96 protein-coding genes, 6 tRNA genes, 4 pseudogenes and 1 riboswitch (2 of these 107 running past the window's edge) are annotated in these 115343 nt (G+C 39.8%); of the genes and pseudogenes, 64 read left to right on the top strand and 42 right to left on the bottom strand.

The window, feature by feature from the left end; translation table 11 throughout:
- Both AAC851_RS12100 and AAC851_RS12105 read right to left on the bottom strand, forming a co-directional pair.
- Positions 1-529, bottom strand: partial view of a cob(I)yrinic acid a,c-diamide adenosyltransferase gene (locus AAC851_RS12100; RefSeq protein WP_075314856.1) — the 5' portion only. 59 nt of this gene lie to the left of the window's left edge; 529 of the gene's 588 nt are visible here — the first part of the coding sequence; its start codon is at positions 527-529; its stop codon lies beyond the left edge, outside the window.
- Positions 530-631: 102 nt separating this feature from the next.
- The gene (locus AAC851_RS12105) at positions 632-2455 is read right to left on the bottom strand and encodes a TonB-dependent receptor plug domain-containing protein (RefSeq protein ID WP_340600904.1); all 1824 of its coding nucleotides are present in this window, start codon (positions 2453-2455) and stop codon (positions 632-634) included.
- A gap of 35 nt (positions 2456-2490) precedes the next feature.
- A riboswitch (cobalamin riboswitch) is annotated at positions 2491-2703 on the bottom strand.
- 119 nt (positions 2704-2822) lie between these two features.
- Between AAC851_RS12105 and AAC851_RS12110 the strand changes: the two genes are divergently transcribed.
- Positions 2823-3482, top strand: a complete 660-nt coding sequence (locus tag AAC851_RS12110) for a phosphoribosylanthranilate isomerase (RefSeq protein WP_075314860.1) — start codon at positions 2823-2825, stop codon at positions 3480-3482.
- Positions 3463-4707, top strand: a complete 1245-nt coding sequence (gene trpB / locus AAC851_RS12115) for a tryptophan synthase subunit beta (protein WP_004640735.1) — start codon at positions 3463-3465, stop codon at positions 4705-4707. Before AAC851_RS12110 ends, trpB begins: the two co-directional genes overlap by 20 nt.
- Before the next feature lie 49 nt (positions 4708-4756).
- Here trpB and AAC851_RS12120 read toward each other — a convergent pair whose 3' ends face one another.
- The gene (locus tag AAC851_RS12120; RefSeq protein ID WP_075314862.1) at positions 4757-6532 is read right to left on the bottom strand and encodes a bifunctional metallophosphatase/5'-nucleotidase; all 1776 of its coding nucleotides are present in this window, start codon (positions 6530-6532) and stop codon (positions 4757-4759) included.
- 230 nt (positions 6533-6762) lie between these two features.
- Here AAC851_RS12120 and AAC851_RS12125 point away from each other — a divergent pair, with 230 nt between their 5' ends.
- The 6 genes from AAC851_RS12125 (at position 6763) to AAC851_RS12150 (ending at position 13809) form a co-directional block, all read left to right on the top strand.
- Positions 6763-7758 (top strand): DUF2804 domain-containing protein, encoded by a 996-nt coding sequence (locus AAC851_RS12125; RefSeq protein WP_004640730.1) that lies wholly within the window; start codon positions 6763-6765, stop codon positions 7756-7758.
- A 129-nt stretch (positions 7759-7887) separates the two neighbouring features.
- Positions 7888-10638 carry a type VI secretion system Vgr family protein gene (locus tag AAC851_RS12130; protein ID WP_125501419.1) on the top strand — a complete coding sequence of 917 codons (2751 nt, stop codon included), beginning with the start codon at positions 7888-7890 and terminating at the stop codon, positions 10636-10638.
- Between the two features lies 1 nt (position 10639).
- Positions 10640-11392 (top strand): hypothetical protein, encoded by a 753-nt coding sequence (locus AAC851_RS12135; protein ID WP_125501421.1) that lies wholly within the window; start codon positions 10640-10642, stop codon positions 11390-11392.
- Between the two features lie 3 nt (positions 11393-11395).
- A complete protein-coding gene (locus AAC851_RS12140; RefSeq protein WP_100833998.1) occupies positions 11396-11962 on the top strand; it encodes a hypothetical protein in 567 nt (188 codons plus the stop codon).
- Positions 11963-11969: 7 nt separating this feature from the next.
- Positions 11970-12986, top strand: a complete 1017-nt coding sequence (locus AAC851_RS12145; protein ID WP_125501425.1) for an HET-C-related protein — start codon at positions 11970-11972, stop codon at positions 12984-12986.
- A 10-nt stretch (positions 12987-12996) separates the two neighbouring features.
- A complete protein-coding gene (locus AAC851_RS12150) occupies positions 12997-13809 on the top strand; it encodes a DUF7738 domain-containing protein (protein WP_125501427.1) in 813 nt (270 codons plus the stop codon).
- 105 nt (positions 13810-13914) lie between these two features.
- On the opposite strand, the gene AAC851_RS12155 is transcribed toward AAC851_RS12150, so the two are convergent.
- Positions 13915-14790, bottom strand: a complete 876-nt coding sequence (locus AAC851_RS12155) for a metal-dependent hydrolase (RefSeq protein WP_004640729.1) — start codon at positions 14788-14790, stop codon at positions 13915-13917.
- Positions 14791-14905: 115 nt separating this feature from the next.
- On the opposite strand from AAC851_RS12155, the gene AAC851_RS12160 reads away from it, so the two are divergent.
- Complete coding sequence (locus AAC851_RS12160; RefSeq protein ID WP_005083292.1) at positions 14906-15928, top strand: AraC family transcriptional regulator; 1023 nt, start codon at positions 14906-14908, stop codon at positions 15926-15928.
- A gap of 30 nt (positions 15929-15958) precedes the next feature.
- Here AAC851_RS12160 and AAC851_RS12165 read toward each other — a convergent pair whose 3' ends face one another.
- Positions 15959-17290, bottom strand: a complete 1332-nt coding sequence (locus AAC851_RS12165; RefSeq protein ID WP_008942348.1) for a Na+/H+ antiporter NhaC family protein — start codon at positions 17288-17290, stop codon at positions 15959-15961.
- 318 nt (positions 17291-17608) lie between these two features.
- Between AAC851_RS12165 and trpA the strand changes: the two genes are divergently transcribed.
- The 4 genes from trpA to AAC851_RS12185 are packed head-to-tail and all read left to right on the top strand — an operon-like array spanning position 17609 to position 21658.
- On the top strand, positions 17609-18412 hold the full coding sequence (gene trpA / locus AAC851_RS12170; protein WP_004640725.1) for a tryptophan synthase subunit alpha: 804 nt from the start codon (positions 17609-17611) through the stop codon (positions 18410-18412).
- Entirely contained in the window at positions 18409-19305 is an 897-nt protein-coding gene (gene accD / locus AAC851_RS12175; RefSeq protein WP_004640724.1) for an acetyl-CoA carboxylase, carboxyltransferase subunit beta, read from the top strand. Before trpA ends, accD begins: the two co-directional genes overlap by 4 nt.
- Positions 19302-20588, top strand: a complete 1287-nt coding sequence (folC, locus tag AAC851_RS12180; protein ID WP_075314864.1) for a bifunctional tetrahydrofolate synthase/dihydrofolate synthase — start codon at positions 19302-19304, stop codon at positions 20586-20588. Before accD ends, folC begins: the two co-directional genes overlap by 4 nt.
- Entirely contained in the window at positions 20579-21658 is a 1080-nt protein-coding gene (locus AAC851_RS12185; RefSeq protein WP_075314866.1) for an SPOR domain-containing protein, read from the top strand. The genes folC and AAC851_RS12185 overlap by 10 nt, the downstream gene beginning before the upstream one ends.
- A 37-nt stretch (positions 21659-21695) precedes the next feature.
- Here the strand turns inward: AAC851_RS12185 and AAC851_RS12190 are convergent, their stop codons facing one another.
- The 3 genes from AAC851_RS12190 to AAC851_RS12200 form a co-directional block, all read right to left on the bottom strand.
- Positions 21696-22853 (bottom strand): IS4 family transposase, encoded by a 1158-nt coding sequence (locus AAC851_RS12190; protein WP_008942576.1) that lies wholly within the window; start codon positions 22851-22853, stop codon positions 21696-21698.
- 123 nt (positions 22854-22976) lie between these two features.
- On the bottom strand, positions 22977-23558 hold the full coding sequence (locus AAC851_RS12195) for a dual specificity protein phosphatase family protein (protein ID WP_161984494.1): 582 nt from the start codon (positions 23556-23558) through the stop codon (positions 22977-22979).
- A 224-nt stretch (positions 23559-23782) separates the two neighbouring features.
- A complete protein-coding gene (locus tag AAC851_RS12200; RefSeq protein ID WP_004640715.1) occupies positions 23783-24418 on the bottom strand; it encodes a peroxiredoxin in 636 nt (211 codons plus the stop codon).
- A gap of 364 nt (positions 24419-24782) precedes the next feature.
- Between AAC851_RS12200 and secA the strand changes: the two genes are divergently transcribed.
- Together secA and AAC851_RS12210 are read left to right on the top strand one after the other, a co-directional pair.
- Positions 24783-27515 carry a preprotein translocase subunit SecA gene (gene secA, locus AAC851_RS12205; RefSeq protein WP_075314868.1) on the top strand — a complete coding sequence of 911 codons (2733 nt, stop codon included), beginning with the start codon at positions 24783-24785 and terminating at the stop codon, positions 27513-27515.
- A gap of 138 nt (positions 27516-27653) precedes the next feature.
- Positions 27654-28082, top strand: a complete 429-nt coding sequence (locus AAC851_RS12210; protein WP_340600905.1) for a hypothetical protein — start codon at positions 27654-27656, stop codon at positions 28080-28082.
- 58 nt (positions 28083-28140) lie between these two features.
- Here the strand turns inward: AAC851_RS12210 and lpxO are convergent, their stop codons facing one another.
- From lpxO to trhA, 3 genes are all read right to left on the bottom strand, one after another.
- Positions 28141-29046, bottom strand: a complete 906-nt coding sequence (lpxO, locus tag AAC851_RS12215; RefSeq protein WP_004640707.1) for a lipid A hydroxylase LpxO — start codon at positions 29044-29046, stop codon at positions 28141-28143.
- A 156-nt stretch (positions 29047-29202) separates the two neighbouring features.
- Positions 29203-30513, bottom strand: a complete 1311-nt coding sequence (locus tag AAC851_RS12220) for an MFS transporter (protein WP_125501441.1) — start codon at positions 30511-30513, stop codon at positions 29203-29205.
- Positions 30514-30631: 118 nt separating this feature from the next.
- Complete coding sequence (trhA, locus tag AAC851_RS12225; RefSeq protein ID WP_026056297.1) at positions 30632-31273, bottom strand: PAQR family membrane homeostasis protein TrhA; 642 nt, start codon at positions 31271-31273, stop codon at positions 30632-30634.
- A gap of 100 nt (positions 31274-31373) precedes the next feature.
- On the opposite strand from trhA, the gene AAC851_RS12230 reads away from it, so the two are divergent.
- Together AAC851_RS12230 and AAC851_RS12235 are read left to right on the top strand one after the other, a co-directional pair.
- Positions 31374-32591: a class I SAM-dependent methyltransferase gene (locus AAC851_RS12230; RefSeq protein WP_340600906.1), complete on the top strand. Its 1218-nt coding sequence runs from the start codon at positions 31374-31376 to the stop codon at positions 32589-32591.
- A gap of 11 nt (positions 32592-32602) precedes the next feature.
- Positions 32603-33043, top strand: a complete 441-nt coding sequence (locus tag AAC851_RS12235; RefSeq protein WP_340600907.1) for a GNAT family N-acetyltransferase — start codon at positions 32603-32605, stop codon at positions 33041-33043.
- Positions 33044-33071: 28 nt separating this feature from the next.
- Here the strand turns inward: AAC851_RS12235 and AAC851_RS12240 are convergent, their stop codons facing one another.
- The 5 genes from AAC851_RS12240 to AAC851_RS12260 all read right to left on the bottom strand — a co-directional run bounded on the left by AAC851_RS12240 (position 33072) and on the right by AAC851_RS12260 (position 38191).
- Positions 33072-33302: a hypothetical protein gene (locus tag AAC851_RS12240; RefSeq protein WP_004640700.1), complete on the bottom strand. Its 231-nt coding sequence runs from the start codon at positions 33300-33302 to the stop codon at positions 33072-33074.
- Between the two features lie 188 nt (positions 33303-33490).
- The gene (locus tag AAC851_RS12245; RefSeq protein ID WP_340600908.1) at positions 33491-34345 is read right to left on the bottom strand and encodes a patatin-like phospholipase family protein; all 855 of its coding nucleotides are present in this window, start codon (positions 34343-34345) and stop codon (positions 33491-33493) included.
- Between the two features lie 66 nt (positions 34346-34411).
- Positions 34412-34675 carry a hypothetical protein gene (locus tag AAC851_RS12250; protein ID WP_004640698.1) on the bottom strand — a complete coding sequence of 88 codons (264 nt, stop codon included), beginning with the start codon at positions 34673-34675 and terminating at the stop codon, positions 34412-34414.
- Positions 34676-34839: 164 nt separating this feature from the next.
- The gene (locus AAC851_RS12255) at positions 34840-36975 is read right to left on the bottom strand and encodes a 3-hydroxyacyl-CoA dehydrogenase NAD-binding domain-containing protein (protein ID WP_340600909.1); all 2136 of its coding nucleotides are present in this window, start codon (positions 36973-36975) and stop codon (positions 34840-34842) included.
- Between the two features lie 10 nt (positions 36976-36985).
- Positions 36986-38191: an acetyl-CoA C-acetyltransferase gene (locus AAC851_RS12260; protein ID WP_004908831.1), complete on the bottom strand. Its 1206-nt coding sequence runs from the start codon at positions 38189-38191 to the stop codon at positions 36986-36988.
- A 178-nt stretch (positions 38192-38369) separates the two neighbouring features.
- Between AAC851_RS12260 and AAC851_RS12265 the strand changes: the two genes are divergently transcribed.
- A complete protein-coding gene (locus AAC851_RS12265; RefSeq protein WP_125501455.1) occupies positions 38370-38924 on the top strand; it encodes an AAA family ATPase in 555 nt (184 codons plus the stop codon).
- A gap of 19 nt (positions 38925-38943) precedes the next feature.
- On the opposite strand, the gene AAC851_RS12270 is transcribed toward AAC851_RS12265, so the two are convergent.
- Entirely contained in the window at positions 38944-39957 is a 1014-nt protein-coding gene (locus AAC851_RS12270; RefSeq protein ID WP_005083262.1) for an AraC family transcriptional regulator, read from the bottom strand.
- Positions 39958-40450: 493 nt separating this feature from the next.
- On the opposite strand from AAC851_RS12270, the gene AAC851_RS12275 reads away from it, so the two are divergent.
- From AAC851_RS12275 to AAC851_RS12315, 9 genes are all read left to right on the top strand, one after another.
- Entirely contained in the window at positions 40451-41569 is a 1119-nt protein-coding gene (locus AAC851_RS12275) for a CaiB/BaiF CoA transferase family protein (protein ID WP_160126903.1), read from the top strand.
- 144 nt (positions 41570-41713) lie between these two features.
- Positions 41714-42937: a carbohydrate porin gene (locus AAC851_RS12280; protein WP_171057902.1), complete on the top strand. Its 1224-nt coding sequence runs from the start codon at positions 41714-41716 to the stop codon at positions 42935-42937.
- 142 nt (positions 42938-43079) lie between these two features.
- Positions 43080-45479 (top strand): glucose/quinate/shikimate family membrane-bound PQQ-dependent dehydrogenase, encoded by a 2400-nt coding sequence (locus AAC851_RS12285; protein ID WP_160126904.1) that lies wholly within the window; start codon positions 43080-43082, stop codon positions 45477-45479.
- A gap of 152 nt (positions 45480-45631) precedes the next feature.
- Positions 45632-49036: a type VI secretion system Vgr family protein gene (locus AAC851_RS12290; RefSeq protein ID WP_340600910.1), complete on the top strand. Its 3405-nt coding sequence runs from the start codon at positions 45632-45634 to the stop codon at positions 49034-49036.
- Positions 49037-49039: 3 nt separating this feature from the next.
- The gene (locus tag AAC851_RS12295) at positions 49040-49576 is read left to right on the top strand and encodes a hypothetical protein (protein WP_340600911.1); all 537 of its coding nucleotides are present in this window, start codon (positions 49040-49042) and stop codon (positions 49574-49576) included.
- The gene (locus AAC851_RS12300) at positions 49576-51990 is read left to right on the top strand and encodes a cell envelope integrity protein TolA (RefSeq protein ID WP_340600912.1); all 2415 of its coding nucleotides are present in this window, start codon (positions 49576-49578) and stop codon (positions 51988-51990) included. The genes AAC851_RS12295 and AAC851_RS12300 overlap by 1 nt, the downstream gene beginning before the upstream one ends.
- 1 nt (position 51991) lies before the next feature.
- Positions 51992-52699 carry a hypothetical protein gene (locus tag AAC851_RS12305; RefSeq protein WP_125501472.1) on the top strand — a complete coding sequence of 236 codons (708 nt, stop codon included), beginning with the start codon at positions 51992-51994 and terminating at the stop codon, positions 52697-52699.
- 305 nt (positions 52700-53004) lie between these two features.
- Positions 53005-54648, top strand: a complete 1644-nt coding sequence (locus AAC851_RS12310; protein ID WP_005089243.1) for a nitrite/sulfite reductase — start codon at positions 53005-53007, stop codon at positions 54646-54648.
- Positions 54641-55126, top strand: a complete 486-nt coding sequence (locus tag AAC851_RS12315; protein ID WP_005089244.1) for a DUF934 domain-containing protein — start codon at positions 54641-54643, stop codon at positions 55124-55126. Before AAC851_RS12310 ends, AAC851_RS12315 begins: the two co-directional genes overlap by 8 nt.
- Positions 55127-55179: 53 nt before the next feature.
- Here the strand turns inward: AAC851_RS12315 and AAC851_RS12320 are convergent, their stop codons facing one another.
- The 3 genes from AAC851_RS12320 to AAC851_RS12330 form a co-directional block, all read right to left on the bottom strand.
- Complete coding sequence (locus AAC851_RS12320; RefSeq protein WP_125501474.1) at positions 55180-55623, bottom strand: VOC family protein; 444 nt, start codon at positions 55621-55623, stop codon at positions 55180-55182.
- A gap of 129 nt (positions 55624-55752) precedes the next feature.
- Positions 55753-56928: a thiolase family protein gene (locus tag AAC851_RS12325; protein ID WP_005083239.1), complete on the bottom strand. Its 1176-nt coding sequence runs from the start codon at positions 56926-56928 to the stop codon at positions 55753-55755.
- 112 nt (positions 56929-57040) lie between these two features.
- Positions 57041-57553, bottom strand: a complete 513-nt coding sequence (locus AAC851_RS12330; RefSeq protein WP_005083237.1) for a GspH/FimT family pseudopilin — start codon at positions 57551-57553, stop codon at positions 57041-57043.
- A gap of 390 nt (positions 57554-57943) precedes the next feature.
- Here AAC851_RS12330 and omp38 (AAC851_RS12335) point away from each other — a divergent pair, with 390 nt between their 5' ends.
- A complete protein-coding gene (gene omp38, locus AAC851_RS12335; protein ID WP_100833971.1) occupies positions 57944-59002 on the top strand; it encodes an outer membrane protein Omp38 in 1059 nt (352 codons plus the stop codon).
- Between the two features lie 425 nt (positions 59003-59427).
- Complete coding sequence (gene omp38 / locus AAC851_RS12340) at positions 59428-60456, top strand: outer membrane protein Omp38 (protein ID WP_113996734.1); 1029 nt, start codon at positions 59428-59430, stop codon at positions 60454-60456.
- Positions 60457-60580: 124 nt separating this feature from the next.
- On the opposite strand, the gene AAC851_RS12345 is transcribed toward omp38 (AAC851_RS12340), so the two are convergent.
- The 5 genes from AAC851_RS12345 to AAC851_RS12365 form a co-directional block, all read right to left on the bottom strand.
- Positions 60581-60739: a hypothetical protein gene (locus AAC851_RS12345; protein WP_005083233.1), complete on the bottom strand. Its 159-nt coding sequence runs from the start codon at positions 60737-60739 to the stop codon at positions 60581-60583.
- 4 nt (positions 60740-60743) lie between these two features.
- On the bottom strand, positions 60744-61949 hold the full coding sequence (locus AAC851_RS12350) for an RtcB family protein (RefSeq protein ID WP_340600913.1): 1206 nt from the start codon (positions 61947-61949) through the stop codon (positions 60744-60746).
- 248 nt (positions 61950-62197) lie between these two features.
- Positions 62198-63655 (bottom strand): amino acid permease, encoded by a 1458-nt coding sequence (locus AAC851_RS12355; protein ID WP_004640663.1) that lies wholly within the window; start codon positions 63653-63655, stop codon positions 62198-62200.
- Positions 63656-63723: 68 nt separating this feature from the next.
- Positions 63724-64749 carry a methyltransferase gene (locus AAC851_RS12360; RefSeq protein ID WP_340600914.1) on the bottom strand — a complete coding sequence of 342 codons (1026 nt, stop codon included), beginning with the start codon at positions 64747-64749 and terminating at the stop codon, positions 63724-63726.
- Between the two features lie 60 nt (positions 64750-64809).
- Positions 64810-66168 carry a uracil-xanthine permease family protein gene (locus AAC851_RS12365; RefSeq protein WP_004640659.1) on the bottom strand — a complete coding sequence of 453 codons (1359 nt, stop codon included), beginning with the start codon at positions 66166-66168 and terminating at the stop codon, positions 64810-64812.
- A gap of 175 nt (positions 66169-66343) precedes the next feature.
- Here AAC851_RS12365 and typA point away from each other — a divergent pair, with 175 nt between their 5' ends.
- The 3 genes from typA (at position 66344) to AAC851_RS12380 (ending at position 69349) form a co-directional block, all read left to right on the top strand.
- Positions 66344-68179 carry a translational GTPase TypA gene (gene typA / locus AAC851_RS12370; RefSeq protein WP_008941678.1) on the top strand — a complete coding sequence of 612 codons (1836 nt, stop codon included), beginning with the start codon at positions 66344-66346 and terminating at the stop codon, positions 68177-68179.
- A 245-nt stretch (positions 68180-68424) separates the two neighbouring features.
- Positions 68425-68856 (top strand): large conductance mechanosensitive channel protein MscL, encoded by a 432-nt coding sequence (gene mscL / locus AAC851_RS12375; protein WP_008941675.1) that lies wholly within the window; start codon positions 68425-68427, stop codon positions 68854-68856.
- A 157-nt stretch (positions 68857-69013) separates the two neighbouring features.
- Complete coding sequence (locus AAC851_RS12380) at positions 69014-69349, top strand: gamma-glutamylcyclotransferase family protein (RefSeq protein WP_340600915.1); 336 nt, start codon at positions 69014-69016, stop codon at positions 69347-69349.
- 59 nt (positions 69350-69408) lie between these two features.
- Here AAC851_RS12380 and AAC851_RS12385 read toward each other — a convergent pair.
- Positions 69409-69711: pseudogene (locus AAC851_RS12385) on the bottom strand (peptidylprolyl isomerase); the annotation flags it as partial.
- 10 nt (positions 69712-69721) lie between these two features.
- On the bottom strand, positions 69722-70543 hold the full coding sequence (mutM, locus tag AAC851_RS12390) for a bifunctional DNA-formamidopyrimidine glycosylase/DNA-(apurinic or apyrimidinic site) lyase (RefSeq protein ID WP_340600916.1): 822 nt from the start codon (positions 70541-70543) through the stop codon (positions 69722-69724).
- Between the two features lie 252 nt (positions 70544-70795).
- Here mutM and AAC851_RS12395 point away from each other — a divergent pair, with 252 nt between their 5' ends.
- Entirely contained in the window at positions 70796-72880 is a 2085-nt protein-coding gene (locus AAC851_RS12395) for a TonB-dependent receptor family protein (RefSeq protein WP_407705567.1), read from the top strand.
- A 62-nt stretch (positions 72881-72942) separates the two neighbouring features.
- Here the strand turns inward: AAC851_RS12395 and AAC851_RS12400 are convergent, their stop codons facing one another.
- Positions 72943-73749 carry a tetratricopeptide repeat protein gene (locus AAC851_RS12400; RefSeq protein ID WP_004760852.1) on the bottom strand — a complete coding sequence of 269 codons (807 nt, stop codon included), beginning with the start codon at positions 73747-73749 and terminating at the stop codon, positions 72943-72945.
- Positions 73750-74005: 256 nt separating this feature from the next.
- A complete protein-coding gene (ygfZ, locus tag AAC851_RS12405) occupies positions 74006-74728 on the bottom strand; it encodes a CAF17-like 4Fe-4S cluster assembly/insertion protein YgfZ (RefSeq protein WP_005089269.1) in 723 nt (240 codons plus the stop codon).
- Positions 74729-74909: 181 nt separating this feature from the next.
- Between ygfZ and AAC851_RS12410 the strand changes: the two genes are divergently transcribed.
- The 3 genes from AAC851_RS12410 (at position 74910) to AAC851_RS12420 (ending at position 76388) form a co-directional block, all read left to right on the top strand.
- Positions 74910-75362: an SRPBCC family protein gene (locus AAC851_RS12410; RefSeq protein WP_171055811.1), complete on the top strand. Its 453-nt coding sequence runs from the start codon at positions 74910-74912 to the stop codon at positions 75360-75362.
- A 186-nt stretch (positions 75363-75548) separates the two neighbouring features.
- The gene (locus AAC851_RS12415; protein WP_005089274.1) at positions 75549-75893 is read left to right on the top strand and encodes a zinc ribbon domain-containing protein YjdM; all 345 of its coding nucleotides are present in this window, start codon (positions 75549-75551) and stop codon (positions 75891-75893) included.
- A 159-nt stretch (positions 75894-76052) separates the two neighbouring features.
- Positions 76053-76388, top strand: coding sequence for a YegP family protein (locus AAC851_RS12420; RefSeq protein ID WP_004640635.1), 336 nt, complete (start codon positions 76053-76055; stop codon positions 76386-76388).
- Positions 76389-76433: 45 nt separating this feature from the next.
- Here AAC851_RS12420 and AAC851_RS12425 read toward each other — a convergent pair.
- The 3 genes from AAC851_RS12425 to AAC851_RS12435 all read right to left on the bottom strand — a co-directional run bounded on the left by AAC851_RS12425 (position 76434) and on the right by AAC851_RS12435 (position 80341).
- A protein-coding gene (locus tag AAC851_RS12425; protein WP_160126557.1) for an IS3 family transposase occupies positions 76434-77659 on the bottom strand; the annotation gives its coding sequence in 2 pieces (ribosomal slippage) (positions 76434-77320 and positions 77320-77659; 1227 coding nt in all).
- Between the two features lie 107 nt (positions 77660-77766).
- Positions 77767-79482 (bottom strand): proline--tRNA ligase, encoded by a 1716-nt coding sequence (locus AAC851_RS12430; RefSeq protein ID WP_005089277.1) that lies wholly within the window; start codon positions 79480-79482, stop codon positions 77767-77769.
- 202 nt (positions 79483-79684) lie between these two features.
- Positions 79685-80341: a hypothetical protein gene (locus tag AAC851_RS12435; protein ID WP_004640632.1), complete on the bottom strand. Its 657-nt coding sequence runs from the start codon at positions 80339-80341 to the stop codon at positions 79685-79687.
- 277 nt (positions 80342-80618) lie between these two features.
- On the opposite strand from AAC851_RS12435, the gene pilG reads away from it, so the two are divergent.
- The 8 genes and pseudogenes from pilG to AAC851_RS12465 all read left to right on the top strand — a co-directional run bounded on the left by pilG (position 80619) and on the right by AAC851_RS12465 (position 89810).
- A complete protein-coding gene (pilG, locus tag AAC851_RS12440) occupies positions 80619-81002 on the top strand; it encodes a twitching motility response regulator PilG (protein ID WP_004640629.1) in 384 nt (127 codons plus the stop codon).
- Positions 81003-81023: 21 nt separating this feature from the next.
- Entirely contained in the window at positions 81024-81386 is a 363-nt protein-coding gene (locus AAC851_RS12445) for a response regulator (protein ID WP_004640626.1), read from the top strand.
- 48 nt (positions 81387-81434) lie between these two features.
- Positions 81435-81971: a chemotaxis protein CheW gene (locus AAC851_RS12450; RefSeq protein ID WP_004640625.1), complete on the top strand. Its 537-nt coding sequence runs from the start codon at positions 81435-81437 to the stop codon at positions 81969-81971.
- Between the two features lie 47 nt (positions 81972-82018).
- Positions 82019-84100 (top strand): methyl-accepting chemotaxis protein, encoded by a 2082-nt coding sequence (locus tag AAC851_RS12455; RefSeq protein ID WP_004640623.1) that lies wholly within the window; start codon positions 82019-82021, stop codon positions 84098-84100.
- A 156-nt stretch (positions 84101-84256) separates the two neighbouring features.
- Positions 84257-84782 (top strand): annotated as a pseudogene (locus AAC851_RS15925) (Hpt domain-containing protein); the annotation flags it as partial.
- 77 nt (positions 84783-84859) lie between these two features.
- Positions 84860-86765, top strand: a pseudogene (locus AAC851_RS15930) (Hpt domain-containing protein); the annotation flags it as partial.
- A 236-nt stretch (positions 86766-87001) separates the two neighbouring features.
- Positions 87002-89338: pseudogene (locus tag AAC851_RS15935) on the top strand (hybrid sensor histidine kinase/response regulator); the annotation flags it as partial.
- Between the two features lie 16 nt (positions 89339-89354).
- Positions 89355-89810, top strand: coding sequence for a hypothetical protein (locus AAC851_RS12465; RefSeq protein ID WP_005089284.1), 456 nt, complete (start codon positions 89355-89357; stop codon positions 89808-89810).
- A 48-nt stretch (positions 89811-89858) separates the two neighbouring features.
- On the opposite strand, the gene dapE is transcribed toward AAC851_RS12465, so the two are convergent.
- The 3 genes from dapE to AAC851_RS12480 form a co-directional block, all read right to left on the bottom strand.
- Entirely contained in the window at positions 89859-90992 is a 1134-nt protein-coding gene (gene dapE, locus AAC851_RS12470; RefSeq protein ID WP_005089285.1) for a succinyl-diaminopimelate desuccinylase, read from the bottom strand.
- Between the two features lie 125 nt (positions 90993-91117).
- Entirely contained in the window at positions 91118-91261 is a 144-nt protein-coding gene (locus AAC851_RS12475) for an entericidin A/B family lipoprotein (RefSeq protein WP_004640614.1), read from the bottom strand.
- Positions 91262-91370: 109 nt separating this feature from the next.
- On the bottom strand, positions 91371-92234 hold the full coding sequence (locus AAC851_RS12480; RefSeq protein WP_005089287.1) for a DUF1853 family protein: 864 nt from the start codon (positions 92232-92234) through the stop codon (positions 91371-91373).
- Between the two features lie 100 nt (positions 92235-92334).
- Here AAC851_RS12480 and AAC851_RS12485 point away from each other — a divergent pair, with 100 nt between their 5' ends.
- From AAC851_RS12485 to AAC851_RS12525, 9 genes are all read left to right on the top strand, one after another.
- Positions 92335-92700, top strand: a complete 366-nt coding sequence (locus AAC851_RS12485; RefSeq protein ID WP_004640610.1) for a YbaN family protein — start codon at positions 92335-92337, stop codon at positions 92698-92700.
- A gap of 214 nt (positions 92701-92914) precedes the next feature.
- On the top strand, positions 92915-93445 hold the full coding sequence (elsL, locus tag AAC851_RS12490) for a cell wall-recycling L,D-carboxypeptidase ElsL (RefSeq protein WP_004640609.1): 531 nt from the start codon (positions 92915-92917) through the stop codon (positions 93443-93445).
- 143 nt (positions 93446-93588) lie between these two features.
- A tRNA-Val gene (locus AAC851_RS12495) sits at positions 93589-93664 on the top strand.
- A gap of 23 nt (positions 93665-93687) precedes the next feature.
- Positions 93688-93764, top strand: a tRNA-Asp gene (locus tag AAC851_RS12500).
- Positions 93765-93807: 43 nt separating this feature from the next.
- Positions 93808-93884 (top strand) — tRNA-Asp (locus AAC851_RS12505).
- 100 nt (positions 93885-93984) lie between these two features.
- Positions 93985-94060: transfer RNA gene (locus AAC851_RS12510), tRNA-Val, on the top strand.
- Between the two features lie 39 nt (positions 94061-94099).
- Positions 94100-94176: transfer RNA gene (locus AAC851_RS12515), tRNA-Asp, on the top strand.
- A 140-nt stretch (positions 94177-94316) separates the two neighbouring features.
- Positions 94317-94392: transfer RNA gene (locus tag AAC851_RS12520), tRNA-Val, on the top strand.
- A 93-nt stretch (positions 94393-94485) separates the two neighbouring features.
- Positions 94486-94956, top strand: a complete 471-nt coding sequence (locus tag AAC851_RS12525; protein WP_004640608.1) for a DUF2750 domain-containing protein — start codon at positions 94486-94488, stop codon at positions 94954-94956.
- Between the two features lie 52 nt (positions 94957-95008).
- Here the strand turns inward: AAC851_RS12525 and AAC851_RS12530 are convergent, their stop codons facing one another.
- The 4 genes from AAC851_RS12530 to yccS form a co-directional block, all read right to left on the bottom strand.
- Positions 95009-95794, bottom strand: coding sequence for a YdcF family protein (locus tag AAC851_RS12530; protein WP_005089289.1), 786 nt, complete (start codon positions 95792-95794; stop codon positions 95009-95011).
- 123 nt (positions 95795-95917) lie between these two features.
- Positions 95918-98455, bottom strand: a complete 2538-nt coding sequence (locus AAC851_RS12535) for a sulfite reductase flavoprotein subunit alpha (protein WP_340600917.1) — start codon at positions 98453-98455, stop codon at positions 95918-95920.
- 171 nt (positions 98456-98626) lie between these two features.
- Positions 98627-99211: a YcxB family protein gene (locus AAC851_RS12540; RefSeq protein WP_125502768.1), complete on the bottom strand. Its 585-nt coding sequence runs from the start codon at positions 99209-99211 to the stop codon at positions 98627-98629.
- A gap of 132 nt (positions 99212-99343) precedes the next feature.
- The gene (gene yccS, locus AAC851_RS12545; protein ID WP_005089299.1) at positions 99344-101524 is read right to left on the bottom strand and encodes a YccS family putative transporter; all 2181 of its coding nucleotides are present in this window, start codon (positions 101522-101524) and stop codon (positions 99344-99346) included.
- Between the two features lie 142 nt (positions 101525-101666).
- On the opposite strand from yccS, the gene AAC851_RS12550 reads away from it, so the two are divergent.
- Complete coding sequence (locus AAC851_RS12550; RefSeq protein ID WP_005083178.1) at positions 101667-102878, top strand: multidrug effflux MFS transporter; 1212 nt, start codon at positions 101667-101669, stop codon at positions 102876-102878.
- A 49-nt stretch (positions 102879-102927) separates the two neighbouring features.
- On the opposite strand, the gene AAC851_RS12555 is transcribed toward AAC851_RS12550, so the two are convergent.
- Entirely contained in the window at positions 102928-103635 is a 708-nt protein-coding gene (locus tag AAC851_RS12555; RefSeq protein WP_005089300.1) for a nitroreductase, read from the bottom strand.
- 423 nt (positions 103636-104058) lie between these two features.
- On the opposite strand from AAC851_RS12555, the gene AAC851_RS12560 reads away from it, so the two are divergent.
- The 5 genes from AAC851_RS12560 (at position 104059) to sbmA (ending at position 110875) form a co-directional block, all read left to right on the top strand.
- Positions 104059-105399 carry a DcaP family trimeric outer membrane transporter gene (locus AAC851_RS12560; protein WP_005089303.1) on the top strand — a complete coding sequence of 447 codons (1341 nt, stop codon included), beginning with the start codon at positions 104059-104061 and terminating at the stop codon, positions 105397-105399.
- A 180-nt stretch (positions 105400-105579) separates the two neighbouring features.
- Positions 105580-106815, top strand: coding sequence for a sodium/glutamate symporter (gene gltS, locus AAC851_RS12565; protein WP_325771772.1), 1236 nt, complete (start codon positions 105580-105582; stop codon positions 106813-106815).
- A gap of 95 nt (positions 106816-106910) precedes the next feature.
- Complete coding sequence (locus AAC851_RS12570) at positions 106911-108386, top strand: alanine/glycine:cation symporter family protein (protein WP_004640583.1); 1476 nt, start codon at positions 106911-106913, stop codon at positions 108384-108386.
- Positions 108387-108525: 139 nt separating this feature from the next.
- A complete protein-coding gene (locus AAC851_RS12575) occupies positions 108526-109476 on the top strand; it encodes a patatin-like phospholipase family protein (protein ID WP_340600918.1) in 951 nt (316 codons plus the stop codon).
- Positions 109477-109678: 202 nt separating this feature from the next.
- Positions 109679-110875, top strand: a complete 1197-nt coding sequence (gene sbmA, locus AAC851_RS12580; RefSeq protein ID WP_118901828.1) for a peptide antibiotic transporter SbmA — start codon at positions 109679-109681, stop codon at positions 110873-110875.
- A 57-nt stretch (positions 110876-110932) separates the two neighbouring features.
- On the opposite strand, the gene AAC851_RS12585 is transcribed toward sbmA, so the two are convergent.
- Together AAC851_RS12585 and AAC851_RS12590 are read right to left on the bottom strand one after the other, a co-directional pair.
- Positions 110933-111448 carry a chromate transporter gene (locus AAC851_RS12585; protein ID WP_340600919.1) on the bottom strand — a complete coding sequence of 172 codons (516 nt, stop codon included), beginning with the start codon at positions 111446-111448 and terminating at the stop codon, positions 110933-110935.
- Positions 111445-112017, bottom strand: coding sequence for a chromate transporter (locus AAC851_RS12590; RefSeq protein WP_125502778.1), 573 nt, complete (start codon positions 112015-112017; stop codon positions 111445-111447). The genes AAC851_RS12585 and AAC851_RS12590 overlap by 4 nt, the downstream gene beginning before the upstream one ends.
- Before the next feature lie 99 nt (positions 112018-112116).
- On the opposite strand from AAC851_RS12590, the gene AAC851_RS12595 reads away from it, so the two are divergent.
- From AAC851_RS12595 to AAC851_RS12615, 5 genes are all read left to right on the top strand, one after another.
- Positions 112117-113007: a LysR family transcriptional regulator gene (locus AAC851_RS12595; RefSeq protein ID WP_005083153.1), complete on the top strand. Its 891-nt coding sequence runs from the start codon at positions 112117-112119 to the stop codon at positions 113005-113007.
- Positions 113008-113100: 93 nt separating this feature from the next.
- The gene (locus AAC851_RS12600; RefSeq protein WP_118901822.1) at positions 113101-114171 is read left to right on the top strand and encodes a DUF1176 domain-containing protein; all 1071 of its coding nucleotides are present in this window, start codon (positions 113101-113103) and stop codon (positions 114169-114171) included.
- Positions 114172-114253: 82 nt separating this feature from the next.
- Positions 114254-114775 (top strand): hypothetical protein, encoded by a 522-nt coding sequence (locus AAC851_RS12605; protein ID WP_340600920.1) that lies wholly within the window; start codon positions 114254-114256, stop codon positions 114773-114775.
- 90 nt (positions 114776-114865) lie between these two features.
- Positions 114866-115117, top strand: coding sequence for a DUF6364 family protein (locus AAC851_RS12610; protein ID WP_075314943.1), 252 nt, complete (start codon positions 114866-114868; stop codon positions 115115-115117).
- Positions 115114-115343: the 5' portion of a PIN domain-containing protein gene (locus AAC851_RS12615; RefSeq protein ID WP_075314945.1), read on the top strand. The gene runs 178 nt beyond the window's last position; 230 of the gene's 408 nt are visible here — the first part of the coding sequence; its start codon is at positions 115114-115116; its stop codon lies off the right edge, out of view. The genes AAC851_RS12610 and AAC851_RS12615 overlap by 4 nt, the downstream gene beginning before the upstream one ends.

A 115343-nucleotide genomic window follows, 5' to 3' on the forward strand; every position in this document is an offset into this window, starting at 1 on the left:
CGGCACGTTGCAAGGCACGTGAGGCAACAAACAACCAGTCGGATAAGCGATTCAGTAATTGTAAGGCTGTGGCTTGGATATTTTGGTCACGATTGTGTACCGATAATAAAGCACGTTCAGCACGACGACAAACAGCACGTGCTTGATGTGCATAGCTACATGCTAAGCTGCCTGATGGCAAAATGAAATCTTTTAGCATGGGCAAAGACTCATTCATTCGATCAATTTCTTTTTCAAGAAATTCAATGCAGACAGGTTGTAATAGATGATAGTTTGGAATGCAGACCTCACCGCCCAAATCAAACAACCAGTGTTGAATGAGGCTTAAGCTTTTATCCCAATGGGCTTTATTTTCAACTTGGCTTGCACTGATTTGTGCACGCAGTACACCAATCGTTGCATTGAGTTCATCGACATCACCTAATGCCGTAATACGTAAATCATCTTTGGCAACGCGTGAACCATCCCCTAGGCCAGTTGTGCCTGAATCACCTGTACGTGTATAGATTTTACTTAAACGATGTCCCATAGCCTTGTTTCTCTCATCCTAAAATAAAAAGGGGATAATGTCGGTCAAAACATTACCCCGAAAGTGAAGTTAAGAAAATATTTTTATTACTTTATCATGCGATTAATAACGGAAAGTTACACCAGCAGAAGCTTGACGGCCGCCATTGATGTAATAACTACCTCCACCATATACGGTACGGTATTTTGAATCACCTACATTTTGAATGTTCGCAAAAACATCAATATTTTTATTCACTTTGTATCGTCCATGCATGTCTACACGGAAGTGTCCAGGGATTTGAATATTGTCAAAGGCACTGTTGTCGTAATCGCCATTCGCTAACATTGTAGTTGAGAAGGTATATTGTTCATCGGTCCAACCTGTAGTCAATGCAATATTTTGACGAGGGCGACGACTTAAATCTTCATCATTTTTCTTGTCTTTAGCGCGAACATAGTTATAACTTAAATTGGTAAATAGGTTTTCACCTTGCCATTTCAAATAGAGCTCACTACCTTCCATTTTAGCTTTTTCAACGTTACTCATTTGATTCAGAACGCCATCAAAAGCAATCAGATTATCTACTTCTGTTGTATAGAGAGATAAACCTGTTGAAATATTGTAAGCCAGTTTTTGGTCTAGACCGATTTCATAAGACAAGCTTTCTTCTGGTTTAAGGTCTGGGTTACCACCATAAGCATACATATCATTGAGTGTTGGAGCTTTAAAAGCTGAACCAATATTTGCATAAATACTGGTTAACGGTAGCACTTGATAACGGACAGAGCCTTGAGCAACGGTATGTGTACCGAATTTTTCATTGTCTTCTACACGGATACCAACTTGAGTGTTCAATCCAGCTTGATCATATTTGTGCTGGATATAATATCCTGTTGAATCGATATCTTCTTGATATGGCGTGCCATAGGAAATCACATCACCATCAATATTTCGATGTGTTACACCAACTAGAAGCTTTTGATTTGGTGCAAAGCCCCATTGACCATAGATTTCAGATTCTTGCGTTTTGCTATGGACAAAATCTGTGGAATCATTTTGATCTATTTCATCTTTGAATTGAGAGAAACGGGCATGTAGAGCTAAATTCTCAAGAAGATTTAAACGTCCTTTAACGTTAATGATTTCATTTTTAAAGTCTTGAGAAACAAGTTTGCCAGAGCTATCGTAATCGCTATAACCTTGGTTCTCATTATAATCAACTAAAGCGGCATACTGTTCTTTTTCCACACCGATTTTTGCACTATAGCCTTTTTGATCAAATGAGGCATCGGGTGCATTTTTTATGTCTTTGACAGGTGTTCCATCAGTTTCAAGGCGTTGACCACGAATCTGTGCATAGAATCCATTTTCAGCCAGATCTGCACCAACTACAGATTTATAAGTCTTATTTTCACCAATTTCACTTGTTACAAAAGCAGAGGTTTTTTCTGGTGTTTTAGAAATCAGTTGAACGACACCTGAGATTGCATCAGTACCATATAAAACTGATGCTGGACCTTTTAATACTTCGATCTGCTTAATATCAGTTGTATCAATAAATGGTAAAGAGGCTGTGCCGGAAGTGGTCGAATTCAGACGTACGCTATCTCTTAAAACAAGCGTTTGGTTTGAATTACCTCCACGTAGGAAGATAGACGCAGTTTGCCCATAGCCACCGCTTTGTACCATATTGATCGAAGCATCTGTTTGTAATAATTGCGGTAAAGAAGCAATAGGAGATTGCTCAAGAATCTTCGGTTCAATAATATTGATGCGCGCTGGAACTTCGCTAATTTTTTGTTCACTACGAGAAGCAGTTACAACAATTGTATCTAACGTTGCAGTTTTATTGGTTGATTGCTCTTGAGCAAAAGCAGGTGAAGAAAACCCCATCGCAATAGCGATAGCACCAACGAGGCGAGTTGGTTGAAAGACAGTAGACATGCGTACTCCAGACATTCACCCGTCGTGAATGATAATGTGGAAATAAACAACAAGCAGGTCTCCGGACTTCACTATATCATCACAAGAATGATGCTATTAATCATCTTCCCACATCATTCTGATGCAGTGATTCGGCGTGGAGCTAAGATTAATAATACGGTGTTACCGTTGCGAGGGCAGTGTTGGAATTCCACCAACTTCCCTATAAGCAAAAGAATTTGCTTTAGACTTGTTGCAAGATTACGCAAAGTATAAAGTGTTAACGTTTTTTAAACAATTGCATTTCGAAATCAACTTTTCCCCAACTGGGTCAAATTGCTTTACAATGCGAAAGTTTTAAAATATTCAAATTAAAATTGGACAGAGCATGCGCCAACATCAACTGCGAACTCGCGCCAAAATTTGTGGTATTACTCGACTACAAGATGTTCAAGCTGTAGTACAAGCAGGGGCGGATGCAATCGGTTTTGTATTTTTCCCGCCAAGCCCGCGTCATCTCAGTATTGAACAAGCAAAAGTATTGGCAAATGCAGTACCCGCTTATGTTCAGTTAGTAGGTTTATTTGTAAATGCAAGCGTAGAAGAAATACAAACAGTGCTTGATTCAGTTCCTTTGGATGTATTACAACTGCATGGAGATGAAACTCCAGAACAGTGCCAGCAGATTGCTCAGCAATGTAAACGTCGTTGGTACAAAGCGATTCAGGTTAAACCTGATTTAGATATTTTGACCGAAATTCAACGTTATCAAGCTGTCGGAGCTAGTGCTGTTCTACTGGATGCATGGCATCCTGAATTAAAAGGTGGCACTGGTCATTGCTTTGATTGGAATAAATTCCCTCAAATTGAAATTCCACTAATCTTGGCAGGGGGCTTAACCCCTGAAAATGTGAGTGAAGCTATTGATGCTACAGCGGCTTTTGCTGTAGATGTCAGCGGAGGCGTCGAGTCCGCAAAAGGTATAAAAGACCAACAACTCATTGAAAAATTTATGCAAGGAGTCCAACGTGGATCAGCAAAACCTTAGTCAACAAAATCAGGCGATTGACTACACCCAGTTTCCAGATGCCCAAGGGCATTTTGGTATTCATGGTGGGCGTTTTGTGTCAGAAACGCTTATGGCTGCACTTGAAGACTTAGAAAGTCTTTATGGTCGTATGAAAAATGATGCTCAGTTTCTAGCAGAGTTTGATCGTGATCTTGCGTTTTATGTTGGTCGTCCTAGTCCTCTTTATTATGCTGAGCGATGGTCTCAGCACCTCGGCGGTGCGCAAATTTACCTGAAACGTGAAGACCTGAATCATACAGGTTCGCACAAAGTGAACAATACCATTGGTCAAGCGTTATTGGCAAAGTTGTCAGGTAAGAAGCGTATCATCGCAGAAACAGGTGCAGGTCAACACGGTGTGGCGACAGCTACAATTGCTGCACGGTTGGGCATGGAATGTGTGGTATATATGGGCGCTGAAGACGTAAAACGTCAAGCCATGAATGTATACCGTATGCGTTTGTTGGGTGCGACCGTAGTTCCAGTGCAAAGTGGTTCAAAAACATTGAAAGATGCCATGAATGAAGCGATGCGTGACTGGGTAACCAATGTTGATAGCACCTATTATGTGATTGGAACGGTTGCAGGGCCACATCCATATCCGCAACTTGTACGTGATTTCCAGTCGATTATTGGTCGTGAAGCGCGCCGTCAAATCCAAGAGCAAGCAGGGCGTCTACCTGATGCTTTGGTCGCTTGTGTGGGTGGTGGTTCAAATGCGATGGGCTTGTTCTATCCATTCTTGAATGATCAAGATGTGAAAATGTATGGTGTTGAAGCGGCTGGTTATGGTATTGAAACAGGTAAACACTCTGCGCCATTGAATGCTGGTCATGTGGGTGTTTTACATGGTAACCGTACTTATTTGATGTCAGATGCGCAAGGTCAGATCATTGAAACACACAGTATTTCTGCGGGTCTGGATTATCCAGGAGTAGGTCCTGAGCATAGTTTCCTCAAAGATATGAACCGTGTGGAATATGTGCCAATCAATGATGATGAGGCCTTACAAGGTTTCCGTGATTTGACTAAGATTGAAGGGATTATTCCTGCGCTAGAAAGCTCACATGCGATGGCTTATGTCACCAAACTTGCGCCAACCATGTCAAAGGATCAGATCATTATTGCAACGGTTTCAGGCCGTGGTGATAAAGACTTGATGACGGTTGCACGTATTGATGGTGTTGAAATGGTTGAGATGTAAATCTCACTGAAAAAATAGGGAGGCATTTGCCTCCCTATTTTTTGTAGAGCTATGGGATTAGTTTGATTCGATCTGTCTTTGGTGCGGTCAGTGGAGAGTTCTGGCTGATATAACGCTCTAACACGTCAATATCTTGACCTCCCCCAATAGGATTTTTACCCTGTTTTAAAACCGTGAAGTTATCACCACCATCGGCAATAAAGCTGTTCACAGTAACGCGATAAGTCTGGGTATCGACCAATGCTTGTCCAGCAATCATAATATTGCTAGCACGAGGTGATACTGAAGCATCTTGTTTATAGGAATAACTCAATTCTTTCGATGGTTGTAGTATTCGAGGAGTGCCTGCATTTGCCCCAGACCATTGTTGTTCTAATAGTTCAAGGATTTGTTTGCCTGTTAAGCTGAGTGTGACCAACGAATTTCCAAAGGGTTGGACACTGAACACATCCCCAAATGTGATTTGATTATTGCCATTTATCAATAGATCTGCGCGGACGCCGCCCGGATTCATCAAGGTAAAATCTGATCCTTGGTTGCTGGCTGCAAGCGCTGCTGCTTGTTGCGCATCTGCAATCAAATTACCCAACGCAGTTTCGCCGCTCTCAGTACGATTGCGATCAATTACACTGGTTGCTGAGCCGACCACACGTGCAGAAATGGTCGCTACCGCAGGGCGATATTTATCTAAAATTGCTTCAATGCTCGGTGTTTTGCTAAATTTTTGATAAAGATCTGTGAGGTTGACTGTCGTTGTACCAGAGGTATAGCTTTCACTTTGTACAGGAACTTGAGAAGCATCTTTTTTGATGACATCACCAGTTTTTCCATCGAGTTCAAGTTGGATATTGGTAATGATCGTGCCGTATTGACCTGCTGAAGTGAGTAGAAAAGGCTTGGCTGGATTTTTGGTTGCATAATCACATATATAGGATTGATGGGTGTGACCAGAAACAACGACATCTACGGCTGGATCGAGACGTTCAAGCACGTCGATCAGTGGCCCACTCAGACCTTCACATGTTTTTTGATTAAACTTGGTACTTGGAGCCACTCCTTCGTGTACCACCATCACAATTGCTTCAATACCTTGTTTTTTTAATTCTGGAATCAACGCATTGACGGTATCTGCTTCGTCATGGAAATTTACATCGGTAATACCTGCCGCAGAAACAATACTTGGCGTCGCTTCGAGTGTTAAACCAATGAAGGCGACTGGAATACCACCATACGTTTTGACTTTATAGGCAGGGAACAACGTCTTTTTGGGATCAGCTTTCATCGAAACATTCGCTGCCAAAAATTCAAACTTTGCCCCAGAGAAGTTTGGATTAATTTGACAAGGTTTTGTGGTGGTGTATTGCTGGCAACCACCATTTTGTAAGCGGCGAAGTTCATCTGTCCCACGATCAAACTCATGGTTTCCAACCGCATTGAAATCAATTTGAATATCATTCATTGCTTCAATGGTAGGTTCATCTAAAAATAGTGATGAAATTAATGGTGAGGCACTAATCAAATCGCCAGCAGAAACGACCGCATTATTTGGATATTGGGCACGAAGTTTCTTAATTGCATCGGCAAAATAACTGACACCACCAACTGGAATGCGTACTGTTTGACTATGATCATGTGGATCTTCAGCTTCAATAAACCGCTTCGGTGGCTCTAAATTTCCATGAAAGTCGTTGAAAGCAAGCACGTTAATCGTTTGATTTTTACGTTCAACTTTGGGTGACTGTTTATCATCATTGTCATTACAAGCAGTGAGTGCCAATAACATGATGCACAATGCATTTACCTTAAAAATAGTACGTGTTTTCATGATTTTTTGATCAAGTGGTATAAGATTGTTTTTAAAGATAAAAGATCAGTATGAACCTTTGATGAAATAGTGTGCGATGATGGCTGTGCGTAGGCAGTACATTGATTTGGGGGGTTACATCCAAAGAATTAATATTGATGCAAAAATGATAGTCAATTGTACAATTTCCCGTCTATTATTGGCGTGGATGTGATTAAGCAACACGAAGCTGCAAAATCAAGGAACGAAAAATGGATTTGATACAAGCTAATGGTCAGCCGCGTTATGGGCGTTTCGATCAAGTACCATCACGAATTAATATCGACGACTATATTTATAAAACGCCTTATGGTCAGGTGCTGAAAGGGTGGCGTAAGCACCTTAAGTATAAAAAATTCAAATTCTGTGGTTTGCAACATGCGCATTTTAGTATTGGAATTGCGATCGTTGATTTATCGTGGGCTGGCCATGGTTTTTTCTATGTTTACGATCATCTATCTGGCAAAGTCATCGAATGGAATGCAATTCAACCTTTGGCGATCAATACACAACTTGATGAACAACCACTCTTTAGCCAAAGTCATTTTAAAAAATCGTCTTATCAGTTTGACATGCAACATGCCAATGGCGTGCGCTATATTCAAGTCACGAAATATGGCGAGATACAACTGAAAGCACGTATTTTTTGTGCTGGAACAGATGCACTGAGCTTGTGTAGTCCGACAGGCATTAATGGTTGGACGTACACCCAAAAGCAAACAACGCTGGCGGTCGAGGGATTTTTTATTAGTCCTGATCAGCAACGGATAGAGTTCGATGCCCAAAGTCTGGCTGCTTTAGATGATACTTGTGGTTTTTTACGACCAGAAACGGCTTGGTTTTGGCTGTCCTGTCAATTTCGTGATGCGCAAGGGCGTCGGATTGGGCTTAATCTTGCATCCGGTGTCAATGAAAGTTTTGGCAATGAAAATGCGTTATGGGTAGATGGGCGTTTATATCCACTCACAGATGTTTTATTTGAACAGCAGAATGAAAAAACGTGGTCGATTCGTTCTTTGGGTGGCTGTTTAAACTTAGTCATCGAAACAGGTTGGTGTCGTTTTGAAAATATTAATCTACGTTTAATTGGCAGTCAGTTTAATCAATGGCAAGCCAAAGTCAGTGGTACGATAGAACGTGAACAAATTGAATTGGTGCAGTTGGATCAGCAATATGGCTTGTTAGAACAGCATTATGCGAAGTGGTGAATACAACAGTTTTTTTAATGGTAATGATTTGACTTACTACCTCTTTTCCCACAACAGTATGTTTTGTATACAGAATGTTCTGGATCGTATAGAATATAGTGCTGATTAGGGATAATTTTATATAATATTATGATTTTTAATATTTTAAATTTTTTAGATAAAATAGGGTTAACCGCACAAAAACGTGCGATACACATACAATTTGCCAATCCGAGCTTAAATCAACAAGTCTTCCTCCAAAAAATTCAAGGTCAGCATGCCATTAATCAGGGCATGACTGCAGAACTGATCTGCCTATCAACTAACGCCCACATCCCATTAAAACAGTTCATCGGCTGTCAGGCAGCGATAGACCAAGTCACCGATACTGGCACACTATTTAGAACCACAGGGATTATCACAGAAGCCGTACAAGGACAATCTGACGGTAGCCTCACGCTGTATAAACTCAAACTCCAAGATGCAACTGCACTGTGGCATAAACGCCGAAACAGCCGCGTATTTATGAATAAAAATGTACTCGACATCGTACAAACCCTATTCAAAGAATGGCAGCAACGCAGTCCACTATTTGCATCAAGTCTTACACTCGACCTTGGTGGGATCAAACAAGACTACGACATCCGTCCATTTGTGATGCAAGCCAATGAAAGTGATTATGACTTTATTACTCGCTTGCTCAGAAGCGAAGGTATTAACTGGCTGATCGATGAAGCCCAACTCACTATACCCAATAGCAACAGTCCAATCCAAGCACAGAAACTACGTTTGATTGACGATAATAACCAATACCAAGCTTTAGATCGAAGAATCATCCGTTACCACCGTAGCAGTGCGACTGAACAATACGACAGTATGACTAGCCTGATTGCAGAACGCAGCCTACAACCCACCGCAGTACATATCCAACGCTGGCAAGCCGATGCCCTAGAACAGGAAGATGGTGCAGGCAGTGTTCAAACGAAACATCGACATAGTGAACAACATGATGCAGCTTCTCTTGGACTGGAAGATGCCTGGCATTTTAGTCCAGCATGGGTGCAAGACCTGAATGGAGAAGATGGTGCAACTGCTTCAGGCAATCGCCAAATAGAAAAACTCAATCAAAACCTCAGTCATTACCACGATGCCCAAGCCAAACACTTTACTGCCAATACCACAGTACGAGATAGCCAAGTGGGTTACTGGTTTAAACTGACTGAACACCCTGAAATAGACCAACACAAAGGTGCAGATCAAGAATTTCTGATCATCAAAAAAGATTGGTTTAATCAGAACAATTTACCCAAAGACTTAAACCAACAAATCCAAAAACTGATTAACCAAAGTCAGTGGCAACAGGACAATACCCTTACAGCAACTAGCATAAGTGCGGAAGAACGCCAAGCCAATCAGCTAACCTTACAACGCCGTAACATCAAAACCGTACCTGAATATCACCCATTACAACACCGTCCAGCAGCCCATCCACAACGAGCCAAAGTTGTTGGTCCAGCAGGTGAAGAAATTCATGTCGATGAATGGGGTAGGATTAAAGTCCGCTTCCTGTTTACCCGAAATGATGATCATAGCCATGATGGCGGTGCAGGCAGTAATGACAACGACACCGATTCAGCATGGGTAGATGTACTGACCCCGTGGGCAGGTGAAGGCTATGGGGCTAGATTCTTACCACGTATAGGTGAGATTGTGGTGATTGACTTCTTTGATGGCAACATTGATCGTCCCTTTGTCACAGGACGACTACACGAAGCACAACGCAGTCCAACAAAATTCGATGACCAAGGACAACTACCTGATACCAAGAAACTGGCAGGGATCAAATCCAAAGAATACCAAGGCACAGGCTATAACCAACTCCGCTTTGATGACACCACAGGACAGATCAGTGCCCAATTACAAAGCAGTCATGCCGCGAGTCAACTCAATCTAGGAAAACTCAGTCATCCCAAAGCTCAAGCGGAAAGTGAAGACCGAGGAGAAGGCTTTGAACTGAGGACGGATCAATGGGGCGCAGTCCGTGCAGGTGAAGGCTTACTGATCACTACACATTCCCAAGAGCAAGCACAAGGTGATCACCTCGAAGCCCAAAGCGCTAAACAACAACTGGAAGGCAACCAAAATAATGCCAAAGCCTTGAGTGAAGTGGCCAAGAACCAACAAACGGATGAGTTAGAGTCGGTTGAACAACTCAAAGAATTCTTTGAGCTGATTCAGGAGGATATAGCACGTTTTAATGAAGCCGTACTTTTGCTGAGCTCGCCGAATGGAATTGGCCTTAGCACTTCAGAAGATATTCATCTTTCTGCAGATGGGCAATTAAACCAATTTGCAGGGGATAGTATTAACCTGACCACACAAAAGAACCTCATCGCCCAAGCCAGTCAAAAGATTAGTTTATTTGCAGCACAGAATGGGATTAAACAAGTCGCAGCCAAGGGTAAGTTTGAAATACAGGCTCAAGGGGATGGCTTAGATATATTGGCGAAAGTGGGGATTCAAATCATCTCGACTGAAGATGCAATTTATTTTAATAGTCCAAAGGAAATTGTATTTAAAGCAGATAGCTCTGAACTTAAGCTGAATGGTTCGGGAATCTTTCCAACCACAGGTGGGAAGTTTGAAGTGAAAGCTGGACAGCATTTGTTTAAAGGTGGAGCTAAGATAAAAACAAAAATTCCATTCCTTCCAGAGGGGACGACATATAATTTAAGATATTTATTTACGGATGATGAGGGAGTGCCTTATAAAAATACACCTTATATTGCTATCTATCCTAATGGAGCTGAAATCAAAGGTATGACAGATGATCAAGGATACTCATCTACATTTTTTTCGAGTGAAGAAAAAGATGTGAAAATTCATTTGGAGCTAAAATAAAATGGGGATTCCACCAAGACAGATATCAAATGCTAGAACTTCCTCTGAAGAAAACAATACACACCATATTCGGATTACAAGAAAAAAACAGTTATTTCTTTTGTTTTGGATAGCAGAAGAAGATAAAGGTAGAAAACTGTTTTCAGAGTCAGCTCAAACACGAATGCAAAATATCAAAAAAATGCAAGAGTATGATGAAGAAATACATAAGGTTCATTGCCCACCACTCCATACTTTTTCTGAGATACAAACTATTATCGATAATTGGATAGAACATTATGGTGGAACGAATAAAGTTGTAATTAAAGAAATTGCTATTTTTTCTCATTCAGGATGGGATGGACCGATTATCTATTCTGATCCAATTAATATGCAAATGCCTTTAGAAGGATGGAGCAGTCTTAATATTAACTGGCATTCTGGTAATGTGCGGTGTACTTTCTTTGGATGTAACTCAGCAGCTGATCCCAGTTTTGCTCAGAGAATTTCAATTTTAGCGAACTTTTTAGAAGTTGAGGTTGGTGGACAAAGTGCTTCTAGTTTTCCCTCTTTTTCTCCATCTAAAAGAATAACCTCCATTGGGCGAAGTAATAACTTCGCGTGGTCTGTAGCTGGTACTTATATGGTTGGGAGTAAAGCTGGTAAAGGTAGGCAAGCTCATCTTTGGGGAGTACAAGTAGAACCGATGAGATTTTATAAAAATGGGGTTTTACTTTATGAAAAAGATCAATCCTTCTTTAACCCAGGAGAGTAGAAAATGAAAAGTATTAAGTTATTGATTTTCCTTGCTTCTGTAATTTTTTTATTAACAATATTATTTTTCAACAAGGTACCAACCATGTCTACTGAACCAACATTAAAAATAGAAATAATGCCAAACAAAGAAATTGATAACGATCTACAGATAAATATCAGAACTATTAATAATAGGAATGATAAATATTCCATAAAAAATGGGCTATACACTCTTCTTAATAAAGGAAATATTTCTCCATTACCAAATAAAAATGATTTTTTAATGTATGAAATATTTATTATCAAAGAGGATAAATTTGCATATATTGCTGGTGAAAATATTTATTTCTCAGCAGATGAAACATCAATAAGAGGAGGCAGTAATAGAAAAGGTAAAATCCTTATCAGCCCATATATTGAAGATGATTTTATCACCTTAGAATATCAACAATACTATAAGGACAATGAAACTAAAACTTTCAAGAAATTTAAACTTTCTGAATCATATAGTCATAATAACTATGTTTTTGATGGAAAAACTGAACTAGAAGACTTTACTCGAATTAATAATCCTAGTTTTCCTAGATAAATATTAAATGGTAAAGAAAAGTTATTCAGGTGATCCTAGTCAAAAAAGTCATCAAACCAATGAGTCGTTGGCATCACCGCATTACAACCTAAAAAACTATATTGCGGATAGCACCCCTGAAAAATCTGGTGACAGTGCTTTTCCTACTGCCTTGGAATATGTACTAGAGCAGCTTGAGATCAGTATGTCGGGTAATATGCATTCTCGTCATGCATTACGGGCTTTGGGCAATGCTTTTCATGTGTTAGAGGATTTTTTTGCGCATACCAACTTTACCGAAGTGGCATTGATTAAACAAGGCTATCAAGTGGATGATCATATTCAACAGCCTTATGCAGACTATCGACAGATCCCGATTGTCTCTGGAACTTTTGGGTTCTGGGATACTTTGGCGAGTGTTGGGCCTAAACTCGGTGACTTGGTTGATCCATTGAAAAATATGGAAGAATATCAGGGCTTTATGTATGGTGAGCGTCGTTTAGAAGACTTTATTATTACTGCCATCGTGGAATGGGTCAATATTACGGAAATTAGCCGGATTTGGAACACTTATTTGAGTTTGCGAGATCAGTTGGCAGGTTTAAATGAGGCATTATATGTAGATAAGGCTAGAGAAATTGCTCAGTTTCTCCGTACTGCGAAAACGCTAGCATCGATTATAAGACCAATTGTATCTTTAGTTCTTGAGTTTATTGGTTCAGGGCTGTTGAAACATAGTCATGGGACGATTCGATTAGTACAAGGTTGGGGGCGCTATGGTGAAAATCCAACCCATACTCAATTAGGGAAGGATGATCATCATAATAGCTTACATATGTTGGCTGCAAAATTGGCGATCAAAGCGGTAGAAGATATCGGACGCCGTTGGATTGCTTGTCGTGAATCACCTACAGCAGCCAATAAACAGGCAGTTAAAGACACAGCGAAACGTTATTTTGTTCATCCAGCTCGAACCAACTGGATGGATGGTGATATACGGCAGTGGGCAAGAGCAAATCCACAGGCAATTCGGGCAGCAAGGTAAAGGAAAATAGATGAAAAAAGTCATATTGGGTCTGTTGATCTTAAGTTTAAGTGCCTGTTCCGATGCAAAACAGCAAGTTGTGATTCCTAAAGTAGACAAAAAGCTGAATACACAACATCAGATCAAAGTGGATGGTTGCCAGATTTCTTATAATAATAAGCCAATCGATTTTAATGCACCCTTAGCTGATTGGTTAAAGGTCTTTGGTTCTGATTACCGAAAAGTAGAACGAATTAAATATGGATGGGAGCATCATATAGATGTAGCGATGGAATATTACATCTATGACGATGTGGGACTACGTTTAATCTATGATACCAAAGCTGAACGAATGGAGCAGGTCATTTTTTGGTTAGAGCAGTCTAAGTGGAATAAAGATTTTGCATGGGAAACAAAAGAGCAGTATCAGGCAAGGATGAAGGACCCTGATTCAGCTCAAGCAAAACAACATTTTAAAGATGGTATCCAAGTTGAAGATGTGATTGTAGGTGCATATCCGATGGATCAAGAACTACGTTCTGTCTCTAAACATCGTCGTGGAACTAGCTACTATATCTTGGCAAAATGTAAGAATGGTCAGGATGGCAAGTCATTTGATATTGATCTGAGTACCAGTTATGACAATGATCCAGAGGTGATTGATGGAATGAGTTTTGAGAATATGATGGTTCATGATCTTCCTGAGGATGTCTCACTAAAGCAGCAATATGAAAATTGTAAGGGATTTACAGATAATGACATCATGTTTGGGATTGCTTGGGACTGTCCTGATATACGTAAACGTTACTATGAGAAATTTGGCAAAGAACAAGTAGAGCAATGATATAGATGCGGTTAGTGTTAAAATTGCTAATTACATTGAGCTAAAATAGATTTGCTCAATGTAATGTTAGCGATTCGATATATGAATTGGGTGCTTAAATCTAGATTATAAACCCGCTTGCCAAAAAGCTTCACCCGCAGCAATTGGATCATTGGTCTTAGCCAAAGTATCAATCCAGACATCGTATTGACGAATAACAGGGTGTTGATTTGGATGGAAGTCTTTTTTAAACCAATCGCTATATTGTGCTCTTTTTGCCGTTAAAATACCGTTACGACCAAAGAACCATGGCAAACCTTTACGCGCTAAATCAATACGTTGCCTTAGATTAAAACCATCTTTTTTCAACATTACATCAGTACGGTATAGTGTAAAACCAAACATGAGTACAGTGGTAAATACTAAAGCAAACCGACGAGTTGCTTCAGGCACTTCACCAACTTCACGCATGACATCAAAAGCAACATCTCGATGTTCCATTTCTTCAATCGCATGCCAAGCAAAAAGTGCTCTTACGAAAGGATCCGCCTCTGCCAAAGTTTCTTTTTTGCTATAGAACGTTTCTGCCATCAGTGCAGTTAAATGCTCTGCAGCGGCAGTCATGGCGATGTTGTATTGAGGGGAGCGATACTTTAATTCAAACTTAAAAATTTTCTTTAAACGATCAGTGAACTGATCAACAGGCATACCTTGTTGTTTCATGATCTGATTCATTTTGTCATGAGCGATACCGTGTTGAGCTTCTTGACGGATAAAATCAGCAACACGTTCTTGTAAGTTTGGATCTGTAATCTTGTCACGGAATAGACGAACACATTCAATAAAATAGCGCTCACCATCTGGAAAAGTGAGGCTCAATGCATCAAACATACGGGTACGAAATGGATCGCCACCAAACCAAAAGCGAGGAGCTTGGTCTAGATGGAAATCTAATTTTGTTCTAACGACTGGATCAACCTGATAGGAAACATGTGCATTCATTTGTACGATTCCTTGCCTTTTTCATAGATTCAGTATGGGAAAAGTCCGACGAAAAGTTTTGACAGTTTCAGCCAAGTTTTATACAAATAACGACAGATCAGGATGAGATCGACATATGTCAGTTAAAATTATCATTGGATATTTACGATTGTTGAATCGTGTTTTACAACAGGAACATATTGATTTGTCCAAAGTTGCTGTGCCTGAACTTTGGCAAGACTTCTATTCGTGCCTTGAAAATCCTGACCAACAAGATTTTGATGTCGAACGTTATGCTCAATTATTACAGGCGGCTCAACCCTATTTCTCACGCCCAATTACCTTAGTTCTAGCAGAGCGTGCCAATTTGCAAGATCTGGGCTTAATGGGATATCTAGCATCAACCAGTTTGGACTTACAGCAAGCATTACAACTTTTACAGCGCTATTATTCTCTGATTTTTAAGCAGACCAATTTAGAGCAGCTTAATGTTCAGCAGTTTTCGGACTACATTCAAATTGTTTGGAGTGCTTCTTATCCAGATTATCGTGAAATGTATGAGCTGAATTTGGCATTGCTTTTTAAGATAGCGCAATCCATTGTTCAAGATACTTTACATCCGCCACAGATGATTCAATTTGGCTATACACCACATACTGCTTTGTTTCATTTTGAGAAATTTTACGGCTGTCCAATCCAAGTTCAATCAGGGCAATATGCAATACGCTTTTCAAATCAGATTTTGAAGGCGAAAAGTATCGCTGCTGATCAGCAATTGAATCAGGTGCTATCAACGCAGGCACAGCAATCGTTAAATCATGTCACTTCTTTCGAGATTCAACAGCAGCAGTTGAGACAAAAAATACAAAGCTTTATTGAGCAAGGATTATTACAACAAGAAGAAGTTTTATCGAGTTATGTGGCAAAACATTTGCATTGTTCTGAACGGACCTTACAACGCCAGCTCAAAGCTTATCATTTGAATTTTCAAGATATTTTAGATCAATATCGGTTGGAGCAAAGTAAGCTTTATTTGCAGCAAGGCAAGTCATTTTCTGAGATTGCAGAGCGTTTAAATTACGCAGACCAAAGTGCATTTGGACGAGCATTTAAGCGTTGGACTGGTGTTACTCCGAAACAGTTTTTAAAGACTCTTTAGCGTTAAGCCTTAAAGAGTCTCATATGAATTTTACGATGTTTTTAAGCGTGGATAATGAAAGACAATTGCGAGAATTGCAAAAATCGCTAATACCCAACAGTAGTAAATATGCCCAATCAGCTCAATTGGCGAGATCTTGGCTATTGAACAAGCCAATAATAATTGTGCACCGTAAGGAATGATCCCTTGAGTTACACAGGAAAAAATATCGAGCAGGGCAGCACTACGTTTAGGATCAATCCCATATTCTTTGGCAACTACACGCGCCATATCACCTGATAAAATAATCGCCACGGTATTATTGGCAACAAATAAATTTGAAAATACCACCAAAAAGCTGATTCCAAACTCACCTGCACGTTGGGTCCCAAATTTAAATAAACGTGTGATGGCATAAATGCGCTGGATCAACCAATGTAATCCCCCAGCTTTTTGCATTAATGCAGATAAGCCTCCCAATAACATGGATAACAATGCAACTTCAAACATACCGACGAAGCCGTTATAGATCGAGTTATTGAGTTGCAGCAAATGGAAGTCAGGTTTATTGAGTAAGCCCATCATGCCTGACAACACCACGCCAATCATCAGCACAGCCAGTACATGCAATCGGGTAAAGGCCAGAAAGAAAACTGCGAGGTAAGGTAATATCAACCAAATATCATAAGGTTTGGTCTGTATCGCCTCAGACTGGTGACTGAGAGAAAAATAAACAATTAAGGTTATAATTGCGGCAGGTAATGCAATCCAAACATTGACCTTAAACTTATCTCTTAATTCAACGTTTTGACTGCGTGTAGCGGCAATGGTCGTGTCGGAGATCATCGATAAGTTGTCTCCAAACATGGCACCACCAATCACTGCACCAATGGCATAGAGGGGCGTAATGTCCGTTGCTTGGGAAAAGCCAAAGGCAATAGGTGCACACGCAGCAATGGTCCCCATTGAGGTTCCCATGGCGGTTGCGATAAAGGCAGCGATGATGAACAGCATAGGCAACACAAATTGTGCTGAAATCAATGAAAGTCCAAGTTGAACCGTTGCATCGACACTCCCGATTGCCCCCGAGACACTGGCAAATGCGCCTGCCAACATAAATACCATAAACATCAGAATCAGATTGGGATGACTCGCGCCTTGTAAAAATTCCTCAATAGCTGTATTGAGTTTTTGTTTATACAGTAGTAAAGCTAAGATGATTGCAGGTATGGCTGCAATCGGGGCTTTAATTTGATAGAAGGCAAATTCGGTCCCGATGATTGAATGATAGATACCACTCCCGAGAAAGATGATCAAAAATACCAATAGCGGTAGCAAAGCAAGTGCATTGCTTTGTACTTTTTCCTGAGTGTGGGCAGACATAAAATCAAAAGAAAATTTAAAAAGTGGACATAGTATAAAGGAGCTTGGCTCATTTCTAAAATGTAGAAAGATTGGCTTGAAATTAGGAAGCTTTGATCATTGAGAAAATAACGAAAATATAGATAAATGTGTAGGGGCTGTTGTTAGTGATGACAATCAGCACTGCAATCACGTCAAACTCTGTTCAATGAGCAAAAAATAGCGTTACAATGCAGTGTTTTTGTCTAACTACAAACAACTCCTCAACTTAGGGGGCTGCAAAGTGCATCTGTAAAATGTCAAGCAGGTCCCAATATAAATCAAGGAAAGCATAATCCTATGTCACGTCTTGCCACTCGTTTTGAACAGCTTAAATCTCAGCAACGTAAAGCGCTTGTTTCTTATGTTATGGCAGGTGATCCGCATCCACAGGTAACTGTTCCATTGCTTCATCAAATGGTTGAAGCCGGTGTTGATGTGATTGAGCTTGGTCTACCATTCTCCGATCCTATGGCCGATGGTCCTGTGATTGCTTTGGCTGCTGAGCGCGCTTTGGCTGGTGGAACCAATACACTTGATGCATTGGATATGGTGAAAGCCTTTCGTGAGCAAGATCAAACAACACCAGTCGTTTTGATGGGATATTTAAATCCTGTTGAAGTGATTGGTTATGAAAAGTTTGTTGCCTATGCGAAAGCCTGCGGTGTAGATGGTGTTCTTTTGGTGGATTTACCCCCAGAAGAATCAAAGCAATTTGGTGAAGTCTTAAAACAAAATGAGATGGATCAAATTTTCTTGCTTGCACCAACTTCAACAGATCACCGTATTCAACATGTGGTCGATCAAGCAAGTGGCTTTGTGTATTACGTCTCCCTCAAAGGTGTGACTGGTGCAGCGACATTAGATACTTCTGAAGCTGCAGCACGTATTGCGAAAATTAAAACCAAAACCAATGTTCCTGTGGGAGTTGGTTTTGGTATTAGTGATGCAGCGTCTGCAAAAGCAATGGGTCAAGTCGCTGATGCGGTGATTGTAGGAAGTGCTTTCGTTAAATCTTTTGCGACATTGCCAGCTGATGAGGCTGTGCAACAGACGGTGAATAAAGTGAAGGAGCTTCGGGCTGCGCTCGATGAGTTAGTATGAGTCAAGAATTAACAGCAGGGACGGTTCTAAACCCGTCAACGCCTTGGACTGAGCGTCAAGTTCCAGGTATTCAGGTTGCAAATGAGCAGCAGATCTTCAAGGCGACTTTTACTGAGCCTACGATTGAATGTCCAGAATGTCATGCTTTGGTGACACGTACAGCTATGTCATTTAATGCCTATGTCTGTCCGCAATGCGATGAGCATTTACGTATGCGTGCACGTGATCGCTTGAATTGGTTTTTTGACCAAGTGGACGCAGAACTCGGTCAAGAATTCAGTGCTAAAGACCCGTTAAAATTTGTGGATAGTAAAGCTTATCCTGATCGTATGCGTGAAGCGCAAGATAAAACAGGTGAGACGGAAGCGCTTGTAGTGATGCAAGGTTCACTCAAAGGTTTGGATTTAATTGCATGCGCCTTTGATTTCGATTTTATGGGCGGTTCGATGGGTACCGTTGTAGGTGATCGTTTTGTACAAGCTGCTGAACGAGCAATTGAACTACATCAACCGATGATTTGTTTTGCTGCATCTGGTGGTGCACGTATGCAAGAAGGCATGTTGTCTTTAATGCAAATGGCTCGTACCGCAGCTGCAATTCAAAAAATGAAAGAAGCACGGGTTCCTTATTTGGTGGTATTGACTCACCCTGTTTATGGTGGTGTAACTGCATCATTGGCAATGCTAGGCGATGTTCATATTGCTGAACCAAAAGCCATGATTGGTTTTGCTGGTAAGCGTGTGATCGAACAGACCGTGCGTGAAAAGTTAGAAGAGCCGTTCCAACGCGCTGAGTATTTGCTTGATCATGGTGTAGTCGATCAAATTGTTCATCGTCACGCATTACGTGATACTGTATATCGACTTGTTGCTAAGCTGATGAACTTACCTTGAAAGCACAAACTCCACATTCAACAGATACATTAACAACATGGCTCGATTATTGGAGCCATGTTCATGTTACAGGCATTGATTTAGGTTTAGAGCGCGTTATTCCTGTTGCTGAAAAATTAGGAGTAATGCGACCTAACGCAAAGGTATTTACAGTTGCTGGTACCAATGGCAAAGGTTCAACGACGACCACTTTGGCTGCAATTTTAAATGCGCACGGTTATAAAGTTGGTTTGTATCAATCACCCCATATTTATCGTTTTAATGAGCGAGTAAAATTAGCGGGTATTGAGGTTGATGATCAAAGCTTGGTTGATGCTTTTGTTGCTGTGGATCAAGCACGTCGTGATTGTGGTTTAAGTCTATCTTTCTTTGAAGCAACGACTTTAGCTGCTTTTGTGATCTTTAAGCATCAACAGTGCAATGTCTGGGTACTTGAGGTTGGTCTTGGTGGCCGTCTAGATGTGGTGAATGTCATTGATCCAGATATTGCAGTGATTACCAATATTGGGCTGGATCACACCGATTGGTTAGGCGATACCATTGAAAAAATTGCTTTCGAGAAAGCGGGCATTATTCGTCCTAATATTCCCGTTATTTTTGCGGGGCATCAACAGCTTCCACAAGCGATTCAAGATAAAGCTTCTGAAACACAAGCTCAGTTGTATGTATTAAATCGAGATTATTTTTATCAGCCAAATGACGATGGTGAGACATGGTCATTTGCCTCTTCAGGAACAACGTTAAAACTTCCAAACGGTCAGTTGGCACTTGAAAATATCTCTACCGCCGTGGCAGCAATATTGGTGAGCGGGATTACAATTGCTCAAGATTCAATTGCTACGGGTATTCAGCGAGCAGCGTTGCAAGGACGATTTGAGATCCGTCAGATTCAAGGTCAAACGGTTGTTTTTGATGCTGGGCATAATGCACATGGCGTTGAATTTTTATTGAAGCAGTTGCGAAATTTTCTAAAATACAATAAACAGTACACAGAAGTTGTTGCTGTATTTTCAATGTTGGCAGATAAAGACATCTTATCGGTCACGAATTTACTAAAAACAACAGTAAAAAATTGGTTTATTGCTACTTTAGATGTGCCTAGAGCCGCGCCAATGCAACAGTTACAAGATGCATTGCAAGGTCAACAGGTATGTGAGTTTGGCAGTATCCAGCAAGCATTTGAAACTACGCTGAAGAAATGTAATAACAATCAGCTGATTTTAGTCTGTGGTTCGTTTCATACCTTGGAAGCGGTCTGGGAGTATTTAGAACAATGTCAATGAATAACAAACAACGCTGGATGGGTGGCGTTGTTCTACTTGGAGGTGGTGTTTTATTGGCAGCATTACTTCTTAAAGGTAATGATGAAATAGAGCAAGATAAAGCTCAAGCAAGAACTGCACAACAAACTGCTCAAACAGAATCTAAGCCTAAGTTGGCACAACCAGCACAAGATAGCGAAATGGTATCGTTGCAACCTTTGGCAATCGATGTTGAAACAGAAAAACGTCTACTCGAAGAACAGCGACATGCTCGTGAAAAAGCGGTTGCGGAACAGGAAGCTCGCGCTGCCGAATTTTTGAAAATGCAACAAGAAGCCGAGGCAGCAGCTGCGCGTAAAGCCGCAGAAGAGTACGCGGCAATTAATGCAAGACGTATGGCAGCACAACAAAGCTCAGACAATATACCGCCTGAATTAATTGAAGATGATGCTGCGAAAGCTCAGCGATTGGCTGAAGAAAAACGTAAATTAGAAGAGAAGCGCAAGGCTGAGGCAGAGAAAAAAGCTGCTGAAGATAAGCGTAAAGCAGAGACAGACCAAAAAGCTGCCGAAGAGAAACGTAAGGCTGAAGCTGAGAAGAAGGCAGCGGAAGATAAGCGTAAAGCCGAAGCAGAGAAAAAGGCTGCTGAAGATAAACGTAAGGCTGAAGCAGAGAAGAAAGCAGCAGAAGATAAACGTAAGGCTGAGGCAGAAAAGAAAGCTGCTGAAGAGAAACGTAAAGCTGATGCTGAGAAGAAGGCTGCGGAAGACAAGCGAAAGGCTGAAGAAGAAGCAAAGAAAAAAGCTGAAGCAGAAAAAGCACGTGAACTCATGGAAAATGGCGATAAAAATTGGATGGTTCAAGTGGCCTTGGCTGCAAATCAGGCCAATGCAGATGCCGTGGTATCCAAACTGAGAGCTAAAGGTTATAAAGTCACGACCAGTCCAACCTCGAAAGGAATACGCATCATGGTTGGTCCATCTAAAGATAGAGAAACTGCTGATGCAGTCCGTAAAAAGATCGCAGCGGATGAAAGTTTAAATATGAAATCAGCGTGGGTGATTGATTGGGTTCCACTTGATCAGCGCTAAAATAAAACTGGGGCTTTTCGCCACTGCTGTCCCACAATTATTCCAAGAAGAACCTCAATTGAGGTTCTTCTTGTTTTCGCCACTTCTTATCGGGTAAAAATAATGCCTTTAGAAGTTTTCTTTCAAATAAATTGACCTGAATAATTCTTAATAATCTCTGGACAGTCCATCCCTCATGAGCCATATGTTTTGCAAAACTCACTAATAAATAGGCAATTAATGCAATCCATATTTGAGTTTGTATGGCATTTCGGCTTCGACCTAGAAATGATTTCAATTTTAAATTCTGTTTAATCGCTTTGAAAAATAATTCTACTTTCCAACGATCTTTGTAAATTGCTGCAATAGTCGATGCAGCTAGATGAAAGTTGTTACTTAGAAATTCAAATGTCCTTTTCTTTTCAACATCATAAAATTCTATTCGTCTTAATCGCTTCGGTGCACCACGCTTTTTAGCATAATCACTGCTCAACTCAATATATTCATCCGCAAGAATTCCTTTGCAAGCGTATACTTCACGTTTTGACTTTACTTCATAAACCGTCTTCGGTCTTAGCCGTGTCACAAAGCTGACTTTTCGGTCAGTCATCTCTGCAAACCACTGATAATCAACATACCCCTTGTCAAAAACTACGATACTTCCAGGTGGAAATTTGAGTAATCTGCCTTGCACCATATCATTTTCAATACCATCTCCGAGTGCAACAAATTCAGGAATCGTATTGCTGTGATTTAATCCAACTGTCAGTTTAATGCTCGCTTTGGATTCATGTACTTTTGCCCATTCGCATAAGGACAGTGAAAGATCAATGTGGCTTGCATCAAGTGAATACAGCGGATTCTTAAATCGAAATTTATGTGCAATCTTTGTGTTTTCACAATGCCGAAGTAACTGAGTAAATAATTGCTGATATAGGCTGGCAGGTTGTTCTTGATTGATTCTTGCCAAGGTGCTTCGTGCAATAGTCTTAGCACCGAGGTGATAGAGCTTTTCCTGCTGTGATTCGAGATTGGATTGAATATCTCTTAAGCTTTGCCGACAGGACAGCTGGGACATCAATATGGCAATAAACTGATCCCAGCGTGTGGCTGATCTTAATTTTTGTCCACAATGATGCTGCTTGGCAAGACGTTCAAAATCACATCGTGAAATAGGTTTAAGTAATTGATGAAATACGGTATTCTGATGTGACAAAACCTGAGTCCTTGTAGTTAAAGTGTTTGTTCGCACTTATATTTTAACTATTTTGGACTCAGGTTTTTTATTTAAACAAAACTATGGGACAGCAGTGGCTTTTCGCCCCTGTTTTTTTCTAAATTATGATGGATTCGACAATTGTTGTTGAATCCATTTTACATTGTCTGTAGTGAATAAATGTTCAATATTTTTCCAGATGACATGGTAGCCATAGCCGCCTTGTTTCATTTCTTTGACGGCATCTTCGATTGACCAATTTTCAAAAATAATTCGATACATCGCAATGGTTGCTCCCGTGCGATCAGAGCCATGATAACAATGGACTAAAACCTTCTGATTTTGTTGTTTTGCAGTTTGGATTGCTCGCATTGCGGTTAAGAGATCATCACGATTGATTGCCCACGTATAGATGGGGATATGTACCAGATTAAAATCTTGATCTTTAAATACATTCGCATCTTTATTACGTGCTCTGAGATTGATCACAGTGTGGATTTGATGTTGTTTTAAACTGGCAATCAGCTCAGTGTCAGGTTGCTCACTTCGATAGACATCTTGACTAATTTGATAGAAATTATGTGTGTTAGAAATCAATGTACCCCAATTGTTTGGGCGTTGTTCATCACTTAGGCCGGGATATTTCATACAACCATTCATGCTGAGCGTACTAATGAGAATGGTGCTGATCAATAATTTTTTCATTGTAAAGGTCATGATTGGATATGGAAAAGTTGTGCGCACAAAGTAACTGAATAATAAATAGAAGTTGAGCGAGAAATTGTAACGATAAAAAGCGGTGGAGAAGAATATCTAGAAAAATAGGTTGTTGTAGTTCATGCTTATTATCAATCAGGGATAGACAAAAAAAGCCCTTTTAACTAGTGAGTTAAAGGGCTGGTTGAATCATAAATCTTTGCTGTTTTTTATTATTCTGGTTGAGCAGTCAATCTTAAATAAGGTTTCACCGCCTTATAACCTTTAGGGAACCGTTGTTTGATTTCTTCTTCATCTTTAAGCGAAGGGATAATCACCACATCTTCACCTTGTTGCCAATTGGCTGGCGTTGCGACCTTGTGATGATCTGTCAATTGTAGCGAGTCTATGACACGTAATACTTCATGAAAGTTTCGTCCTGTAGAGGCTGGGTAGGTAATGATTAGGCGAACTTTTTTATTTGGATCAATAATCACCAACGAACGAACGGTTAAGGTTTCGCTGGCATTGGGATGGATAAAGCCATAGAGCTCGGATACTTTACGGTCTTTATCTGCAATGATTGGAAAATTCACTGTCGTATTTTGTGTCTCATTAATATCTTCAATCCAACGCTGGTGTGAGTCTACGTCATCGACTGAAAGAGCAATTGCTTTAACACCACGCTTATTAAATTCATCTTTGAGTTTTGCTGTAAAACCCAGTTCGGTGGTGCAGACAGGAGTAAAATCAGCTGGATGTGAAAATAAAACTGCCCAGCCATCCTCTAAAAATTCGTAAAAATCAATCGTGCCTTCACTTGATGCTTGTTGAAAATTTGGCGCGATATCACCTAAACGTAATGTCATGACTACTCCTTAACTCTATGTTATTTAATAATGCGATAACCCAATATGCAGTATTTTGCTTATAAACAAAATTATTGTTTTTTCATTTTATTATCATTTTTTAATATATGAATGTAGGCGCTATGGTATAAAAATCATCAGAAATTCACATTTAAATCGATGTAACGGAAAGGTAAATTTGCTACATTAACGATCTTTGGTTGCATGATGTCAGAATCATTTTGCAGTTTTTTTTGCTGTTTGAACGTAAAGCACTTGTAGTTCTTATTTCTGACTCCATAATAACAGCTAAGAAAAAATTAACCGACCTAAGGTTTGTTGATATTTCCAAACCTTATAACAAACAGGATTAGAGAGTTTATTCATGTTGGCAAGTCTGATCGGAGGTATCTTCGGTACTAAAAATGAGCGTGAGCTCAAACGCATGCGTAAAATTGTTGAACAAATCAATGCGCTTGAACCGACGATATCTACTCTTAACGATGCAGACCTCTCTGCAAAAACTCCAGAATTCAAACAACGTTTCCAAAACGGTGAAAGTCTAGATAAATTACTGCCTGAAGCTTTTGCGGTCTGTCGAGAGGCTGCTAAACGTGTCATGGGTATGCGTCATTATGATGTGCAGTTAATCGGTGGTATTACCTTGCATGAAGGTAAAATTGCTGAAATGCGTACAGGTGAAGGTAAAACCTTGATGGGTACCTTGGCCTGTTATCTCAATGCGTTGAGTGGTCAAGGCGTTCACGTCATTACCGTGAATGACTACTTGGCACAACGTGATGCGGAGTTAAACCGTCCATTATTCGAATTTTTAGGTTTGAGTATTGGTGTAATTTACTCTATGCAAATGCCTGATGAGAAAGCGCAAGCTTATATTGCAGACATTACTTACGGTACCAATAACGAATTTGGTTTTGACTATCTCCGTGACAACATGGTTTTTTCTTTACAAGAGAAAAAGCAGCGTGGTCTGAGCTATGCGATCATTGATGAAGTTGACTCAATCTTGATCGATGAAGCACGTACACCATTGATTATTTCAGGGCAGAGTGAAGATTCCTCTCATTTATATCAGCTAATCAACAGTATTCCTCCAAAATTAAAACCTCAGAAAGAAGAAAAAGTTGCGGATGGTGGGCATTTCTGGGTAGACGAAAAGCAACGTTCAGTTGAAATGACTGAAATCGGCTATGAAACTGTTGAACAAGAATTGATTCAGATGGGTTTGTTAGCGGAAGGTGAAAGTCTCTACTCTGCAACAAATCTAAATTTGGTTCATCATGTAACGGCAGCGATTCGTGCACATTATCTTTATCAAAAGAACGTGCACTACATCATTGGCATTAATCCACAAACGCAAAAAGAAGAAGTGATTATTGTGGATGAAAGTACTGGTCGTACCATGCCAGGTCGCCGTTGGTCAGAAGGTTTGCACCAAGCGGTTGAAGCCAAAGAAAACATGGAAATTCAACCAGAAAACCAAACGCTTGCAACGACGACATTCCAGAACTATTTCCGTCTGTATAAAAAGCTTTCAGGTATGACAGGTACTGCTGATACAGAAGCAGCGGAAATGAAAGAAATTTATGGCTTGGATGTGGTGATCATTCCAACGCATAGACCAATGGTGCGTATCGACCATAATGATTTAATCTATTTAAATCGCAATGGTAAATACAATGCCATTATTGAAGAAATTACCAATATTCGTCAGAAGGGTGTAGCACCTATTCTGATTGGTACTGCAACGATTGAAGCAAGCGAGATCCTGTCTTCAAAATTATTACAGGCAGGTATTCATCACGAAGTCCTAAATGCGAAACAGCATGAGCGTGAGGCAGATATTATCGCGCAAGCAGGTAGCCCGAATGCGGTAACCATTGCAACTAATATGGCAGGTCGTGGTACAGATATTTTGCTTGGTGGTAACTGGAAAGCTAAGCTGGCTAAAATTGAAAATCCGACACCTGAAGATGAAGCACGTTTGCAAGCACAATGGGAAAAAGACCATGAAGATGTATTAGCATCAGGTGGTTTACATATCATTGGTTCTGAACGTCATGAATCACGCCGTATTGATAACCAGCTACGTGGTCGTGCAGGTCGTCAAGGTGATCCTGGTGTTTCTCGCTTCTATTTGTCGCTTGAAGATGATTTGATGCGTATTTTCGCAGGTGATCGTGTTGTTGCCATGATGCGCGCAATGGGCTTGCAAGAAAATGAAGCCATTGAACATAAAATGGTGAGTCGCTCGATTGAAAATGCACAACGTAAAGTTGAAGCGCGTAACTTTGATATTCGTAAAAACTTATTGAAGTACGACGATGTTAACAACGAACAGCGTAAGATTATTTATTCACAACGTGATGAAGTTCTCGCTGAAAGTACTTTGCAAGATTACATCGAAGAAATGCATCGTGAAGTTATTAAAGGGGTGATTGCTAACTTTATTCCACCAGAGTCAGTTCATGATCAGTGGGATATCGAAGGTTTAGAGAATGCTTTAAAAGTGGATCTCGGCATTGAATTACCTGTACAGCAATGGTTAAACCAAGATCGCCGTTTAGACGAAGAAGGTTTGATTTCTCGTATTTCAGATGAGGTTGTAAACCGCTATCGTCAACGCCGTGAACAAATGGGCGCTGAATCTGCAGTGATGTTAGAACGCCACTTTATGCTAAATTCACTGGATCGCCATTGGAAAGATCATTTGGCAGCGATGGATTATTTGCGTCAAGGGATTCATTTACGTGGTTATGCACAGAAAAATCCTGAACAAGAATATAAGAAAGAAGCCTTTAATTTGTTTGTGAATATGTTGGGTGTGATTAAGTCGGATGTGGTAACTGATTTATCTCGTGTACATGTTCCAACAGCTGAAGAGCTAGCAGAAATGGAAGCACAGCAGCAACGCCAAGCTGAATCGATGCGTCTTTCTTTTGAGCATGATGAGGTCGATGGTTTAACGGGTGAAGTGACTGCTTCTGAAGAAACAGAACTGGCAAACAATACAGCATTCCCAGTACCTGAAAGTCGTAATGCACCTTGTCCATGTGGCTCTGGTTTAAAATACAAACAATGTCACGGTAAACTCTAATTTGGAGTTGCCTTCATTAAAAAGCAGAGCATAGGCTCTGCTTTTTTTACGATAAACTACTTGAGTCGAGTCAAGCTTTGTAGTTTGATTATCGAACTTACAGTTCTTGATTGAATTGATATTAAAAGCGGGAAGACAATGAAAAAACCATTACAACTTTTAATTTTGGCAAGTGCAGCAGTATCAAGTTTTGCATTTGCAAAAGATGCGCCTCAAACCACAACAGTGGAAAAAGTACAGGCTGCAAAAGGTGAGACTTCTGCTCAGGCACAAGTAAAGCACGATGTGACGACAGTGATTAGTCCTCGTACTGGGATTCGCTATACCTTAGGTGATACGGGCAACCGTCCAATCGTCTTGCAAACTGCTGCGATTGCACCAGCAAACTCAGCAAATATTAATCGTATTGTGGCATCAAATCCTGCTTTGTCTGAAAAAAGCCAAGAAAAAGCCAAGATTGCTTTAATTGGTGAAGCAGCTGTACAAGCTGCAAATGCAGCCGCTGGACAAACAGCCAATGCCCAAGCACCGCAAACAGCTAGTGCTCAAGCAGCAACAAGCAATTAATTGATTGTTATGTAAAAAAAGAGATGCATTCGCATCTCTTTTTTATTGCGTGCTTATCTTATAAAAAACTTGGCAGTAAGACCAAACCAATAATGATCGCAAACATTAACCATTTCAAAGCATAGTAGAGTGGGCGATTACGCGCTTTCAAGCCACGACCATAGTGGTGAATAGCATAACCATATTTGAAGATACGGTTAATAAATCCTGTTTTATCCTGATCATCGTTGGGTGAACTGGCTGCTGACATCACATTACGACCAAACCAATGATTGAATTTTTGCGCCCAGCCCCATTTCATTGGGCGCTCAATATCACAGAATAAGATGATACGAGTTTGATCCGTTTGATTATGTGCCCAATGTACATAGGTTTCATCAAAAACGGTTGCTTCACCATCTCTCCAGCTATAACGCTCTTGATCAACTTCGATAAAACAGTCATCACTATTGGGGGTGACTAAACCCAAGTGATAACGTACTGAACCTGCATATGGATCACGGTGTTTACCCAAGTAACTTCCAGATGGCAACTCAGTAAACATTGCTGCTTTAACCGATGGAATACTTTCAAGTAGTGCTACAGTCTTTGGGCAAAGCTGTTGCGCTGATGGATGGCTATCTTGATACCATTTTAAATAAAAACGTTTCCAGCCACGCTTAAAAAAAGTATTAAAGCCCGCATCATTATTTTTTTCGGATGCTTTGATTTGATTTTGTAGTTGAATGGCTTCTTCCCGAATCACCTCCCAATTATCTTGTAATGGTTTGAGTTCAGGGAATTGCGCCACATCAAAAAATGGCTGGTTTGGGAGTTTAGAAAAACCAGTCATAAACATGTTTACAGGCGCTAAAAATGTAGAATGGTCAAATAGTTGCCGAGATATTTTTAATCGTTCTTTACCACGAAAATAAGTATATAAGAAACTAACCAAAAATACGGCAATGATAATCACTGCGTACATAAGCACAATAGTCTAAAAATGGGAGGCGGTTAGTTTAGCACAAAATATATTTGGACGAGTATGGTTATAGATACAAGTTGGAAAGGTCTTTAATTGTACGATAAAAGGTCACTCAGGCGAGCATCGCTTGATGCTCACCTGATGTTTTATGCGTGATTAGATTTGGTTATTTACATCGATATTTTTAGTTTCTCGGATCAATAAAAAAGCAATCAGAGATAATAATGCCGCGGCACTGAGATAATAACCGACTGCTTGTAAACCAAAATTTTCAGCAAGTTTAGTGGCAATGTAGGGTGCAAAAGAGGCACCAAAGATGCCTGCTAGATTAAAGGTCAGTGCCGAACCCGTGTAACGTACAGACGTTGGGAACAGTTCAGACAAGATTGTGCCAATTGGACCATAAGTCAGTCCCATGATCGATAACCCGATACACAAGAATAAAAACACCAATACAGGACTACCAGAATCAAGCAAGCTTGCGAAGACTAAACCAAACAATGCAGCTAAAATACAGACAGCAATCGACGTGGTTCGACGACCGATTTTCTCCGCTAAAATCGCTGATAAAGGAATAAAGCCAGCAAAACATAAAGTCGCTATAAGCTGTAATTGCAAAAATTCAGTACGGGTATAGCCAAGCTGTGTAGTTCCCCAAGTCAGTGCAAAAACAGTGGTGAGATAGAACACCACAAATGTACAAATTGCAGCAATCGTCCCAAGAATCAATTTAGACAAGTGCTTGGTCATGACATCTTTAAATGGAACATTTACTTCTTTTTGTTTATCCAGAACTTTTTGAAAAGCTGGTGTTTCATGTAATTTCAAGCGAATGTATAGACCGACTAAAACTAAAACAGCACTCGCGATAAAAGGAATACGCCATCCCCAAGTCATAAATGCTTGTTCCGTCATGAATGCACCAAGCAAGAGGAATGAACCTGTTGCAAGGATAAATCCAATAGGTGCCCCTAATTGAGGGAACATGCCATACCATGCGCGTTTACCTTCTGGCGCATTCTCAGTCGCGAGTAACACCGCACCACTCCATTCACCGCCTAAGCCCAGTCCTTGTCCCAAACGGCATAAGGCTAATAATAGGGGGGCAGCAATGCCGATTTGAGCATAAGTAGGCAACAAGCCAATACAGACAGTTGAAACACCCATGGTCAATAGTGCTGCAACCAAGGTGGCTTTACGTCCGATCCGATCGCCTAAATGACCAAAAAGTGCAGCGCCGACGGGGCGGGCAATAAATGCGATTGCAAAGGTGGCTAATGACTGGAGTAAGGCTGCGCTTCCACTACTTGCTGGAAAGAACAGATGTGGAAAAATAATGACTGCGGCAGTGGCATAAATATAAAAGTCAAAAAACTCAATTGTGGTACCAACGAGACTTGCAAACAGTACACGTGTTTTTGAATTGCTTGCCACCTCACCAGTGGCAGCCATAGAGTTTGACGACATAGATGACCTTAATTCTAATGATCTAAGACAAAATACGAAGTGTTCGCCTTAGATGTTCCTTATAAAATGCGGGGCTTACTTCGGAATTGAATGTAATGAATGCCAGCAAAATGCTTGCTTACAGCACATACCAATAGATCGCTAGAAAATGTAAACCTGCTCCTAGTAGCACAAAGATATGCCATATTGCGTGGGTATATCTTACCTTTTTTAAGGCATAAAACAATGTACCGATGGTATAAGCCAATCCACCTGCAATCAGCAGTTGTAGAGCATCTTTGGATAAATAACGTTGCATGTCATCCATCAATAATACAGCTAACCAACCCATCACCAGATAAGCTACTAATGACAGTTTTTGAAAGCGATGAATAAACACCAATTTAAATAGGGTGCCAATAAATGCAATCACCCAAAGCGCAATTAGAAGATAGTGCGCCTTGGCTGTTGGAATGGCAATACTGAGAAAGGGGGTATAGGTGCCCGCGATCAGATAGTAAATCGCGGTATGATCTAGTTTCTTATACCAATATCGTCTGGTTTCATCTTGTGCGAAGTGATAAAGCATTGAACTGCTGAGTAGCAATACTAAACTAAAGCCATAGACCCATAGACTGATCCATTGGCCCAAGGGAAGATAGCTCCCTTTAATAATTAAAAATACCGAGGCAATTAAAGCTAATATTGCACCGATACCATGACTATATGCATTGAGTCGTTCTTCTTTTGGATCATAATTCAACATTGAGTTCATGTTCATCGCAATAAGCTTTGCATAAAAATACAACTGTATCGTAATGCAATTTCCCTTTTAAAGTAAGACGCTTTAGAATTTAGTTTCTATTTGTCAGGTTTTCATTATGTTTGCGCCGAAATTTTCTTTTGAACAAGAACAACAATTTTTCTTGGATATCCAGCAATCAATTGAAAATAAAAGCTTTGATCGTCTGATTTTGAGTCAGTACAAAGGCGAAATGACAGATTTAGAAAAAATGACATTTCGGATTATTGAGTTGCAGGGGCAAGCCACTTTATCTTGTTTATATCATCATAAAACCCAAGACATTACTAAAAACTATTCGATGAATGAAGGGATTGAGAAAATTGCTGAACTATTGGCACAATCTAAACAGGCTAATTTATTCGCGCTTGATCAAGAAGCCCAACTCAAGAAAAATAAAAAGAAAGCAATGCTCAATGTGCAAAAAAGACAACCCTTGTCGATGGAAATAGAGCAACGTCAGCATAATCGAGAAAAGCATCGTTATGTAGAGCAGCAAAGCCCATTCCTAAAACATCTAGGTATCACAGATGAAAAAGGGCAAGTCATTCCAAGCATGGCGCGAAAATGGAAACAGATCAATAAATTCATTGAGATATTTTCCAATGCTTATGCTCAAATTGATGCTTCTCAACAAGAACTGAATATCGTTGACTTTGGTTCTGGCAAAGGCTATTTAACCTTTGCTTTATATGACTATTTACAAGCCCAACAAAAAACGCCCCTGATTACAGGTGTGGAATTACGCTCGAATTTAGTTGAGTTTTGCCAGAAAGTTGCAGATGACGTTGGGTTTAATCATCTTGATTTTTTCGAAGGGGATGTGCGGAGTTACCAACCTGAAAAGTTAGACGTCATGATCGCATTACATGCTTGTGATATTGCAACTGATTTTGCGATTCATACTGGGATTCGTCTCAATGCATCAATGATCATGTGCGCACCATGTTGCCATAAAGAATTAAGACCTCAACTTAAGAGTCCAGAAGTGTTACAACCGATGCTGCAATTCGGTATTCATGCTGGGCAGCAGGCTGAAATGCTCACAGATACTTTGCGGGCTTTATTGCTCAAAGCTTACGGTTATGAAACTAAAGTCTTCGAGTTTGTCTCATTAGAACATACTAGTAAGAACAAAATGATTTTGGCGACCAAGCGCAAAGATATTCAGCAGCCTGATGCTAAAATTTTGCAGCAAATACAAGCATTAAAAACGATGTATGGCATTCAAAAGCAAAGTTTAGAGTTGTTATTGCAGGATCAAATGCTTATCGAAAATGTAGGTTGTAAGTGTTAATGGGACAAGAGATGAATCGTTTTGTTGTGAAACATGGTCAATGGGATCAATTGCAACTACAGCAGGATGCCCAGCGCATTCGTGAGTTTGTGTTTATCAATGAGCAAAACATTCCTGAGCAAGATGAATGGGACGATCAAGACCAAGTGTCGGAACATTTTGTCGTCTATGCACAAGATCAAGCGATTGCCACCGCTCGATTGTTACCTGATCATCATTTAGGGCGTGTTGCCGTATTGCAGGAATATCGAGGTCAGGGCATCGGACAATTGATCATGTTGGAAATGATTGCTTATGCTAAATCCCAAAACCGTCCATTTTTACAGCTTTCTGCACAAACGCACGCTACTTCATTTTATGAAAAATTAGGTTTCGTGGCACAAGGCGATGAATATGATGAGTGCGGCATTCCACATATTGAAATGATCATGCCGATCACAGGAAAGGTATAACCTATAAGATTGGCATTTATCGATCTGACTATTGTTTAGGTTGTGCAGCCACTTCGGAGCTTGCAGGAGCGACTTCCTGAGAAAGCTCTTGCTGTTGCTGTGCTTTACGTTGCGCGCCAGGCATATAATCAGGTTCTTGGGTCATCGCTAAATAGAAAAAACTTAAAAAAATGGTGCTGAGTACCCCAACAATAATGACAAACTTCCATCCCAATACTGTTTCATTTGAGTCTTTTTGTGGAGATGGTTGATTGCTCATGAAAAAATCCAAAAAATAAAGAAAACGTAATTTTGCGCCTTTTTTAGCTTGCTTGCCAAGTATCTATATGAAGTTCTTCTATGTGCTTCAATAGGGAGAGATATGTTATTGAGTTGTTCAATTTGGCGAGCGGCTGAAAGCAGCGTCATCTCGCCATTACATTAAAAGGTATTACATTGATTTCGAAGTTATAGCTTGTGCCAATCTTCTATCGCCTTTAGGCCAGTTTCGATACCAACATCATAGCTATAGCGGATTTTAGATTTGTTCTTGGTGAGTCGACCTGCCATATTTTTTAAATCTGGGGGGCATACTTCCAAGATTTTTTGTCCTGATGGTGTTCGAACAAACTGAACTGAATCATTATAGCGTTGGGTTCGCGTTAAAAGACTACGTGCAAAACCGTGTTGTTGTTTAAACAAATATTTCGCGAGGAACTGATCGCCTCTATTACTCGCTTTATAGTATTTTTTAGGGCGAGTACGTAATACCATGAGTTTAGAAACATGATTTTGTTGTGCTGCCCAATGGACTGGAAGGGCATCAGCAACGCCACCATCGAAATAAGGTTCACCAAACACTTCAACCGCTTGACGTGTCAATACAGGAATCGAACTCGATGCCCTTAAGCCATCCAAAATATTATCTCTAGATGCTTTGATATAAGTCGCCTCACCAGAAATAGCGTGAGTAAGCACCATATAAAATTCAGGATGATTGGCAAATAGTTGGGTTTGATTGAGTGGATTTTCTTTCTCAACCATATCCCACATCCATTTTAGATCAAGTAAATCACCGCCTTTAAAAAAGCGTCCATAATGAATGAATTCTGAACGAAGAGAATGATCTAAATAAATTTGTAGTGTTCGACCCTGTTGAGCAGCTAAGTAATTTGCAACATTAGTTGAGCCTGAGGAGACACCAACACAGAGATCAAAAGGATTAAATTGTTGCTGTAAAAATGCATCTAAGACACCGCTGGTAAATGCGCCGCGCATTCCACCACCTTCAACGACCAGTGCCTGACGATTTTGTTGAAGCATTGAAAATCTCGAATACCATGATAAACCCCTGTTTAACACGGATTTATCATGTTCGACAATAGCTCTTTAGTGTTGATGAGATTCTGCTTGGGCAGCTGTAGTTGCTGTTGCTGTATTGCTTTTAGCTGCCTCTAATGCTTCTGGCGACATTGCAGGTGCTGTTTTAAAAGCATGTTGTTGGCTGCTAGTTTGCTTTTGGCTTGGCATATAATCAGGTTCATTGGTGATGGCTAAGTAAAAAATCACCATAAAAATAAAGCTTAGAATGATCGTGATAATCAGCGCTTTCCACCCCCAAGGTGAAGTTTCTGGGCATAATTTCTCAGACATAAGACAAATTTCCAAAGGACAAAAAAGAAAGCAGAATTAGGGAGATTTATAGCACAATTTGTGATGAATTAGGCAGAAGTTTTGCAGTGATTTTGTCGAATAGTAAAAAGCTCATATCGGTAATCAATACTGACATGAGCTTTAAGCTTATAAAAAGAAATGAATTATTGAATAATTTCCTTCTTTTGCGCTTTGTCTTTCAGCAGTTGCGGTGGAGTGAAACGTTCACCATATTGAGTAGCCAATTCTTCTGAACGTTGCAATGATTTTTCAATCCCGTTTTGATTTAAGAATTGAATCGCACCGCCAGTCCAAGGTGCAAAACCGATTCCGAAAATTGAACCGACATTGGCATCAATCACTGACTCTAGAACACCTTCCTCATAGCAGCGTAAGGTATCCAGTGCTTGAACAAACAAGAAACGATCAATCATATCTTGTTCAGAAATATCATTTTCTTTTGTCCAGCGGCTGAGTCCATCCCACAAATGTTTTTTGCCATTTTCTGGATATTCATAGAAGCCTGCACCAGCAGCTTTACCTTTACGATTCAGCTCGTGAATCATGGTGTGGACCACTTCATCTACTGGAGTTTTCGGTAAGTCTTTCCCTTCAGCTTGCAGTGCTTTGCGCGTTTCGCTTGCAACATGCTCAGTCAGAGTTAAAGATACTTCATCCTGAATCGCAAGAGGACCTACAGGCATGCCTGCTTTGAGAGCTGCCATTTCGATTTTGGCTGGATGAACACCTTCAGCAAGTAGACGCATACCTTCTTGAATGAACGTACCAAACACACGACTGGTAAAGAAACCACGACTGTCATTGACCACGATTGGTGTTTTCGCAATTTGTTGAACAAAGTCATAGGCTTTCGCTAATGTTTCAGCTGAAGTTTCTTTGCCTTTGATGATTTCGACCAATTGCATTTTGTCTACAGGGCTAAAGAAATGTAAGCCAATAAAGTTTTTGGCATCTTTGCTTGCGGTTGCTAGACCTGTGATCGGTAAGGTAGACGTGTTCGATGCAAAGATTCCACCTTCAGCTAGATACTGTTCAGCTTCTTGAGTCACCTTGGCTTTGAGTTCTTGATTCTCAAATACTGCTTCAATGATTAAGTCACAGCCTTGTAGATCAGCTGCATCAGCGGTAGCAGTAATAAGCGCTAACACTTGATCACGTTTTTCTGCTGTCATACGACCTTGTGAAACACGTTTATCAAGTAATTTTTGCGAGTAAGCTTTGCCTTTCTCTGCATTTTCTACAGACACATCTTTGAGTACGACAGGAATGCCTTTGATTGCGGTTGAGTAGGCTATCCCAGCACCCATCATACCTGCACCTAAAACACCGACTTTCTTCGCTTGCCATTTAGCAACTTCAGCAGGACGACTCGCACCTGATTTAATTGCATTTAGACCATGCCAGAATGTACCAATCATGTTCTTCGATACTTGACCGACAGTCAGTTGTGTAAAGTAACGTGATTCAATACGAAGTGCAGTATCGACATCAACTTGAGCACCTTCAACTGCCGCCGCCATGATCGCTTCAGGAGCTGGATAACAGCCTTTGGTTTTGTCTCGTAACATAGCAGGGGCAATTGCAAGCACTTGCGCAACCGCAGGCGTTCTAGGATCGCCACCAGGGATTTTGTAGCCTTTCACATCAAATGGTTGCTGTGACTTTGGATTGGCTTTCACCCAAGCAATCGCTTTTTCTAACAGCTCTTGTTCATTCTCAGCCGTGTCATGTACCAAACCAAGAGATTTTGCTTTATCGACACCAAATTGCTTACCTTCCATGAGGAACGGGAATGCATTTTGTAAGCCCAGCAAACGTACCATACGGACGATACCACCACCACCTGGAAGTAAACCTAAAGTCACTTCAGGTAAACCAAATTTAGTTTTTGGATCATTGATGGCAATACGATAATGACAACCTAAAGCGATTTCCCAGCCACCGCCAAGCGCAGTACCGTTTAAAGCTGCAACAACAGGCACACCTAAAGTTTCGATTGTGCGTAAGTCACCTTTGAGTTTTTCAATCATCTTGAAAAATTCAGTGGCGTGTTCAGGTTGTACCTGAATCAGTTCATCTAAGTCACCACCAGCAAAGAAGGTTTTCTTAGCTGAACGGAAAATAATACCTTTCAGATCAGTTTCAGCTTTAAGCTTTTGACTGACCTCATCTAAAGCATCACGGAACTCTGCATTCATGGTGTTTGCAGATTGACCGGATGAATCAAGTGTAAGAATTACAATATTGTCAGCGTTTTTTTCGTATTTAATAGCGCTCATGTTGCTCTCCTTACACCAACTCGATAATGGTAGCGATACCCATACCACCACCGACACATAATGTTGCTAGACCACGTTTTTTACCTTGACGCTCTAATTCATCTAGTAAAGTTCCTAGAATCATGGCACCTGTTGCACCCAATGGATGTCCCATCGCAATTGCACCACCATTGACGTTGACTTTCTCAGCAGGAACTTTCAGTTCTGTAATAAAACGCATCACCACAGCTGCAAAAGCTTCATTCACTTCAAATAAATCAATATCGTCGATGCTCAAGCCTGCTTTTTCTAATGCTTTACGTGCAGCAGGGGCAGGACCAGTCAACATAATGGTTGGATCTGTACCGACTAATGCAGTTGCAAGCACCTTGGCACGAGGTTTTAAACCTTGCTCTTTGACTGCTTTTTCAGAAGCCAATAACACCACCGCAGCACCATCTACGATACCTGATGAGTTACCTGCATGATGAACGTGATTAATTTTTTGCGCTTCAGGATACTTCTGTAAAGCAACAGCATCGAAGCCCATTTGACCCATCATTTCAAAGCTAGCATTCAGTTTTGCTAAACCTTCAACTGTGGTATTTCCTTTGATAAATTCATCTTTTTCTAAAATTGTTACACCTGCATGATCTTTCACAGGTACAACTGATTTATCGAAATAACCATTTGCTTGAGCGGCAGCAGCCTTTTGTTGCGAACCGACCGCAAATGCATCTACATCTGCGCGGCTATAACCATCTAAAGTTGCGATTAAGTCTGCACCTACACCTTGTGGAACAAAAGACGATTTCAAATTGGTTTCTGGATCAAGCGCCCATGGACCACCATCAGAACCCATTGGAATGCGTGACATTGACTCCACACCGCCAGCAACCACAACATCTTCCCAACCTGAACGAACTTTTTGTGCTGCCAAGTTCACCGCTTCTAAACCAGAAGCACAGAAACGGTTGATTTGTACGCCTGCGACATCATCATTCCAACCTGCAGCAATTGCAGCAGTTTTGGCAATATCCCCACCTTGATCACCAATCGGTGTCACACAACCGAGAACGATATCATCGACTTTAGATGTGTCGAGTTGATGGCGTTGTTGTAATTCATTCAATAATGTTGTGAGTAAAGTAATTGGTTTTACTTCATGTAAGGAGCCGTCTTTTTTTCCTTTTCCGCGTGGTGTGCGAATGGCATCAATAATATAGGCCTCGCTCATAGCTGTTCCTTGTATTGCCTTAAATTAAAATCATTGTGCTTCGAGTGTACTCAATTTAGGTGTCAGTTCAATGATGATAAACATTGGCAGGTTTGATGTTTTTCGCCAATTCAGTTGACTGTTGAAAAGATGAAATATTAAGTAAAATATACGGTCATAATTCAACAAAATTATCCTGATGAAATTTATTAATGTTGTCGGAACATCAGCTTCTGGAAAAACGACCTTTGCTCGCCAACTTGCTAAAAAGTTAGGGTTGATTCATATCGAAATGGATGACTTGTTTTGGTTGGATAATTGGCAAGAAACGCCAGATGATGAATTTTTTTCTAAATTACAAAATCGAATGGATCAAGCCTCTAGTGGGTGGATACTTGATGGTAATTATTCTCGAACGCAAGATTTGAAGCTTAGATATATTGATACGATTATTTGGTTAGATTACTCATTTTCATTCAACCTTTATCGATCAATCAAACGAGCAATTACTAGAGCTGTGACACAGAAAAAATTATGGCCAAACTCGAATAATCGAGAAAGTTTTAAGTCCAGTTTCCTTTCTAAGGATTCCATTATTTTATGGATGATCAGTCATCATGCTAAAAATAGAAAAAAGTATCTCGCAATGATGGAAAATCCCGAATATCAACATATTCGCTTTATTCAATTAACTTCTCCGAGAGAAGCAGCAGAATTTCTTAATTCAATGAATGGATCGCCTAAATATTCTTAAACGATCCATGTAGTGATTTTTATGAATGATGCCCATGCAACTGACGATATAAACCAGGGGTAACACCTGTCCATTTTTTAAAGGCGCGGTGGAAGGTACTGGTTTCACTGAAGCCCACTTGTTGAGCAACATCTTCTAAAGTGAGATTCGGTGTTAACAATAAGTGAATCGCAGCATCACGACGCAGCGCATCTTTGACACCTTGATAGCTCTTACCTTCGGCAGCTAAACGACGACGCAAGGTTTGAGGAGATAAATACAACATCGACGCTACATCATTGAGTGTCGGCATTTCTTCACCAATTTGACTCTTCAATACATCGCGGATACGAGAAGTGAGCGAGTTGGTATTTTTGAATTTCACTAGAAGCTGCGCTGGCGCTGCTTTTAAGAACTCTTCTAAAGTGTTTTCATCTTGACGAATTGGCAAGTCAAGGTAATCTGCGGCAAATGTGATCTCGGTACGAGGTGCATCGAACTGCATCACTGGTGCGAAGAATAATGCATCATACTCATCGGCATGGCTTGGACGCTCATAACCAAAATGTACGCGTTCCAAGGGCAAACGACGTTCAATCAACCAAGATGCAAGACCATGCCAAATCATCAGCATACTTTCAGTAATAAAATGATCAGGATCGAGTGATTTTGGGATGTGAGGAACTAAGCGCGCTTCATGTTTGTCACGCTCTAAACTAACGGACCATTCGTCACCAAACAGTTTGTAAAATTGTGATGAAAGCTCTAGTGCCTGACCGAGTGTTTTAGAATGAATAATCAATTGGCACATAATTGCAAATGTACCTAAACGACGGGGTTGGATATCAAAACCGACATGTTCGTCTTGGGTCACCATCCATAACATTTTAACAAAGCGAGTATATTGCTCAGGGGAGATTCGAGCTTTAGGTTGCCGCAATAATTCTGCTTCTATACCGACATGTGAAAGTAATGTTTCAACGTCCATGCCTAGGCGTTTCACACCTGTTAAAGCCGCATTCACGAAGTGGATGCTGATCGTATCACGGCTCATATTGAATCCTTCAGTTTCTTTACTATTCACGATAATTGACCTAAATAACCGTCTAAAATAAAAGGGCTTGTTAGTTGATCAGATATAGTTGCGACAATAGACATTTTTTAGATGATACAAGGCATGGCTTGTGAGATTTAGTGCCTCTAAATGAACAAGACATAACGCAGTATGAGGAACAATGTTCCGCAAGTAAAATGTCTTTGTCCCGTAGGGTTGTGACCAAAATTGTCTCAGACTTCGTTATGAAACTCGGAAATGAATTGTCATTCCTTTCGTTTCATGCCTCGTCTGATAAAATTTTTGCCAACAACGCAATGTATATCTGATCAATTAACAAGCCCTATGGCAATTGACAAGAAAAAATAATTGCTCAATGCGTACATGTTAAATTGCCGAAACTATCAAGGTAAATGGCTGAACATGACATTGTTTTTATGTTTATCCCTACCTAGTATAAAAGAAAATTTAAACAAAATGAGTAAAAATTATCATGCCATCTGCATTAAAAGGATTGAAAGTTCTAGATTTTTCTACTTTGTTACCTGGTCCATTCGCAAGTATGTATCTTGCAGACATGGGTGCAGAAGTTATCCATATTGAATCACCGACTCGTCCAGACTTAGTAAGGATTATGCCACCTTATGCGAACGGTCAGGCCACTGCACATAGTTATCTGAATCGAAATAAGCAGTCGATTGCATTGGATCTTAAAAATCCAGCGAGTATTGAGCTCATTAAAAATAAAATCTCAGATTTTGATATTGTGCTGGAGCAATTTCGACCTGATGTGATGCGCCGTTTAGGTTTGGATTATGAAACGCTGGCAGAGATCAATCCACGCTTAATTTACTGCTCCATTACAGGTTATGGTCAAACAGGGAGCTATAAAGACCGTGCGGGACATGATATTAATTATTTAGCGCTTGCTGGTGTTTCGGGTCATTGTGGGCGTCAAGATGGTGGACCTCCACCACTTGGAATTCAGATCGCAGATGTTGCTGGTGGTTCATTACATGCAGTGATTGGTATTCTTGCGGCAGTGATTGAACGTCAACGTAGTGGTATCGGGCAATACATTGATATTTCGATGACCGATTGTGTGGCGAGTTTAAATAGTATGGCTGCTTCAGCGAGCTTGGCAGGACAAACGCCACAAGGTCCTGAACAAGGCATGCTCAATGGTGCAAGTTTTTATGACTATTATGAAACAAAAGATGGTCGCTATTTTTCAGTGGGGAGCTTAGAGCCACAATTTATGGCTGGATTAGCTACTGCTCTAGATTTACCGATACTTTTGGCAAAAGGTGCATCTTTTGATTCAGAAGATCGTCAAGCAGTGAAACAAGCTTTGAAGGATAAATTTAAAACTCAAGATTTCGCCGCGTGGCAGCAGGTATTTCAAAGCTTAGATATTTGTGTAGAACCAGTGCTTAGTTTAGATGAAGCATTAGTTTCACCAATGGCACAGCAACGGGGCTGGGTCGTTGATGTACCATTATCGGAAAATGCATCTCAAACAGAACCTCAGTTAGCTTGTCCGATTAAGTTTTCTCGCTCTCAAATGAAGTATCAATTTATAGGGCAAGCTTTGGGAAAAGGGAAATGGTAGAAAATATGCGCATATGATCACTGAATGTTAAAATATTGTACAGATCGTTAACATTTTGAATAAATTGTAATTTAAAAATAAGAGTAACCTTTTATACACAATAACATAAAAGGTTACGTAAACATGACAATCTCCAAATCTATGATTGTTTCTTGTTTATCCGTTCTATCATTGAGTCTTTTCACACACCATACTCAAGCAGCATCTCCCGCATTTGATCCAAATGGTCAATGGTTGTTTGGTGATTGGAACGGTCAACGCACAGCGTTACAAGAACAGGGTTATAACTTTTCTGCGAATTACACAGGCGAATTTGCAGGGGTTTTAGATTCTAAACAGTATTCTAATCGTGGAAATGAATACACAGGTCAACTGGCATTAGGTACTCACTTTGATCTAAATAAAATTTTAGGTTGGCAAGATACAGAGGCCCAAATCACTTTAACTTATCGTGATGGCCAATCTCTTTCTCAAACGGCAGATGGTCTACAAGGACATTTAAGTTCGGTACAAGAAGTTTGGGGGCGTGGTCAAACATGGCGTTTAACAGAGCTTTGGGTCAAAAAGAAATTTTTGGATCAAGCACTAGATATTAAAGTTGGTCGATTTGGCGAAGGTGCTGACTTTAATAGTTTTGACTGTGATTTCCAAAATTTAGCATTATGCGGTTCACAAGTGGGCAACTGGGTCGGTGATCAATGGTACAACTGGCCAGTGAGTCAGTGGGCATTGCGCGTCAAATACAATTTCCAACCTGACTTGTATGCGCAGATTGGAGCGTATGAATATAACCCTGAAAATTTGCAACGTGGCAAAGGCTTCAATCTAAGTACTGATGGATCACATGGTGCCATTATTCCAGCAGAATTGGTTTGGACACCGAAACTCGGTGCGCAGTCACTTTCTGGCGAATATCGTTTTGGCTATTACTACAGTACCGCCGATGCTGTGGAAATTGCCAACCCAGCGAAAACCTCACATAAACAAGGTGGTTGGTTTACTGCAAAGCAACAATTGACTAGTCACGACGGTCAGTCTGATCGTGGTTTGACGGGCTTTGTGAATGTGACGGTTCATGATTCAAAAACCAATGCAGTCAAAGATATGCAAAATATTGGTTTGATTTATAAAGGTCTATTGGATCAGCGCCCACAAGATGAGTTGGCGCTTGGTGTAGCGCGTATTCATGCCAATGATAAAAATAATAGTTTATTGGATGAAGAATATAACACTGAGTTGTATTACGGCATTCACGCTACGAATTGGTTGACGATTCGTCCAAATATCCAATACGTACATCACGTCGGTGCACTTAAAAATGGTGACAAAACTTGGGTTGGTGGAATTAAGTTCCAAACAGTCTTCTAATTTTTTGATTTGAATAATTTTGCAGATTTAGTTCATTTCAATGGATTACATCTGCAAGTTTTCATTGTGATTTGAATTTGACGATGAGGTGAAGTGATTTGCTTCATCGTATCTAAAATACTAAAGATGCAAGGGTGATCGTATGAATCAATCTGCTTCAAAATCTGGGCTTAGAACATTGACGGTAATTATCATTGCCCTCATTGCATTGTTCTTGCTCGTTGGCGGTATCTGGCTCGCAGCAATAGGCGGGTCTTTTTATTATATAATTGCAGGTGTGCTGTTACTTATTGTCGCAGTTCAACTTCATAAATGTGCTTCTGGTCCATTATGGGTCTATGCGGCTCTAATGCTAGGGAGTGTAATTTGGGGTGTTTGGGAAGTGGGTACAGACTTCTGGGCACTTGCACCACGCCTTGATGTGTTAGGTGTTTTAGGCTTGTGGTTGTTAGTACCAGCAGTTACACGTGGTATAGACAACTTAACCTCAAGTAAAGTGGCTTTATCATCTACTTTAGCCATTGCAATTGTGGTGATGGTGTATTCAATATTTAATGATCCACAAGAAATTAATGGCGTTATTGAAACGCCACAGCCTGAACAAGCGAAAGCATTAGAGGGGATCGCACCTGAAGATTGGCCTGCATATGGTCGCAGTCAGGGCGGTGAGCGTTATTCACCACTCACACAGATCAATGATAAAAACGTCAAAGATCTGAAAGTGGCTTGGACTTTCCGTACCGGCGACTTTAGAACTGAGCACGATTCAGGTGAAACAACGAATCAGGTGACTCCAATTAAAATTGGCAATAATCTGTTTATGTGTACTCCACATCAGCATTTAATAGCAATTGATCCTGGAACAGGTGAAGAAAAGTGGCGTTTTGATCCAAAGCTGAAATCGGATAAAACTTTCCAACACTTAACCTGCCGTGGTGTGATGTACTACGATGCGGATAATACGACTAAGTTTGCAACCAGTTTACAGGCTAAAAAGTCGAGTTCAACCGAGTGTCCAAGAAAAGTCTTTGTTCCTGTCAATGATGGTCGTTTAGTTGCTGTAAATGCTGATACGGGCAAAGCATGTTCAGATTTTGGTGAAAATGGCGAGGTGAATTTACAAGAATTCATGCCATATGCTTATCCGGGCGGCTATAATCCGACTTCTCCTGGTATTGTGACTGGGACGACTGTTGTGATTGCAGGTTCAGTAACAGATAACCATTCGAGCCAAGAGCCATCAGGTGTGATTCGTGGCTATGATGTGAATACTGGTAAATTGCTATGGGCATTTGATACGGGTGCTGAAGATCCAAATGCTTTACCGGGTGAAGGTGGAACATTTGTTCATAACTCTCCAAATGCATGGGCACCACTTGCTTATGATGCGAAACTTGATATTGTTTATGTCCCAACTGGTGTGGGTACACCTGATATCTGGGGCGGTGATCGTACCGAGTTGAAAGAGCGTTACGCAAACGCAATGCTTGCCATCAATGCAACCACAGGTAAGCTTGTTTGGCATTTCCAAACCACACACCATGATTTGTGGGATATGGATGTACCATCACAACCATCTTTAGCTGATATTCAAGATAAATCTGGTCAGACGGTTCCTGCGATTTATGTACTAACAAAAACAGGTAACGTATTTGTGTTGGATCGGAGAACAGGTGAGACTGTTGTACCGATTACAGAAAAGCCAGTGCCGCAAACAGTAAAATGGGGACCACAGACCAAGGGTGAGTTTTATTCACCAACACAACCATTTTCTGATTTCAATTTAGCACCAAAAGATAAATTAACCGATAAAGACATGTGGGGTGCCACCATGTTGGATCAGTTAATGTGCCGTGTGAAATTCAAACGTCTCAATTACGATGGCATTTATACACCACCTTCTGAGAATGGAACTTTAGTTTTCCCTGGTAACTTAGGTGTGTTTGAATGGGGCGGGATGTCAGTGAATGCTGACCGTCAAGTCGCTGTGATGAATCCAATTGGATTACCTTTTGTAAGTCGTTTGATTCCAGCAGATCCAAATCGTCAAGCTGTTGCGCGTGGTGCGGGTACTGAGCATGGCATGCAACCAATGTATGGTACGCCTTATGGGGTTGATATCAGTCCGTTCTTGTCACCATTTGGCTTGCCATGTAAACAACCTGCGTGGGGCTTTGTTGCTGGTGTGGATTTGAAAACTCACGATGTTGTATGGAAAAAACGTATTGGTACGATTCGTGACAGTTTACCAAATCTGTTCCAATTACCACCTGTGAAAATTGGTGTGCCAGGCTTAGGTGGACCGATATCAACGGCTGGTAATGTAATGTTTGTTGCTGCAACACAAGATAATTATATTCGTGCATTCAATGTATCGAATGGTGATAAATTGTGGGAAGCACGTCTACCAGCAGGGGGACAAGCAACACCAATGACCTACGAAATAAATGGCAAACAATATGTGGTTATTATGGCTGGAGGACATGGTTCGTTTGGTACCAAAATGGGTGATTATTTAGTTGCCTATGCTTTACCTGATTAATTCCTTTTAGAACCAACAATGCTCACTTCGGTGGGCATTTTTTTGGTTGATTTAGTGGTGATGCTTAAATACGACACTTTTCCATCAAAATAGACAGATCTATCTGGCTTGTATAAAATTTCGACCTAATAAAAAAGGAATACCATAACAAAATGCTTTTAAATATATTCCATGTACTTGAAAAGTTGGGGTTAAATGCACAAAAACGTGCAATACAAGTTCAATTTTCGCATCCGATGCTTAATGCGCAAGTGTTTTTGCAGTCGATTGATGGAAATCATCAATTGAATCAGGGGGTAATGGCTGAGCTGATTTGTCTGTCAACGAATGCCGCTATTCCATTAAAAGCGTTTATAGGGTGCCAAGTTGCTGTAGATCAGGTCACAGATACAGGGCTCTTGACCCGCACAACAGGAATCATCACTGCCGCAGCACAGGGACAAAGTGATGGTGCTTTAAGTCTTTATCGACTGACGCTACAAGATGCCACAGCGCTTTGGACAAAGCGTCGTAATAGCCGCGTATTTATGAATCAATCCGTGGTTGAAATTATTCAAACCTTATTCAAGGAATGGCAAACACGTAGCCCATTATTTGCTGCAAGTTTGACATTAGATCTGAGTGGGCTAAGTAAAGACTATGATATACGTCCTTTTACGATGCAACACAATGAGCTAGACGCTGATTTTATCCAGAGATTACTGGCTTCAGAATCTATAAATAGTTTGATCGATGAAGCACAGCATATTGTTCCTCACAATACTGCGCCAATCCAAGCACAAAAATTACGTCTGATTGATGATAATCAACCATATCAGGCACTCGAACGTCGAACCATTCGGTATCATCGGAGCAGTGCAGCAGAACAATATGACAGTATGACCAGTTTGGTTGCTCAACGGAGATTACAACCCACAACGGTACATATTCAAAGATGGCAAGCTGATGCATTGGATCAAGAAGATGGTGCGGGCAGCGTTCAAAGTACACATTCCCATAGTGAACATCATGACAATCTCAGTCTAGGATTGGAGGATGCTTGGCATTTTACACCTGCATGGATTCAGGATTTAAAAGGTGATGATGGTGTCACAGCATCAGGTAGTCAACAAATTGAACGTCTAAATGAGCACCGTAATCAATACTATAATGCTGCTGCTAAACACTTTATTGCGCATACAACGGTTCGTGATGCCTATGTCGGTTATTGGTTTGAACTGAGAGAACATCCTGAGATTAATTTACATACCGCCCAAGACCGAAATTTTTTAATTACAGCAAAACATTTTTATCATCATAACAATCTACCCAAAGAGCTAAATTTACAAGTTAGACAACTCTTACAAAATAGCCAATGGCAAGTCAGAGATTTTAATAACAACAGTGAACGCCACGCCAACCAGCTTACCTTACAGCGTTACCATGTTCCAATTGTCCCTGAATATGACCCCATTAAGCATCGTCCGATTGCATATCCTCAACGAGCAAGAGTGGTCGGACCTGAAGGTGAGAGCATTTATGTCGATGAATGGGGACGGATTAAAGTCAGATTTTTGTTCACGAGGAGTGAAGATCATCAGCATGATGGGGGTGCCGGCTCTAATAATAATGATAGCGACTCTGCATGGATTGATGTCCTGACACCTTGGGCGGGCGAGGGCTATGGTGCACGGTTCCTACCACGAATCGGTGAAATCGTGGTGATTGACTTCTTTGACGGTAATATTGATCGTCCGTTTGTGATGGGGCGTATCCATGAAGCACAGCGTTCACCGACCCGCTTTGATATTAAAGGACAATTACCTGATACCAGACGACTGAGTGGTATTCGTAGTCAGGAGATTGGTGGGCAAGGATTTAACCAACTACGATTTGATGATACATCTGGACAAATCAGCACGCAATTACAAAGTAGTCATGCAGCAACACAATTAAATTTAGGTCATTTAAGTCATCCTAAAGTCCAAGAACATAGTGCTGGACGTGGAGAAGGTTTTGAGCTGAGAACGGATGCTTGGGGTGCTGTCCGCGCTGGCAAAGGCATGCTGATCAGTACCTATGCACAAGAGCAAGCGATTGCAGATCACTTAGAAGCAGCACAAGCGCAGTCTTTACTCAATCAAGGCTATGAAAGCATGAAAATGCTCAGTCATATTGCTGAAAAACAGCAAGCGGATGCATTAAATGTCATCCAGCGACTGCCTAAATTTATTCAGTCGTTAGAGCTTAATAGCAAAACTCAAGCACTAAATAAGACCGTAAATCTGTTTAAGAATGGATTGAAAGACGATCCATTACATGCCTTGAAAGACTGTGGAGGTTTTATTAAGGATATCAGTGGTTTTGGTGGAGACACAAAAACAATTATTGACGAATTTAATCAACTCTTTGCCGATAGCAAAGATGCAATCAATAACTTAAAAGATTTCATTGAAAACGTTGAAGCACACGGGGCAGATATTGTTAAAGGACAACTGGCCAGTTTAAAAGATAAAATTAAACAGAATCCATTTGAGAGCCTTCAAGAAGTTGGGCAAGTGCTGGCAAACGTAGATATCAAAGATTTTGATTTGATGAGTACTTGCGGCACCTTCAAGAAAGGGAGTCAACTCAATGTCAGTCCTTTACAAGCGCTGAACTCCTTACAAGGTTTCATGGAAGGATATACACAAAACTTAGAAAATAGCGCTGATGCAAAACAACAAGAACAAGGAAAAATATTTAGACAAGCTTTAATGCTCCTTGCATCACCGAATGGGATTGCATTGACCACACCTGAAAATATTATTCTTCAAGCCTCACAAGATATAGCGGAAAGTGCTAGTGGTTCGATTAATTTGAGTGCTCAGAAAAATATTATTGGTCATGCGCAAGATAAAGTGAGTTTATTCGCTGCCACGAAAGGACTTAAAGCCTTTGCTGCAAAAGGAAAAGTTGAATTACAAGCACAAGATGACATGATCGAAGCAATTGCCCGTCGTGTCGTAAAGATTATATCGACCGAAGAAAAAATAGAGATCACTAGTCCTGTTGAAATTGACCTAAAAGCTGGTGGTTCACAACTCAAGATAAATAAAGAAGGGGTTTTTATAAACACAGGCGGATACTTCAAAGTGAAAGCAGGACAGCATGTATTTGAAAGTGGTGCAACCGTCAATGCAGAGTTACCGAGCTTGCCGAAGAGTGGTGTTTACAGTCGACGTTTTGATTTTAGTGGTTTGGTTTCACCTGAATTATTACAAGAGGGTTTTCTGTACAAAGTAATTAATCGAGCCAAAAAAACTGAATATGTTGGTGTTTTGGATGAAGACGCAAGAACTGAGCGAGTTTTTAGTGATAACCCGGATCAAATTGAAGTTGTTCTGTTAGGAAAAAATAAAGAAAGTGCCGATAAGCTTTTGTTAGTAGAGGAGACAATAGCTGATGGTGGGTCTTCGGAAGAAGCATGTTGTGGTGGTGATGAGCACCACCATGACGATTGTGGACACTCTCAAGCAGAGACAACGGATGAGTCAGATTTAGAACATGATTTTAAGCATTTTGGATGTGGGGAATAAGAAATGAGACTAGCGCAAGTATTGATAGGTTCACTGGTTTTATTCCAAAGTGTGAGCTTATATGCTGAGAGTTCTAAACAATGTTTAAAATATTGGAATGAGCCTGCTGTAAAGTTTGAATTACTACAGGATGTTCAATGTCCCCATGTGTGGGAGGAGAACTTTAATCTCTATGGTAAAAAAGTAGTGAGGACAATAGGATTTAATCTTAAGAATAATAATTGGATGTCTACAGGGATTTGTCATCATATTCAACATAATCATAAAAATTACTATGTTTATAGAGCCTATGTAAAACATAATAAAACGGATATTATTATGGTTTTTAATGATAATGCTTCATTTTTATATTCCAGGGAAATAGATAGAGCTAAAATTGGTGATAGTGGATATACAGATAAAGATATTCTTGATGTTAATTTGTCATGTGCTCAGGCTGGAAGTGATTCTGACCTAATATCTGTTTTAAATAGTTATATTATTAAAGAAACAAATATTAAAAATATTTCTAAATATCAAATTGCTGATTGGTTTAAATAATGAAAAAGAAAATAAAATTTTCAGATAATGATGTAATTGATTTTGATTGTAATCGAATTGGCTTTATTCAAGCTGTTAGTTATAAAGAATCGTCTTCAGATTTAAGTCAGCCTTTGAGTACAAGAAGAAATATATCTTCTGCACTACAAAAAAATGATAAAGGTTATATTGGACTATTTCAGTTCGGTGAAGCAGCATTGATAGATTTGGGTTATTATCAACATTGGGATAATAATATTACAGATAAAACAAAAGCAAATGATTGGACTGGGGCTTGGACTGGTAAAGCTGGAGTTAATAATTTATCTGAGTTTTTAAACTCACCGGAGAAACAACTCCAAGTGATTCATGAATGGATTGATTTTCTGTGTAATCGATTACGAAATCGTAATTTCAATGAATTTTATGGAAAGACCATCAATGGTATAGAAATTACTGAGTCTGGTGCGATAGCAGGTGCTCATTTAGTTGGAGATGGGGGATTAGGTTCATTCTTTGGGGTAAAGGGATTTAAAGGTGAATATAAAGAAACCGATGGAAATGGTGTGCATATCAGTAAGTACATTGATATGTTTAACCATTTTGACTTGGAGATTTGTTGTAAGAGAAAGCTTTATATTGGTTTAACGGACGCTGAGAAAAATGCTTTAGCGAATAAAGAGGTTATTGTCGTTTCTCGCTATGATGGAAAATATGTATCTGGTGAAACAAGAGTTAAGTTAAAGAGTGATGAGCAGGGAAATCTCCCAGTGATTGTGCGCCATCCAAATACTGAAATAAAAATTTTAGCAGATGGAAAAGAGTCGAATAGTATTGTACAGAAAGCCAATGAAAAGCAGAGAGCAACTTTAAGCGACTTTCCAATTTCTAGTTACGCTGCAACTTTAGAAACAGAAAGTACACCTCAGCCAAAACCACAAACGAACAAAACTCCTCAAGAATTGAGAAGTGAACAATCTCAAACAATGCCATCCACACCAGTTGAGCATTCTAGAATATTAAGAGATATCCCATTTAATATTCAGATTGTGGAAGGAGATTCTGGACGTCCTATTCCTAATATGACCTTTTTTCTGACGTATAAGGGGAATATAAAAAAACATACTGCGGATGGTACGGGGACTAGAAAAGGAGTAATTGCTGAAGAAGGGCAAGATATTGAACTATCAGTGGAAGGAGATGGTCATAAACAAGTGATTCATGATTTCAAAGTGGATGCAGCACTCAATAATCAAACCTTAAAAGTACGGTTACCTGTACATAGCTTTAGTATAAGAGTCACCCAAAACGGTCAACATGTAGCAAATACATTGTTTAGTATTTTTTATAGAGGACGGGAGATTCCGAAAAGAACAAATGTATCAGGAATTATTACTGTAAAAATGCTCACAGGCTTTGTTTTTGGCTTTGGAGTCAAAGGTAAAAGTTTGGTATTAAGTCGTGTTGAAAAATCTGCTGCAATCAAAGGTTTTATTGTGAATGCAAGTGCAGTAAAAGCATCAAAACTACATGAAACAGCGGACGAGCAACGGAAACGACAACAACAAGCAGAAACAGCGAGATTACAGCAACAGCAAAAAGAAATAGCAGAGAAGAAGGAAAAACAAGCTCAGGAGGAAAGTAACAAGGCGAAAACAGAAGCTGATAAAAACAATCAAGCACGACAAAATAATAGTTATACTCAGAATGGTGGTCGACCGATCACCACTGTGAGCCGTCAAGCGCCTGTAACCAGTGATACAACTCGTTATCATATTTATCATAATGGAAAAATTAAAAGAGAGAATAAAGCTGCTACAGGATATGCAGAGTTTATTTATTATGATCAGCAAGGCAATGCTCATAATTTGGGTAAGTCCAGATTTATTCTCGGTAAGAAATATGAGTTGGTTTATAAAAATGGTAAATTGACAGGTAATAGGGTAATAGCAGGTAAGACATATCTGATTGATCAGAGATTACATAGTTCATATCGTAAAAATAATATTGGTTACTCTTGGGTTGTAGTTAGTAATGAGGGTAGATATTATTTAAGTGGGTTATCTCTAGCAAGTATACTAGGTGCAATGTGTAGTATAGGATATGGTGAATATCATGGTTCAGGATTTAGTACAAAAGATGGTAGCTCAGGTGTAGAGAGTAAAACTCATATTAATGGTATTAACGGTGATTTTAGATATTTGGGGATAAATAATAGCCATATGGTTGCAACAGTGCATACCACGTATAATAATTTTGATTGGGATACTAATGTTAGATTCATTGAAACGCTACATAGGTTTGGATATAAACAATTTTTATCAAGACCTGTTTCTATTAAAAATGGTCAAATGCTTCCATATTCGAGTTCTGTTATAAATCATCATCATCATGTTCATTTACAGGGCTTTTCTCCAAAAATAGAGGATATATGAAATGTTAAAATTTATTTTGGTGATGGTTAGCTTTGTTTTTATACATGGTTGTAGTGGAAGTGAAGTGTTTAATCAAACGAAAGATGTATGTAAAATAAATTTTTCTGAAGATAAAAAAGATCTCGAAAATATACCTTGTTTAAAATTACCAATTTCAAGTCAGGACTTCTCAAGCTTATCTAAGCTTAAGAACGGTTGGTATGATTTAGATAATTTAAAATTTTTTATTGATAATAACGAACATTTAGCTCCAAAGTCACATTCTTTTGCAAGGGTTATAGGTTATTTTCCTGTTAGCCAAAATTATGTATATATGTTGTTGTTACAAAATATGGATATGGAAGGGGATGGCTTGGCACAAACGATAACCTTACTTAAGGTGTATATAGAAGATGGAATGTATAAGAGTATCGATAGGGGGTACTATGTAGGTACTCATCGATTTAATTTTTCAGAATCAATTGGCTATGATTCCGAAATGGAGGAGATTGACTTTAGAAATATTTTAGATGTTCCATATCATGGAGAGTGTAAACAAGATTTTGTAATCCAAGATGATTTTTCATTAAGTACTCGGAAGATTTGTACAAATAAAATTGATCTTGATGGAAATTATTTTGAAGAAAAACAATATGAACTGGATTCGGAGACAATGAATTTTGTTGAAGTAAGTAGCAAAAAGCAGATGAATGAAAAACTTCTTAAGTGAAAGTTTCCACCTAAATCTTTTTTGGAGAGAAGAAGAACTAACAGATCGTCTTTTAAACTATTATCTAGTGACTTCGTATAAAGTTGTTAGATAAGCGTATTATCAATACCTATTGATATTTTGGGTTAGGTAGAGAGGAGAACGATACAATTTTAAAGTTCTCTTTTTTATTGATGTTATCTGTTACTGAGTCCCGCCAAGCTTATCAATAAAACCGTTATTAAATATGCAAAAAAAGCATTTTATTGATGATAAAAAGCTCGCTATGCTAACTGCCTTTATCATGAATTTACTAGCCGTACGCCATGTATTTATATACTGATTTCGATCAACAACTGATTAATCAACGTGTTGCTCAGTTCCGTGATCAAACAGAACGCTATTTAGCGGGAAAATTGACTGAAGACGAGTACCGTCCTTTACGTTTGCAAAATGGTTTATATGTGCAACGTTACGCACCTATGTTGCGTATTGCCGTGCCGTATGGCTTGATGAATACAAAACAACTTCGAAAAATTGCTGAGATTGCGACTGAGTATGATCGTGGATATGCACACGTATCGACTCGTCAAAACATCCAGTTAAATTGGCCTGCGTTGGAAGATGTGCCAGATATTCTTGAGGAATTGGCAACAGTACAAATGCACGCGGTTCAAACATCTGGTAACTGTATTCGTAATACGACAACAGATCAGTTTGCTGGCGTTGTTGCGGGTGAGATTGCTGATCCACGTCCAACATGCGAATTGATTCGTCAATGGAGTACATTCCATCCGGAATTTGCATTCTTACCTCGTAAATTCAAAATTGCAGTTTCTGCACTCGCTGAAACCGACCGTGCTGCTACAGCATTCCATGATATTGGCGTGTATATCGTGCGTAACGAGGCGGGTGAAATAGGCTATAAAATCATGGCTGGTGGGGGCTTGGGCCGTACTCCAATCATTGGTAGTGTCATTCGTGAGTTCTTACCGCGTGAAGATCTAATTGCTTATCTTGAAGCGACATTGCGTGTTTATAATTTGCATGGTCGTCGTGATAACAAATATAAAGCACGTATTAAAATTCTGGTAAAAGCATTAACGCCTGAAGTGTTTGCTCAGAAAGTTGAAGCTGAATTTGAACACACACGTGAAGCTTTGAAGATTCAGCCTGAAATCTTGAAAAAGTTAGATGAAGAATTTACCCCATTTGATTATCAAGATTTAGAAGATCAAGATTTTACGGCATTATTTGCTGAATATCCTAAATTTAAGCAATGGTTCAATGTCAATACCAATGCGCATAAAGTCAAGGGCTATCGTATCGTGACGATTTCCTTGAAGCGTGCGGGTATTGCACCGGGCGATATGACGTCAGAGGAAATGAACTTAATTGCAGACTTAGCTGATAAATATACTTTTGGCGAATTCCGCACCACACACGAACAGAATATTTCGTTAGTGGATGTGCCTCAAAAAGATTTGTTTGAGTTGTGGCAAACACTTGAACAAAACGATATGGCTCGTGCACATATCGGTTTTATCACGGATATTATTTGCTGTCCTGGCGGAGATTTCTGTTCATTGGCAAATGCCAAATCTATTCCAATTTCAGAGGCGATCACACGTCGTTTTGAAGACTTGGATACCATCTATAATTTAGGTGAGCTAGATTTAAATATCTCGGGTTGTATGAATGCATGTGGTCATCACCATGTCGGAAATATTGGTATTCTCGGTGTAGATAAAAAAGGTGCTGAGTTCTATCAAATCACATTGGGCGGTAATGCAGATCATGACGCTTCAATCGGTGACATCTTAGGACCATCTTTTGCGGCGGACGCAGTGCCCGATGTTATTGAAGAAATTTTGAATACTTACCTCGATCTACGTACAGAGGGTGAGCGTTTCATTGACACATATCGCCGTGTTGGTATTCAACCATTTAAGGAGCGAGCTTATGCTTAATACTTCGCTACAAGTGCTTTTTAAAGACGGTACAATTGCTGATAATACCTATCAAGTCATTGCTGAAGATGGCGTGATTCCACAAGGCGATGTTGTTGTTACAACTGCTCAATTAGATCAATTAGCAAATATACAAGGTAAAAAAGCGCTGTATATCACTGTGAATGATTCACCTGAAACTCATGAGTTTCCATTGAATGACTTGGATGCGATTTTCATTGAGTTTGCTGGATTTAATGATGGTCGTGGGTATTCATTTGCTGCGCTGTTACGTCGCCAAGGTTATCAAGGTGAGTTACGTGCCGTCGGTGATATCTTCAAAGATGTTTTAAATTATTTAAAACGTTCTGGCTTTGATACTTTTGTGGTGAAAGAAGGTAAAGATATCCATGAAGCTGCGGCAGGGCTTCAAGATTTTACCAATCCTTATCAGGCCTCTACCGCTGTACCACAAGCAAGTTATCAGACAGGGGCTTAAGTCCTGTCTGAAAAAAAAGCTGAACATTTAATAAATGTTCAGCTTTTTTATGCTTAAGGTGCAAGTTGGCAGTTGATCATCCATTTAATACCAAACTGATCGGTAAATGCCCCGTACAGCGCACCCCAAAATGTTTGTTCTAATGGCATCTCTATTTGCCCATTGTGTGAAAGCGCATCAAATAAACGTTTGGCTTCATCTATTTCACTTGCATCTAAATTAATCGAAATATAATGATTGTTGCCTTGGGTAAACACACTATTTGGAGCGCAAAATTGATCATTCACATCTGAAGCCATGAGTATTGTAGATTCATTAATTGGCAAAGAAACGTGAAGTACATAATTTTTCTCCGCTTCTGTGAATGTTACGCCTTCTTCTGGAGGTAAGTCTCCATAACGACTTAACATTGAAAACTCACCACCAAATACAGATTTGTAAAAGTTGAATGCTTGTTCAGCTTGTCCTTGAAAATTTAAATAATGATTTAATTGCATGAGAAGGTCCATGTTCTTTTTTTACACAACATAAATTATCGATATTTTTAACGAATGGTGCATTATTTTTTGTAATTCTAAAAAAGAATCCTGCAAAATGAGCAGGATTCTTAGCTGTAGATTTGGAGCTTAAATCAATTCAACAGCAACAGCGGTTGCCTCACCACCACCAATACACAGCGCCGCAACGCCTTTTTTACCACCCGTACGTTTAAGCGCATGGATTAATGTAAGAATGATACGTGAACCTGTAGAGCCTACTGGGTGACCGAGGGCGCATGCTCCACCATTAATATTTACTTTTTCAGCATCAAGTTTGAAGTCGTCAATTGGACACATGGTTACCATTGCAAAAGCTTCGTTGATTTCCCATAAATCTACGTCTTGTGCATCCCAGCCCGATTTTTTCAACACTTTTTCAATTGCGCCAACTGGTGCAATGGTAAATTCTGAAGGGTGTTGAGAGTTAGATGCTGTTGCAACGATTTTTGCTAAAGGTTGTAAGCCTCGTTGAGCTGCAACGTCACTTGAAGTGAGTACAAGTGCAGAAGCGCCATCTGAAATCGAACTGGCATTGGCAGCGGTAATTGTCCCATCTTTTGCAAATGCTGGTTTTAGGCTTGGAATTTTATCAATTTTAGCATTCAAAGGTTGTTCATCTTGATCGACAACAACATCACCTTTGCGAGTTGAAACAGTTACAGGAACAATTTCATCTTTAAAATAACCTTCAGTAATGGCTTTTTGGGCGCGTTGTAATGAGCGGATCGCAAAATCATCCATTTGTTCACGGGTATAGCCACGCGTATTTGCCATATCTTGTGCAAATGAACCCATTAAACGACCAGTTTCTGCATCTTCTAAACCGTCAAAGAACATGTGATCTTTGATTTCACCGTGGCCCATCCGATAACCAGCACGTGCTTTTGGTAATATATAAGGAGCGTTAGTCATCGACTCCATGCCACCTGCAACCACAATTTCTGCGCTGCCTGCTTTGATCATGTCAGTCGCTTGCATGACGGCTTTCATACCTGAACCGCATAGTTTATTGATGGTGACCGCACCTGTTGAGTCTGGTAAACCTGCTTTGCGCATTGCTTGACGCGCAGGGCCCTGTTTTAAGCCAGCAGGTAATACGCAACCCATGATAACTTCTTCTACGTCAGTTGGTTGTAAACCTGAGCGAGCAATTGCTTCTTTAATCGTGATTGCACCTAATTCAGGTGCTGTAGCGCTAGATAATGCGCCTTGGAAGCCGCCCATTGCTGTGCGAGCGCCGTTGACAATTACGATGTCAGTCATTATGTGTCTCCAGACTTATAATTTGCAGAGAAATGTTCAAAACCTATGCAGTATAGTAAAAAAAAACAGTGAAGAAAGTGTTTTACATCGCTTAAGCTAGACTGAACAGTTCTTAGCAACTGGTTAAGCGTTCGGGGGTAAGATGTCCCATTTGGCTTAATTTTATCCGTGTATGGTACTGCGGAGAGTTTGAGCAATAGAAAAAGCTGCCATTAGAACCCCGAGGTAAACCAGTATTACCCTGAAATGTAACTGAATTGATTCGTAGAGTACCCCTCCACTCTAATGTGCCATGTTTATAATTTAATGGCAGGGCATACAATAACGTTTCCGAAGGATCGCGTTGTCGATTGTTATTTGTATCGATGAAACTGATGATGCCTTGATTCCAGTTATTCCCACAAGTTTGTAAATCATGACTTGCGCACAGGGTCACGTTTTTTTGATAGATTTGTGCGTCAGATTTGGATTTTTGTATGTGAATTGTGAGTGTTCTTTTGAGTTGTTTTGCTTCATTTGAGATTATAAGCTCCCTTAAATGAGGGATACCAAAAGTAACTAAAATTGCCAAAATCGCGACACAAGTGATCAATTCACTGATTGTGAATCCTAAATTCTTAAACATTTTTTTACCTATATAATGTTTCTGTAATTTTTTTATTAACAAAGTGTTAAGTAAAGATCATATTTATTAAATTAAGTTTAATATCTAAACAAACTAATGATTACTTCCTTCATCAAATGCTGCTAAAATCGAAGAAAGTGTACAATAAGCTATTCATTCTTTTACGCCGAATTAAAATTTACTGAACTACAACGGAAATTGTAAGAAAATTTGTCAATAATTTGCGAGGTTAAAGTTATCAAGCACTTGGAAATTTCATCAAGTGTTTGTATGATTCAAAGTGAAGTGAATAGCTTAAAAAAAATACTGTAGGGCAGACCCTGTTCGCAGTGGCCAAAAATCATAGGCTAAGCTTGAACAACAAACAATTGTTATCTCTGGAGGATATCCATGAAATTGAGTCGTATTGCACTTGCTATGCTTGTTGCTGCTCCTTTAGCTGCTGCTAACGCGGGCGTAACAATCACTCCATTATTGCTTGGTTACACATTCCAAGACACTAAACACAACAATGGTGATAAGCACTTAACTAACGGTGGCGAACTACAAGACGATTTATTCGTTGGTGCTGCTATTGGTGTTGAATTAACACCTTGGTTAGGTTTCGAAGTTGAATATAACCAAGTTAAAGGTGATGTTGACAGCGCTGCTGCTAACTCTGAATACAAGCAACAACAAATCAACGGTAACTTCTATGTTACTTCTGATTTGATCACTAAAAACTATGACAGCAAAATCAAGCCTTATGTATTGTTAGGTGCTGGTCATTACAAATACTCGTTCACTGACGCTACTGATGTTCAGTTAGGTCGTACTGGTCGTGGTTTGAAAGAAGAAGGTACTCTAGGTAATGCTGGTATTGGTGCTTTCTGGCGCTTAAACGATGCTTTATCTCTTCGTACTGAAGCTCGTGGTACTTATAATATCGACGAAGACTTCTGGAACTACACAGCACTTGCTGGTTTAAACGTTGTTCTTGGTGGTCACTTGAAGCCTGCTGCTCCAGTAGTAGAAGTTGCTCCAGTTGAACCAACACCAGTTGCGCCACAGCCACAAGAGTTAACTGAAGACCTTAACATGGAACTTCGTGTATTCTTTGATACAAACAAATCAGACATCAAGCCACAGTACAAGTCTGAAATTGCAAAAGTAGCAGAGAAATTAGCTGAGTACCCGAATGCGACTGCTCGTATCGAAGGTCACACAGATAACACTGGTCCACGTGCATTGAACGAACGTTTATCTTTAGCTCGTGCAAACTCTGTTAAATCAGCGCTTGTAAACGAATACAATGTTGATGCATCTCGTTTGTCTACTCAAGGTTTCGCTTGGGATCAACCGATTGCTGACAACAAAACTAAAGAAGGTCGTGCTATGAACCGTCGCGTATTCGCTGCGATTTCTGGTAGCCGTACTGTTTTAGTACAACCAGATCAACAAGCTCAATAATTGAGTTTTTGAACTGAAAAAAGCGACTCAATATGAGTCGCTTTTTTTATCTCAATTACATTCGTCTCAAATTGATCTGATTACAATAAAAGTGAATCATTAGAATAATTATGTGTTTATATTGAATAAATCGTGTGAATTATTTAGTTCTATTGATGGTATTTCGGGATTTTGTTAAGTTTTTGATTAAAAAGTGATAAACTCTCGCAGCTTTAATAACGATTGTCGAATTAGAGTTTGGTAGCTTTTGCAACGAGAAATAGACCTTTCAGAAAATTGTTGATTCAATACTTGTAAAATGAATCAGGTATTTTGTAAGATTCAACATAAATTGAGTGGCTGAAAAAGATTTAATAAAGCTATTTCTTGTATTCAAGGCTATTAAAGTTTACAGGGCAAACTATTTTGTTTTTAGGAAGATATTCATGAAATTGAGTCGTATTGCACTTGCTATGCTTGTTGCTGCTCCTTTCGCTGCTGCTAATGCAGGCGTAACAATCACTCCATTAATGCTTGGTTATACAATGTTTGATACTGAACATAATAACCGTGGTGATAAAGGTCAATTGACCCCAAGTCCAGAGCTTAAAGATGATTTATTCGTTGGTGCAGCTATTGGTGTTGAAGTAACACCTTGGTTAGGTGCTGAAGTTGAATATAGCCAAATTAAAGGTGATACAAGTACAAGTAACGACTATAAGGGTCGTAATATTGCTGGTAACTTCTACGCTACTTCTGATTTGATCACTAAAAATTATGACAGCAAAATCAAGCCATATGTATTGGCGGGTGCTGGTCATTACAAATATGAAGGTGATGATATATACGGCGGTAAGCAGGAAGGTACATTAGCAAATGCAGGTGGTGGTGTATTCTGGCGCTTAAATGATGCTTTATCTCTTCGTACTGAAGCTCGTGGTACATATCATTTTGATGAAAAGTTCTGGAACTACACAGCACTTGCTGGTTTAAACGTTGTTCTTGGTGGTCACTTGAAGCCAGCTACTCCAGTAGTAGAAGTTACTCCAGTTGAACCAACACCAGTTGCGCCACAACCACAAGAGTTAATTGAAGATCTTAATATGGAACTTCGTGTATTCTTTGATACAAACAAATCAGACATCAAGCCACAATTTAAGTCTGAAATTGCAAAAGTAGCAGAGAAATTAGCTGAGTACCCGAATGCGACTGCTCGTATTGAAGGTCACACTGATAACACTGGTCCGCGTGCATTGAACGAACGTCTATCTTTAGCTCGTGCAAACTCTGTTAAATCAGCGCTTGTAAACGAATACAATGTTGACGCATCTCGTTTGTCTACTCAAGGTTTCGCTTGGGATCAACCGATTGCTGATAACAACACTAAAGAAGGTCGTGCTATGAATCGTCGCGTATTCGCTGCGATTTCTGGTAGCCGTACTGTTTTAGTACAACCAGATCAACAAGCTCAATAATTGAGTTTTTGAACTGAAAAAAGCGACTCAATATGAGTCGCTTTTTTGATGGTTATTATGCTGTAAATATTCATTTTATCTCTCCTTATTCTAAAATTTAAATCGAAGTCTGGCTTAAGTTATCCTACCAAACACCTTTGTTGAGCTGCTGTTTGGCATGTTGGCGATCGCGGCGATGCTGTGCACGCGGCTTTTCAGTTTCATGAATTCCACCTTTTTTGAGCAAGGGTGACATAGCAACTGGATTGCGAACTTTGATTTGTGGCATTTTTTTAAGTTTCATATGATTATCCTTTAATACATAGAATTTGCTTCAGTGTGTGTACGACTTCAACTAAATCAGATTGATTGGCTATGACCGCATCTATATCCTTGTAGGCACTAGGAATCTCATCGATGACACCTACATCTTTTCGACACTCAACACCTTGAGTTTGTTGAATAAGATCATCTTGGCTAAACATTAACTTTGCTTTATTACGACTCATTTTTCTTCCCGCGCCATGTGAGCACGAACAGAAAGATTCTGGATTGGCTTTGCCTCTAACGATAAAGGAACGTGCACCCATTGAACCTGGGATAATGCCGAGTTCATCTAGGCCAGCACGAATGGCTCCTTTACGAGTAATCAGCAAGTCTTCACCAAAATGATTTTCCTGACTGATATAATTGTGATGACAATTGATCGCTTCTTTCGTCATCTGAAAGGCTGGTAGAAGAGGGCGGATCGCTTCTAATATCAGACGCATCATTTCACGACGATTTTCGAAAGCATAACTTTGTGCCCATTCCACAGCTTCAACATAATCATCAAAGCTATTTGAGCCTTGAGCAAAATAGCTCAAGTCCTTGTCAGGAACATGCCCAAAACGATGTTGCGCTTCTTTCTTGGCAAGCTCAATAAAATAGGTACCAATCACATTGCCCAAACCACGACTGCCAGAATGAAGCATGACCCAGACATCTTGATTTTCATCAAGGCAAAGTTCAATAAAGTGATTACCACCACCTAAAGTTCCCAATTGTTTTTGCCAAGTTGCGTCAAATTTTCTGAGCATTTGGACAAGACCAGGGTGTTTTTTAATGATAGGCTGCAAGCGTTTTTCCAATGGAATAATACTTGAGGCTTTCGCTTTAACCTGTTTGTGTAGCTCAAAACCTACAGGAACTTTGCGTTCTATCGCATGGCGTATCGGTGCAAGATTGTCAGGTAATTGATCAGCTTTTAGATTTAGGCGTATCGCATTCATGCCACAACCAATATCTACGCCAACTGCGGCAGGGATAATGGCATGTTTTGTCGGGATAACGCTGCCCACGGTCGCACCTTTACCGACATGTACATCAGGCATCACTGCAATATGTGAATAAACAAATTGAAGTTGTGCCATTTTCTTAAGTTGTTCAATGCTTTCCTGATCAATATCGCGAGTGAATATTTTCACTGGGACGCCATATTGAGCATCTGCATTAAGTATTTTTTGTATGCCCATAAGATTCTCTCTTATTTTATTTGGTGTCCGAATAGGCATAAAAAAACCTAGCGAATGCTAGGTTTAAGTAGACATTCGGACAAGTGAAGTTGATTTGCCACTTGTCCGTGAGTCGACAGCGTGCCAAATCTTAGTAAGTTGTTCCTTGTAATGTTGGCATGCGTGTCGTCCTCCTAAAATAAATGTTGCCGTTAAAATATGAGCAAAGATTCTACTCATATTTAAATTTTGGTCAAGTCTTATGTGGTTTATTCACCTGGTTTTACGTTCATATCTTGATAAGCGATGAGCTTAGATTTGTGTTTCCATTTATAACCTAACCAGATGACCAAGAATAAAGGAATGCTAATATAGGTCGAGATAAGCCCAATCCAATCGATTTTTCCGCCCATTAAAGCTTGATAGTTTTGACCAAGAATAATAATTGAACATAGAATGAATGCAAACCACGGTGCAAATGGGAAGAATTTGGCACGATACGCGAGATCTTCAAGACGGTAACCTTGTGCTAAATAGCCCTTACGGAAACGATAATGTGAGATCGCAATGCCTAACCAAACGATAAAGCCACACATCCCGGACATATTGAGTAACCAGTTGAAAACCTCTTGTTCACCAATAAACGTGGTTAAAAAGCACAATGCAGCGACTGCCGTAGTTGCATAAAGGGCATTCATAGGTACGCCACGCGGGTCGAGTTTGGCAAACCATTTCGGTGCACGTCCTTGTTTGGCCATATCGAACAGCATGCGTGTCGATGAGTACATGCCTGAGTTACCCGCAGATAATATCGCAGTTAAAATAACCGCATTCATGACACTCGCTGCAAAAGCAAAACCTGCTTTTTCATACAATAAAGTGAATGGTGACAGCGCAATGTCTTTACTTTCCGCTGCGTGTAATAGCAGTGGGTTGTCATAACTAATCAATGTACCAATAATGAAAATACATAAGATATAGAACAACAGGATACGCCAGAAAATTTGTTTAATTGCAATCGGAATGGTTTTCTTCGGGTCTTTAGATTCGCCTGCTGCAACCCCAACCATCTCTGTGCCTTGGAATGAAAATCCTGCAATCATTGCCACACCAATCATGGCTTGTAGACCGCCAACAAAAGGTGCATCTCCTTTAGTCCAGTTGCTAAAAGCGGAAACATCTGGTGTGAGCATGATCTTAACAATCATGAAAATACCAATAATGATAAAGATCACAATCGCAACAACTTTAGTCATTGAGAACCAAAATTCACTTTCACCAAAGCCTTTTACCGTGAGTGCATTAATTCCAAATATCACCGCGAGGAAAATGGCACTCCAGTAGAATCCAGGAAGATCGGGAAACCAAAATTTCATGATGAACTGTACTGCAACCAGTTCAAATGCAACTGTAATTGCCCAGTTGTACCAATAGTTCCAACCTAAAGCAAAGCCAAATCCACTTTCCACATAACGGCTACCGTAAGTGAAAAATGCTCCAGAAGTTGGTGTGTGTGTGGCGAGTTCACCCAAACTGGTCATTAAAAAATAAATCATTAGACCAATTAAGGCATATGCCAATAATGCACCGCCTGGACCGGCACTAGCAATGGTTGAACCTGAAGCGAGAAATAAGCCTGTACCAATAGAGCCACCAATAGCGATCATATTGAGATGGCGGGCACCAAGCTTACGCAGAAGCTGTTGGGGAGCAGATGTATCGCTCATAAAAAATCCTTAAACACTATAAGGGTCGGTTGACACTTTATAAATGAATTACGTTGTAGGCTGAAATATCAGCCGACCCTACTTGCACAGGCGAATAATACCTTGAAGCCTTGTTGATCTGCTTTCACCATACATTCTCCAAAGCTTTGTTCAATCAATGGAGGGTAATTTAAGAAACGATTCGCCACGATCCATAATTCACCTGAACGTTTCAAGTGCAATTTTGCTCGTCGACATAATGTTTCACTGGCATCGTAATCCGTATGAATCCCTTGATGAAAAGGTGGATTACTTACGATTGCATCTAAGTCTTTTGGCGCATCGGCAAAGCCTGTTACTGGCTGAAGATGTAAATGAGCCAAGTTCAGCCCATTACGTTGAAATGTCATCTCAGTCGACCGTAATGCAAATGCATCAACATCAAGCGCAAAAATATGTTGGTTTGGATGAAGCTTAGCTAAATACGCACTAATAATGCCTGCACCACAACCAAAGTCGGCAATCTTACCCGATTTTACCTGTGGAAGGTAAGGGACTAATACAGCCGTTCCAGTATCTAAATGATCTTGACTGAAAACCCCAGGTAGGGCACAGACCTCTAAACGATCTTCTCCCATATCCACAGTGTAAGTTTTTAACCAATGGTCAAGTGGTTTTAATTGTTCAGTTTTTTCAATTTGCATTTGCCATAATTGGCAATGTCTAGCACTATCGAGTTTGAGTGTTTTTCCATAACTTTGTAATTGTTTGGCTGCACTTTCGATGCCCCCTTTTTTTTCACCCACTAGAAAAATACGTTGCCCTTGATTTAAGTGGCTCACAACAACATGCAAAAGATAGTTGAGGAGTTCCTTGGATTTCGGAACGAAAATGATGACTTGATCAACCGTAATCTGAGGAAATTCAGTTGAGAAATACGAGTCAATTTGATGACCAACAAAACTTTGATGATCTGCATAATTCCAAGTCCATATCGAGGTTTGGACTTGACTCGGCATATTTTTACTCAGTTGATCATTCGGGGCATTAATCAATAAGACATGCCCATTTAAATAATCTTGTTGACGTAAGACAACTTCGCTACGTGGATCCATATTGATCTCTCATCAAACAAAAACCAGTGGTCAAACTGGGTGTTTGCTATGGTTGGATGATTATTTGTGAGTTTCAGGTAAAACAAGATTTAAAACCAAAGCAGCAATACCGCCAGTTGCAACGCCTGAACTAAAAATATTTTTAAATAATTCAGGAAGGTGTTCTAGAATTTGCGGGACTTGAGCAACGCCTAAGCCAAGTGCCAGTGAGATCGCAATGATCAACAAAGCGCGGCGATCTAAGTGAATTCCTGACAAGATATTAATTCCAGAGGCTGCTACAGCGCCAAACATCACCATCACTGCACCGCCTAAGACAGCCTGAGGAACGGCTTGTATTACGGCCGCAACGGCAGGGAACAAGCCTAATAGGATCAGTAAGATTGCAATCCAGATGCCGACATAACGACTTGCGACGCCAGTGAGTTGAATAACGCCATTGTTTTGGGCAAAAACAGAACTAGGGAAGGTATTAAAAATACCAGCCAAGAATGAGTTAGCACCATTCACCAATACGCCCCCTTTAATTCGTTGCATCCAAACAGGACCATCAACGGGTTGATTGGAAATTTTACTGGTTGCTGTTACATCGCCAATAGCTTCAAGCGATGTGACCAAATAAATAAATGCCATTGGAATAAATAAGCTCCATGAGAAGCTCAAACCAAAATGCATTGGGGTCGGAATTTGAATCAGAGGTGTTTCACTGAGGGCTGAAAAGTTTAAATGCCCCATAAATCCAGCAAGAATATAACCAATAATTAAGGCGATTAAAATTGCTGAACTTTTCACCCAAATAATGCGAATACGATTCAATAAAATAATGATGCCGAGTACGGTGCAAGACATGATTAGATTGTCCGCATTGGCAAAAGTATTGTCTTGCATGGCAGTATATCCGCCGCCCATGCTAATCAGACCTTCTTTAATCAAGGTCAGACCAATTAACAGAACCACAATACCCGTAACCAAGGGCGTAATTAGCTTCTTTACCCAAGGTAAGATTCGAGAAACGCCCATTTCAATAAATGAACCTGCGATGACTACACCAAAAATTGCAGCCATTACTTGCTCAACAGGTGTACCAGCCGCGACCATTGCACTGCCAATACCAATGATTGGGCCAATAAAGTTAAAGCTTGTGCCTTGAACAATTAGAAGCCCTGCACCAAATGGTCCTACTTTTTTGCATTGTAAGAAGGTGGCAATCCCTGAGATAATCAAGGACATTGAAAGGATCATATTGGTATCTTCACGAGATACGCCTAAGGCTAAACAGATCAACAAGCCAGGGGTGACGATCGGGACCAGAATTGCTAAAAGGTGTTGTAAAGCGGCTAAAAATGCAACAAAAGGTTTCGGACGATCATTGAGTCCATAGACCAGATCTAACTGTTGCTGGGGTTGGGGATTCGACATGGGAGTATATAAAACAGGTAAGCATTAGTGGAATATTCTAATAGACTTAGCCTACTTTACCAACGATTCTGTAACGTTTCGTCAGAAAAAAAGTCGCATGTCAATAAACTGTCACTACTAAAGCGTAGTATTTTTCTGTATAATTTGCCCTCAAATTTTAAGCGTTTCGAATTCTATGTCTGATATTAAGAATCTCCGCAATATCGCAATTATTGCGCACGTCGACCACGGTAAAACAACGCTTGTCGATAAATTACTTCAACAATCTGGTGCACTCGGCGAACGCGCGGGTGAGATTGAGCGTGTCATGGACTCGAATGCGCTTGAAAGTGAACGTGGTATTACCATTCTTGCTAAAAACACTGCGATCAAATGGTTAGATAAGCGTACTGATACTGAATACCGTATCAACATCGTGGATACCCCGGGACACGCAGACTTCGGTGGCGAAGTTGAACGTGTAATGTCGATGGTTGACTGTGTATTGCTTCTTGTTGACTCTCAAGAAGGTCCAATGCCACAAACTCGCTTCGTAACACAAAAAGCATTTGCTCGTGGTTTGAAGCCAATCGTGATTATTAACAAAGTTGACAAGCCAAGCGCTCGTTGTGACTGGGTTATTGATCAAGTATTCGACTTATTTGATAACTTAGGTGCATCTGATGAGCAATTGGACTTCCCAGTTGTTTATGCTTCTGGTCTTCGTGGTGTGGCAGGTCCATCACCAGAAGAATTAGCGGATGATATGACACCGTTGTTTGAAACGATTGTTGATATCGTAGAACCACCAGCAGTTGATGTTGATGGTCCGTTCCAAATGCAGATTTCTTCACTTGACTATAACAGCTTCGTTGGTGTTATCGGTGTTGGTCGTATTCAACGTGGTTCTGTAAAATTGAACACTCAAGTAACCGTAATTGATAAAGAAGGTAAGACACGTAATGGTCGTATCTTAAAAATCATGGGTTATCACGGTTTAGAGCGCGTTGATGTTGAATCTGCTTCTGCTGGTGATATCGTTTGTATCACAGGTATTGATGCATTAAATATTTCTGACACGATTTGTGATCCGAAAAATGTTGAAGCATTACCTGCATTGTCTGTAGATGAACCTACAGTTTCGATGACATTCCAAGTGAACAATTCACCGTTCGCTGGTAAAGAAGGTAAATTCGTTACTTCACGTAACATTCGTGAACGTCTTGATCGTGAATTGATTCACAACGTTGCATTACGTGTTGAAGATACTGATAGTCCAGACCGTTTTAAAGTTTCTGGTCGTGGTGAACTTCACCTTTCAGTATTGATTGAAAACATGCGTCGTGAAGGCTTTGAAATGGGCGTATCACGTCCACAAGTGATCATCAAAGAAATTGATGGTGAAAGACAAGAGCCGTATGAAAACGTAACTTTTGACGTTGAAGAACAGCACCAAGGTGCTGTAATGGAACAAATGGGCCACCGTAAAGGTGAGATGACCAATATGGAAGTTGATGGCAAAGGCCGTATCCGTATTGAAGCAACTGTTCCTTCACGTGGCTTGATTGGTTTCCGTTCTGAATTCTTAACCATGACTTCAGGTACAGGGATCATGACATCAAGCTTCTCTCATTACGGTCCTGTGAAACAGGGTAGCGTAGCGAAGCGTCAAAACGGTGTATTGATTTCAATGGTTCAAGGTACTTGCTTGGGCTATGCATTATTTACCCTTCAAGACCGTGGTCGTTTATTCGCTAAGCCACAGTTAGAAGTGTATGAAGGGATGATCGTGGGTATTAACTCTCGTTCAGACGATATGGTTGTAAACCCAACCAAAGCAAAACAGTTAACCAACGTTCGTGCGTCTGGTACTGATGATGCTTTAACTTTGACGCCTGCAATTGAATACACGCTTGAACAAGCGCTTGAATTCATTGAAGATGATGAGTTAGTTGAAGTAACACCGAAATCAATTCGTATTCGTAAGCGTTACTTGACTGAAAATGAACGTAAACGTAACCGTGATAAATAATTTTTCCTAAGTGGAAAGTGAAAAACCGCTAAATTGATTTGGCGGTTTTTTTATTGCATTATGAAAAGAGTGATTACATGCTTAAGTTCATATTTTTACTAAAATAAAATATGTTGTTAAAGTGTGAAATAACTTTCTTTTTTTGATAAAAATATTAAATTATCAACATTATGCTAACGATTTACACCTGTGTATTAAACAATCCCAAAACAGGCTGTATTCATTTTAATTCTGGAGCGTTATAGATGAGTATTATTCAAGAATTTAAAGAGTTTGCTGTCAAAGGCAATGTCATGGATCTCGCGATTGGTGTGATCATTGGTGGTGCTTTTGGCAAGATTATTGATTCTATGGTTAAAGATCTTCTGATGCCAATTATTTCATGGATCTTGGGTGGTGAGGTGGATTACACCAACTGGTTTGTTGTTTTAGGTGATAACCCAAATAGTATTAATAATCTCGCGGCTGCTCAAGAAGCAGGACTAAACGTATTTGCATACGGTAGTTTTATTACGGTCTTGATTAATTTCTTATTACTGGCATGGGTTGTGTTCTTGTTGGTGAAAGTGATGAATCGTATTCGTAAGCAAGAAGAAGTGGCTCCTGAACCAGAAGTAACACCAGAAGATATTCAATTATTACGTGAAATTCGCGATCAATTGAAAAAACAAGGTTAAGTATTTCTTGATGAAAAACGGCATTCTAGGTGCCGTTTTTTATTGTCTGTCGGAATATGATTTGCTGAATAGTGATGTGAAAATAGTCGTTTTTACATAGAAAAATTGCTGCTTTCATTTTAAGATGCTGTGCATATTACGAGGGGGATCCACCAACATGAACCGATTATTTGTATATGGCACACTCTGCCCAAATCGAGAAAATGCTCATATTTTGGGTGCGATCGAAGGGGATTGGCAGCAAGCACGTGTGCATGGAACTGTTTACGTTTTAGATTGGGGGCCTGATGAAGGGTTGCCAGCGATCATCCTTAATTCACAAGACCCATTTGTTGAGGGATACTTATTTAGTTCCGAAAAATTAGATGAAAATTGGAAAATGTTAGATGATTTTGAAGGATTTCAATATCAACGCGTACAGACGGAGGTGATTCTCACTTCAGGTGAATGCATAGATGCATGGACGTATGTGATGAAACCGAAACAAAACTAGTATTTCTTATCTATTTATTATTTTAATGAGCTTAAAATAAGATTTAAGCTCATCTTGGATTATCTTAATCCATCCATCCGAAACTTAATTTCTAACAAGTGGAAACCGAATTGGCTTTTGATTGGACCATGTAAAACGCGTTCTGCTGCACTAAAAACCAGTTTATCTATCACAGGAACGAGTTGCCCTTTTTTGACTTCGCCGAGTTCACCACCGCGTTTGGCTGAATTACAGGTCGAATATTGCTTTGCAATTTTTGAAAAATCAGCACCAGATTGGATACGTTTTTTCAACTGTTCAGCCATGTCTTTATCTTTGACTAAGATATGTCGAACAATAGCAGTTTTCATGCGTTGTTCTCCTTTTTTAAAACTATGTTTTTTTCAATTTCAATGGTTGGCATTGTGGACAAAACACACTTGCTCTTTGACCAAGTTTCAGATTCTCCAATGTGGTCTCACAGTTGACACACATTTCACCAGCGCGACCATAAGCCAATAGGGTTTGTTGGAAATAACCATTTTCACCCATTGCATTGCTATAATCACGCAAAGTTGAACCACCTAAGTCGATTGCTTGTTTCAAGATCCGTTTCACTTCAATAACCAGTTTTTCCACCTGTGTATTGGTTAGCGTTGAGGCAGGTTGTGCAGGATGAATACCGACATTAAACAAGCTTTCAGTCGCATAAATATTACCAACACCGACTACCACGTGATTATCCATTAAAGCAATTTTAATGCCGACATTCTTTTTTTGTAATTTTTCTAAAAGATACCTAGCGTTGAAATCCTCAGAGAGTGGCTCAGGTCCAAGCGTGTCAATCAGTTTGCTTTGGTTTGCCTGATCTAGCCAAAGAATACATCCAAAACGTCGAGGATCGTGATAGCGAAGTTGCTGATCTTCAAAGTCAATGATGAGGTGATCATGTTTTCTCAATGCATCATTCGGTTCACATAAACGAAAACTTCCTGACATGCCGAGATGCCATAGCATTTGATCCTGTTCAAATTCAGCCAATATATATTTAGACCGACGTTTAAGAGCCGTTAAGCGTTGTCCCACTAACTTTTCAAGATTATCAGGAATGGGCCAACGGAGACTGGCATTCAATACCTTAACCGATTGAACACGTTGTGTGAGTAGCGGCAATAGACTGGTTTTCGTAGTTTCAACTTCAGGAAGTTCAGGCATAAAAAGCTCAAGTTGTTTCAACAACAATACAATGAGGGTAAATGTTTCACTTACAATTATGAGGGTATTTAATTTTATTTGCTAATGTCGATCAGTAACAAGATTGATGATTGTGGCTAAAGTTAATAATGTAAGACAAATATAAAATAATCAAATGCTTACTTTAAAAATCCTGTTTGAATTTTTGAGAAATAAGGAATCTTCATGCCTTCAATGAAAATTAACTTTTTATACGGTTGTGTCGTGTTATGTATGGGTTTAGGTAGTAGCTCAATCTGGGCTAATGAATCTAATTCAGAGCATACAGTTCAGCTCCCAACGATTACTGTTGAAGCAACTCGTATGAATACCGACTATTTACATACACCAGCATCTGTTTTTCGGATGGATACATCTGAGCAACAACAATCTGCTCAAGTTAATTTGACTGAATTGGTAAAAGGTGTACCGAGTCTACAATTGAATAATCGTGAAAACTATGCACAGGATTTACAGCTATCCATGCGAGGTTTTGGTGCGCGTTCAACTTTTGGGGTGCGAGGAATTCGTCTTTATGTTGATGGTATTCCTGCGACGATGCCGGATGGTCAAGGTCAAACTTCAAATATTGATTTGAGTAGTCTGAGTCATCTTGAAGTTTTAACAGGACCATTTTCTTCTCTCTATGGAAATTCTTCTGGTGGGACGTTGTTAACCACAACCAAAGAAGGTCAAGGCAAGGATTCAATTGAATTAAATTATACTGGTGGTGGTCACGATAAAAATCGTGCGGGTATCATTTTGCAAGGTGGCGCCAAAAATCAAAATGAACCCAGCTATATCATTAGTTCATCTTACTTTGATACAAATGGCTACCGACAACATAGTGATGCTGATAAAGTTCAAAATAATGCCAAGCTAACGTGGAATTTGGAAGATGGTTCCAAGGTGAACTGGATTACCAATTACGTCAAAATCAATGCAAATGATCCACAAGGTTTAACTCGCGAACAATGGCGTGAAAATCCACGACAACAGGTTCCTTTTCTCAAGCAGTTTGATGTACGTAAGGATATAGAGCAGATTCAAACTGGAGTAACGTGGTCAAAACCAATTGATGAGCAAAATGAACTTTATATGATGGGATATTGGGGGAATCGCCAAGTCACTCAATATCAATCCATTCCAAAATCTACTCAAGAAAATCTGAGACATGCAGGTGGTGTAATTGACTTTGAGCGTAACTATTATGGTGCTGACTTCCGTTGGACAGGCAAGGAGCTATTGCCAAATACAATAGTGAGTTTAGGTGTTGCGCTTGATGCCATGGACGAAGACCGTAAAGGATATGAGAATTTTAACTTAGTAAATGGTCAACCTTCTTATGGTGTTAAAGGAAAATTGCGCCGTGATGAAGATAACACCTTGTGGAATATTGACCCATATTTACAAGCTTCTTGGCAGTTCTTACCTACATGGAAGTTAGATACAGGTGTGCGTTATAGCAATGTACACTACAAATCCAAAGATCATTTCATTGTTGGAGTCAATGGGGATGATAGTGGCAAAACAGATTATTCTAAGTTACTTCCGTCGGTTGCGTTAAGCTGGCAAGTCTTTCCAGAGTTATTGACCTATGTGAGTTACGCTAAGGGTTTTGAAACGCCAACATTTACTGAAATGGCATATCGCCCTGATGGGTTAGGTGGATTTAATTTTGATTTAGAAGCATCAAGTAGTGATACGTATGAGTTTGGCTTAAAGTCACAAAATATGTTGGGTAATTTTACGTTGGCGGTATTTCAGACCAAGACTAAAGATGACATTGTTTCGGCTGGTGCAAAAGATGGACGCAATACTTTCCGCAACGCTGATAAAACTTTACGTGAAGGTGTAGAGTTAACATGGAACAAAGCGCTATGGCATGATTTGATTGCAAATGCTAGTTATGCATATTTAGATGCGACTTTTGAATCGGATGTGCCTGAGATTGGTTCAGTTTCCAAAATCGAATCTGGTAATCTGATTCCAGGGATCGCAAAACAACGAGCCTATGCTTCATTGGCATGGAAACCTAAAGCTGGATTATATGGCGGTGTAGATGCTCAATATAGTGACAAAATATATGTCAATGATATTAATACTGAGGTAGCACCAAGTTACACCACCATTTCTGCTTACACTGGCTATGTTTGGAATATGAATGACTGGCGTGTAAATACTTATGCACGTATCGATAATATGTTGGATAAAAATTATATCGGTTCAGTGATCGTAAATGATGGTAATGGGCGTTTCTTTGAACCAGCAGATGGGCGTAACTGGAGTGCGGGTTTTTCCGTAACTAAGCAATTCTAACCATATGAATCACCAAATACCTTATCTTGAAAGAATAGGTATTTGGTGAACTTTTACAATATTTATGGCTTTGCGCCAGATGCTTTAGCTTGCTTTTGTTGAGCTTCAATCTGTTCTACTTTGGCCAAGGATTCTTTAGCTTGAGGGATACCTTGTCTCGCTAGCTCGGTAAAAATCTTTTTCGCCTCAGGTAGATTTTGCTGAAGAATATCTCCATTTGCGAGCATATTACCCAAAGCCATTAAAGACGGCGCGTAACCTTTTTCAGCAAGTGATTGGATAGATCTAATCGCTTGTTGACGCGTAACAGGATTCTTATTTTTAACCCCTTGTCCAAGATCATATATCGCTCTGATATGCATTGCAGGGTAGTAATTCTTCTGAATTAATGGTCTGAGTTGGCGAATTGCAATTTGATCTGTCTCAGGTTTACCCTGAGCAAATAATAAAGTTGCGATTTCAACAATAGCTTCTTCGGAACCTTGTTTGGATGCTTTGTCGAGGTACTCTTTAAATTTTTGAGTGTCTTTGCTTAAACCTAAGTTTCCTTGACGATAGGCTTGGGCAATCACGAAGCTTGCTTTCCCGAAACCTTTATTTGAAGCGTCTTGATAATATTGCAGTGCTTTCTTTTCATCTTTATTGGTTCCTTGACCATGTTGGGTCATGGAGCCAAGATTATAGATTGCTTGAGCATTTCCAGATTCTGCAAGACGTTGCATTTCTGCAAATGCTGCTGGGTAATTTTTTGCCTCGTAGAGTTGAGTTGCTTTTGCAAATACATCGGGCTTATTGGTTGCTTTATTGTCTGCTGCCAATGTTGAGTGGCTTGCAACGATCATTAGACTGGCAATGAGCAACTTTTTCATCTTTTTTTCCTTTCCTTCATTTCTGCTCAAATCCTTTGTAATCAGCAGAAAATAACTTAATCCCCATATCATAAAAGTTTCGCAGAGAATGTAAATAATGATTTTGTATGTATTGTGAGGAAGCCTGTTTTATAGATGAATTTGTTGTTTTAATAAGAAAATTTAAGTGTAATAAATAAAATTAACTCATGTGTTCATCGGATTCATTCGCCGTGATCACACATGAGTTGGTACGATTAATTTTTTGGAGAAGAACTTAGCTAGGTCGAGCTACATCACCATTCAAAGCTTCAGGTAAATCTAAAACCTTAACATCAAGTTCTTGTATAGCTGTAGGCTTGGCAATCACCAGAGCGAGATAACCATTGTCAAAAGCAATACTATTGACTACCTCAACATCTTTGTTGAGCTGTGTTGCAGGGGCAGGTGTTGTCTCTTTACCTTGAATTAAATGTAACCAGTGTTTAGGTTTGGCTTTAAACCAAAGACGAGCCACAATTTCTTGCCCGAGATAACAGCCTTTATCAAAGTGCACGCCTTCCCGTTGATGTAGACGCAGCTCTTGAGGTTGAAATAGATGTTCAGTTGTTTGAGTAATCCATGCTTGTCCAGATTGAATTGCTTGAACTTGCCATGTATTGATGTCGGTTTCTGTAGTAGAAAAATCAGTTTGAATACCATTTATCGTTGGGAAAACTGAACTGATCTCTTCTAATTTCATTTTAGAAAATGCACCAAACTTACGAATATGTTTGGCAAACTCTTCTGCTTGATCCTGTGTAGTCACTAGCTCAAAGCTTTCTGAATTTATTTTTTTGATCCATAGACCAAAGTGGATACGGCCCTTTAAATCACAAATTGCAGTATAACGGCTTTCATTCTCAACCAATCGTTCAACATGAACAGTGACTTGACCTTGTAAGAATTTTTGTGCATCTACACCATTTAAGCTAAAAGCAGTAAAAGCAAGTTGGTTCATAGATCAATCCTAAAGCAGCATTCTGATCGTTAAAATAAGGGATGTTATTTTGCGCCATTTTTCACAAAAAAGCAGCTTTTGAATGTTGATATTCGTGTTGAAATAAATAATTGATCACATCATCTTGGTAGAACGATTGTGATTGCAGGCTACATTTAGAGAATAATAGTGAGATTGGAGAATAAAAATGACAGGCACAGTGAAGCTACATCGTGTGTTTAGTGCACCAGCAGAACGAGTCTTTAAAGCCTTTCTAGATCCAGATGCATTGGTTAAATGGATGGCACCCCATGGGTTTACTGCTAAAGTTCACCATTTAGATCCGCAGAAAGGCGGGACATATAAGATATCATTTACAAATTTTTCAACGGGTCAGGTACACTCATTTGGTGGTACTTATCTTGAACTGGTTCCAAATGAACGACTCCGTTATATCGATAAATTTGATGACCCAAATTTAGTTGGAGATATTCAGGTCACGATTGAATTAAAGCCCGTCATGGTTGGCACTGAGGTTTATATTACCCAAGAGGGCTTACCTGATGTGATTCCTGTTGAGGCGTGTTATCTAGGTTGGCAAGAATCATTGTATCTATTAAGTTTATTGGTCCAAGCAGATATCCCTGACCAATAACAGACACTAACATTCATCATTTGATCACTGTAAAATTGAAAAGGAAGATTTGATTGTATTTGCAATCTAAAATACGGAGCTCAGATATCAAATTGATTCCAGAACGGTTTACATAGAAAAAAGAGTTAAGTGCAAAATTTTGAAAAATAAAGTCTATAGCTCATAATAGAGTTTTTGAGATTTTTTATGTCTTTTCCAAATTGCCCACAATGCCAATCAGAATATACTTATCAAGATGGCGACTTATTGATTTGCCCTGAGTGCTCGCATGAGTGGAAAGAAGGAGAGAGTCAGGCTACAGAATTAGAAGAAATGATTAAGGATGCAAATGGCAACCTTCTAGCTGATGGCGATAGTGTTACCGTAATTAAAGATTTGAAAATAAAGGGTTCATCTTCAGTTGTTAAAGTAGGAACAAAAGTCAAAAGTATTCGCTTAGTACCTGACGCAAGTGATGGTCATAACATTGACTGTAAAATTGATGGGGTTGGTGCAATGAAACTGAAATCTGAATTTGTGAAAAAAGTTTGATTTATTTGCGATCAGGTTAGATGAGGGAGCGGTTAGAGCTCCCTTTTTACAATTATATCAATTACCAAAAAAGAACAAAAAACGATCTAATGTGCTTTTGCGCTGTTCTATATTGTTTGAACAATAAGATGAATCTAAATATTAGAAAAAGAGGTGTTTATGGCAGGGTGGTTTGAAGTGAGTCAAGCGAGCGATGGCCAATATCGTTTTGTTTTAAAAGCTGGTAATGGTGAAGTGATTTTAACGAGTGAGTTGTATAAAGCAAAAGCTTCAGCAATGAATGGCATTGCCTCGGTACAAAAGAATAGCCCAGATGATGCGCGTTATGAACGTTTAACCGCTAAAAATGATAAGCCTTATTTTAATCTTAAGGCTGCAAATCACCAGATTATTGGTACGAGTCAGATGTATGCGAGCGAACAGTCACGCGATAAAGGAATTGAATCGGTCAAACAGAATGGTTCATCAGAAACCATCAAGGATTCCACTGTTTAATGTCCCGTCCTGAAATAGATTGACAGTATTTCATTTCAAACCGAGTTAAGCAATTAGCTCGGTTTTCGCTTTCTCATACATCTGATTAGGAGTAATCATATTTAAACTTAAATGCGGTCTGTAGCAGTTATAAATCACTATAGATTCCGAAATTAAATGGTCTAACTCCTTCATCGTTTTACATCGTGTAGTTAAGAACTCCTGTTTGAGTATGCCATTGATTCGCTCTGCTAAAGCATTTTGGTAACAGTCTCCTCCATCTGTCATCGAGGGACTTATACCGTAATGCTGTAGTGCCGATTGATATAATTCAGAGCAATATTGAGAACCTCTATCTGAATGATGAATCAGGGTTGTTGCTCTATCTTTTATAGACTTCATTGCCATATGTAAGGCTTGTACAACATTCTCTGCCCGCATATCACTTGATAACTTATAACCTTTAATTTGTCGGGTATAGGCATCTGTCACAAGTGATAGATAATGCACACCCTCTGCACTTTCAACATAGGTAATATCACTAACAAAGACTTCATTTGCCCGTATTGGAGAATAATCCTTTAATAAATTAGGATGTTTCTTCATCCAGTGTTTGCTATCTGTAGTTTTGGTATAGCGACGTTTAGGGCGTATCAATAAATCATTCTCTTTTAATACCTTAAATAACTGATCTCGACCAAACTTCAGTCCTTGTTCTAGCAATTTTGGTTTGATCAGCCAATAGAGTTTACGCGTACCGATACTTGGCATCAAATAACGATACTCCATAACCAATTCAAGTACTTGCTGAGTTTCCTGAGCTTTGATTTGAGCACGTTTTTCTGATTGATAGTAAGCCTGTCGGGTGATTCCTATCCACTCACAATAACGTGAGACATTTAGTCTTCTTTGGGCTTGCCAATCTTTGAAACGTGCTCGGTATACTTTTTTCCAAGATCACTCCCACATTCTTTGTCTATGTGATAAATCACATCTTGGATAAATTCAGTTTTTAGCTTTTCTGCGGCTAATTGTTTTTCCAACTGGCGAATGCGTTGTTGAGGGGTGAGTTGGCGTTTTGAAGTGGAAGGCATAGCTTTAGAAGTCCAATCTTGTTGTCCGTACTTACGTAACCATGTAAGCACAGTTGATCTTCCTTGAATACCATATTTTGCTTGAGCTTGTTTATAAGTGATTTGCCCTTTTTCTACCTCATGGACAATCAGCATTTTAAAGGCAAAACTATAATCTCGTTGTGTTCGTTTAACTCGTTGTTCTTTTTCATATTCCATAAAATAAGCCTCTTAAGGTGTATACTTATTTCAGGACGGGACATAACGTTTAAATAAAAAGCCGCTTCATTGAAACGGCTTTTTTTATATTTTGAATTGAAGTCTGATTAGCGAACAAGTTTTGCGAATAACTCTTCTTTATTGAGATTGCTTGCTTCTGCATCACGACGACCTTTGTACTCAAAAGTACCAGCATCTAAGCCTTTTTCACCGATGACGATACGATGCGGGATACCCATCAACTCAAGATCAGAAAATTTAACACCAGGACGCTCATTACGATCATCAAGTAACACATCGTAGCCTTGTGCTTGTAGTTCAGCATACAGTGCTTCAGCCGCTTCTACGGTACGTGGTGATTTGTGCGCATTCATTGGAACAATAGCTACATCGAATGGCGCGATTGCTTGAGGCCAAATAATCCCTTTATCGTCGAAGTTTTGTTCAATTGCTGCTGCGACAACACGGGTCACACCAATACCATAACAGCCCATGGTCACTGTAAATGGTTTGCCATCTTCGCCAAGTACCTTACAGCCTAAAGCTTCTGAATATTTTGTACCGAGTTGGAAGATATGACCGACTTCGATACCGCGCTTAATCTGCAGAGTGCCTTTACCATCAGGAGAGGGATCTCCTTCAACCACATTACGAAGGTCGTAAACCTCTGTAAAGGTTGCATCACGATCCCAGTTGACACCAGTGGCGTGTTTATCAACTTCATTTGCGCCAGCAATGAAGTCAGATAATACAGACGCAGCACGGTCTACGATGACAGTTAAGCCCTTTTCGACTAAACCTTGTGGACCGCAGAAACCAGCTGTTAAACCGTGTTGTTGTAATTGTTCTTCAGTTGCAAAAGTTAAAGGTGCTGCAATCAAAGGATGTTTCTCTGCTTTGATTTCATTCAGCTCATGATCACCACGTATGAACAATGCCACGATTGGTGTATTGCCAGCTTCATCAGTAATTCCTTGTACAAGGAGTGCTTTTACAGATTGTTTAGCATCAGCATTCAGAAATTGGCAGACATCAGCAATGGTTTTTTGATTTGGTGTGTCGACTAAAGCAAAATTTTGGGTTGCAGCAGCGCGTTCACCCACTAAAACTGCTTCAGCCATTTCAACATTTGCAGCATAGTCTGACTCAGTCGAAAATGCGATATCATCTTCACCACTTGCTGCAAGCACATGAAATTCATGGGATGCTGAGCCGCCGATAGAACCTGTGTCTGCTTGTACAGGACGGAAGTCCAATCCGAGACGGCTAAATATACGACTGTAAGTGTCATACATCACATCATATGTTTCTTGCAATGATTCTTGATTTGCGTGGAAAGAGTAAGCGTCTTTCATAATGAATTCGCGAGAACGCATTACACCAAATCGTGGACGAATCTCATCACGAAATTTGGTCTGGATCTGATAGAAGTTTAGCGGGAGTTGTTTATAACTCTTTAACTCATTACGCGCTAAATCTGTGATAACTTCCTCATGCGTTGGACCAAGCACAAAATCGTTATTGTGACGATCTTTGAAACGAAGTAATTCAGGACCATATTGTTCAAAACGACCAGATTCTTCCCATAACGCTGCAGGTTGTGTCACAGGCATAAAAACTTCTAATGCACCCGAACGGTTCATTTCCTCGCGGACAATAGCATCAACTTTCTTTAAAACGCGTGTTCCCATGGGCAACCAAGAGTATAAGCCAGAAGCGAGTTTACGGATCATCCCCGCACGTAACATGAGCTGATGAGAAATAACCTCAGCATCATTTGGGGTTTCTCTTAACGTTGCAAATAAAAAGCGGCTTGCGCGCATGGAAACTGTCCTAAAGTTAAGTGTAATTAAAAATGGTGAGTGTAGGTCAATACAGCTCACCTACATTTGAACTGACGGGCATTATGACATGAATCAAGGGATTTGGCGCAGTAAAAAGTCATATCTGATTTCTAAATGAAGGTGCGATCTAACAAAATCCTTGTTATTTAAAGCACAATATAAGATTTGATTTATTGTGTGATTATTGATTTGACTCGAGTTTTTTGAGTCGATTAATGATGTCTGTATATTCGTGATCTGTTTTTTGATATGCATTTCGAAGACTTTCAACCGTTTTTTTCACACTTTCAATATTCTGCGTATTATTTGCTAGGTTGCTCTTGAGTTGTGCTGGAACTGCTTGCCCTTTGCGATGATATTCCATTTCTTGGCGTTTAAATCGAATTTTATCGCTTTGTAATTGCTGGAGTTGTTCTTGCTGATAATTTAACTGTTTTTTTAAGTTTTCTAGGATCTGATTCCTTTTTGCTGTTGCAATTTGAGCACTACCATAAGCTCGTTTTAACCGTAAATCCTGTTCTCTTTGGCGAGCTAAAGCTTCTCTTTGTGCTGATTGTTGTGCGTCTACAGCTGCATTGTATGGTCGGTTACGCCTGATCACTTGCATATTTCGATCAAGTGCTTCGTATCCGTGACGAATATGATCTGGTGAAACAGATGTGCTGACATTAGCAACACCATTATTATCATAATAGCGGTACCAAACGGCTTTAGCTTGGTCTGTGGCAGCAAGGGTAGATGTGCAAATGAATATCAATAGGGAAAATGAGCAAATGTAAATGCAAGTCATCGTTTTAAGCTGGCTAACGCGGAAAGCGCACTTTAACGAACCAGTCATTACATCTCCCGTAAAAAAGTTAACTAAATCACTTATTTTTAAATAATAATCAATTGTATATTAGTGGTTATTTATACAATTAAAAATAGTTGGAATGCAAAAAAAATAGGAATTTAATTAAAAGTGTGAACTACTTACGGTTGTTCTAAGAAACTGATAGGTTGGTTCAAAAAACTTCATTGATAATGCAAGTAAAGATATGTTAAAAATATCAAACTGTATAAAACAAATTAAACCAACCACAATTTGTATTGAGTGAATGGGGCGGAACAATTAAATGGAAGATAAATTTCAAAATTTAAAGGTGATGGTGATTGACGATTCTAAAACGATTCGTCGTACAGCTGAGACCTTATTACAACGTGAAGGTTGTGAGGTAATTACTGCAGTTGACGGTTTTGAAGCATTATCAAAAATTGCTGAAGCAAATCCAGATATTGTTTTTGTGGATATTATGATGCCGCGTTTAGATGGTTATCAAACCTGTGCATTGATCAAGAATTCATTAAATTATCAAAATATTCCAGTCATCATGCTTTCAAGCAAAGACGGTTTATTTGATCAAGCAAAAGGGCGTGTTGTGGGGTCTGATGAATATTTAACTAAGCCGTTTAGTAAGGATGAGCTGTTGAGTGCGATCCGTAACCATGTCAGCGCATAAAATTTAAAAATTGAGGAAAAAATGGCTCGTATTCTTATTGTAGATGATTCACCTACTGAAACATTTCGCTTTAGAGAAATTTTAACTAAACACGGTTATGAAGTTTTAGAAGCAACTAATGGTGCCGATGGGGTAACGATGGCACAAGCTGAATTGCCTGATTTAGTGCTTATGGATGTTGTCATGCCTGGCATGAATGGCTTCCAAGCAACACGTCAGATCAGTAAAGCGAAAGATACACAACATATTCCTGTTGTGATTGTCAGCACTAAAGACCAAGCGACGGATCGTGTATGGGGTAAGCGTCAAGGGGCAAGTGATTATTTGACCAAGCCAGTAGATGAGCAACAGCTTATTGATGTGATTAAACAGCTATTAAGTTAATTGGTTCGCTCACTATGAGCCTCTCATGACGTAATAACGGGATAGAGTATGGCAGCAAACGGATTTATCGAGTTGCTTCGTTTATCCAAGCGAGGCAACAAACAATATACTGCAACTCAAAATGAAGTCAGCCGTTGGTCTGGTATTGCATTTGAGATGTTAGGGCAATATTTTGTTGCACCATTGGGGGAAATTTCAGAGGTGATTTATCCTCCGAAATACACACCTGTACCGAATACTCAGGCATGGGTGCGCGGTTTGGCAAATATCCGCGGAAGATTGCTTTCAGTGACTGATTTATCACATTTTATCTCAGATCAACGAAGTCAATTTTCTCCGACACAAAAAGTAATTTGTATTAGCCATCAAGATCATTATGTGGGGTTGGTCGTTGATCAGGTCTTGGGAATTCAACACTTCAATAAAAAGAGTTTTTTTTCTCAAAGTAATGAGCTAGACAGTAAATTAAAAGACTATTGTCAGGGGTATTTCCACCAACATAATCAACAATGGCATGTGTTCTTACTGAGTCGATTGCTAAAAAATCCTCAGTACATGAACGCATCAATAAAGTTTATAAACTAATTTAATACGCGACGGAAGATAAGCGCGTATTCAGGGGAGAAGCTGGAATGGGCTTTAAACTTAAAAAGAAGAATGGTAGTGACGGTGCAGGATCTAAAAAGGGCGGGGCTTTTCTAGGAAAAATTCGAACGCAACTTGATCAATTTTCTCGTTTATTCGGTGAAACTGAAAAGTCTAAGCCAATTATCTATCGTGCCTTAATTGCTTTGGTCCTTGCAGTTATCCTCTTAATTTATTTGTTCGTGAGTTTGCCTCGTTCTAACCAATTAACGCGTAGCTTAGGTGAGTTGCGTTTGCTTTCGCAGATGATTTCACGCCAAGCAACTGAAGCCACTGCTTCAGGTACATCTGAGACGATGAATAACTTGGTTGCTTCTGAAAAGCGATTTGCAGAAAATCTGGAAGTTGTTGAAGATGTATATGGTAAAAGCTCAGATGAATATAAAAAGGTCAATGAGTTGTGGACCAACGTATCTAAAAACATCGACTTAATTGCATCTCAACAAGCGATCATTAATCAGCTTTATGACACTAACATTTCGATTAGTGAAACGATTCCTGAGATTCAAGCTGAATATAACTTGATGGTTGACCAAATGGTTCGTGAGAACATGCCAAGTAGTCAAGTAATCATTACCAAGAACCAAGTGTTTATTGCAGAGCGTATCTTGCGTTCGATCAACTCGGTATTGGTCGGTACGGACAACTCTAATGCATCAGCGAATGACTTCGGTGCAGACATTGACACCTTTGGTATTTACTTAAATGCTCAATTGAATGGTAGTTCAGAACTTGGTGTAGATCGTATTAGTTCACCTGATCTGCGCGAGTCTGTTGATAGTATTAAATCTGATTATGATGCAGTTTTGAAATTGGCGGCTGAAACGGTTCTAAAAAATGCCAACCAAATTGTCCATGTACGTCAGGCATCCTCTGAAATTTTTACTCAATCAGATGCTTTGTTAAGCTCATTAAATGCTTTATCAGATAAAGCAGAAGGCGGTTGGGGCAATGTATTAGCTGGTATTGCATTAATTCTAGCTTTAGGTGTCTTAGTTTTCTCTGCACTTCAATTATTGGCATTACGTAGTAATACAGATAAAGAACGTGTGACACGTTTACAAGACGAATATGACCGTAACCAAAACGCGATTTTACGTTTACTTGATGAGATTGCTGACTTAGCTGATGGTGATTTACGTTCATATGCGACTGTATCAGAAGACTTCACTGGTGCAATTGCTGACTCGATCAACTTTGCGATTGATCAATTACGTGATCTTGTTTCTCGTATTACAGATACATCACAAGAAGTTGCGCGTTATACTCAAGATACACAAAGCATTACCAACCAATTGGCAGAAGCTTCTGAACATCAGGCTCAAGAAATTGCAGGTGCCTCAGCCGCAATGAATGAAATGGCATTGTCAATTGACCAAGTATCTGCGAATGCATCCGAATCAGCAGAAGTAGCAAAACGTTCGGTACAAATTGCAACCAATGGTGCGCAAGTGGTAAACCGTTCGATTGAGGGGATGGATCACATCCGTGAACAAATTCAAGAAACATCTAAACGTATTAAGCGTTTAGGTGAATCATCTCAAGAGATTGGTAACATTGTCTCATTGATTAACGATATTGCCGACCAAACCAACATCTTGGCATTGAACGCTGCGATTCAAGCATCGATGGCAGGTGAGGCAGGACGTGGTTTCGCTGTCGTAGCGGATGAGGTTCAACGTCTTGCAGAACGTTCTGCATCAGCAACCAAACAGATTGAAAGCTTAGTAAAAACCATTCAAACAGATACCAATGAAGCTGTTATTTCGATGGAGCAAACAACATCTGAGGTTGTACGTGGTGCTAACTTAGCAAAAGATGCTGGTATTGCACTTGATGAAATTCAAACGGTATCGGGCGATTTGGCAAAACTGATTGCAAGCATTTCGGACGCAGCAAAACTTCAATCTGCTTCAGCAAGTCATATTGCGACGACGATGAATGTTGTACAGGAAATTACGTCGCAAACAACAACAGCAACGTTTGATACAGCACGTTCGGTTTCAGAGTTGGCGAATATGGCTGAATCATTACGTGAATCGGTGACTGACTTTAAGTTACCAGAATAAGCAGCAGGATTGGAAAGACAGATGGGGGTGTCTGTCTTTCCATTTTAGAGATGTAGGATATCTCTACAAGGTGATGGCGAAATGGAACGACATCTTGTGTGATTGATACTCGTATTTTTTACCCACAATTGGTGGATAAAAACGAAAGAAGCCGCTATGAAAGAAATATTAAAAACGTTAGTTGAAACGATGACGCTTCCTGAAGATAGTTATCTTGAACAAGATGCAGAAATTCTTGAAATTTTTATTGAAGAATTAGATGAAATCTTTGTCGAGTTAGACCCATTATTGGTTCAATGGATTGAACAGCCGAATCTACAGAATGTGTTGACTGATATTCGTCGTCATTTCCATACGCTCAAAGGTTCTGGTCGCATGGTCGGTGCGAAATCTTCAGGAGAACTAGGCTGGACGGTGGAAGATACGTTAAATCGTGTCTTAGCGGGAACGATTCCGCTTACGACAGAAATTCAACGTTATGTACAAGCGATTTTTAATATTTATCGCTTTAAGTTAATTCACGATTTCAAAGCGGTTCGAGCACATCTGATCGACTTACGACCATTGGTGCTATTAGGACAACAATTACAACAACAGAGTGTTGAACCAGCGCTTTCTGACTTATTAATGCTTGCTGATCATTTGGTAAGTGAGGACATAAGTACGGGATTAGAATTGGTTGAAGAAACGCTATTTGTTGATCACTTAACTCAAACTGAGCAATTGGAATTAGATAATGCAGATAAAGTGCTAGCTGAAGACGAGCTACTTGCTAAAGAAACTTTGGCTATTTTCTTGGAGGAAGCTGAGGAACACTTGGCGACAATTGATCAATTCTTACAAAATGATCATCCGACGAATGAGCATTACAACCATTTAATCAGAGCCTTACATACGCTTCGTGGTAGTTCGGCAATGGCACACATTGATCAAATTTTTGATGCTAGTTCAAAAGTAGAAAATTTATTTAAAACGCTATTGCATGATGAATTGGATTCGAACTCAAATGAAACAGCCTTACTAACGCATTATGCTCAATTTGTGCGTGATTATTTATATAGTTTGAGACAGTTAGAGACAGCGCAAAGAACAGACGAAATTCATGCAACTTTCAATACTGCTTGGGATAGCTATGATTTCCAACTTGAAGATTCTCATGGAGAAAATCTAAGACCGCAAGGCTTAGTTTCACAGCTCTTGGAACTCAATATTCAAGATCTGTTAGATGTGGAATCTGATTTTGATCAGCGTGCAAGGACTGAGTTCCCACAATATATTCAGCAACTCAGCCAGCAAGCTGAAATTTTGCTACAGCATACACATCATCATGCAACGATTGGCATGTATCAATACACAAGCCTATTAAGATCGAGTTATCAGGACTTAATTTATAAGCCAAGTTTACTTAATCTTGAATATGGATTTGAATTGTATGATCAAGTTCATCAACAGTTTATTCAGTTATTTGATACATTGGCTGCTGGACAACGAGTTACGCTGACGAAAGAACATGAGCAGATGCTCAATGAGTTAAGTACATTCACTCAACAGAATATCGAGTTATTAGAAGCGGAATTGATTGAAACAGATCATGATCAAGCAGCTCCATTGAGTGAAGCAGAAGTTGTGCAGGATTCAATTGTTGATACAAGTGATTTAGCCGCTCGGTTTGCATTAGACAAACAACAACTGTCTACGAGTGAATCAAATCGTGATTTTGATCCAGACTTATTGGACATTTTCCTTGAAGAGGCTGATGAACTTTTAGTTGGTATCGATGAGGATCTCAATACTTGGGTTGCTGATCTACAAAATGTGAATGCACTTAAAAACTTGATGCGATATTTACACACCTTAAAAGGTGGCTCAAATATGATTCATGCGCGTCATATAGGTTTGATTGCGCATGAGTTAGAAACAATTTATGAAAAGCTGATTAACCAACAGATTCAAGCGACGCCATCACTTATTTCTGTGATTCGCTCAGTACAGGACGATATTGCCGATCGAATTCAAACGATTCGTGACCAGCAAGTGGATTATCCATCTACGCATGTCTTAGACGTGTTAACTAATTTGATGAAATCAACTGCAACGACAGCTATTCAGATTGATAAATTTGTTGTGTCAGAAGATGAAGATATTGAAAAAGCAGTAGATTTGGATGGCACAACTGAAATAGAAATATCGACTCATTCAGATGTTGCAGAGCCATCGATTGATGTTACTAGTTTCGCTGCTCAATTGGCTTTGGATAAACAACAATTACAATCAGAGCAATCTAATCGAGACTTTGATCCTGACCTCTTAGATATCTTCCTTGAGGAAGCTGATGAGCTGATGGTGGGTATTGATGCTGATCTTAATACATGGACGACAGATCGTCATAATGTAAATGCTTTAAAGAATTTGATGCGATATTTGCACACCTTAAAAGGTGGTTCAAATATGATTCAAGCGCGTCACATTGGTCTGATTGCGCATGAATTAGAAACGATTTATGAGAAATTGATCAATCAACAAATTCAAGCATCGCCTCAGTTAGTTGCAATTATTCGTCTCGTTCAAGATGATATTGCAGATCGCATTCAAACGATCCGTGATCAACAAACAGATTATCCTTCAACACATGTGATTCAGTTGTTACAACATGCTGATCAAGATATCGATGTTGAGCGCTATGCGACTGAAACTGAGATTGAGCAAACCTCAGCTGAACTTGTAAATGCAGATTTAGAGGTCGTTGCCACATCTATTGATAATATTGAATCAGAGAGTATATCGGCTGAAACGCAACTCGATTTTGTAGAGACAGAATCATTGCTTCAAATAGCTGAAGCAGATTCGGATAAAGATGATGTTACATCGAGTTTGATGCAGGATGTTGTGGAGGATGACACCGAGGAAGATGATGTTCGCTCTTTAGTAGAACAAACATTCCTCGAAGAAGCAGAAGAGTTACTCGGCCAAGCTCAACATCTATTAAAACAGTGGTTTGAACAACGCGGTAATCGCAGTTTGTTATTACAGCTTCAACGTAATGCACATAGTCTTAAAGGCGGTGCACGTATGGCTGAAATGGATGCAATCGCAATTATTGCCTACCATCTCGAAAATGCATTTGAGCAGTTTGGTTTACATCATTTTAGTTCAAACGTTTACGATAATTTATTGAATACTGCATTAGCATGGCTCAATGATGCAATCTTTAAACGTCAATATGCCAATTTCGATGGCTTAAAACAAAGTCTTGAAAATATGGAGTTTGTCGATGTAGCTGCGCAACTGCCGCAAAAACTTTCTGCACGCGATATATTTACTCCAGAATACACAATGGAGTTTGTGCAAGGGGATGGCACCGAACCACCATCGATGCTGGGTGAGTGGGAAAGCACTGAACGTATTGAACAGAACAATGAAATGATTCGTGTTTCAGCTGAAGTCATTGAGAAGATGATTGATTTATCAGGTGAGAATGCGATTAACCGTTCACGTATTGAAATGGATTTAGGTCAACTCGGTGGTACGTTGACGGAAATGGAGTTGGCAATCAAGCGTTTAGCAGACCAGCTACGACGAATGGAAGGGGAATTAGAAAGTCAGATTATTGCCCGTCATGGTGGTGAAGATGCACGCTATGCAGACTTTGACCCGCTCGAAATGGATCAATATTCTTCTTTAAATCAGTTATCAAAATCTCTCGCAGAGTCTGCATCAGATTTGGTTGACTTTAAGACAACGCTTTCAGAGAAGATCCGTGATACAGAGGGATTATTATTACAACAATCTCGTATTCAGGCAGAAATCCAAGAAAGTCTAATGCGTACACGATTGGTACCATTCTCACGTTTGTTACCTCGTTTACAACGTATTGTTCGTCAAACAGCCTCGACCCTTAATCGTCCAACTGAGTTGGTCGTGAATAATACAGAAGGTGAGTTAGATCGTAGTATCTTGGAGCGCTTAGTTGCACCATTTGAGCATATGCTCCGTAATGCGATTGACCATGGTATTGAAGACCGTGAACAACGTTTACAAGCAAAGAAACCAGAAACTGGACATATTGTTTTAAACATCGGTCGTCAAGGTACAGATGTTGTTGTCACTTTCAGTGATGATGGTAAAGGGATCGATGTCAATCGTATTAAAGAAAAAGCGATTCAAACTGGATTGATGACCAAAGATCAGAAACTTGATCAAGATGAGATTCTTCAGTTTATCTTCCATCCTGGTTTTAGTACCGCAGCACAAGTCACACAGATTTCTGGACGTGGTGTCGGGCTAGATGTGGTGCAAAGTGATATTAAAGCTTTAGGTGGACATGTCAGTGTGGGTTCTATTTTAGGTAAGGGAACCACATTTACGATTCGTGTACCGACTACTGTAGCAGTAAGTGATGCTTTGATGGTAAAAGCAGGCGATCAACAGTTTGCATTCCCATTGGCACAGATCGATCGTATTGTTCGTATCTCACCAATGGCTTTAGAGCAATACTTTGAAAGCCAAGATGATTACTTCAAAATTGATCAAGAAGATTATCGTTTACGCTATTTATCAGAGTTTGTTGCTGGACAGCCTATTCCTCGTTTAACTGGTATTGTTCATTCTTTACCTGTGTTGTTGATCAAAGGTGCTCAAGGTCAGATGACTGCATTATTGGTTGACCAGTTAATCGGCTCTCGTGGTCAAATTGTTGTTAAACCAGTTGGTCAACAATTCTCAAGCATTGGTGTTATTGCTGGTGCAACGATCTTGGGTGATGGTCAGGTTTGTTTGATTTTAGATGGTCAAAATTTAGCGCGCCAAGCCCAGTCAACTGCACGAAGTAAGCAAGCAGATGAAACCTATACGAAGCAGCGTTACGATGAGCGCCGTCTCATCATGATTGTCGATGACTCGGTGACAGTTCGTAAAGTAACGTCGCGCTTGTTAGAGCGCCAAGGCTATGATGTGGTGACTGCAAAGGATGGTGTCGATGCAATGGAGCAGCTTGAAACAGTGAAGCCTGATTTAATGTTGCTGGATATTGAAATGCCGCGAATGGATGGTTTTGAAGTAACGAATCTAGTACGACATCATGAAATCCACCGTGATTTACCAATCATTATGATTACATCTCGTACGGGTGAGAAGCATCGTGAACGTGCGTTATCCTTAGGCGTGAGCCAATATATGGGTAAACCATTCCAAGAGGAAACGCTCTTAGAAAATATTGAAAGCTTACTTGCTGTGCGTTGATTAAGGTGAAAAAAGAATGGTAAAGAAAAGCACTAATACCGCATTAAGACAGATTGATCAACAAGAGTTGCAGCATCTTATTACAGTTTCGACTGGATTTATTGATGCTTATATTATTGAGTGTCATCAGAAAGTTCCGATGCTTCTACCGCAAAATATTGTTTTATCCGCAATGGATACGCCTACCAATGTGGAACATATTGAGTGGCATGATTTAAAGTTACCCGTACTTGCTTTGCATGACCCAATGCAAAAACAGGGGGTTGCGTTGGTTGTGGAAGGTGAGGACGTTTCACAGCGTTTTGCACTCATTTGTAATGAAATGCCTGAATCAATTCGTTTACGTATTTCTGAGATCGTGGATGAAGATGGAGACGTTGAGGATCCAAAGGTTTTTAAGTACGTGAAAATGGGGGAGAAAAGATATTTTGTCCCTAACTTACAAAATATAGAAACCCAATTGGGCTTATAAAATAAGAGGAACTCTATTTTGAGTTCCTTTTATTTTTAAATCATGATTTTAGGTAAGCAGTTGCACTAAAATTTGTTCATAAATCTCAGCTAATGGTTCTAGGTCATCGACATTAACATGTTCATTAATTTGATGAATTGTTGCATTTAAAACCCCAAGTTCTAAAACTTGTGCGCCTGTTGGAGCGATAAAGCGACCATCGGACGTGCCACCACTGGTTGAAAGTACTGTTTCTACACCAGTCACATCCTTAATTGCAGTTTTTGCAGCATTTACTAATTCACCGACGGGTGTTAGGAATGGCAAGCCTGAAAATGTCCAGCTAATATCGTAATTTAACTTATGTTTATCTAGTATTTCTAAGACACGCTGTTGAAGGATTTCTGCGGTAACTTCAGTCGAATAGCGAAAATTAAATGTCACTTTTAGGTGACCAGGAATGACATTGGTCGCACCCGTACCTGCTTGAATATTCGAGATCTGGAATGAGGTGGCTGGAAAATATTCATTACCATTGTCCCATACAGTTTCACATAACTCATTCAATGCTTTAGAAGCAAGATGAATCGGATTTTCTGCAAGATGAGGGTAAGCAACGTGACCTTGTTTTCCATTTACAGTCAATACCGCATTTAAAGAGCCTCGACGACCATTTTTTACGATATCGCCGAGTTGATTAGTGCTTGATGGCTCTCCAACTAAGCACCAAGTCATTTTTTCATTACGTGCTTCTAAAGTTTCAACTACTTTGACCGTACCATTAATCGATGGGCCTTCTTCATCTGATGTAATTAAAAAAGCAATTGAGCCTTTGTGATCTGGATGTTTTGCGACGAAACGCTCTGAAGCAACAACCATTGCAGCTAAAGCGGTCTTCATATCCGCCGAGCCACGACCATATAATTTTCCATCACGAATGGTGGGTTGGAACGGATCTGAGTTCCATGCATCTAGGTGTCCAGTTGGAACCACATCAGTATGACCAGCAAAACAGAAAACTGGATTTTCTGTACCACGACGAGCCCATAAGTTATCGACATCCTCAAATCGGAGCTTTTCGATATTAAAACCAATTTTTGCTAAACGATCAGCCATGATGTTTTGACAATCATGGTCTACTGGCGTTACAGAAGGTTGGCGGAGGAGTTGTAAACTAAGTTCAAGCGTATCGGAGTGGTTCATGCGAGATGGTGCTAAATCTGGTGAAATCTGAACCGATATAATAGGGGAATATTGCCAAGAAAGGTATGTCAAAATAAACCTTATCTACGTGTAGATAAGGTCTTGTGGGGGATTGTTCGGTAAAATTACATTTTATTTTGTGTCTTTTCAGCCGTTTGAGTAACCTTATCACCAGCTTTTGACACATCTTGGCCAAAACCTTTAAATGTATTACAGCCTGTTAAAACAAAAGCAGTCATGATTGATGCAACTAAAACTTTTTTCATCATATTCTCCGTTTCAATTTAATTTTGATGTATTTAAGAGGCTAAGAAAATTAGAAGAAAATGAACATAATGGTTTGATTATAGATGTGTTATGAAATGTTACTTGGGTAGGTTAAGTTTGATTAAATAATAATGCAGGTTGGCGGAACATATAAAATGCCGGATCAGATTCAGTTGTATGATATAAACCGTCGGTCCACCATATTGCATTGGATGAAGTGGCTATTTGATTCGGGCAAAGCCATTCATGGCGTTGAAGTCGATAGTATCTTTGCTGAGGGATACTCGTTCCCCATGTTCCTAATTGACGAGATGTATTTATCCACATCGGTAAGCATTGATTGTTTTTCTGTTGATGGGGAAGATAAAGTTGGCCTTTCATGACCGCAAATTTCCGTTGGATGTTATAGCCATTTGCTTCTGAAAATTGAAATTGGCGATCAGTAAAATGCTTTAGTTTACGATGTAATGTATCTTCTCGATTGAGTCCATACCAGTGCGCTAGATTTAAATGACCCTCGCCAAGATAATATTTTAAAGCAACCTCCCAATGCTCAACTTCTTGTGTCAGTTGATTAAGCACAAGAAAATCAATTTCGCCTAAAGTGATTGCACCAGCAATTTTTTGGATACTATGCCCTAACAGTTTATAAGGGTGGTATTCGTCATCGAGTAACCAAAACCAAAGTAAGTTCTCAAAACGTAAACCTAAGCGAGTACTTTTAAGTCGAGCTAAAAAGTCGTGTAAAGGTTGAGGTTGTTGATCGAGTTGATATAAACGTTTTTCGTAGTTTTGATACAGTATTTGCCAAGTCACATTATCGTGTAAGTCAAACTTGTTTTTTATCATTAGCTCACTAGGGACGGCTGATAAAATATTTGGACTAGCGATAGCGAAGGCCAGTTGACGTACAATTGGGTTCTTAAATTTTAACCATGGTTCAAAAAAGCAAGGACGGTCAGCGACGCTAAACATGAAGGAACTCGATCATGGAAATAATGGGCTAAGTTTAAGAAACAAGAACAAAAACACTTTATACTAGCACGGTTGTTTTGACATGTTGGTGAATTGGTAAATGAAGATCCTATTCTGGCGCAGTTTAGTTATCCTTTTTGTGACATTAGGGATCATAGGGGCTATTTTGCCAGGCATGCCAACCACTGTTTTTCTCATTATCGCTGCTTGGGCGGCATCTAAAGGTTGGCCACAAATGGATGCGTGGTTACTCAATCATCCCAAATATGGTCCTACCTTGCGTAACTGGCGAGAAAATGGAACTGTGCCACGTAGAGCAAAGTGGCTTGCAAGCATTATGATGTTAATTAGCGGCATTTTGATGTTATTTACCAATGCACCTTTTTGGGTAAAGGTGTTTACCAATACAACCATGTTTATTGTTGCTGTTTGGCTGTGGTTCCGCCCAGAGCCTGAGCAGCGTTAAGAAAAGTAACGCTTTGTCCGAGTGCAAGACGAGCAGCTATGCTGTGAGTGGCGAGTTAAGAAAAGCAACGCTTTGTCCTGAGATGGAATTAAAGCTTTGTAATAAGACGAGCATCTGAAAATCAATAATCATCCTGTCTTATATCAAAACTACAGAAAAGCAGTTCTATTTATGTTGAAATAACACCATCTGATTAAAAATATAGAGACTGAACATGCCCTATGCGCTCGAACAGGCCGATATCTTAATTGACTTAGCACAACAAACTTTGTACTTGCCAAAACATAATAAATTTTATGTTATTTCCTCAGGAAAAAATGGTATTGGTGAGCAAGAAAATACAGGGAAGACACCAAGAGGATGGCATCGTATTGCTCAGAAAATTGGTGATGACGCGCCTAAAAATTCGGTTTTTATTGCCCGACAAGCGACTGGTGAAATATACGATCAAGATCTTGCGCAACAATTTCCTGAACGAGACTGGATTCTTTCTCGGATTTTGTGGCTGGATGGGTTACAAGCTGGATTCAATCAAGGTGATGGATGTGATACATTCAAGCGATATATCTATATTCATGGAACACCAGAGACAGAACCTATGGGCATCCCAATGTCGCATGGCTGTATTCGAATGAAGAATGATGAGGTCATTGAGCTTTTTGAGCTGATTTCAGAGCAGGCATTGGTTTATATTTCGGAACATGCGCTGGATGAGTCGATGATAAAATCAGAAAGAAGTGTTTAAATAAAATACGAAAACATTGGAATTATCAAAGAATTACTTATTTTTTAATCACTCAGGTGGTTTTTTCGGAAAAGTATATGAAAAGCGTTTGACAGTCTGTAAAGATTCTCTATAATGCACCTCACAAACGATGAAGACGTTAAGGGCGCTTAGCTCAGTTGGTAGAGCGTCTGCCTTACAAGCAGAATGTCGGCGGTTCGATCCCGTCAGCGCCCACCAAGCCTTTACGTTAAAACTCAAGTGCAGCGGTAGTTCAGTTGGTTAGAATATCGGCCTGTCACGCCGAGGGTCGCGGGTTCGAGCCCCGTCCGCTGCGCCACTTAAGTTTTAATAGTCGTTTGCCATAATTGCAAAATTATCGTGCAGCGGTAGTTCAGTTGGTTAGAATATCGGCCTGTCACGCCGAGGGTCGCGGGTTCGAGCCCCGTCCGCTGCGCCACTTTAAGATTGCAAGATTGGATATACCTTAGGATACAAGACTACGCACTTTGTTTGTCTTGCGTCATAAAAGTTGATAGTTAATCAATTTTTATTCCTCAGGGCGCTTAGCTCAGTTGGTAGAGCGTCTGCCTTACAAGCAGAATGTCGGCGGTTCGATCCCGTCAGCGCCCACCATAATTTGTGACATTTACTTCTTGATAGAAGTATCGTAGTGCAGCGGTAGTTCAGTTGGTTAGAATATCGGCCTGTCACGCCGAGGGTCGCGGGTTCGAGCCCCGTCCGCTGCGCCATTCTCTTGATTCTCTGTTCAAGAGGGTGTTAGTTTTAACAAGTATCTTTATACTTGATCTCTGATTCGAGATGCCATTAGAAAAATCAAAGATTTTTCTCTTGTGCTCAGACAAAGCTTCGCTTTGTTTATCCTCGCTCAGGGCGCTTAGCTCAGTTGGTAGAGCGTCTGCCTTACAAGCAGAATGTCGGCGGTTCGATCCCGTCAGCGCCCACCATATCTCCTTAGATACTCCTCCTCAGATCGTTGTAATCAATACTAAATTCTTTTATTATTAGCCTCAATAATGATTCTAATATTGAAGTAATATATGAGAAACCCTTATCAACGTAAGGCTGCGTCGAAATCTCAAACAACGACATCAAACACATCTTCTAAAGACGCTTATCGCCAGTTTATTGAAAATATTATTTTACAACGTCAAGTGATTGCCTTATATCACGATGGTTGGGCATTATGCTCAACGCCTTCTGGACAACATGCCTTAGCTGTTTGGCAAAATAAAAGTTTGGCTAAATTACTCATCAAAGACAATTGGGTGAAATACGATTTGCAAGAAGTTCCTTTGCTGGACTTTGTTGGAAAAATGATCCCTTTTCTAAGAGAAAATAATACAATTCTTTCTTTAGATTTAACCCCTGAAGGAAATAATTTACTGGTAACACCTGACACCTTGTTATTAGATATTAAAAATTTCTTGTATCAAATCTATTTACAGCGTCCTGATATTTTTGCTGAATTAAAGTTACCATTACCTCGTGATATTCGTATACATCAATAGTTTTTTTAGACTTAGCGATCGCAGCTAGAAATATTGATTGGGTCTTTCCCAATCAATATTCATTAAGTAACCAACCACTTACGTAGGCAAAATATTCCCTTAACCATGCGTTATATCGTGTTTGTAGCGGTGTTGTTGAACCAATCGTTGTGATGTTGCTATAACCTTGTTTTTTCGCAATTGCAGCAGCTCGTAGTGTATGAAAATCACTGGTGACAATCGCGATGGGTTGTTGAAGTGAAATCTTGTGAGCTTGTAATAGGGGTTGGCTATTTTTGAGATTTAATTCAGTACTGGTACTTTTATCTTCCAATATTATTTGTGTTGCTGGAATATGATGTTGTTGCTGTAAATAGCGTGACATCACAATGGCCTCACTTTCTGTTTCACCAAAATCAACACCACCTGTGAGCAATAGTTTAGCATTTGGTTGGGTGAGGGCAATTGGGGCGGCACGATCTAAGCGTTTTGCAAGCGCAGCAGATGGTTGACCATTTTCGATACCACTGCCTAGTACAATGATGGCAGCGACTGAAGTCGGTACTTCTACTTGGCTATTATTCTTATTTAAATAGTTAAAGAAATAGCCTAAGCTAATCAACCATACCCAAAAGCACAGCCAGCCAAATCTCCAAATTGAATGCAGACGAAAATGGTAGAAGAAAAAGCGTTCTAGGTGATAGTAAAAAAATGAATAGAGACAGAAAAAAAGCCCAAGTAATAAAGGTAATACGGTTCCGATATGAATTTTCTTAAGCGCAATGAGCACTGCGCCATCGATTAATAATATAAAACCGATAACCGCAAAAAAAATACGAAGCCAAGAACTTATTTGCATACTCTGAATCGATGTCGATTTAAACTTGCTAAGTGTATGGAAAAAAAGTCGAAAGGCAAATCTTTTCATTCATCAAATAAAAAACGAGTGGTGAACCACTCGTTTTTTACTTTTTAAATAGGACTAATATACATCCCGTCGATAACGTTGGATTTGTCTTAATTCATCAACAGCTTCTTCACCTAAAATATCGTTTAGGGCCTGATCTACACCAGTGGCCATGCCTTCAATGCTACCACAGACATAAATGACAGCCCCTTGCTCAATCCAGTTTTTCAACTCATCTGCATGTTCGCGTAATACGTCTTGAACATATCGACGTTGCTCCTGATCTCTAGAAAAAGCCAGATCGAGACGCTGTAAACTTCCCATGTTTAGCCATGCTTGAATGGTTTCTTCATAGAAGAAATCACATTGATGCTGACGCTCTCCAAAAATCAACCAGTTGGCGGTATAGTTTTGTCGATTGCGTTGCTGTAATAGACTCATCAAACCTGCAATACCTGTACCGTTGCCAATACAAATAATTGGGCGGTTGTCATCAATCAAATGAAATGATTCATTAGTGCGAATACGCAATGCAATGGTTTGTTTTAGTTGAGCAAACTCTGTAAGCCAGCCCGAACCTAATCCGAGTTCGCCATTTGCATCGTACTTTTGACGTACCACAAGTCGTAGTAATTGCTGTGAAGGAATACTGGCGATTGAATATTCACGGGTCGGTAAAGTCGGTAACTGTGCAACTAAAGTTTCGAGATCGTCGATTTGATCAATCTCAATACGTAAATTCTTATTCCATAGTGCTTGTTCAATCGTAAGATTGAGTGATTTAATCTCTACCTGCGCTGGAATTTGATATTTAATCAAGAAGTTTTGAATCTCAATCAAACTATTTGCAGGTTGGATTTCTGCGATATCACCTGCATGCCATGTTATGTCATAAGGAGCTCTGAGCTCAATATTGTAAGCTGCATTTCCCAAACTGTTCTGATTTAATAATTTACGTTCAGTTAAAGTCCATTGATCAAAGACTTTTTCAATATTCATTGCATGTAATTCATGCTGAGTCACAACCGACAAAGCCTGATTCCACCGTTGAATATCCTCGTTATTGGCATTATCAACTTCGACAAGATCAAACAAAGCTTGGGCTTTGCACTGTTTTAACCATGCATCAACAACATAACCAAAACGACAGTAACTGTCAGGGTATTCTTTTGAACCAAGCGCTAATACAGCATATTTTAGATGAGCAAGATCAAGCGATTGCTGCATGAGTTTTTTACTAAAACTGGTAGCAAGATCAGGGGCTTCACCTGTGCCGTATGTGCTCACAACGAATAAAACCTGCTGTGCCTGTTGCAGATCCTGTTCAGTGAGTTGTTGGATTGGTTTAACCGTTGTTGGTTGTTGTGCCTCTTGTAAACTGGTAGCAGTACGCCAAGCCAGTTGTTCTGCCACGCCAGTTTGCGATGCATAGCTAATTAACCATGGGGTTGCATTTGGATCTATTTGTTGGTTAATTAACGTTTGGCGTGCTGATTGAGTGAGTTTTTTCTGCTTTCGTCTCTTAAGATAAAGCATCCAACCTGTCACAAAAAATAACGGCATTGTCAGTGAGGCAAGCATCGCAATAAATTGATAGGTTGATCCAAAGAAGCTTCCTCGGTGGACAGGAAGCATACTGCTCATGATTTTTTCATTAAGCTTTTTATCTTCATAAAGATCTAGTTTTTCAAATTGATGACTTTGATAATTATAGATTGCTTGATTGCGTGCACGCTCGTGCTGTGGAGTTGGATCAATAAAGGTTAACTCAATTTTTTGATCAGCGAGCTTAGGAATATTGAGGGTCAAACTCGAATATTCACGACCAATATTGGCATTCACTCCAGTCCAAGCTTGGGTCAAAATTGTATTCACTTGTTGATTTGATAAGTCGGGTTGTTCTTTTTTGTTTTGGTCATGATTTTGTTGATGACGTTGTGGTTGCTCTACACCCATGACTTTGAACATACCTGCACGCCACCAATCATATGACCAATATAGACCTGTACAGGCAAATAGAAGATAGAAAGCAACTACCCACGTACCAACGACTGCATGCAAGTCCCAAATAAAGTTACGACCTCTTAATTTGGGTTTAATGAAAAGCCATTGTTTCAAGCTATGTTTTTTGGGAAAGCGTAAGTAAAGTCCACTGAGTACAAAAAAAATCAGCATCAATGTTGATGCACCAGTGATCTGAGCTCCATATTCACCCGCAGTGAGATTTCGATGCAAGCGTTGAATGAATTGGAAAAATTCTCGCCCTTTTACTTCGGGTAATATTTCTGCGGTATATGGATTGACCATCATGTTATAGCCGCGACGTGCACCTTCTTTTTTAATATTAACAGTAGAGGATGCAGCAGGGTTGGCAGCGATGGTAATACTATTGATTTCGATTTCAGGTTGTTGCTGGTTAAAGTGCTGATAAAGTTGGGCTGGGGTAAGCTTAGGTGTATTGACGACTTCAACGACATAGCTTTCTTGGTTGATCCACTTCAGGATTTGTTGATCGTAGGAGTAAATTGCACCTGTGATTCCCATTAACGAAAGAATTAAGCCCGCAGTAATGCCTAAAAACCAATGGATTTGGAAGAAAACTTTTTTAAACATGGTTGAAAAATGAAAAGATCATGGAATTCATGTAAAAAATTATAACGCAAGAATACGTACATAATGTGGATTTTGTAGGTAATATTGATTTTGATTATCATTTGTTTTTTGTGGCTATAAAAAAGCCTCTCAATCTATTAATGATGAGAGGCTTTTAAATAAGAGGGGGATTTAGATAGACTTTGGCGCACCCACAGTTTCAGTTAAATGTCTGCGAATGGTTTTGAAAGAGAAGTTCTTTGAATCCATTCGTTTAGGTAAAATATAAGCACCTTGTTGCTCATCACCTTTTGGTGTTTTTACTTTGAAGTTAACCAAAATAAAGTCAGGTGAAGCATACCATTCATAGATATCTTTCCAGCTAATGGTTGCTGTACCATCTTGTAAACCTACTTTTTGACGCATTACAAGACCATGCGGTTGTACGCCTAAGCGAATCCCTTTAATTTCTTGTACTGGGAATTCTTTCATTTTACGTTTTACATACCATTCAAGACCAAACTTTTTGGTGAGGTAGTAAAAAGCAACCCCAATGATGACTACCCAGCAAATCACAGTCGAGTAAGTCGAGTAATATTTGATAAGTCCTGCTGCGACTAAAGAAAGCACAACAAGAGAGATCATAATGATCCAAGCTTTGCGGCTAAATTTGTTGCTGCTGCGCCAAATCATAAGTTGAGCTTGACGTTGTTCAACTTCAGAAACTTCATAAGGAACAGGTTGTAGCGTATAAGCGTATAGAGTTTTGGCGGTCATAGTTTAAAAAATGAGTCTAGAACTGAATTAAGTTTAGCATTAATAGAGGGTGTTGACACGATATAAACCCTCATAATCAAAGATATTCTACCAATGTATCAAGTACTATGAAATCCAAAGGATAGTTCAAGGTTAAAGTGACGCAAACTCAGTGCCATCCTCACTTGGTTCATGTCCTAAGCTTTGTTTGAGCATACTCAAACGAGTCAAAATACTGAGCATAAGTGACAGCTGCTGTAAAATAATCAATGACTTTTGGTCGTTTTCATTACTTTCTTTTTGGGTTAAGCGCTGCCTGATGGTTTGTAGCATATTTTGTGCGGAAAGGTCTGGGACTTCATCTCTGAGTAATGCACCTTGAATATCATCCAGCGCTTGATCTAATAGGTCAAGAACTTCTTGGTCTTGTATTTGCTCACGATGTGCGCCGAGTGCAGCGATATAACTCAAAAAAGTATGGCTCAGACATAAGAATTCAAAAGCTTGGGCTTTTTGAGTACTGTCAATATTCGGTTCTGTTGCCAGAGTCGAAATTAAAGAAGCAACTTCGGCATCGGTATTGTGTGCTGCACGTCGAACTACACGATAATTGAGGGCATTGTTGCGCCCTTGATGATATTGAGTGACGACTTCAGCTAAGTATTGGCACTGGGCTTGTAGAGCACGTTGAATTGAACGTGGAAGTCTACGGAATTTCCAATCTGGCCAGATAAAACTGACACCAAACCATGCCAATGCACAACCGATAATTGTGTCAATAAAACGAGGAAATCCTGCGGCAAATGCGGAACCATCCAAGTTGAAATTAATTAAAGCAAGGATGGTAATAAATGCAGTGGCTTGAGCATATTGTTTACTTCGTAATTCAAAGAACAAAATGCCGCTCAACACCAGCATCACCAGTTGACCTTCGAGTGAAGGAATAAAATAGATAATGGCAAGACCGACGATGATCCCAACCAAAGTACCAATAATTCGTAAATACAATCGACGTTTAGTCGCATTAAAGTTAGGTTGGCAAACAAACAGTGCTGTCAATAAAATCCAATAGCCATAAGCAATATTGGTCATTTGGATAAAGAGATAGCCAATAAAAAGCACAATTGATAAGCGGACAGCATGGCGAAATAAAACAGACTCAGGCGTAAGATTCTGTTTGATTCGAACAACGATATCCTTCATTCCTTTGAGATCATCATCTTTGAGTTGATGCTCAGGCTGTTGTGCGTTATCTAAAACGAGATTTCGTTCGGTTTCTAAGTTTTGTAATTGTGCATCAATCGATTTAAGATTTTGATACAGTGCAAACAAGGCATTGATCCGAACTTGATCATATAATCCATCTTTACGAAGCTTTTCTAAGGACAATCTTAAATTTTCAAAGCTATGTTTAAAGCGTTTGTTATGCGTGTAGCGAGTACGACTTAAGATAGATTGAGCTAAATCCTGACAAGCCTTACCTTGAATCGAGAGAATTCGTTGAAAGCGGAATAAAATATCACTGTGTTGGAAGACTTTGGTCAGCTTTTGATAGTCAATATGTGCTGAATCTGCGCGCTCATGAATGTCTTGTGCAACAAAATAATACTGGAGACTTCTTCGGGTATCTTTTTGTCCTCTATCACCTTTGAGTCGGGTTAATAAAGCCACACGCAGGTTGTTGAAAAGTCCAATGAGTTTGCTGTTCTCCATGGACAAATCAATCATGCTTTGTTGATAACTGGATGGCGTCATATCTACATCAAATAAGTTTGATTTAGCATAGAGAAAACCGCCTAAAGCATTATAGGACGCAGCAAGTTGATCTTGTAGTTGGCGAACAGGGAACAATAAAAAGCTAATGGTGGAGAGCAAACCATACCAGGCAGCACCAACGACTAAAAGTGCAGGTTGCAGATACCATTCTTCAAATAGATGTACACCCAACATGGTATAGACAGAGATCACCAGACAGCCATAGGCAATCGTTGCATAGCGACGCCCAAGTGAACCTAATAGAATCCATCCGATGCACGAAGCAATTAAGCCAACTGCAAACGCAATTGGATAGGGGAAGAGTAGCTGAACTGACGCCGCGGTAATAAAGAAACCAATATATGTATAAATCAGGTTCATTAGACGAACTGAAAAGCGATCGTCAATGTCACTGATTGCTGCTGCTACGACACCCAGCGTAAGTGGAATGGTTGCAAGTTGGTAGTCGAGCAAATAAGGAACGAAAGCTGTTCCTGTAAAAGCAATTAACATCCGTACGTTATACATAAACGTGGTGTTATAGGTCGCTTGTTTTAAGCGTTTTAACCCAGAATTCAAGGTTGATCCTTCTTGTATTTTGCAATCAAATTATTCTGCGTGCGCTGAATGTTTATCAATGATTAACAGACAGTATTATTATGCACAAATTCACGTGAGAGTGTTAAGCTTGCACATGAATAAACTTGAATAGTAGAGCATTATGCAGGTAGAGCAAACCAATCAACGTCAATATTCAACAACATGGATTATGTTGCTTGCTTTGTTAACGGCCTTGGGACCTTTATCTATTGATATGTATCTGCCTGCCTTACCTCAGATGGCAGATGAATTTGGGGTAAGTACCCAAATGGTGGCCAATACTCTACCAGCTTACTTTTTAGGGCTTGCCATCGGGCAGCTTTTTTATGGACCGGTCAGTGATCGTATAGGTCGAAAAACACCCTTATATTTTGGGTTGACGCTCTACGTGATTGCCAGTTTAGCCTGTGTTTTAGTTACGAATGAATGGGCGCTGATCATTGCTCGTATCTTTCAGGCGTTGGGGGGCTGTGTTGGCGTCGTGATTGCTAGGGCTGCGATTCGAGATCGATTAGATGTACAAGGTTCAGCACAAGCTTTTTCGAGCATGATGATTGTGATGGGATTAGCACCGATTTTGGCACCGATTTTTGGGGCATGGATTTTAATTTTCTTTCCTTGGCAGTCTATTTTTGTTTGTTTAGCAATGATTGGGGTGATTTGTGGCTTATGTGTACACTTTTTCTTTAAAGAATCACTGCCTGTAGAACGCCGTTTAAAATTATCGACTTATCAAGTAACCACTCTATACGCTGCCATTTTTAAGGATCAAAGCTTTAGACTTCCGATGCTGGCTGGGTGTCTGACTGGCGCAGCACTATTTTGTTATATCAGTTCTGCTTCCGCAGTTTTCATGGGACAGTATGGTTTGTCACAGCAACATTTTTCTTATGCTTTTGCCTTTAATGCTGCGGGTATTATGTTGATGTCTTCATTAAATAAGCATTTGAATACGCGAATGGGGGTATTTCCTCGTTTAGTCCTTGGCGGTTCAATCCAGTGCTTTGGAGCAGTTTGCGTGGTGAGCGCAGGATTGATGGTCAATGCGCCATTGTGGTTTTTAATGTCAGGCTTATTTTTGGTTGTTTCTGGTATTGGTTTGACAGGTCCGAATGCAATGGCATTGGCAATGTCTGAACAAGGTGCTCGTGCAGGTACGGCGAGTGCGATCATGGGGAGCATGCAGTTTGCATGTGGGTTGTTGGGTGGGGTGATACTGAACTTTTTAGTTTGGAAGGCATCACTCAATATGGGGCTGATGATGCTGATGTTTACCAGTCTTGGATTATTGATGATCTTTAAAGTTGGGCGACAACAGCGAGCTTCAGTTTAGAAGGCTATAGATTTCTATAGCCTCTAACTGGGATTGTCCTAGACTTTAATCATTCATCAAGAAACACAGTGAAATTTTCAACTGGCTCACGAGGCGTAATGAAGGTATTCACAATATGTTCGGGGTCGGCATAACCGAGTGCGATAGCACAAACCAGCTCTTCATCGTCTGGGGCACCCAAAACATCTAAAACGATTGGATGAAAATGGTTCCATGCGGCTTGTGGGCAAGTATCCAAGCCACGAGCTTTAGCTGCGACCATGACATTTTGAATCATCATGGAGATATCCATTTTGGCACCAATGCCCATTATTTTATTCACAGTAAAATAAAGACCAACAGGCGCATCGAACAATTGAAAGTTACGCAACTGCTGTGCCGCCATCTTTTCTTTCTCACCTTTTTGGATACCTAATAAACCATAGAGCCCCCAACCATTTTCTCGGCGGCGATCAATAAAAGGTGAAATCCATGTTTCAGGATAATAAGCGAAGGTTTCTTTGTATTGTGATGCAAGCGCAGGATTTTGGAATGATTCAACTTGGGCGGTACAAACACGGTCAATCATTTCCGTACGTTTTTTTCCTGTGATGACATAAACCTTCCAAGGTTGAGTATTTGTACCTGAAGGGGCACGACAGGCAACATCTAGAATATCTTTGATGATTTGTTGCTCAACAGGGCGGTCTAAAAATGCACGTACAGAATGACGAGATCGGATTGCCTCATCCACGTAACGGACTTGTTCCATGTTCATAAAAAATGCCTCTTTATTTTCGAATCTTTCTCATGTGAGGTGACTATAAAGCAATACATGAGATTTGCGGATGATTTTTTGAACATGGTTTATATGTTGGGTGAAAAATAGGCATTACTGCAAATGACTTGATTGTTCTAGTGCGTTTTTTGAACTATGTTATATTTGCATGAAAAAGAATTTTATTTATAACACGATGAAAAAATAAAATATTTTATAGGTATTCTAAAAAGTGCCGTGGCTCTTCGAATAAAAAAGTACACACAATATCCTAAATTTATGCATAATACGCCCTTTTTAAAAAACCGATTAGACTTTCCTTACTGATTAGGGTGGGGGAGATTTTCTGTACAAAGCATTTTAATTTTCGAGTTTTATGCTTTGGGAAAACGTGGAAATATACACTGGATAAAGGAGCTTCTTATGAGTTTAACTCTCATCCGCAAGCCGTTCGTAATGCAAAGTTTAGCAATTATTGTTGCTACTCTTATGATGAACACTGCTCACGCGACGAGTGAGCAAGAGCAAATTCAACAACTTCGTGCAGAAGTGAGTGAATTAAGGGCTTTACTAGAACAATATGTTTCACAACCAAAACAAGAAAATGTTGCCTCTCAAGTTGTTGCACAACCTGCATCTGTTACAACACATAATCAAAATATTAAAGTTGTAAATACAGAGCCTGCAAAAAAATCTCCACTCGCGATACAAACTGCTTCAGGTGCGCAAGTTAAACTCTATGGTTTTTTGCGTGGTGACGCATCTTATCAAGCAAAGGGTGGTGATGGGATTTTTAACCGCATCAATAAAGTAGATTTGGAAGGCGCTGAAAAAAATAGTGATCGTTTCTATAGCACAGCGACTGTAACGCGACTGGGCCTCGATTTTAAATCGCCAGTTGAAGGCACAGAAGTGGGTGGAAAGTTAGAAGTTGATTTCCGTGGTGGTAGCAATAATGACACGATCCGTATTCGTCATGCTTACTTAACCATGAATGAATGGCTATTTGGTCAAACCACATCGACATTTTTGGCAACTGATTTACAGCCAGAAATGCTTGATTTTAACTCGCCATTAGGAATTGGTACTTATCGTACGCCAATGGTGCGTTACAGTAATAAATTAAATCCAGATATAAGTTATGCCATTGCTTTGGAAAAAGGCAATGATGATAATCGACTACCAGCCCTAAGCTCTAAACTGAAATATGATTTTGCAGAAGGTAAAGGCACGACGTCTGTACGTGCTTTATTGACAGAAGCACGCAGTAAAGTTGCTTTTAACAAAGACAACATGCAAATCAGTCGCAATGATTCAGATTTAGGTTGGGGTGTTGCAGTCGGTGCAAAATATAAACTCACAGATGCATTGCAAGCGATGGTTGACTATTCGCATGTCAAAGGTGACAGTAAATTTTTACTCTATACCAACAATGCTTTTAATGTGAATCCAAATAATATGGGTTTAAATCTGAATGAGTTTGATGCATTGACTGTCGGTACAAGCTATCAAATTACGCCTAAATTGCGTAGTACCTTAGCTTATGGCGCAATGTTTGCAGATGATAGCAATGACTTTGCTAAACAGGCTGTAACAGATGGAACCCAAAATAAGACTTTGCAACAAGGCTGGTGGAACGTCATGTATTCACCTGTCACACCTATTACGTTTGGTCTGGAGTATATCTATGGTGAACGTAAAACCTTTGATGGACAAAAAGGTAAGGATAGCCGTGTAGGAGCAATGGCACGCTATAACTTCTAGCCTATCCTGTAGGTGTAATCATCCGTGAAAATGAATCAACTTGATCGAAGCGACATTCTTACAAAGAACTGTATTGTTTTATTAAGTGGATTGAGTTTTCACTCATTTTGAGAGTTACTATTTCATTGTTTATAAGATGGAAAAAACGTCTAAGAACAAATGAAATAAACGGAAGAAGATATGGAATTTACTTTTAATGGTTTTTATACCTTAATCTCAGCGGTTATCGTTTTGTTATTAGGACGTTTGCTCGTCAACAAAATTGATTTCTTAAAGCGTTATAATATTCCTGAGCCAGTCGCTGGTGGTTTGGTTGCAGCAATACTGTCATTACTGGTCCATTCATTCTTGGGATACAGTATTACCTTTAGTAGTCAGTTACAAACAAGCTTTATGTTGATCTTCTTTGCTTCGATTGGTTTGAGTGCCAATTTTATGAAGCTAAAGGAAGGTGGTATAGGCTTAGTACTCTTCCTTGGCTGTGTCGCAGCTTATATTGTTGTACAAAATGCGGTAGGCATGAGTTTGGCAACCTTATTGGGGGTTGATCCTCTGATTGGTCTAATCGCAGGCTCTGTAACCTTAACAGGTGGTCATGGTACGGCGGGTGCGTGGGGTGAGATTTTTGAAACCCAATACGGTATCCAAGGTGCATTGGCATTGGGTATGGCGAGTGCAACTTTTGGTTTGATTATCGGTGGTATTATCGGTGGTCCTTTGGCGAAGTTGCTAATTAACCGTCATAGTTTAGCGCGCGCAAAAACGCCTGCACAGATCGAAGATCGTGATACTCATCCAGATCCACATCCAGAAGATTTAGCACCTTTTGAAAATCCACATCAAGTCCGTTTGATTACTGCTGACAATGCGATTACCACGTTAGGTATGTTTGCTGCTTGTCTTGCATTTGCAGAGTTTATGACGGGATACAGCAAAGGCACATGGTTTGAATTACCAACCTTCGTTTGGGCCTTAGGCGGCGGTGTTATCCTACGTAATATTTTAGAAAGTGTGTTGAAGGTCGATATTTTTGATCGCGCAATTGATGTATTTGGTAATGCATCACTTTCTTTATACTTAGCAATGGCATTGTTATCTCTCAAGTTGTGGCAATTGGCTGACTTGGCTGGTCCATTGGTGATCATTCTAACGGCGCAAACTTTAGTGATGGCATTGTATGCAGCATTTATTACCTTCCGGATCATGGGTAAAAACTATGATGCTGCGGTATTGGCTGCGGGTCATTGTGGTTTTGGTATGGGGGCGACACCAACTGCGGTTGCAAACATGCAAGCCATTACCAATATGTATGGACCATCACATAAAGCATTCTTAATTGTTCCATTATGTGGTGCTTTCTTTGTCGATTTAATTAACGCAACTGTGATTCAAATTATCTTGAAATTCTTTGCCTAAGTCGGATCAAAAGCCCCAAATGGGGCTTTTTTGATTCATCCATTGTTAATCGTCTATGTTGAGATTTACATAGCATATGCAAAAGCGAATAAGTGATGAATGAACAATTAAATGCCACACTCATGTCGTGGGTACAATACTTGAATGATCCGCTGTGGAATTTCTTGGTTATTTTACTCGTTGCAGTTGGTTTGTTTTATACCTTGATCACAGGTGCAGTACAGTTACGCCTCTTTTTACACAGTATTCGTGTGATGAAAGGGAGTCGCAAAGAAGGGAAGGATGATCACGGTATTACCCCTTTCCAAGCCTTTGTGACAGGTTTGGCTAGTCGTGTTGGGGTAGGGAATGTTGCAGGGGTTGCGATCGCGATTGCGATTGGTGGGCCTGGAGCCGTATTTTGGATGTGGCTGACTGCATTTCTAGGGATGAGTTCGGCATTTGTTGAATCATCATTAGCCCAGTTATTTAAAGTCCGTGATCATCAAAATAAACAATTCCGCGGTGGACCTGCTTACTATATTACCCAAGGTTTAAAACAAAAATGGCTTGGCGTGGTGTTCGCGCTTTCACTCATTCTTGCTTATGGTTTTGTTTTCAATGCGGTGCAAGCAAATGCAATTATCGGCGCAACTTCACACGCTTGGGGTTGGGATAAAGCAAATCTCATTATGGGATTAGGTGGACTCGATTTAGAAGTTTCATGGCTTGGAATCGTGCTGGTTATTATGACAGCATTGGTCATCTTTGGTGGTATCAAACGTATTGCTAAAGTTGCTGAAAAAATTGTTCCTTTTATGGCGCTACTTTATATTTTAGTTGCGTTATACATTGCGATGATTAATTTCCCAATGTTGCCTGAAATTTTCAAATTGATTTTCACCAAAGCATTTGAATTTGAAGCGGCAGCAGGCGGTTTCTTTGGTGCAATGATTTCTATGGCAATGATGATGGGAATCAAACGTGGTTTGTTCTCAAATGAAGCAGGTATGGGGTCTGCGCCAAATGCCGCAGCAGCATCAGATGTTAAACATCCTGTAAATCAAGGCTTGGTACAAATGCTGGGGGTATTTGTTGATACGTTCGTGGTTTGTTCGTGTACAGCTATTATTATCATGGTTTCAGGTTTGTATCATGAGGCTGGGTTTGAAGGTGTGACCTTAACTCAAAAAGCCTTAGAGAGTCAGATCGGAAGTTGGGGCGGTGGTTTTCTAGCGGTACTGTTGTTCTTATTTGCGTTTAGTTCGATTATTGGTAACTATGCTTACGCAGAAAGTAACGTACAATTTATCAATAACAATCCAACAATCATGTTCATTTTCCGAGTATTGGTGTTGGTCATGGTGTACTTTGGTGCAATCACCAGCGTTCCATTAGTTTGGTCAATGGCCGATTTATCTATGGGATTAATGGCAACCATTAACTTGATTGCAATTTTATTGCTCACGCCAATCTTATTGATTTTATTAAGAGATTACCTCTCTCAGCTTAAAAAGGGTGTTAAAGAACCTGAGTTTAAGTTGGATCAATATCCAGAATTGAAGAAAAAAGTTGATTCGGATATTTGGTAATGTTCTAAGTCGTAAAGCTCCTTTCGAGGAGCTTTTTTACGCCGTTTTGCTGTCAAAATACAAAAAATTGCTACAGTATTTTCACAATTGAGTCGTTAAAATTTGCTCGAAAATTGCGTGGAAATGGCCCAGATTGCGTATGAAACAGCTTGGATTATGGATGTTTGTTATACCGATGATAACCTTGGTTGGTTGTCAAACAACTGCACATATATCTCCAGTTGTGGAAGACGCTCAAACGCGTGTTGTAGAACAACCCTTTGCTCAAATTAAACAACAAAAACGCCCTGTCGTCGCATTGGTTTTAGGCAGTGGCGGTGCGCGAGGTTATGCACATATTGGTGTGATTGAGGTGTTAGAGCAACATGGCATTCGTCCTGATTTAATCGTAGGAACCAGTGCTGGAAGTATTGTAGGTTCAATCTATGCCAGTGGAAAAAGTGCTGCTGAGTTACGTGAGATTGCACTCAAATTAAAAGCCAATGATGTACGTGATGTGAGTGTCAGTTTAAAAGGTTTCTTCGATGGGAAAAAAGTTGAGGATTATGTCAATGAGCAAGTCCAAAATACACCATTACAGCGCCTTAAGATCCCGATGTATGTGGTCGCAACTGAACTGAAAGAAGGAACTAAAACTGTCTTTAATTATGGCAACACTGGGCAGGCAGTACGTGCTTCGGCTTCGATTCCAAGTATGTTTGTTCCGATCAAAATTGGTCACAACGAATATGTTGATGGCGGTTTGGTAAGTCCTGTACCTGTTCAAGTTGCACGAGATTTGGGGGCGGATATTGTCATTGCGGTGGATATTTTGGCGCAACCCGTCCATACAGAAACGACCAATGTTTGGGGGCTATTTAACCAAAATATCAATATCATGCAGGGGCGATTAGCAGAAGAAGAACTTAAATACGCGGATATTGTGATTCAACCAGACCTACGTGAGAAAGTTCATATTTTTGATGTGAAAGGACGTGAAATCACCATGCAAGCTGGCGTTGATGCTGCGCAAAGTAAACTTGCAGATATTCAGTTGGCAATTCAAACCAAGCGTTATTCAAAAGAACGCGTGAATGCGCTATTACCTTAATCAAGGATGATGGGGGTTAAAACAAGATCGAAAGATTTTCTGAAAATGATCAAAACAATAAAAAAATGCCTGATAAAACGCTATGAAAATAATGAAAAAACAGGTAAATAACTACATTAGCAATCCATCAGACTGATTTAAGTTTGAGGTTATAGCATACAACCATCCGTCTATTGCAGCACCACAAGGATAGTTCAGTACGATGTTTAAATCTTTTTTCCCAAATCCACGTTATTTTTTTATTTCAGTACTTGTTTGGATTACCATCAATACTTCGCTTTGGTTTTTAGGAGGAAATACATGGGGGGAATATCTAGGATTTCCTAAAGGATATGCTGAGGTGCCATTACCTGTTGGAGTAAGCCGTTTTTGGGAACCTTCATCACTTTGGTTCTATATCTGGTTTTTTGTTGCTACAGCTTTATTTGCAGGTTTTTGGAGATTTTTCTCCGACAATAAATGGCAGCGTTGGTCCATTTGGGGTTCAGCATTTATTCTCTTTAATATTTGGTTTGGCGTACAAGTAAGTGTTGCTATAAATGCTTGGTATGTTCCTTTTTGGGATCTTATCCAAAAAATGTTGACTAATGGTGGCGGTGATGTAGCTGACCTATATCATGAAACACTTGTTTTCTTATATATTGCAATGGTTTATGTGACGTTAGCAATCTTAAATATTTTCTTCACTAGCCATTATGTGTTCCGTTGGCGTACTGCAATGAATGAATACTATGTAGAGCATTGGGATAAGTTACGGCATGTTGAAGGGGCTTCACAACGTGTTCAAGAGGATACGATGCGTTTTGCTTCGATTGTTGAGGATTTAGGTGTAGAGTTGGTGAAAGCTGTGATGACACTGATCGCATTTTTACCACTGCTATTTCAATTGTCTAAGCATGTACCAGTCATTCCTATTGTTGGTGAGATTGAACACTCTTTAGTTTGGGCTGCGGTCACTTGGTCTATATTTGGAACAGTGTTATTGGTTGTTGTTGGGGTTAAATTACCTGGTCTACAATTTAATAATCAAAAAGTTGAAGCTGCTTATCGTAAAGAGTTGGTGTATGGCGAAGACCATGCTGATCGTGCTGAACCTTTAACCTTAAAAGAGTTGTTTGGTCAGGTTCGCAAAAACTACTTCCGACTTTATTTCCATTATGCTTATTTTAATATGACTGCGACTTGGTATGGTCAGCTTGATATTTTGTATAATTTTGTGGTGTTATTTCCTGCAATTGCAGCTGGTAAATTAACTTTAGGGTTATTACAACAAATTTTAGGTGTGTTTAATCGTGTGCGTGATTCATTCCAGTATTTAATAACTTCATGGAAAACGATCATCGAACTGTTATCGATTCATAAACGTCTTAAAGCATTTGAGTCAATTTTGGATAAGTAAACTATTTCAGTTAAAAAAGACCTGTATTGATGAAATACAGGTCTTTTTTATGAGAATTTATAGGAAGCAAACACCTAATCCTGCACCCAATATCATGACCCATAAAGGATGTATCTTCTTAAATAACCCTAGAACTGCGGTCAAAATAACAATCAAAACGAGCAAGATATTTTGTACAGATGCATCAGCAATCAGCCATGCGCTGACCAACACCAAACCGACTGTAATTGGTCTTAGTGCTTGTTCAAAGCGTGTTCTCAGATGATGATCTTTAAAACGTTGCCAAAACTTCAGTGCATAGATGGTTAGGACAGAAGATGGACCAAACTTGGCAATCGAGGTCGCAAGTAGTCCTGCTGGTCCTGCAACATGCCAACCCACCAAAGGGACAATCATCATATTGGGACCGGGGGCTGCCTGCGCCATCGCAAATAAGGAGCTAAATTGTTCGGCTGTCATCCATTGATGTACAGTGACAACTTGATGCTGCATTTCTGGCAAGATCGCATTTCCTCCACCAAACGCGACGATAGAAAGCTGAGTAAATACCATTGCAAGCGTAAGCAATATCATGATTTTTTCACTCCTAAGATCAACATATTCATTACCACTAAAAGGATCAGGGTGAGGATTAATGGCAGTTTGATCCAAAGCATAAAAACTGCGGTCAGCGCAATCGTGATCAGGGTGAGATAACTTTTTAAAATGGGCTGCAGCATGCGTAAACCTGTTGCAAAAAGCAAACCTGCAGCGGCAGCGGCTAAACCTTGGATTAAATGCTTGACGCTCGATAAATGCTGGAAATGCACGTAAGTTTGATAAATCAGCAAGACAATCGCTGTTGGAGCAGAAATCAGACCTAATAATGCACTGATCGCCCCTTTAACGCCTTGAAACTCCATTCCAATCGCAACGGCCATGTTAATGATATTGCCGCCGGGTAAGATCTGACAGATCCCAAGTAGGTCGGTAAATTTGTTCAGGTCAATCCATTTTTGCTCTTCGACGATCACTCTTTGCGCCAGTGGTAAGACTCCACCAAATCCCATTAAGCCCAGTTTCATAAATCCCATAAATAGCGCTTTACAATCTGGGGTACTTGATTGTGTTAGGTCCGCTACGGAGATGACTTGAGCTTTCATTAGGGATTATCCTCATCAATCTGACTCATGATAGGATGGTGGAATAGTGGTATATTTACAAATGCTTTATTTTTCCTTATCTATACTCTAAAGGTATGTATGATTGATATTCATAAACTCAAGGCATTTATTGCTGTGGTGGAGGAAAGTAATATTTCCAAGGCCGCTGTTCGCTTGCATATTCAGCAACCGCCATTGACGCGACTTATCAAAAGTTTAGAGAAAGATTTAGATACGGTATTGCTTAAACGTCTACCTCGCGGTGTGGAGGTAACTGAAGCAGGTAAAGCCTTATATCAAGAAGCAATCACGATTTTGGATCATGCTGATTCTATCCCCCAAAGAGTACGCAATATTGCACAAGGAAAGGAGGGGCAGATCAATATTGGATTTACTCATTCTGTAGGACTACATCCTTTTTTACCTGCACTATTGCGCCAGTATCGGGAGCGATTTTCTGCTGTGGCGATTCATTTAGAAGAAGACAGCAGTAGCTCTTTGGTAGATGCTGTGATCAACGAAAAATTAGATATCGCCTTTTTACGTAAACCTGCCCCTATTCATGCTGATTTGCATAGTTTTTATGTGCTCGATGAACCACTCATCGTGGCTTTGCCGAGTAATCATCCTTTGGCAGAGGAACAGGGGACAATTCGGTTGTCTGATTTAGAGGCTTATGAATTTGTGTTATATCGCCGTTTAGGTGGGCAAGATTTGTTTGATAATATTTTGGCAAACTGTTATCAAGCTGGTTTTAGCCCAAATATCGTGCAGGAAGCACCACGTTTAACCTCAAGTCTGAATTTGATTGCAGCAGGGATTGGGCTTTCGATTGTTCCAGCATCGATTCAAGGTTTTTGGAATAAGCAGATTGTGTATCGTCCGCTTGCTGCGGATCAACCCAGTATTGCCCCCATATATGCGATATACCGAGCTAAGCAAAAGAGTGTACGCATAGAGCATTTTGTTGATCTACTTAAAATGAGGTAGTTGGTTAATGAAAAAAATATGACGCAATATGCCAAGAGATTTAAACTATAGTTAATTTTTAAAAATAACCTTACACCTTAGAGAAATACCATAATGAAAAATATATTTTCCGTATGTTGTATGTTCGCAATCAGTTCTTTTGCAGTTGCGCAGGAGATGAAAGGGATTTCATTCTCACATCAAGATTGGGAAATCTATTGTAGTAATACTGGGACATGTCGCGCGGCAGGTTATCAAGCTTTAGATGGAAGTGAAAACCCTGCATCGATTTTATTAACGCGCCATGCAGGGGCGAAGCAAGCTGTAAATGCCGAATATGCATTGTCATTTTATGATGAAAGTCCTATTTCAGCCAATCGACTCCGAAATATTCATTTTTATGTAAATGGAAAAGACTTAGGGCCAGTCGGTGTTAATGCGAAGGAAGCACCTTTGATGGGGAAATTATCTACCCAACAAGTGAATGCCTTATTACAACAGTCTAAACAGAAAAATGAGATTGTATTTAAAAACTCAGCTTTCCAATGGCGAATTTCTGATGCAGGAATGACGGCTACATTATTAAAAATGGATGACTTTCAGAAGCGTGTTGGCACGGTCGGCGCACTAGTTAAAAAAGGCAAAGTAGATGAGTCAAAGGTGTTGGCAGCTCGTCCCAAAATCGTAGTGAAACATGTTAAAACCGCTGCAAAGCCTTACCTAGTTCTGCAACCTAAAAATAAGCAATTTCAGTCGCTTTACTCACAATTAATGACGGCATCATTTTCGGCGAGAGATGAGCATTTTTGTGACGGTGTATATGACTATACCAGTGGTGGTGCAAAACCTCAGCCGATCGCACTTTATAAATTGAGTAATAAAAAAGTATTGGCAATCAGTCTGTGTTGGCGTGCAGCCTATAACGAGGGTTATGGTGCATGGGTATTGGATGAATCCTTAAAGGGTAAAGCGACGTTTGTGACTGAAGCTGCATCATATTTCAATGAGGGTGTGATTAGCAGTGCACAAAAAGGTCGAGGGATTGGGGATTGCTGGTCGAGTTCGGAATGGGTTTGGGATGGTCAGAAGTTTGTTCAAACCAAAGATATGTGGACGGGTATGTGTAAGGGGTTAGCCGCTGGTGGGGTATGGGAGTTAGATTTGATCGAAGCTGTTGTGAAATGATACCTACCGTTACACAGTCACACTGATGAGCATACTATGGCTATGGTACAAAGAAGCTGATTGCTTTTTGGAACTTGTGCTTATGTCTCGTGTTTATATTTCTCTTCTAGGTAAATTTTCTCGTTTAAGTCGTTCTGTGTTGATGGCTGCGGCTGTTTTGGGTACAACGCAAGTGGCAATAGCAGGTCCAACAGTCGATCAACTCAGTGATTGTTTGGTGAAAGCGACTACTGCAGCGGATAAAACCACGGTATTGCAATGGACCTATAGTGCTTTAGCGGCACATCCTGATTTAAAGGGTTTTAGTAGCGTTACACCTGAACATAAGAATCAGTTAGATCAGAAATTGGCACAAGTTTTACAGCGTGTGATTGTCGAGCAATGTTCGGCTCAGACTAAGGCAGTGATTCAGGCTGAGGGGATTCAAGCAGTTGGAGAGGCTTTTCAGCAGTTAGGTCAGCGTGCGGGTGAGGATATTGTCAAAGACCCAGCGGTCAGACAGCAGTTGCAAGGAACGTTACGTTATATTGATTTAAATAAATTAGTGACGACTTTTTTAACGCCTGATATCTGGAATAAGTTGGGTGTGTTAAGAGGGGGGTGATCAATTCACTTTTCTTTATTCATGAAAATGATTTGCTAAAAACCAAGCAATACGTATACTTAAATAAGCAATACGTATAGGAGTGAACATATGCAAGCGAAGTTAACATTGTCTATTGATAAAAATGTAATTGAACGAGCAAAGCACTATGCGCAGCAACATCAGCAAAGTGTTTCGAGTTTGGTTGAGGCTTATTTAGATCGCATTTCTGTGCAAGCAAATAAAGAAAATGAACTTAGAACACCGATTACGGAACATTTAACAGGAATGTTTGCAGCACAAGATAAAGGACAGGATTATAAAGAATTACTCGCAGATGCACGTCTGGAAAAGCATCTATGAGTGAGCGTATTTTTATTGATTCTGATGTAATTTTGGATGTTGCTCTAGCCCGTCAGCCATTTGTAGAAGCAAGCCAACAGGTTTTGGCTTCATGTGAGAATGGGACTTTTACAGGTTGTATTTCTTCCAACAGTGTTGCCAATATTTATTATATTTTGCGTAAGTTGGGTGGTGATGAAAAAGCTCGTATATTTATAAAACAGCTTCTAAAATTTTTAGTCATTAT

This window comes from Acinetobacter sp. HZNU-JH01, from assembly GCF_037996845.1.
Lineage (GTDB): Bacteria > Pseudomonadota > Gammaproteobacteria > Pseudomonadales > Moraxellaceae > Acinetobacter > Acinetobacter haemolyticus.

Coding starts and splice junctions, on each gene's coding strand:
- elsL (WP_004640609.1), top strand. CDS start 92,915: ATGCCCTATGCGCTCGAACAGGCCGATATCTTAATTGACTTAGCACAA.
- AAC851_RS12310 (WP_005089243.1), top strand. CDS start 53,005: ATGTATTTATATACTGATTTCGATCAACAACTGATTAATCAACGTGTT.
- AAC851_RS12125 (WP_004640730.1), top strand. CDS start 6,763: ATGGATTTGATACAAGCTAATGGTCAGCCGCGTTATGGGCGTTTCGAT.
- AAC851_RS12415 (WP_005089274.1), top strand. CDS start 75,549: ATGTCTTTTCCAAATTGCCCACAATGCCAATCAGAATATACTTATCAA.
- AAC851_RS12525 (WP_004640608.1), top strand. CDS start 94,486: ATGAGAAACCCTTATCAACGTAAGGCTGCGTCGAAATCTCAAACAACG.
- AAC851_RS12300 (WP_340600912.1), top strand. CDS start 49,576: ATGAAAAAGAAAATAAAATTTTCAGATAATGATGTAATTGATTTTGAT.
- AAC851_RS12245 (WP_340600908.1), bottom strand. CDS start 34,345: ATGCTTCAACAAAATCGTCAGGCACTGGTCGTTGAAGGTGGTGGAATG.
- AAC851_RS12240 (WP_004640700.1), bottom strand. CDS start 33,302: ATGAGCAATCAACCATCTCCACAAAAAGACTCAAATGAAACAGTATTG.
- AAC851_RS12285 (WP_160126904.1), top strand. CDS start 43,080: ATGAATCAATCTGCTTCAAAATCTGGGCTTAGAACATTGACGGTAATT.
- AAC851_RS12230 (WP_340600906.1), top strand. CDS start 31,374: ATGTTTGCGCCGAAATTTTCTTTTGAACAAGAACAACAATTTTTCTTG.
- AAC851_RS12535 (WP_340600917.1), bottom strand. CDS start 98,455: ATGTTTAAAAAAGTTTTCTTCCAAATCCATTGGTTTTTAGGCATTACT.
- AAC851_RS12590 (WP_125502778.1), bottom strand. CDS start 112,017: ATGAAAGCTCAAGTCATCTCCGTAGCGGACCTAACACAATCAAGTACC.
- typA (WP_008941678.1), top strand. CDS start 66,344: ATGTCTGATATTAAGAATCTCCGCAATATCGCAATTATTGCGCACGTC.
- ygfZ (WP_005089269.1), bottom strand. CDS start 74,728: ATGAACCAACTTGCTTTTACTGCTTTTAGCTTAAATGGTGTAGATGCA.
- AAC851_RS12250 (WP_004640698.1), bottom strand. CDS start 34,675: ATGTCTGAGAAATTATGCCCAGAAACTTCACCTTGGGGGTGGAAAGCG.
- AAC851_RS12455 (WP_004640623.1), top strand. CDS start 82,019: ATGGGCTTTAAACTTAAAAAGAAGAATGGTAGTGACGGTGCAGGATCT.
- AAC851_RS12605 (WP_340600920.1), top strand. CDS start 114,254: ATGTCTCGTGTTTATATTTCTCTTCTAGGTAAATTTTCTCGTTTAAGT.
- AAC851_RS12450 (WP_004640625.1), top strand. CDS start 81,435: ATGGCAGCAAACGGATTTATCGAGTTGCTTCGTTTATCCAAGCGAGGC.
- AAC851_RS12135 (WP_125501421.1), top strand. CDS start 10,640: ATGGGGATTCCACCAAGACAGATATCAAATGCTAGAACTTCCTCTGAA.
- AAC851_RS12560 (WP_005089303.1), top strand. CDS start 104,059: ATGAGTTTAACTCTCATCCGCAAGCCGTTCGTAATGCAAAGTTTAGCA.
- AAC851_RS12475 (WP_004640614.1), bottom strand. CDS start 91,261: ATGATGAAAAAAGTTTTAGTTGCATCAATCATGACTGCTTTTGTTTTA.
- AAC851_RS12345 (WP_005083233.1), bottom strand. CDS start 60,739: ATGAAACTTAAAAAAATGCCACAAATCAAAGTTCGCAATCCAGTTGCT.
- AAC851_RS12195 (WP_161984494.1), bottom strand. CDS start 23,558: ATGAAAAAATTATTGATCAGCACCATTCTCATTAGTACGCTCAGCATG.
- AAC851_RS12330 (WP_005083237.1), bottom strand. CDS start 57,553: ATGTTTAAGAATTTAGGATTCACAATCAGTGAATTGATCACTTGTGTC.
- AAC851_RS12585 (WP_340600919.1), bottom strand. CDS start 111,448: ATGATATTGCTTACGCTTGCAATGGTATTTACTCAGCTTTCTATCGTC.
- AAC851_RS12575 (WP_340600918.1), top strand. CDS start 108,526: ATGAAACAGCTTGGATTATGGATGTTTGTTATACCGATGATAACCTTG.
- sbmA (WP_118901828.1), top strand. CDS start 109,679: ATGTTTAAATCTTTTTTCCCAAATCCACGTTATTTTTTTATTTCAGTA.
- AAC851_RS12290 (WP_340600910.1), top strand. CDS start 45,632: ATGCTTTTAAATATATTCCATGTACTTGAAAAGTTGGGGTTAAATGCA.
- AAC851_RS12185 (WP_075314866.1), top strand. CDS start 20,579: ATGTCAATGAATAACAAACAACGCTGGATGGGTGGCGTTGTTCTACTT.
- AAC851_RS12295 (WP_340600911.1), top strand. CDS start 49,040: ATGAGACTAGCGCAAGTATTGATAGGTTCACTGGTTTTATTCCAAAGT.
- AAC851_RS12150 (WP_125501427.1), top strand. CDS start 12,997: ATGAAAAAAGTCATATTGGGTCTGTTGATCTTAAGTTTAAGTGCCTGT.
- AAC851_RS12555 (WP_005089300.1), bottom strand. CDS start 103,635: ATGAACATGGAACAAGTCCGTTACGTGGATGAGGCAATCCGATCTCGT.
- AAC851_RS12160 (WP_005083292.1), top strand. CDS start 14,906: ATGTCAGTTAAAATTATCATTGGATATTTACGATTGTTGAATCGTGTT.
- gltS (WP_325771772.1), top strand. CDS start 105,580: ATGGAATTTACTTTTAATGGTTTTTATACCTTAATCTCAGCGGTTATC.
- AAC851_RS12265 (WP_125501455.1), top strand. CDS start 38,370: ATGAAATTTATTAATGTTGTCGGAACATCAGCTTCTGGAAAAACGACC.
- AAC851_RS12235 (WP_340600907.1), top strand. CDS start 32,603: ATGAATCGTTTTGTTGTGAAACATGGTCAATGGGATCAATTGCAACTA.
- AAC851_RS12130 (WP_125501419.1), top strand. CDS start 7,888: ATGATTTTTAATATTTTAAATTTTTTAGATAAAATAGGGTTAACCGCA.
- AAC851_RS12255 (WP_340600909.1), bottom strand. CDS start 36,975: ATGAGCGCTATTAAATACGAAAAAAACGCTGACAATATTGTAATTCTT.
- AAC851_RS12540 (WP_125502768.1), bottom strand. CDS start 99,211: ATGACCGCCAAAACTCTATACGCTTATACGCTACAACCTGTTCCTTAT.
- dapE (WP_005089285.1), bottom strand. CDS start 90,992: ATGAACCACTCCGATACGCTTGAACTTAGTTTACAACTCCTCCGCCAA.
- AAC851_RS12395 (WP_407705567.1), top strand. CDS start 70,796: ATGGGTTTAGGTAGTAGCTCAATCTGGGCTAATGAATCTAATTCAGAG.
- secA (WP_075314868.1), top strand. CDS start 24,783: ATGTTGGCAAGTCTGATCGGAGGTATCTTCGGTACTAAAAATGAGCGT.
- AAC851_RS12435 (WP_004640632.1), bottom strand. CDS start 80,341: ATGACTGGTTCGTTAAAGTGCGCTTTCCGCGTTAGCCAGCTTAAAACG.
- omp38 (WP_100833971.1), top strand. CDS start 57,944: ATGAAATTGAGTCGTATTGCACTTGCTATGCTTGTTGCTGCTCCTTTA.
- AAC851_RS12610 (WP_075314943.1), top strand. CDS start 114,866: ATGCAAGCGAAGTTAACATTGTCTATTGATAAAAATGTAATTGAACGA.
- AAC851_RS12220 (WP_125501441.1), bottom strand. CDS start 30,513: ATGTCGTCAAACTCTATGGCTGCCACTGGTGAGGTGGCAAGCAATTCA.
- AAC851_RS12145 (WP_125501425.1), top strand. CDS start 11,970: ATGGTAAAGAAAAGTTATTCAGGTGATCCTAGTCAAAAAAGTCATCAA.
- trhA (WP_026056297.1), bottom strand. CDS start 31,273: ATGAACATGAACTCAATGTTGAATTATGATCCAAAAGAAGAACGACTC.
- AAC851_RS12380 (WP_340600915.1), top strand. CDS start 69,014: ATGAACCGATTATTTGTATATGGCACACTCTGCCCAAATCGAGAAAAT.
- lpxO (WP_004640707.1), bottom strand. CDS start 29,046: ATGTACGCAGTGATTATCATTGCCGTATTTTTGGTTAGTTTCTTATAT.
- AAC851_RS12270 (WP_005083262.1), bottom strand. CDS start 39,957: ATGAGCCGTGATACGATCAGCATCCACTTCGTGAATGCGGCTTTAACA.
- AAC851_RS12445 (WP_004640626.1), top strand. CDS start 81,024: ATGGCTCGTATTCTTATTGTAGATGATTCACCTACTGAAACATTTCGC.
- pilG (WP_004640629.1), top strand. CDS start 80,619: ATGGAAGATAAATTTCAAAATTTAAAGGTGATGGTGATTGACGATTCT.
- AAC851_RS12350 (WP_340600913.1), bottom strand. CDS start 61,949: ATGGGCATACAAAAAATACTTAATGCAGATGCTCAATATGGCGTCCCA.
- AAC851_RS12305 (WP_125501472.1), top strand. CDS start 51,992: ATGTTAAAATTTATTTTGGTGATGGTTAGCTTTGTTTTTATACATGGT.
- mscL (WP_008941675.1), top strand. CDS start 68,425: ATGAGTATTATTCAAGAATTTAAAGAGTTTGCTGTCAAAGGCAATGTC.
- AAC851_RS12480 (WP_005089287.1), bottom strand. CDS start 92,234: ATGTTTAGCGTCGCTGACCGTCCTTGCTTTTTTGAACCATGGTTAAAA.
- AAC851_RS12570 (WP_004640583.1), top strand. CDS start 106,911: ATGAATGAACAATTAAATGCCACACTCATGTCGTGGGTACAATACTTG.
- AAC851_RS12550 (WP_005083178.1), top strand. CDS start 101,667: ATGCAGGTAGAGCAAACCAATCAACGTCAATATTCAACAACATGGATT.
- AAC851_RS12595 (WP_005083153.1), top strand. CDS start 112,117: ATGATTGATATTCATAAACTCAAGGCATTTATTGCTGTGGTGGAGGAA.
- AAC851_RS12140 (WP_100833998.1), top strand. CDS start 11,396: ATGAAAAGTATTAAGTTATTGATTTTCCTTGCTTCTGTAATTTTTTTA.
- omp38 (WP_113996734.1), top strand. CDS start 59,428: ATGAAATTGAGTCGTATTGCACTTGCTATGCTTGTTGCTGCTCCTTTC.
- AAC851_RS12360 (WP_340600914.1), bottom strand. CDS start 64,749: ATGGATCCACGTAGCGAAGTTGTCTTACGTCAACAAGATTATTTAAAT.
- AAC851_RS12485 (WP_004640610.1), top strand. CDS start 92,335: ATGAAGATCCTATTCTGGCGCAGTTTAGTTATCCTTTTTGTGACATTA.
- AAC851_RS12420 (WP_004640635.1), top strand. CDS start 76,053: ATGGCAGGGTGGTTTGAAGTGAGTCAAGCGAGCGATGGCCAATATCGT.
- AAC851_RS12355 (WP_004640663.1), bottom strand. CDS start 63,655: ATGAGCGATACATCTGCTCCCCAACAGCTTCTGCGTAAGCTTGGTGCC.
- accD (WP_004640724.1), top strand. CDS start 18,409: ATGAGTCAAGAATTAACAGCAGGGACGGTTCTAAACCCGTCAACGCCT.
- AAC851_RS12210 (WP_340600905.1), top strand. CDS start 27,654: ATGAAAAAACCATTACAACTTTTAATTTTGGCAAGTGCAGCAGTATCA.
- AAC851_RS12275 (WP_160126903.1), top strand. CDS start 40,451: ATGCCATCTGCATTAAAAGGATTGAAAGTTCTAGATTTTTCTACTTTG.
- AAC851_RS12465 (WP_005089284.1), top strand. CDS start 89,355: ATGGTAAAGAAAAGCACTAATACCGCATTAAGACAGATTGATCAACAA.
- AAC851_RS12200 (WP_004640715.1), bottom strand. CDS start 24,418: ATGACATTACGTTTAGGTGATATCGCGCCAAATTTTCAACAAGCATCA.
- AAC851_RS12430 (WP_005089277.1), bottom strand. CDS start 79,482: ATGCGCGCAAGCCGCTTTTTATTTGCAACGTTAAGAGAAACCCCAAAT.
- AAC851_RS12600 (WP_118901822.1), top strand. CDS start 113,101: ATGAAAAATATATTTTCCGTATGTTGTATGTTCGCAATCAGTTCTTTT.
- AAC851_RS12165 (WP_008942348.1), bottom strand. CDS start 17,290: ATGTCTGCCCACACTCAGGAAAAAGTACAAAGCAATGCACTTGCTTTG.
- AAC851_RS12320 (WP_125501474.1), bottom strand. CDS start 55,623: ATGCAATTAAATCATTATTTAAATTTTCAAGGACAAGCTGAACAAGCA.
- AAC851_RS12260 (WP_004908831.1), bottom strand. CDS start 38,191: ATGAGCGAGGCCTATATTATTGATGCCATTCGCACACCACGCGGAAAA.
- AAC851_RS12400 (WP_004760852.1), bottom strand. CDS start 73,749: ATGAAAAAGTTGCTCATTGCCAGTCTAATGATCGTTGCAAGCCACTCA.
- AAC851_RS12315 (WP_005089244.1), top strand. CDS start 54,641: ATGCTTAATACTTCGCTACAAGTGCTTTTTAAAGACGGTACAATTGCT.
- AAC851_RS12155 (WP_004640729.1), bottom strand. CDS start 14,790: ATGAATGCACATGTTTCCTATCAGGTTGATCCAGTCGTTAGAACAAAA.
- AAC851_RS12325 (WP_005083239.1), bottom strand. CDS start 56,928: ATGACTGACATCGTAATTGTCAACGGCGCTCGCACAGCAATGGGCGGC.
- trpA (WP_004640725.1), top strand. CDS start 17,609: ATGTCACGTCTTGCCACTCGTTTTGAACAGCTTAAATCTCAGCAACGT.
- AAC851_RS12365 (WP_004640659.1), bottom strand. CDS start 66,168: ATGTCGAATCCCCAACCCCAGCAACAGTTAGATCTGGTCTATGGACTC.
- AAC851_RS12110 (WP_075314860.1), top strand. CDS start 2,823: ATGCGCCAACATCAACTGCGAACTCGCGCCAAAATTTGTGGTATTACT.
- mutM (WP_340600916.1), bottom strand. CDS start 70,543: ATGCCTGAACTTCCTGAAGTTGAAACTACGAAAACCAGTCTATTGCCG.
- AAC851_RS12530 (WP_005089289.1), bottom strand. CDS start 95,794: ATGCAAATAAGTTCTTGGCTTCGTATTTTTTTTGCGGTTATCGGTTTT.
- AAC851_RS12120 (WP_075314862.1), bottom strand. CDS start 6,532: ATGAAAACACGTACTATTTTTAAGGTAAATGCATTGTGCATCATGTTA.
- AAC851_RS12105 (WP_340600904.1), bottom strand. CDS start 2,455: ATGTCTACTGTCTTTCAACCAACTCGCCTCGTTGGTGCTATCGCTATT.